The organism is Streptococcus oralis (assembly GCF_964238205.1).
Taxonomy (GTDB): domain Bacteria; phylum Bacillota; class Bacilli; order Lactobacillales; family Streptococcaceae; genus Streptococcus; species Streptococcus oralis_CZ.
This window is the reverse complement of sequence record NZ_CAXSLF010000006.1, coordinates 1-115,343: the sequence shown is the minus strand read 5'-3', so window position 1 is coordinate 115,343 and position 115,343 is coordinate 1. Positions and strand designations below refer to the sequence as shown.

Sequence of the window (115,343 nt, the reverse complement as noted above, 5' to 3'; positions counted from 1 at the left end):
CCGATGACTTGGATACCGTCAAGAACTGTTTTGACGATGCTAAGGTCCATCATTTCAGATGGGAGACCAACAGCAACTACTCGACCTCCTGCACGAACAGAATCAACTGCTTGATTAAAGGCAACTTTTGATACAGCTGTTACGACAGCTGAGTGAGCACCACCATTTGTTTTTTCTTTGATAAGACCTGGAACATCTTCGACTTCAAGACCATTAATCACGATATCAGCACCAACTTCTTTAGCTAGAGCAAGTTTATCATTGTTAATATCAACTGCGATAACGTGAGCGTTGAATACTTTTTTAGCGTATTGGACAGCCAAGTTACCAAGACCTCCAGCGCCATAGAGGACAACCCATTGGCCTGGTTCAACTTTTGCTTCTTTGATAGCCTTGTATGTAGTAACACCGGCACAAGTGATAGAAGAAGCTTGGGCTGGATCGAGACCATCTGGAACCTTAACAGCATAATCTGCAGTTACGATACATTGTTCAGCCATACCACCGTCAACTGAGTAGCCTGCATTTTTTACGGAACGACAAAGAGTTTCTCGTCCGGTTGTACAGTATTCACACATACCACAGCCTTCAAAGAACCAAGCTACGCTGACACGGTCGCCAACTTTGAGGCTTTTAACATCAGGAGCGACTTCTTTGACGATACCAATCCCTTCGTGACCAAGAACGCGTCCTGGAACTTTACCAAAGTCACCATGGGCAACGTGGAGGTCAGTGTGGCAGACACCACAGTACTCAACTTCTACAAGAGCTTCCCCAGTTTCGAGTGGACGGAGAACTTTTTCTTCAATAGCAACACCAGTGCCTTCTGGATTTACAACAACAGCTTTCATAGCTATCCTCCTTGATGATTCGTTGAGGTGCAGTGGAAAAGGGGCTTGGCTTGAGAGGTTTTCAAGTGAAGTCGAATTTGAACCGCCCTCTTATTTACTTATATGTGAAGTATATCACGATATTTACTATAGTACAATAGTTTTGAGGTAAAAAACTATGTAATCGCTTAACCGGTTGATAAGACTGTGAAAATTGAACAAATAAGATTGATGCATTGGCGAGTAAATACCTATAAACGCTAGAAAAGTTGACTTTATATCGCCTCTTTAAGGTTTTCAGCAAATTTTCTGAGTTTCTTCTCGAGGGGATTTTGGTATAATATAGAAAGCAATTGATCTTTCTGATAAGAGAATTTAGAGTGAGAGGTATCTATGTCCCCTTCTGTTCAGTTATTGAAAAACCGTTATTTAAAAAATATAAAAGAAAATCCAGATCTCTATATTGGGATTGAGTTGGAGTTTCCTATCGTTCATGTAAATGGGCAAGCGACAGATATTGAAGTCAGTAAGGACTTGATGCGCTTTTTGGTGGATGCTCTCCATCTGGAAGTTGAAAAAGAGGACCAGGAAGGAAATCCGATTCAACTTGTAGAACCAAAAAATCAGGATCGGATTCTGTTTGAGGTTTCCTACACGACCTTGGAGTTTGCCTTTGGCAGAGCCCATAATATCCAAGAGGTCCAAGGACGCTTCGAGGCCTATATGAAGGTCATTCAGGAAAAGCTTGGAGAAAAGGATCATGCTATCCAGGGCTGGGGAATTCACCCAAACTGGGATCAGAATGACAATCGACCTGTGGCTTATCCACGTTACCAGATGCTGATGGATTACTTGCATATGGGAAGTCGCCAAGATAGAGCTGATTTGCATGACTTTCCACAATACGGTGCTTTTATCTGTGGGAGTCAAGTTCAGTTGGATGTATCGACTGCTAACTACCTACGTGTCATCAATGCTTTCACTCAGCTTGAGGCAGCCAAAGCTTTCTTATTTGCCAATTCTGAGTTTTCGGGAGCAGAATGGGATACTCAGATTTCACGAGATATCTTTTGGGAAGACTCCATGCATGGGATTTATCCAGAGAATGTCGGTGTCAATGCCAGACTTTTCAAAGATGAGGATGATTTCTTCGATTATCTAGACCACTCTGCGATTTTTACAGCAGAACGAGGTGGAGAAACCTACTATTTTTCTCCGATTCGGGCTAGAGATTACCTAGCTACTGAGGAAGTTTCGGCCTATACTTTAAATGGAAAAGAAACTCTGCTTGTTCCTCATGAGAAGGATTTTCAAACGCACCGTAGTTACCAATATCAAGACCTAACAACTCGAGGGACGGTTGAATTCCGTAGTGTTTGTACGCAACCCCTAGACCGAACCTTTGCTTCGGCAGCCTTTCATCTAGGTTTGTTGGTAAATCTAGACAAGCTTGAAACATACCTAGAAACAGCACCTTTCTTTGAGAGATTTGGTCGTGACTACAAATCTTTGAGACGTCAGTTTTCTAAGAAACAGCTTTCAGATGAGGAGACAGCTGGAATTGTTCAATTCTCAAAAGATTTGCTAGCTATAGCAGAGCAAGGACTTGAGATGAGAGGGCAGAGTGAAATGAGCTATTTAGAGCCTCTGAAAGAAAAAATGACTCTATAATTTTCTTATAAAGGAAGAATTTTCTGAAAAATCATGTTATAATGGATGAGACTATAGATAAAGGATAGAGATTTATGACATTAGTTTATCAATCAACGCGTGATGCGAAAAATACCGTAACAGCCAGCCAAGCGATTTTGCAAGGTTTGGCAACAGATGGAGGTTTGTTTACTCCAGTTAGTTATCCAAAGGTAGATTTGGATTTTGATACATTAAAAGATGCTTCTTACCAAGAAGTGGCTAAGCTGGTCTTGTCAGCTTTCTTGGATGACTTTACAGCAGAAGAGTTGGACTACTGTATCACCAATGCCTATGACAGCAAGTTTGATACACCAGCCATTGCCCCTCTTGTCAAACTTGATGGCCAATACAACTTGGAACTTTTCCACGGTTCAACCATTGCCTTTAAGGATATGGCCTTGTCTATCTTGCCATACTTTATGACAACAGCTGCCAAGAAACATGGCTTGGAAAACAAGATTGTCATCTTGACAGCAACATCTGGTGATACTGGGAAAGCTGCTATGGCAGGATTTGCGGATGTTCCTGGAACTGAAATTATCGTCTTTTATCCAAAAGATGGTGTCAGCAAGGTACAAGAGTTGCAAATGACCACTCAAACTGGAGATAACACTCATGTCATCGCCATTGATGGAAACTTTGATGATGCCCAAACCAACGTGAAGCATATGTTCAACGATGTGGCTCTTCGTGAAAAATTGGTAGCTAACAAGCTCCAGTTCTCATCAGCCAACTCTATGAATATCGGTCGTTTGGTACCACAGATTGTTTATTATGTTTATGCCTACGCTCAGCTTGTTAAGACTGGCGAGATTAAGGCTGGTGACAAGGTTAACTTCACCGTACCGACAGGAAACTTTGGTAATATCTTGGCTGCCTTTTACGCTAAGCAAATCGGTCTACCAGTTGGAAAACTGATCTGTGCTTCAAATGACAATAATGTCTTGACAGACTTCTTCAAGACTCGTGTCTATGACAAGAAGCGTGAGTTTAAGGTAACCACTAGCCCATCTATGGATATCTTGGTATCTTCAAACTTGGAGCGTCTCATTTTCCACCTTTCGGGTAATGATGCGGTTAAGACAGCTGAACTCATGGATGCTTTGAACACTCAAGGTCAGTATGAATTGAAAGATTTTGATGCAGAGATTCTTGACCTCTTTGCAGCAGAATATGCGACAGAAGCAGAAACAGCTGCAGAAATTAAGCGTGTCTACGAGTCAGATTCTTATATCGAGGATCCTCATACAGCAGTTGCTTCAGCTGTTTATAAAAAATACCAAGCGGCTACAGGCGATGTGACTAAGACTGTGATTGCATCAACAGCTAGTCCTTACAAATTCCCAGTGGTTGCAGTAGAAGCTGTAACTGGGCAATCAGGTTTGAGCGATTTTGAAGCCTTGGCTCAATTACACGAAATTTCAGGAGTAGCAGTGCCACCAGCAGTTGATGGCCTCGAAACAGCTCCAGTTCGTCACAAGACAACTGTTGCAGCAGCAGAGATGCAGACTGCAGTAGAATCTTATCTAGGACTTTAAAACAGAGGAAGTAAACTCGGTTGGGAAACTAACTGAGTTTCTTTTCATCAGGAGGAAGGATTGTTTAAGAAATATAAAGACATTCTCAACATAGCTCTGCCAGCCATGGGTGAAAATTTTTTACAGATGTTCATGGGGATGGTAGATAGCTATCTGGTGGCACATCTGGGTTTAATCGCCATTTCGGGTGTGTCTGTAGCGGGTAACATTATCACCATTTACCAAGCAATTTTTATTGCTTTGGGAGCGGCTATTTCCAGTGTCATTTCCAAAAGTTTGGGACAGAAGGACCAGTCTAGACTAGCCTACCATGTGACAGAAGCGCTCAAGATTACTCTGCTACTGAGTTTAGTTTTAGGGGTCTTGTCCATCTTTGCCGGTCAAGAGATGATTGGTCTTTTGGGGACAGAAGCGTCTGTGGCTGAGAGTGGTGGACTATACCTAGCTTTGGTTGGTGGGACAATCGTCCTCTTGGGCTTGATGACTAGTCTAGGAGCCTTGATTCGCGCCACTCATAATCCGCGCCTTCCTCTCTATGTAAGTCTTTTATCCAATGCCCTGAATATTCTCTTTTCAAGTCTAGCTATTTTTGTTCTTGATATGGGCATAGCTGGTGTTGCTTGGGGGACCATCCTATCTCGTTTAATCGGAGTTGTGATTTTGTGGTCACAATTAAAACTTCCATATACGAGACCAAGCTTTGGACTGGACAAAGACTTACTGACTTTGGCTTTACCTGCAGCGGGAGAGCGTCTCATGATGCGAGCTGGAGATGTGGTTATTATTGCCTTGGTTGTTTCCTTTGGAACTGAGGCCGTCGCGGGAAATGCGATCGGTGAAGTTTTGACTCAGTTCAACTATATGCCTGCCTTCGGTGTTGCGACAGCAACAGTCATGCAGGTGGCACGAGCAGTAGGGGAGAATGATTGGGCAAGGGTAGACAACTTAAGTAAGCAAACTTTTTGGCTTTCTCTCTTTCTTATGTTGCCCTTAACACTTAGTATCTATGCTCTGGGAACGCCTCTAAGTCACCTCTACACCAGTGATCCTGCGGCCATTAAAGCCAGTGTTATGGTGACGCTGTTCTCTCTACTAGGGACTCCTATGACGACGGGAACAGTCATTTATACAGCTGTCTGGCAGGGTTTGGGGAATGCACGCCTCCCCTTTTATGCGACAAGTATCGGAATGTGGTGTATCCGTATCGGGACAGGTTACCTGATGGGAATTGTTCTTGGTTGGGGCTTGCCTGGTATTTGGGCAGGAACGCTTTTGGACAATGGTTTTCGCTGGTTCTTCCTGCGCTATCGTTATAAGCAATATATCTGTTTGAAAGGATGACATATGAAAAAAATTGGATTTATCTGGGATTTAGATGGAACTTTATTGGACTCTTATGAGGCTATCTTAGCAGGAATCGAAGAGACTTTTGCCCAGTTTGACATTCCTTATGATAAGGCTGAGGTTCGTGCCTTTATTCTACAAACTTCCGTTCAAGATCTGTTGGAAAAGGTGGGAGAAGAAAGAGGCTTGGATGCTGATATGCTCAATCAGGTTCGTGCTCAGAGCTTGGCTGAGAAGAATGCTCAAGTGGTTCTGATGCCAGGGGCGCGTGAAATCTTAGCTTGGGCAGACCAGCAAGGGATTGAGCAGTTTGTTTATACCCATAAAGGTGACAATGCTTTTACTATTTTGGAGAATTTGGGTTTGGCCCACTATTTCACAGAAATTTTAACCAATCAAAGTGGCTTTGCTCGGAAGCCTAGTCCAGAAGCAGCGATTTATCTTTTAGATAAGTATGGATTAAATCCTCAGCAAACTTATTATATAGGGGATCGGACTTTGGATATAGAATTTGCCCAAAATAGTGGGATTCAGAGTATCAATTTTCTTGCCTCACCTGCAACTTGTAATCAACAGATAGAGCATTTAGAAGATATTAGCTCACTTTTTTTCTAGAACTTTCTTTAAGAAGAATGTGTCAGCCTGATGACAAGAAACTAACAAACTATTTCAAGTAATGTGATTTGTTACAACGAATGTACAGTTCTGTTAAATAGCCCCAAAAGGGCTTTTTTTCTCTTTTCTTTGTGTTATGATAGACAGGTACTACATTTGAAAAGGAGTTTGATAGTATGAAGAAAAGAATTATTTTAGCATCAACAGTAGCTCTATCACTTGCCCCTACCTTGGCAACCCAAGCAGAAGAACTAGTATGGACAGCACGTAGTGTTGAGCAAATTCAAAACGATGTTACCAAGAATGAGAATAAAACAAGCTATACGATTCAGTATGGAGATACTCTAAGTACCATTGCCGAAGCTTTGGGAGTGGATGTGACCGTTCTTGCTAACTTGAACAAGATCAGCAATATTGATCTGATTTTCCCTGAGACAGTCCTTACAACAACTGTTAATGATGAGGAAGAAGTGACAGAAGTTGAAATTCAAACCCCTGATACAGTTCAAGGTGGCGAAGGCACAACTGCAACAGCAGATTTGACAACCAACCAAGTCACTGTAGATGACCAAACTGTACAGGTTGAAGATTTAACTCAACCAGTTGAAGAAACAGAAGCTCAAGTTGAGCCAGTAGCACCACAAGTGACTGAAGAAGCAGTAGCAGAAACTACAACAGAAGCCTCAGTACCAGCAGCAGAACCAGTGACAGAAACTACGGCAGAAGTTTCAGCACCAGCAGAAGAAGCAGTAGCAGAAACACCTGTAGTGGAAGAAACCACTACAACAGAAGCCCCTGTTACAGAAACTGTAGCAGAGACTCAATCAACACCATCAACTTACCAAGCTGAAGCAAGCCAAGGTTCATCAGCGACTTATGCAGCACCAGCAGCACCTGATTATGCAAGTATTGCAGCTTCAAAGTCAGAAAATGCAGGTCTACAACCACAAACGGCTGCCTTTAAAGAAGAAATTGCTAACTTGTTTGGTATCACATCATTTAGCGGCTACCGTCCTGGAGATAGCGGAGACCACGGAAAAGGCCTTGCAATTGACTTTATGGTTCCAGTAAGCTCAGCTCTTGGAGACCAAATTGCAGATTATGCTATCCAAAATATGGCTAGCCGTGGCATTAGCTACATCATCTGGAAACAACGTTTCTATGCACCATTCGATAGCAAATACGGACCAGCCTACACTTGGAATCCAATGCCAGACCGTGGTAGCGTAACAGAAAATCACTATGACCACGTTCATGTATCTATGAACTAAGAATAATAAGAAGTTGGGAACTTGAGTTTCCGCTTCTTTTTTTGTTATGATACACTTTATAAGTGAAATAAAATCTAAAACATGTTAGAATGTAAGCGGATACAAAGTTATACTAACGATTTTAAGCATAGAAAGAGGATGATAAGGATGACAAACCGATTAAAAAATCCATTTGAGAAAACAAGAGATGATTTTGAACAGGAATTTACTGGAGAAATTGTCGAACTCTTGATTTTTACCCTCCAAAATGTAAATGGGGCTGCTTCTTTAAAAGATGGGTGTCTAATGCCGTCCGTTCATTTTAAAGCTAGTGTCAATGTCGCAAACCAGGAGTTTTCTGAACTTGAAGGACGTTTGGAATGGCTCCTGACTCCGGAAGAATTTGAAGAAAAGCATTGGGGGTTTAGCTTTGAGCCCTACAAGGTTCACCGTATCAAATGTCAAAAACGTCCCATCATGAAGTTAGAGCCTTATATGTCAGAAGTTGCTAATAACTGCTACCGCTTGCTGGAATACCTAGATGACCACTCTACGGATGCTAGGTTAGAGACCTTGATCGAAACCTACCAGAAACCTGTTATCATTCGAGACGCTATTGGGGAGTTCACCCTAAATAGAGCCTATTCTTGGTTTGAAGGCTTCATTATCTATGAAGGCGGTAAGATTCATGCTATGTTTGATGCGGGTGCAGATGAAAGTCTTCCTCCAAGTTCTTTTGATGATTTAAAGAAATTTATGGGAACTTTCCAAGTCCATGATGCTCAGATTAAAAACTATATCGTCAAAGAATTGTGGGAAACAGCTCAAGACTGGATTGATTCAGATGAAAATGATGTAGAGTTAACAGAAGAGTATTTTACCAACTCACTTTCCTTGAGTGAACTATCAATCAACGAAGATGGGGAATTGACTCTCTACTATGATGATAGCGAGGAAATTTTTGCAGGCCATGCCATCGAAGTTGTCATCGATAAAGAGGGAGAAATCCTTCGAGCAGATTTGGTAGGTTAGTGCTGGATTTTATTTAGAATATAGAAGTAATAGCCTTTTGGGATTGAAACCAAGAGGCTATTTTTCGGAGTGAGCAAAATAGTTGCGTTTTTACTAAGATTGCACTATACTTGATAAGTCAAGTATTGATAAATCAAATATCGAAGAAAGGAGAAACATACTAAAAATGCATGAATTGCTATACCAGCTCCATTTAACAGATCAGACCATCACTCAACTTTTTGAGAAACAATTGGGAATTAGTTTGACCCGCTATCAAATCCTGCAGTTTTTACTGCAACAGTCACCCTGTAACCAGATTGCCGTTCAGGAGAAGTTACAGATTGACCAGGCAGCCTTGACCCGTCATTTTAAGATACTGGAGTCAGAGGGCTATGTCAGTCGCAATCGGAATCCAATCAATCAGCGAGAAGTCTTAGTTGAATTAACCCAAGAAGCCAAGAATCAACTCTTGGTCAATCCGCCTAAACATCACTTGCGAGTGAAGGAGCAGATGGAGAACATCTTATCCTCTACTGAGCAGCAAGACCTGACAGCTTTGTTGACAAAACTAGTATCAGGGTTAGAAAAAATAGAATTTTAAGGAGAAAACAATGTCAATCATTACTACTATTTTAGCAACTATTGTTGCCCTCGAACATTTTTATATCTTTTATTTGGAGAGTATGGCAACCCAATCAGACGCCACCAGTCGAGTCTTTAATATGGAAATGGAAGAGTTGACTCGACCATCTGTAACCTCACTTTTCAAAAACCAAGGAATTTATAATGCCTTGATTGGGGTATTTCTTATTTACGGAATTTATTTCTCACATAGCTTAGAAATCGTAACAATCTTTGTTTTATTTGTCATAGGAGCAGCAACTTATGGTGCCTTAACAGCAGATAAAAAAATCATTCTCAAGCAAGGTGGTCCAGCTATTTTAGCCTTCTTGAGTATCCTTTTCTTGAAATAAAAACAACCAGCACTTTCCATAGAAGGTGCTGGTTTTTATCATCCACGTTAAACTTTTCTCCGCTTGATTTCGAGCAATCTTTGATAAAAGAAGAATTGACTACTATAGATATAAGGGAAAGAAGGGATGCTCGCAATTCCGAAGCTGATCCAGATAAGGAGATACCAAGGAAGTAGCTGTAAATCAAGTACGAAGCGTTGGAACTTATAGCCTTTCATAAGGAAGCGACTGGTTTTGAGTACGCGACTTGGCTTGGCAATTCCAATTGCAAGGGTATCACATAGGAGAAGCTCTACTTGGGAATAAGCGTAGTATTGTGGCAGATAGGCAATGGTTCCCAAAATCATCAGAAAGACGCTACCAAAGAAGTAGAGTGCAAAAGTGAGCAGAAAATGTTCGATATCTGAATTGGTGACGTCTACGGCTGGAAATTCGGGATGAAGTTCTACAAATTTACGAGCCATGGCACTGCTATAAAAGAGCAAGTAGACTCCAAAAAGATTAGGGATGCTCCACAAAAAGAGATAGAAACGCTTGAGCAAGAGAGTCAGAAAGGTCTGGGTGAAGAAGCGGTTGTCAAGTAAGGACAGGCTATCTTTAAAGGAAAGCTCTATCTCGGAAATTCTATAAAGATTAATGGTTGTAAATAGAGCACCAGCTAGGATAATAGAACTTGTAAATCCGACTGCTAGAGGAAAGAGTGAAGACTGAATCAAACTCATCAAAAAAGTAAAGAAGGATTGCTCAAGAATCCCCTCATCAAGTAGGGATAATGGACTTATAAAGCTGGATAGAATCAGGAAAATGCTTGGTAATAAAAAGACAAGCAATAGACGAGGATGTTCGGCTTGAAACTGTTTAGCTTGTTGACGAACTTCTTTTAAATCAATTTTTGGGTATTTCATTCTTTCATTATACCATAGTTCGTGACAGTTCCTGTTTTTTTTGATAGAATCATACAGTATGCCCTTGGGCACAAAGTAAGAACTGGGACTGTCTTTCCCAGCTTCGGAGGTAAAAAATGTCAGATTCACCAATCAAATATCGTTTGATTAAGAAAGAAAAACACACGGGAGCTCGTCTGGGTGAGATTATCACGCCACACGGAACCTTTCCAACTCCTATGTTTATGCCGGTTGGGACTCAAGCAACGGTTAAAACCCAATCGCCAGAAGAATTGAAAGAGATGGGGTCAGGGATTATCCTCTCTAACACCTATCACTTGTGGCTACGTCCTGGAGATGAGTTGATTGCTCGAGCAGGTGGGCTTCATAAGTTCATGAACTGGGATCAGCCTATCTTGACAGATAGTGGTGGCTTCCAGGTATATTCATTGGCTGATAGCCGAAATATTACTGAAGAAGGGGTGACCTTCAAGAATCACCTCAATGGTTCCAAGATGTTCCTTTCACCTGAAAAAGCCATCTCTATCCAAAACAATCTAGGCTCAGACATTATGATGTCCTTTGACGAATGTCCTCAATTTTATCAGCCTTATGATTATGTGAAGAAGTCAATTGAACGTACCAGCCGTTGGGCTGAGCGTGGTTTGAAGGCTCATCGTCGTCCGCATGACCAAGGTTTATTTGGGATCGTGCAAGGCGCAGGATTTGAAGATCTTCGTCGTCAGTCAGCTCAGGACCTTGTCAGCATGGACTTCCCAGGCTACTCTATCGGTGGACTAGCAGTTGGAGAAACCCACGAAGAGATGAATGCAGTTTTGGACTTCACCACTCAACTCCTTCCTGAAAACAAACCTCGTTACTTGATGGGAGTGGGAGCGCCAGATAGCCTGATTGATGGGGTTATTCGTGGGGTTGATATGTTTGACTGTGTCTTGCCGACCCGTATCGCTCGTAACGGGACTTGTATGACAAGTCAAGGACGTTTGGTTGTCAAGAATGCCCAGTTTGCGGAGGACTTTACACCTCTTGATCCTGAATGCGATTGCTACACATGTAAGAACTACACACGTGCCTACCTTCGTCACTTGCTCAAGGCTGATGAAACCTTTGGTATCCGCTTGACCAGTTACCATAACCTCTACTTCTTGCTCAATCTGATGAAGCAGGTTCGTCAGGCTATTATGGATGACAATCTCTTGGAATTCCGTGAGCATTTTGTTGAAAAATATGGCTACAATAAATCAGGTCGTAATTTCTAAGATTATCAATCTAAAGCTCAAATCCTAAGTTTTCTCTTAGGATTTTTCTTCTTTTTTTGATAAAATAAAGGTAATATGGAATGAACATTAGATGGTTTTTTTACTACTCTAATGAACGGAGAATAAACTCGTATGCGTATTAAATGGTTTTCCTTGATCAGGATTACAGGCTTACTCTTGGTACTCTTGTACCATTTCTTTCAGACGGTTTTTCCAGGAGGTTTCTTCGGGGTTGACGTCTTCTTCACCTTCTCAGGTTTCCTAATTACGTCACTCCTGTTAGAAGAATTTGGACAAAAAGGTAAGATTGATATCCTAGGATTTTTCAGAAGACGTTTCTATCGGATTTTTCCACCAGTTGTCTTGATGATCCTTGTCGTTATGCCCTTTACTTTCTTGGTTCGGCAGGATTATGTAGCCGGGATTGGTGGTCAGATTGCTGGTGTCCTTGGTTTTATGACCAACTTCTATGAAATGTTAACAGGGGGAAGTTATGAATCTCAGTTCATTCCTCATCTCTTTGTTCATAACTGGAGCTTAGCGGTTGAAGTTCATTACTATATCTTGTGGGGCTTGGCAGTTTGGCTCATGTCTAAGCAAGCCAAAACAGGTGGGCAACTACGGGGAATGGTTTTTCTACTATCTTCAACTACCTTTGTTGTTAGCTTCCTTTCAATGTTTATTGGTAGCTTTATCGTTTCTTCCTACTCAACGCTTTACTTTTCAAGTCTAACTCATGTTTATCCGTTCTTCCTAGGTAGTGTCCTAGCTACCTTGATAGGGGTTCGTCATACGACACCTCTTCTCAAACGTTTGAATCAAACCTTGGACTTGAAACAGACCTTGTTAGTTTTTTCAGCTGGTCTCGGACTTTTACTCTTATTGACCTTCTTCGTGAAATTCAATTATCTCTTTGCCTACTTGCTTGGCTTCTTGTTAGCAAGTTTAGCTGCTCTTCTGATGATCGTTGCAGCACGACTTTTGCATGAGAAAACTCCGACGATTGAAGAACCAAAGGTGATTAGCTTCTTAGCTGACACTAGCTATGCCGTCTATCTTTTCCACTGGCCGTTTTATATCATTTTCTCTCAGTTGATGAGCAATCTACCAGCAGTGATTCTCACCACTATCTTCTCTTATCTCTTTGCAAGCCTTTCTTTCTATGTGATTGAACCTTTCATTGCAGGGAAGAACAGTAGCTTATTGCAAAAGGTAAAAGAAATTCCGCATATTCAACCAATCTTTGCGGGTAGCGTCGGTTTCCTTAGCTTGCTGACACTGATTGTGATGCTTATTGCTCCCCAAGTAGGCGCTTTTGAAACGGATTTGATGGTAAATGGCCTCAATCAAGCTCAAACCAATATTACCCGTACAAAAACCATGGCGGATCAAGCAGAAGCAAGTCGCTACAATATTGCCGATGGTGTATCCATCATCGGAGATTCTGTAACCTTGCGTGCAACACCTGGACTAAAAGAGGTTCTACCAGACGCTCAGACAGATGGTCAAGTAAGCAGAAATACCAAGCAAGCCAATGCTATTATGCTCAACCACAGTCAGAATAAAGTCCTCCCTAAAATAGTCGTTATTGCTACTGGAGTGAATAACCCTGAGGATTATAAGGCTGATATTGATTCTTTGATAACAAATCTACCTAAGGGCCATCAGCTTGTACTTGTGACACCTTATGAAGGGGACAAAACTCAAGCAACTCAGCCTTATGTAGAACAGTATGCTAGCTATGTGCGTGAAGTAGCTCAAAAGTATCCTTACATTGAGGTTGCAGACTGGAATCAGGTGTCTAAAGATCATCCAGACATCTGGAAAGGAACGGACCAGGTTCACTTTGGAAGTGATAATACCAAACTAGAAGAGGGAGCTAAGCTCTACGCAGAAACGATAGCATCAGCTATCAAGGCCTTGGCAGATAAGCCTGTGAAGTCAAAATAATATTTAAAAAGTAGAGATGACTGTTCTCTACTTTTTCTTTTTAGAAAGTATTTCTTAGAAGCTCAATCATTCTCTAAGTTTATCTCTCTAACCTATGCCAATATCCTCTTGTTCTAGGTTGTTAGCTCTCTGGGCAGTTTGGACCAACTATGGCAATCTCTATGCTTTCGTTTTTATAGCGAATCCAGTTTTGATTGGGAAAAACTTGCCAAATTGTCAGAATTATGAGAAAATAGGTGCAGTTTACAAAATGGAGGGAATGCAATGAGAGAAGATATCAAAATCAATGATCGTGCTCTAGCATTAGGAGAACAAATCATTGACAAGCTAGAAAAAGTTTACGATACAGATGTGGAATTAGATGTCTATAATCTTGGCTTGATTTACGAGATTCATTTGGACGAGGCTGGTCTTTGTACAATTGTCATGACCTTCACCGATACTGCCTGTGACTGTGCAGAAAGTTTACCTATTGAAATTGTGGCAGGCTTGAAACAGATTGAAGGAATTGAGGATGTTAGGGTTGAAGTTACCTGGTCACCTGCCTGGAAGATTACACGCATCAGTCGCTATGGACGTATAGCACTTGGACTACCACCGCGATAGTTATCTATTTTGAAACACACAAAAAAGCAAGTCAAAAATGGCTTGCTTTTGATTTGCTTATTTTTTACCAGATTGTTCCATATTCCAGAAGTCTGTCACGGCACCACGTGATGCAGAAGATACGGTATGGGCATACTTACCAAGGACACCACGGCTATAGAGTGGTGGCAAGGTTGTTTCTGCCTTGCGTTTTTCAAGTTCTTCATCGGAAACGGCCATGGAAATTTCTTTCGTATCTTGGTCAACCGTAACGATATCTCCTGTACGAAGGTAGGCAATTGGTCCACCATCCTGAGCTTCAGGAGCGATATGTCCAACAACCAATCCATAAGTACCACCAGAGAAGCGTCCGTCTGTCAAGAGGGCAACCTTGTCTCCTTGTCCCTTACCAACGATCATTGATGAAAGTGATAGCATCTCAGGCATACCAGGACCACCCTTAGGTCCAACGAAACGAACAACGACAACATCGCCATCAACGATTTCATCTGACAAGACAGCTTGGATAGCATCTTCTTCAGAGTCAAAGACCTTAGCTGGACCAACGTGACGACGAACCTTAACACCTGATACTTTGGCAACCGCACCGTCAGGAGCAAGATTACCGTTCAAGATGATAAGCGGACCGTCCGCACGTTTAGGATTTTCAAGTGGCATGATGACTTTTTGACCTGGTGTGAGGTCTGCAAAGTCAGCCAAGTTTTCAGCGACAGTCTTACCAGTACATGTGATGCGGTCTCCGTGAAGGAATCCATTTGCCAACAAGTACTTCATAACTGCAGGTACACCACCAACCTCGTAAAGATCTTGGAAGACATACTGACCAGAAGGTTTCAAGTCAGCTAAGTGAGGCACACGTTCTTGGATTGTATTGAAGTCCTCAAGTGACAAGTCAACGTTAGCTGCGTGGGCAATGGCGAGCAAGTGAAGAGTAGCATTTGTAGAACCACCTAGAGCCATTGTCACTGTAATGGCATCTTCAAAGGCTTCACGAGTCAAGATATCAGACGGTTTGAGACCGAGTTCCAGCATTTTAACTACAGCACGTCCAGCTGCTTCAATGTCTTCTTTCTTATCAGCAGATTCTGCTGGGTGAGAAGAAGAACCTGGCAAGCTCATCCCCAAAACTTCGATAGCAGTTGCCATAGTATTGGCAGTATACATACCACCACAACCACCAGGGCCAGGGCAGGCGTTACATTCCAGACGTTTCACGTCCTCAGCAGTCATATCACCGTGGTTCCACTTACCGATTCCTTCAAATACAGAAACCAAGTCGATGTCTTTGCCATCCAGTTTTCCAGGGGCGATGGTACCACCGTAAGCGAAAATAGCTGGGATATCCATATTGGCAATGGCAATCATAGAACCAGGCATGTTCTTGTCACAGCCACCGATAGCCACAAAGGCATCCACGTTGTGACCACCCATAGCAGCTTCGATAGAATCCGCAATGATATCACGTGACGTTAGAGAGAAGCGCATACCCGGCGTTCCCATGGCAATCCCGTCTGCTACCGTAATGGTTCCAAATTGAACTGGCCAAGCACCAGCAGATTTGACACCTTCTTTTGCAAGTTTACCAAAGTCATGCAAGTGGATATTACATGGTGTATTTTCTGCCCAAGTCGAAATGACTCCAACAATTGGTGTTTCAAAGTCCTTATCTGTCATACCAGTCGCACGAAGCATGGCACGGTTTGGTGATTTAACCATGCTGTCATAAATGCTACTGCGGTGACGTTTATCTAATTCTGTCATTAAGTTCCCTCCCATTTCAGTTTTTACCATTATAGCACATTTTAAAAACAATGAACAGAAGAAAATTCTTGAATTTTCAGACAATTCAAACCATTGAAATCTTCTTAAAAAAGATTGCATATTTTTGTTGACATTTAAAATTAAAGTGATATCATTTAGATATCAAACACAGGAGGTCATTCTGATGACTGAAAAACTAATCAATTCAAAACCAAATGGTGTAGTAGCATTGATACTTATCGAGTTGGCACTCGTACTTGGTTTCCTTATATTTATAATGGGTGCTGGTTCGGAAAACATTTTTGGAATTATTATCGGGCTTTTATTAATCTTAATTTCAGCTCTAGCTCATGCTGGTTTAAAAGTTGTTAAACCTCAGGAAGCTCTGGTTTTGACCCTCTTTGGTAACTATACGGGTACCATTAAAGAACCTGGTTTTTACTTTGTCAATCCCTTCAGTATAGCGGTCAATCCTGCAAACCACACTCGACTAGGTCAAAGTGGTGATGTTAGCACAAAATCACCTTTTTCAGGGATGAAATCATCAAATGGCAATGATGTAAACATTGAAATTGGCAAGAAACAGATTTCCCTCAAAGTTATGACTTTAAGTAATTCTCGTCAAAAGATTAATGATTGCTTAGGGAACCCTGTAGAAATCGGCATCGCGGTAACTTGGAGAGTTGTCGATACAGCCAAAGCAGTCTTCAACGTTGATAACTATAAAGAATATCTGTCATTGCAGTGTGATAGCGCCCTTCGTAATATTGTCCGCATCTATCCTTACGATGTGTCTCCGAATGTGGATACTACAGGTGATGGGCAAGCAGATGAAGGCAGTCTCCGTGGTTCTAGTGAAATTGTAGCTAAACGTATTCGTGAAGAAATCCAAAGTCGCGTAGAGGATGCTGGCTTGGAAATTCTTGAGGCACGTATTACTTACCTAGCTTATGCACCGGAAATTGCAGCTGTCATGCTTCAACGTCAACAAGCATCAGCCATTATTGATGCACGTAAGATGATTGTTGATGGCGCTGTTGGAATGGTTGAAATGGCTCTAGAACGTCTCAATGAAGGAGAGTTGGTTGAACTAGATGAAGAGCGTAAAGCAGCGATGGTTTCAAATCTCCTAGTCGTTCTCTGTGGCAATCATGATGCACAACCAATTGTCAATACAGGAAGCCTTTATTAAAAATGGCAGAAGCTAAAAAGAAGCAGATTCCCCTTCGACTTTCGGCAAAGTTATATGCTGCACTCGCATCATGGGCAGAAGATGACTTTCGATCAGTCAACGGGCAGATTGAATATCTCCTTACAGAATGTGTCAAGCAACGGAAGAAAGACGGGAAATACGTTTCAGAAACCATTGATGAACCCTTCGAGATTGATATTTAATCTATTTTCCTATCCAGAACCTTGGATGGGAAAATTTTTTTATCTTTTTTTGTCAAGTAACTTTACTTTACAAAAAAGTTTTGATATACTATTAAAGTTGATGAAAATCAAACCTAACTGAATTTATATCTTAAAAGGAGAAATCAAAATGGCAGTACCTGCACGTCGCACTTCAAAAGCGAAGAAAAACAAACGTCGTACACACTACAAAGTAACAGCTCCATCTGTAAACTTTGACGAAACTACTGGAGATTACTCACGTTCACACCGTGTATCACTTAAAGGATACTACAAAGGACGTAAGATCGCTAAAGCTGCATCAGCTGAATAATAGAAGGGAGATACCATGCGCGTAAATATTACACTTGAACACAAAGAATCTGGTGAACGCTTGTACCTTACTTCTAAAAACAAACGTAACACTCCAGACCGTCTTCAATTGAAGAAATACTCACCAAAACTTCGCAAACACGTTGTGTTTACAGAAGTGAAGTAAGCATTCAATACGAATCAATACATAAGAAAAACGCTTATTTTAAGCGTTTTTTCTTTTTTCCAATTTCAATACATTTCACTATATTTCAGTCCAAACTCTACCTTTTTTAGATAAATATATCATCTGGATATTGAAGTTAAGCCCTGCTATCATTTCGATGGCAGGGCTTTTTAATGTTTGGTACACTACCTTCTTATCTATATTTTGATGGAGCTGAAGTTGACATCTACAAAGTTTAATGTTAAAATACATTCAAAAATATATTTGAATGAGGTGTTTTATGGTTCAAAATGTTGTTACTTCAATAATCCTGTATTCTGGGACAGCCGTAGACTTACTTATTATCCTAATGTTATTTTTTGCCAAAAGAAAAAGCAGAAAAGACATCATTAACATCTATTTAGGACAATTTCTAGGCTCTGTTAGTCTAATATTGCTAAGTTTACTTTTTGCATTTGTCTTAAATTATATTCCTAGTAAAGAGATTTTAGGTTTGCTCGGTTTGATTCCAATTTTCCTAGGACTCAAAGTTTTGCTTTTAGGAGATTCTGATGGAGAAGCTATTGCAAAAGATGGTTTGCGCAAAGATGATAAAAACCTGATTTTTCTAGTCGCTATGATTACTTTTGCAAGTTGTGGTGCTGACAATATTGGTGTTTTTGTCCCATATTTTACCACCTTAAATTTAGCGAATTTGATAGTGACTTTACTTACTTTTCTAGTCATGATTTATCTCTTGGTTTTTTCTGCCCAAAAATTGGCACAAGTCCCTTCTGTTGGAGAAACTTTGGAAAAATATAGCAGATGGTTTATTGCCGTTGTCTATTTAGGATTGGGGATGTATATCCTGATTGAAAACAACAGCTTTGACATGCTATGGGCTGTGTTAGGCTAGGAGAAAAAAATATGAAAAAAGATAGTATCTGTCAAGTGGATGTTATTAATCAACAAAATGTTACAACCGCAACGAACTACCTTGAAAAGGAAAAAGTTCAAAAATCACTTCGTATTTTATCAAAGTTTACCGATAATAAACAGATAAATATCATCTTTTATCTCCTTGCTGTTGAAGAACTCTGTGTCTGTGATATAGCCTGTTTACTAAATCTCAGTATGGCATCTGCCTCCCACCATCTTCGTAAACTAGCCAATCAAAACATCTTGGATACTAGAAGAGAGGGGAAAATTATATATTATTTTATAAAAGATGAGGAAATCAGAGATTTTTTTAATCAACTAGGATAACAACTATTTTTACTACTCTACCATTCACTCTACCTTTTATTATGTAGCATTCTAAAAACATTGATGTACCAACGTTTCTAACAGCTAAAATAGAAATTATTTAATCTTTTATAGAAGTGAAGTAAGCATTCAATACGAATCAATACATAAGAAAAACGCTTATTTTAAGGGTTTTTTCTTTTTTCCAATTTCAATAAAAATTAACTAAATAATTACATTTTTCGTGTAGTTTTTTAAAATCAAAAATCAATTTTATTAAAGCATATATTCGTGAGCATATAATTTGTGTGCGCTCTCACATTATGATATACTATATTTAACCCAAATATATTGGGGTTGTGAAAGGAGGGTGCATATTATGTTGTGGTCCATTATTGTAGGAGGTTTTATCGGTCTCGCTGCAGGAGCAATTACTAAAAAAGGTGGTTCAATGGGAATCATTGCAAATATTTTTGCTGGTTTAATTGGGTCATCCGTCGGCCAATCGCTTTTTGGGACATGGGGACCTTCTCTAGCGGGAATGTCAATTATTCCATCGATTGCTGGTGCGGTGATTGTTGTCGCTGTAGTATCATTCCTTTTGGGTAAAAAAGGTTAACTTTTTACTCAATCATAAACTATAGATTTAAATTTAGTATTGACGGGTAAACCTATAGTTTAGTGCTTTAATTGAAAGGATTTTATATGTCAAAATCAAAGAAAATATTATTACTTATTTTCTGTATTTTAATCTTGACAATTTTCCTTCCTATTTTGATAGATTATCACCAGGTTAGTGATTTAGGAATTCAATTGACTAGCTGGCGACAGACATCATTTGAATATTATCTCGCTAGATATGTATTTTGGGGGCTTCTAGGCCTGTCTATCTTAGTTTTATTATGGGTCTTAGTAATCCTGTTTTATCCTAGACAATATCTGGAAATAAAACTTGGAACTAAAGACGATAAATTAAAACTAAAAAATTCAGCTATCGAAGGATTTGTTCGATGTTTGGTTCTTGATCATAAGCTAGTTAAAGAGCCTAAAATCAAAGTACAAACTTGGAAAAAGAAATGTTTCGTTTCTGTAGAAGGTACAACTGTTCTTTCAGATAACATTGCTAACAAATTTGAAGTAGTTCAAAATGAAATTACTCAAGGATTGAAAGAATTCTTTGGCATTGAACGAGAGGTTAAACTGGAAGTTTCAGTGAAAGAATATGACCCTCAAAAAGCAGCTAAGAAAATTGTTAGTCGTGTAAAGTAAGGAAGTAAAAAATGGAATGGTTTAAAAAATATCAATACCCAATCCTATGTGGAGTAGTAGGTATTATTCTAGCCTGCCTCATTCTATCCTTTGGTTTCTTTAAAACGATGTTTGTTTTAATTTGTGGAGCTTTAGGAATTTGGTTGGGATACTATGTACAGAAGAATTATTTAAATAAATAAAGGAGTTTCATATGTCAAACGTAGAAAAAAATGCAAATGAAAAACAAGATGTTGTTTCTAAAGATGTTCGAGGAGAATTAACTTACGAAGATAAAGTTATTCAAAAAATTATCGGCCTTTCACTAGATAAAGTCCCAGGACTATTACATGTTGATGGCGGATTTTTCTCAAATCTTACAGAAAAAATTGTGAATACTAACGATGTAACACACGGTGTTAACGTTGAAGTTGGTAAAGAACAAGTAGCAGTTGACTTGAACGTTATCGTAGAGTACAGAAAAAACGTTCCAACTCTATACAAGGAAATCAAAGATGTTATCGTAGCAGAAGTTGCGAAAATGACTGATCTAGAAGTAGTTGAAGTTAACGTTAATGTTGTTGATATTAAAACTAAAGAACAACATGAAGCAGATTCAGTAAGCCTTCAAGATCGTGTAACTGACGTGGCAGAATCAACAGGCGAGTTCGCGTCAGAACAATTCTCAAGAGTGAAATCTGGTATCGGTTCAGGTGTTGCAGTAGCACAAGAAAAAGTTGGCGAAGGTGTTGAAACTGTTAAAGACGCTGCAGCCAAAGCAGAACCACGTGTTCAATAATTACTAATTTAGAAAAAAATAAAAGGAGGACATACTTATGTCTACAGAAGAAAAATTCAATCAAGCAGCAGGATCTGTTAAAGAAGGCGTTGGCAAATTGATAGGTGACAAAGAACTTGAAAGCGAAGGAGCTGCTGAAAAAGTTGTTTCTAAAGTTAAAGAAGTCGCTGAAGATGCAAAAGATGCTGTAGAAGGTGTCGTTGAAGGTGTAAAAAACATGCTTCATAAAGATGAAGAAAAATAATTAGATCATATCACCTTTTTAATTCTCTTTACTGCACCCCGCATAAACGGGGTGTTTTTGTTATTCGTTTTTATCAATGCACGTTTTATAGAGAAAAAGAATACAGGACAAACAAATTCCTGTATTCTTAAAATAACTTAGAACAGATATGATAATGAAACGACTAACATGATTATAACGCAAATTATTTTTACGATTTTTACATATTGTTGTTTGAACAATTTATCAGAGAAAAGACTCAAAATAAGAGCAATCCAAAACACGGTAGTTCTTAAAATAAAAATAGTCATGATTCATACTCCTTTCGTTATTTGTTAATCCAGTAAATAAGTTGAATAGTAAGTATTTAATCTGCAAATATGTTTATCTTTTCCGAAAACTCCTTTGGTCATTAATCGGTATCTCTATCTATCTTTATTATAGTACAAATAACATTATTAAACAATTATATTTATCCTTTATAAACTAACATTTGGCCATTTGACAAGGATGGATACCTGCTCCGAACTTGCTTCTAAAAGGTAGCAAGTTCAACTCTCACTGCCTTTTCTTTCCTCCTATTTTTGAGAGCGCTTGAAATATGTTATAATAGTTCTAGATTATTTTTTTGGAGGCAAACCGTGGGAAATTTTATTGAGCTAGTCTTTCATCGTTTCTTTTTGGGGATGATAGCTACAGCTTATTTTTGGTTATTGACACTAGCGGGAGGTGTGGTTTTTGGTATAGCGCCAGCTAGTGCGACTATCATGAGTTTATTTGCAGAACATGGTTATTCTTACCGTGCCTATGGTTTTAAAGAGGCTTGGACTCTTTACAAGAGCAATTTTATCAAAAGCAATCTCAGTTTCTACACCTTTATGGGACTTGACTTGATCTTGATTTATGGTTTGTATCTCATGATCCAATTGCCGCATCAGACCATTATCCACTTGGCAGCAACTTTTCTGAATATCTTTCTGGTAGCCTTGGTATTTTTGGCCTATACAGTTTCTCTAAAATTGCAAGTTTATTTTGACTTATCCTATCAAAATACCTTAAAGCTTGCCTTTATCGGAATTTTTATGAGCTTGTCAGCAGTGGCCAAGGTTCTTCTTGGTAGCGTCTTGTTAGCCATCATTGGCTTCTATATGCCAGCCCTTATCATTTTTGTAGGGATTGGTATGTGGCATTTCTTTATTAGTGATTTATTGGAGCCTGTTTATGAAAACATTCATGAAAAATTGGCGTCCAAATAGAATGAAACAGTTTTGGCTTCATTCGCTCCTTAGAACCTATAGTTGGGTGATGATTGTCATCATTGCTAGTTTTGCTCTTTTGATTTCCTATGTAAACTGGGATAGTCGCGAAAAAGAAGCAAGACAGGTTTCCCAGCGGGTTTTGACTCGGACGGTGAGCGAGGTTGAGTATTATTATCGAGAATCAGCGCGTTCAGCCCAAAGTTTAGTAGATAATCAAGCGCGAATCGAGGGTATTTATAAGTATTTTAGCCTTAGTACACCAGATTATTTCTATTGGCAACTGGAGCGTAAGGCATCACCCTATATTTCTGTATCCATTTATGAAAATATCGATGACCTTTATGTGCGCAATGATTTTGTAACGGGTGTAGCCATTGTCTTGCAAGACTCGACAGAAGTTTATGTTTCAACTAGGGACAATCGTAGTGGTTACAAGGTTTCTGCAGACGCCTTTAAGCCAGATGCTAATAGTTTTGCCGTTCCCGTATCCGATCCAGTATCGGATCAAGCTCTTGGAGTTATTTATGTTTCTGTATCTTCCGATGTTTTTTATAAGGCTATTGACAATACCAGAGGAAATATCCCAATTGCTGTGAGCATAACCTCTCCTTTTGAAACGGAAATGTTTCACCAAGGTGAAAAAAGTGATCGAGAGGAATGGTTGCAAGACGAGACTGCTCATGGTTATCAGGTTCAGGTTGCTGTTCCACGAGGTTATGTCCTGAGTGGCAGTATCTCTAGCTCTGTCTTTATTCTTGCTTTGAGTCTCCTCTTTATCGTTATTTTATATGTAACCTTGAAAAAAACATTTTCGAAGTATCAAACACAGGTTGTTGACCTAGTGGAAACAATCCATGATATTGCGCAAGGGGAGCAGGGTAAAAGAATTGATCTCACGAAAAAAGACCAGGAATTGCTTTTAATCGCTGAGACGACAAATGATATGTTGGACCGACTGGAGAGAAATATCCATGATATTTACCAGCTTGAACTGAGTCAAAAAGATGCCCATATGCGCGCTCTACAAGCTCAGATAAATCCACATTTCATGTACAATACCCTCGAGTTTATACGGATGTACGCGGTCATGGAAAACCAAAATGAACTAGCGGATATTATCTACGAATTCAGTAGTCTCCTGCGCAACAACATCTCTGATGAGCGAGAAACAACATTAAAGCAAGAAGTGGAGTTTTGTCGGAAGTACAGTTATCTCTGTATGGTTCGCTATCCAAAATCCATTGCTTACGGATTTAAGATCGACCCTGACTTGGAAGAAATGCGCATTCCAAAATTCACCCTCCAACCCTTGGTGGAGAATTATTTTGCCCACGGAGTTGACCACAGAAGAACGGATAATGTTATCAGTATCAAGGCCTTGAAAAAAGAAGGCTATGTTGAGATTTTGGTAACCGATAATGGGCGTGGAATGCCTGCCGAAAAATTAGCAGAGATCCAGGATAAATTAGCTCAAAGAACCTTTGAACATATAGTGGATTATAGTGGGAAACGCCAGTCCATTGGGATTGTCAATGTGCATGAGCGCTTTGTGCTCTACTTTGGTGACCGGTATGATATCAGTGTAGAATCTGTTGAAAAAGAAGGTGTTCGCTATCAAATCACCATTCAAAACGAAGAGAAAGGATAAAGATGTATAAAGTACTTTTAGTGGACGACGAGTACATGATTACAGAAGGTCTCAAACGTTTGATTCCTTTTGATAAGTGGGATATGGAAGTCGTTGCAACAGCCAATCATGCTGATGATGCTCTGGACTACGTTCGAGAACATTCCGTCGATATTGTTATTTCAGATGTCAATATGCCTGACAAGACAGGACTTGAAATGATTGGGGAGATGAAGGAGTTGTTGCCAAATGCTTACTATATCCTCCTTTCAGGCTACCAAGAATTTGACTATGTCAAAAAAGCCATGAATCTCAATGTCGTTGATTATCTGGTCAAACCAGTCGATAAGGTTGAACTGGAACGCTTGCTTGAAAAGATTGCCAGTCAGCTTGGTGAAAAATCTCATGAGCCCGAAATATTGAGTCAGCAACTCGATGAAGAAGCCTTCAAGACTCATCTCAGCCAAAAAGAAAACTGGTGGATTGGACTTTCAAAAGAAAAACAAGGGGATTTTGTTATTCCCTACTATGTTCTAGGTCAGGATTGGCAGATCGTCCTTGCAGATCAGGAATTTGAGGGCTTATTGGTCATGCCTTTTGAAGCACCTTATCAAATCAACTTTGAAAAGTGGAAGCGTGATGTTGAAAAGACTCTCTTTTATGGATCGGTCAATTTAGATCAGTCTGAAAGTCTCTTTTCTTATTACGAGCCCATCTATCGAGTGATTATTCAAGGAAATCTCCAGCAGATTATCGAGGAGTTGACCTTACTTGAGAAGATTGTCTTAGAAAACACACCGAGGGTATCCATTACCAAGCAGCTCTTTACCCAGTTTGTCATGGATGTCTTCCATCTTTTTGAGCATTTGAAGGCAGACGACATGACAGATATTGTCAAGAACATCCATGCTATTACAACTTTTGAGGATTTAGTCGCTTATACCAAGGAAACCTTGACATCCTTCTTTGGCCAATACCGCATGAATGAAAATGTGGTCAGTGTGCTCGAGGTCATTGGTAGAGACTACAAAAAAGAGCTTTCTCTCAAGGATATCAGTAAGGACCTCTTTATCAATCCCGTTTATTTGGGCCAGTTGATTAAGAAGGAAACCAATTCCACCTTTGCGGAGCTTCTCAATAAGCAACGCATCAAGGCTGCCCAGCAACTCTTGCTATCTACAAATGATAGTATTGAGGATATTTGCTATACGGTTGGTTACAGTAATGTAGGCTATTTCTATAAGGTTTTTCGAAAACTATGTGGGAAGTCTCCTAAAGCCTACCGTAAACAGGTGGAAGCAAACTTGTAGGATTTGTTTTGCTTGTTAAAATATGCTATAATAAACTAAAAAAACATAAGGGGGTTGCTTTGATGAAAAAGAAACCAATCTATCTATGGGTATTACTGATTTTTTCAGCCTTACTCTCAGCAATGTCGCTATTTGGAATCATATCTCCAGTACCTACTGCGGAGGGTATGAACAATCTAGAAACATCAGCATCAGGTGTTAATGCTACTTATGCTAAGGAGCTCGTTGCTTACACCATTAAGGTATCGGAGCATGGTCATTCAATCTTCAGCATTCTCTTGGTTGTCTTATCTGTTATTCTGGTTGTTGTGGCTTTGGTTTTCCTTATTCGTAAAAATCTTCAATTGGCTAACTACACTTATCTTGCTTATGTCTTCGTTGCCATCGTTGGTTCTATCTACAACTTTATCGGCGTTCAGGATGCGGTTTCACTTTTTACAGACCCTAACATCCGTATGGGAGCGGAGCTTGGTGCCAAAGGTTCAGCTATTTTGGGGATCGTACTCAATGTTATCTTCCTAGCAATCGTCTTCTATAAAATGTGGCGTCAGCAAAAAGAATTAACAGAAACTCAAGAAGAGGAAGAACTAGCCTAAGAGTTGACAAAGCATAACTATCAAGATACAATCTTGGTAGTTATTTTTTATGATTCAAAAAAGGAGGAGAAAATGAAAAAAATTTCCTTGGTCTACATCAGTCTGAGTGGAAATACGGAGAGTTTCGTAACACGATTGAAGGCTTACCTATTAGAACAGTATGAGAACATTGAAGTAGAAAAAATTCATATTAAAGACCTAGTCAAGGAAGGAGAGACCTTCTTTGAGATGTCCAATCCATATGTTGCTTTTCTACCGACTTATTTAGAAGGTGGCAATGGTGTTGACAATGGAGATGTGGAGATTTTGACTACTCCAGTAGGTGATTTTATCGCCTATGGAGACAATGCCAGTAAGTGTTTTGGTGTCGTAGGATCAGGCAATCGTAATTTTAACAACCAATACTGTTTGACGGCTAAACAATACAGCCAGCGCTTTGGTTTCCCCGTTCTAGCTGACTTTGAGATGCGTGGAATGCTGGGAGATATCAAGAAGGTCGCAGGGATTATTGCAGAACTCTATGAATTAGAAGCTTTGTAAGAGGCTAGATTTTCTGAGGAAGAGTTTTATTCTATGGATAAAGGATTTATTTCAAAAGGGGACAATCGAAATGAGTAAACTACAGAAATCATTTTTAAAGTATATAAAACTCAAACCAAGCTTCAAGGATATTATGCTATGCAGTGCTTTGCTACTATTAGCGATTGCTCTGCTACTGTTCTCTGAGAAAATTTTTGATGAAAATGCAGCACCATTTGGAACCATGGTATCCTTAGGGATTGTTATCCTGGTAGAAATCTTAGCTGTCAGAAATAAATAAAAAGACTCGAGAAATGTCATCTCGAGTCTTTTTGTTAGTTGCGAATTTCGTCAACGATTTCTTTTGAAATGGGGATTCCCAAACGATATCCTTTATTGATGTAGTCGATGACATCGTTAATGTTTTCTGTTGTTTGAATCTTTTCCTTGATAGTAGCGCGAAAAGTTTCATCCTTTAACAGTTGCTCTTGTAGGAGTCTTTGTAGTTTTTCCTTTTCGTATTTGTTGATGAGAAAAAGAGCGACAAGACTGATGACAACTAAAATATAAGCATATTGGCTCATAAAAATTCTCCCTAAGTGATAAAGAAGTAGGTGGTAAGATAAAAGTAAAGTTTTTGTTTTTCGAGTGATAATACTGTAAGCGTCTAACAATTAGGAACTTTAGTTCCAGTAACTTTAAGATTACGACGTCTTTCGGTAGAAATCGATAATATTTCAATCGAAAGACTAGTGAAGCGCCTAGACAAAGTCCGAATAGGATTTGGCGTTAGTTATTTAGACTGCTTTACAATAAAGTGATTAAAAGCCTACGACATGAACCTAACCAAATCGATATTATTTGGTTAGGTGAATTAGTGAAGCGTTTAGGCAATTCGCCATATAGCGATTGCCGTCAAGAGACTAGGAACTTTAGTTTCAGTCTCTTGTAACGATTTACATCTTCTCTGGTGCTTCTACACCCAACAAACGAAGTGCTTCTTTGAGGACAACTGCAGTTGCATAGCTGAGGGCTAAACGACTGTCGCGTTCTGGACTTTCATCCAAGATACGAGTGTGAGCGTAATATTTGTTGAAGGCTTGCGCTAAGCTAATTGCAAATTTAGCAATGATAGAAGGTTCAAAGTTATCCGCCGCACGGTTGATAATACGTGGGAAATCTTGGATGAGTTTAATAATTTCCCAGCTTTCAGGATCATTCAAGCTATAGTTGGCATCTGCTTCAGGTTTGAAATCCGCTTTGCGCAAGATGGATTGGATACGAGCATAGGCGTATTGAACATAAGGACCAGTCTCGCCTTCAAAAGATACCATAGCTTCAAGGTCGAAGTCGTAGCCATTTGTACGGTCAGTTTTAAGGTCATAGAATTTAATGGCCCCAACTCCAACAGCATGAGCAACCTGGTCTTTATTTTCAAGTTCCGGATTTTTGGCTTCGATTTGCGCTTTGGCACGACTGACAGCCTCTGCAACTGTAGGCTCTAGCAAGATGACATTCCCTTTACGAGTAGAGAGTTTTTTCCCTTCTTTTGTTACCAATCCAAAAGGAACATGGACAATATCTTGACTCCAATCGTAACCCATCTCTTGCAAGACAGCCTTGAGTTGTTTAAAGTGAGCAGATTGTTCTTGACCAACGACATAAATCGATTTGGCAAATTGATATTCGTTTTTACGGTAAAGGGCAGCGGCCAAGTCACGTGTGATGTAGAGAGTTGCACCGTCAGATTTCTTGATAAGAGCTGGGTGTTCAATTCCATATTTTTCAAGATTAACAACTTGGGCACCTTCTGATTCGACCAAAAGTCCTTTTTCAGAAAGGATATCTACAACTGCATCCATCTTGTCATTGTAGAAGGCTTCCCCGTTGTAGCTGTCGAATTCGACCTTCAATTCATTGTAAAGGCGGTTAAATTCCACCAAACTTTCATCACGGAACCATTGCCAAAGTGCGAGAGCTTCCTCATCTCCATTTTCAAGTTTACGGAACCATTCGCGTGCTTCTTCATCCAAGCTAGGGTCATTTTCAGCTTCAGCATTGATGCGAACGTAGAGTTTAAGAAGTTCATCAATCGGATGAGCTTTTACAGCTTCTTCGTCACCCCATTTTTTGTAGGCAACGATCAGCATCCCAAACTGTTTACCCCAGTCTCCCAAATGGTTGACCTTGACCGTTTGATAACCGATTTTTTGGAAAATATGTGACAAGCTATCTCCGATAACAGTTGAGCGCAGGTGACCAATAGAGAATGGCTTAGCAATATTGGGACTAGACATGTCGATAACAACATTTTCTTGTTTACCAATATTTTGGTCAGCATAGTGTTCTTTTTCAGTGATAACAGCTTGTAATACTTGAGCAGAAATGGCATTTTTATCAAGGAAGAAGTTAACATAAGGTCCAGTAGCGACGACTTTTTCAAAGGCTTGGCTATTGATTTTTTCAGCGATATCTGCCGCGATCATTTGTGGAGCTTTTCTCTCAACTTTTGCTAGAGTAAAGGCAGGGAAGGCGATGTCTCCCATGTCAGAGTTTTTGGGTTGTTCTAGTAAATTTAAAATAGCCTCTTGATCCAGGCTGTCAATGACGCTAGCCAATTCGCTAGCAATCAATTGTTTTGTATTCATTATAAACTCCTTTGGACTTTTCTTCTATTTTATCACAATTTTGAGGAATGATAAGAATTTTTTTGAAATATTCGGTTTTTTTGGTATAATGTTCTTATTAAATAGTTGAAAATGTTATAAATATTCACTCGAGAGGATGTTATGAGAAAAAGAGAACGCCATCAGTTAATCAAACAAATGATCACTGAGGAAAAATTAGGAACTCAAAAAGAGATCCAGGATCGGTTGGAAGCACGCAATGTTTTTGTAACGCAAACGACATTGTCGCGTGACCTTCGCGAACTGGGCTTGACCAAGGTTAAGAAAAATGACAAGGTCTACTACGTACTAGCAAATGAGACGGAGAAGATTGACCTGGTTGAGTTTTTATCCCATCATTTGGAAGGTGTAGCAAGAGCTGAGTTTACCTTAGTTTTGCACACTAAATTGGGTGAAGCCGCAGTTTTAGCCAATGTTGTCGATGCCAACAAGGATGAATGGATTTTGGGAACAGTTGCGGGTGCCAATACTCTCTTGGTCATCTGCCGAGATCAGCATGTCGCTAAACTCATGGAAGATCGTTTGTTAGATTTGATGAAGGATAGATAAGGTCTTGGGAGTCTCTCTCAAGACTATTTTTAACAAGGAGAGAATGGATGACGACAGAAAAATTATCACCTGGCATGCAACAGTATGTGGATATCAAAAAACAATATCCAGATGCTTTTTTGCTCTTTCGTATGGGTGATTTTTATGAGTTATTTTACGAAGATGCAGTCAATGCTGCCCAGATACTAGAAATCTCACTAACCAGTCGCAATAAGAATGCTGACAATCCTATTCCCATGGCTGGAGTTCCTTATCACTCAGCCCAACAATATATCGATGTTCTAGTTGAGCGTGGCTACAAGGTTGCCATTGCTGAGCAGATGGAGGATCCTAAGCAGGCAGTAGGGGTTGTTAAGCGCGAGGTTGTGCAGGTGATTACCCCTGGTACAGTCGTCGATAGTAGTAAACCAGATAGTCAAAACAATTTTTTGGTGGCTATCGACCGTGACGGTCAGCAATTTGGTTTGGCATACATGGACTTAGTGACGGGTGATTTCTATGTGACAGGTTTATTGGATTTTACCCTGGTCTGTGGTGAAATCCGAAATCTTAAGGCAAGAGAAGTTGTCATCGGCTATGCCTTAACTGAAGAGGAAGAACAGATTCTCGGCCGTCAAATGAATTTGGTACTTTCCTATGAGCAAGAATCATTTGAAGACATCCATCTACTAGATCCACGCTTGGCGCCTATTGAACAAGCTGCCAGCAGTAAACTTCTCCAGTATGTCCATCGGACTCAGATGAGAGAGTTGAATCACTTGAAGCCAGTTGTCCGTTATGAAATTAAGGATTTTTTGCAGATGGATTATGCAACCAAGGCTAGTCTAGATCTAGTAGAAAATGCTCGTTCTGGCAAGAAACAAGGGAGTCTTTTCTGGTTGCTAGATGAAACTAAGACTGCCATGGGAATGCGTCTTTTGCGCTCTTGGATCCACCGTCCCTTGATTGACAAGGATCGTATTCTTGAACGTCAGGAGGTTGTGCAGGTCTTTCTGGATTATTTCTTTGAACGTAGTGATTTGACGGAAAGCCTCAAGGGAGTCTACGATATTGAGCGTCTGGCTAGTCGTGTTTCTTTTGGGAAAAGCAATCCTAAAGACCTCTTGCAATTAGCGACTACCTTGGGAAGTGTTCCACGAATTCGAGCAATTTTAGAAGGAATGGAGCAACCAGCTCTTGCCTATCTGATTGAACAATTAGATGCTATTCCTGAGTTGGAAAGTCTTATTAGCGCAGCCATTGCTCCTGAGGCTCCTCATGTGATTACAGAGGGTGATATTATTCGGACTGGCTTTGACGAGACCTTGGACAAGTATCGTCGGGTACTGAGAGAAGGAACCAGCTGGATTGCTGAGATTGAGGCCAAGGAAAGAGAAAATTCTGGCATCAGTACGCTCAAGATTGACTACAATAAAAAAGACGGCTACTATTTCCATGTGACCAATTCGCAGCTTGGTAACGTACCAGCCCACTTTTTCCGTAAGGCTACGCTAAAAAACTCTGAACGTTTTGGGACAGAGGAGTTGGCTCGTATCGAAGGAGAAATGTTAGAAGCGCGTGAGAAATCAGCCAATCTTGAATACGAAATTTTTATGCGGATCCGTGAGGAGGTTGGCAAGTATATCCAACGCCTGCAAGCCCTAGCCCAAGGAATCGCTACTGTCGATGTCTTACAAGGTTTGGCAGTGGTAGCAGAAAATCAGCACTTGATTCGTCCAGAGTTTGGTCAGGATTCACGAATTGACATCCAAAAGGGACGTCACGCAGTTGTTGAGAAGGTCATGGGAGCCCAAACCTATATTCCCAACAGCATCCAAATGGGTGAAGATACTAGCATCCAGCTGATTACAGGGCCTAATATGAGCGGGAAGTCAACCTATATGCGTCAGCTAGCTATGACAGCAGTCATGGCCCAGATAGGATCTTATGTTCCGGCAGAAAGTGCTCACTTGCCTATCTTTGATGCGATTTTTACCCGTATCGGGGCAGCAGATGACTTGGTGTCAGGTCAGTCCACCTTTATGGTCGAGATGATGGAAGCCAATAATGCCATTGCGCACGCGACTGAGAATTCTCTCATTCTCTTTGATGAGCTTGGACGTGGAACGGCAACTTATGATGGCATGGCCTTGGCCCAGGCAATTATCGAGTATATTCATGAACATATCGGAGCCAAGACTCTCTTTGCGACTCATTACCATGAATTGACTAGTTTGGAGACTAGTCTGGGACATCTGGTTAACGTTCACGTGGCTACGCTTGAGCAAAATGGACAGGTTACCTTCCTTCACAAGATCGAAGCAGGACCAGCTGATAAATCATACGGTATTCACGTAGCTAAGATTGCAGGTTTACCGGCAGACTTGCTGAAAAGAGCAGATGAAATTTTAACTCAATTAGAGAGTCAAGGTCAGGAAAGTCCTGCTCCAATGAAACAAACACATGCAGTTTCTGAACAAATTTCCCTATTTGACTCGGCTGAAGAAAATCCTATCCTAGCAGAATTGGCTAAAGTAGATGTGTACAATATGACACCGATGCAGGCCATGAATCTCTTGTTAGAATGGAAACAAAAATTATAAATCAAAACCCACTCAGTCCTGTGAGTGGGTTTCTGTTGCATTATTTCTTCTGAGCCAATAATTGGTTGATGTGGGCAACCTTCTTTGATTCTCTTTTATAGAGAATCGCCCAGATGATGAGATAGACGATGGCAAACTCTGGGATGAGTTGAAGGATGAAAGTCCAGCGAAGTGGAAACCAACCTGCCAGAATTGCTAGAGGAACAAAACCTAATAGCATGAGGAAGAAGTGAGTGACAGTCGCACGAAGAAGGCTCCAGTCTTTGGCAAAGAGACGGCTACCAAAACTAAAGAGGACTCCGATAGCTGCCCAGATGATAGAACAGTAGAGCAAAACTAGAGCGCCATGTACCTGTTGTTGGATCATGAATTGGCCAATCAAAGAGTTGGGGCTAAGTGGTGCATAGTTGCTTGGTGAATAGATAAAAGAAAAGATAATAGATAGGATGAGGCCGATGAGGATACCAGTTGTGGCATCGTGGAAAATTTGTTTTTTCATAGTTCTAATTTCTCCTTAATAGCTTTGAGGTAACGGCGAGATGAGTAGGTGAAACTGTCATTTTTTAGATAGATTTCAATCAAGCCGTTAGAGGTTAGTTTTAGATGACTAATAGCATCGATGTTGACAATTTCCGATTGGGAAATTTGGATAAAGGAAGCAGGTAGAATTTCACTTGCTTGGTAAAGACGAATGTCGAGCGCATAGGTTTGGATATCCGTTTCAGCTAAGACTTTGCGATTTTCAATATATATACGTTGAATCTTACTAATCTGAATCAAGTAGACCTGGTCTTGGAATTTTCCTTTAAGAGTTTCGTTTTGATCCAGTGATTGAACAAAGTCTTGAACTTTTTGAACTCTAGGGGACAAAGATGGTGCTTCTATGATGATTTGTTCTTCTGCATATTGTTGATCAATGTCAAGTCTGACTTTCATATTTTCTCCTTTGTAAAGTTGTAATAGAGATCTCTTACTTACAAATCTATTAAACACCATTTTGTCGGCAAATACAAGAAGCTTTGTCTATGTGGTCGGTTGAAGAGTCTATCTGGTAGGCGAGCGTTTTCAACTAAATTTAAGAGCAAAGAAGTCAAAAAATAAGAAGAAATATATTGACAAAAATAGAAAAAACGTGGTACAATAATAGACGGTACTTTTTACTTTTGGTCTCTCAAGAGTGTACAGGGACGTGCTGACAAATGTTGCAAAAGTACACACAGATGATAGCTGTCACCAAGTGTATCATCACCAAAAATAAAAAAACACAGGAGAATGTAGATGCCTACAATTAACCAATTGGTTCGCAAACCGCGTAAATCAAAAGTAGAAAAATCTAAATCACCAGCTTTGAACGTTGGTTACAACAGTCATAAAAAAGTTCAAACAAACGTTTCTTCACCACAAAAACGTGGTGTTGCAACTCGTGTTGGAACAATGACACCTAAAAAACCTAACTCTGCCCTTCGTAAATTTGCTCGTGTACGTTTGAGCAACCTTATCGAAGTTACTGCCTACATCCCAGGTATCGGACACAACTTGCAAGAGCACAGCGTGGTGCTTCTTCGCGGTGGACGTGTAAAAGACCTTCCAGGGGTACGTTACCATATCGTCCGTGGTGCACTTGATACTGCAGGTGTTAACGATCGTAAACAAGGCCGTTCTAAATACGGTACTAAACGTCCGAAAAAAGCATAAGGAAAGGGGATAAAGAGAAATGAGTCGTAAAAATAGAGCTCCAAAACGTGACGTATTGCCAGATCCGCTTTACAATTCACAATTAGTTACTCGTCTTATCAACCGCGTTATGCTTGACGGTAAACGTGGTACAGCTGCTTCAATCGTTTACGGTGCTTTTGAACAAATCAAAGAAGTTACTGGTAACGATGCACTTGAAGTATTTGAAACAGCTATGGAAAACATCATGCCTGTACTTGAAGTACGTGCACGTCGTGTTGGTGGTTCTAACTACCAAGTCCCAGTTGAAGTTCGTCCAGAACGTCGTACAACACTTGGACTTCGTTGGTTGGTAACAATCGCTCGCCTTCGTGGTGAACACACAATGCAAGATCGTCTTGCAAAAGAAATCTTGGATGCTGCTAACAACACTGGTGCAGCAGTTAAGAAACGTGAAGACACTCACCGTATGGCTGAAGCTAACCGTGCCTTCGCACACTTCCGTTGGTAATAAAATGATACCAAGAGCGGTAAAGGCCCAAGGCAAAAATAGGAAACTGATGCAGTGTTCCGTGAACACAAAGCAGTTTATCTTTTTTGCACCGGGCCTCGCTCGGGTTCAAATCAGTTAACTTGAGCTTTTAACCCGGGTTCAATTGAGCTCGGTCCGCTCTTGAGTACAACTCAACTTACCATTCCGCAAGTTGAAGCCAACAATAACATGAAAACATTGAGAACGGGTAGGTCCTGCCTATCCGTTTTTATTAAATCGTGTTATAATAGAATAGAAATAAAAAAATATAGGAGAAACAAACCTCATGGCACGCGAATTTTCACTTGAAAAAACTCGTAATATCGGTATCATGGCTCACGTCGATGCTGGTAAAACAACTACAACTGAGCGTATCCTTTACTACACTGGTAAAATCCACAAAATCGGTGAAACTCACGAAGGTGCGTCACAAATGGACTGGATGGAGCAAGAGCAAGAACGTGGTATCACTATCACATCTGCTGCGACAACAGCTCAATGGAACAACCACCGCGTAAACATCATCGACACACCAGGACACGTGGACTTCACAATCGAAGTACAACGTTCTCTTCGTGTATTGGACGGTGCGGTTACAGTTCTTGACTCACAATCAGGTGTTGAGCCTCAAACTGAAACAGTTTGGCGTCAAGCAACTGAGTACGGAGTTCCACGTATCGTATTTGCCAACAAAATGGATAAAATCGGTGCTGACTTCCTTTACTCAGTAAGTACACTTCACGATCGTCTTCAAGCAAATGCACACCCAATTCAATTGCCAATCGGTGCTGAAGATGACTTCCGTGGTATCATCGACTTGATCAAGATGAAAGCTGAAATCTATACTAACGACCTTGGTACAGATATCCTTGAAGAAGATATTCCAGCTGAATACCTTGACCAAGCTCAAGAATACCGTGAAAAATTGATCGAAGCAGTTGCTGAAACTGATGAAGAATTGATGATGAAATACCTCGAAGGTGAAGAAATCACTAACGAAGAATTGAAAGCTGGTATCCGTAAAGCGACTATCAACGTTGAATTCTTCCCAGTATTGTGTGGTTCTGCCTTCAAGAACAAAGGTGTTCAATTGATGCTTGATGCGGTTATCGACTACCTTCCAAGCCCACTTGACATCCCAGCGATCAAAGGTATCAACCCAGATACAGATGAAGAAGAAACTCGTCCAGCATCTGATGAAGAGCCATTTGCAGCTCTTGCCTTCAAGATCATGACTGACCCATTCGTAGGTCGTTTGACATTCTTCCGTGTTTACTCAGGTGTTCTTCAATCAGGTTCTTACGTGTTGAACACTTCTAAAGGTAAACGTGAACGTATCGGACGTATCCTTCAAATGCACGCTAACAGCCGTCAAGAAATCGACACTGTTTACTCAGGTGATATCGCTGCTGCCGTTGGTTTGAAAGACACTACAACTGGTGACTCATTGACAGATGAAAAAGCGAAAATCATCCTTGAGTCAATCAACGTTCCAGAACCAGTTATCCAATTGATGGTTGAGCCTAAATCTAAAGCAGACCAAGACAAGATGGGTATCGCCCTTCAAAAATTGGCTGAAGAAGATCCAACATTCCGCGTTGAAACTAACGTTGAAACTGGTGAAACAGTTATCTCTGGTATGGGTGAGCTTCACCTTGACGTCCTTGTTGACCGTATGCGTCGTGAGTTCAAAGTTGAAGCGAACGTAGGTGCTCCTCAAGTATCTTACCGTGAAACATTCCGCGCTTCTACTCAAGCACGTGGATTCTTTAAACGTCAGTCTGGTGGTAAAGGTCAGTTCGGTGATGTATGGATTGAATTTACTCCAAACGAAGAAGGAAAAGGATTCGAATTCGAAAACGCAATCGTCGGTGGTGTGGTTCCTCGTGAATTTATCCCAGCGGTTGAAAAAGGTTTGGTAGAATCTATGGCTAACGGTGTTCTTGCTGGTTACCCAATGGTTGACGTTAAAGCTAAGCTTTACGATGGTTCATACCACGATGTCGACTCATCTGAAACTGCCTTCAAGATCGCTGCATCTCTTGCACTTAAAGAAGCTGCTAAGACTGCACAACCAGCTATCCTTGAACCAATGATGCTTGTAACAATCACTGTTCCAGAAGAAAACCTTGGTGATGTTATGGGTCACGTAACTGCTCGTCGTGGACGTGTAGATGGTATGGAAGCACACGGTAACAGCCAAATCGTTCGTGCTTATGTTCCACTTGCTGAAATGTTTGGTTACGCAACAGTTCTTCGTTCTGCATCTCAAGGACGTGGTACATTCATGATGGTATTCGACCACTACGAAGATGTACCTAAGTCAGTACAAGAAGAAATCATTAAGAAAAACAAAGGTGAAGAATAATTCACCGTCACTTTAAAAGAAGTCACTTTGTGGCTTCTTTTTCTGTTTGGTAGAAATGGGTAAAAGTGCCTCAAATATGGTAAAATAGAAGGAGTATATTGTGAGGAAAATGGATGTCAACCACTTTTGAAATTTTAATGAATCAGTTGGGAATACCCGCTGAAATGAGAAATCATGAGGCCTTCTCTCAGGCTGAAATAGAACAAGTTATTGTTCATAAACGAAGCAAAGTTTGGGAGTTTCATTTTGTTTTTGAAAATATCTTGCCTTTTGAACTTTTTTTAGAGTTGAAAAGAGGCTTGAAAGAAGAATTCTCAAAAACTGGAAATCAGGCTAGTTTTGAGATAAAAACGAGAAATCAGGAATTTTCTAGAGAACTTTTACAAGCCTACTATCGAGAGGCTTTTTCGGAAGGTCCTTGTGCTAGTCAAGGTTTTCGTTCTATTTATCAGAATTTTCAGGTTCGCTTTGAAAATGCCCAGTTAATCATTGAAGCTTCAGAAGCGGCAGATACAGAGCATTTTAGAAAAAATCATCTGCCAAATCTTAGCAAACAGCTGGAATTTTTTGGTTTTCCTAAACTTTCTTGCATCTTAGAAAAAAATGAAGATCTCACAAGGGAAGAACAAGAAGCCTTTCAGACGGAAAATCAAATGATTATCCAAGCAGCCAATGAAGAAACTCTTCGGGCTATGGAACAGTTAGAACAGATGGCCCCGCCTCCTCCAGCTGAGGATAAGCCTGTCTTTGATTTCCAAGCCAAGAAAGCAGCTGCTAAGCCTAAACTTGATAAGGCAGAGATTACTCCTATGATCGAGGTCAATACCGAGGAAAATCGTCTGGTTTTTGAAGGAGTTGTCTTTGATGTTGAGCAGAAGGTGACTAGAACGGGTCGTGTCTTGATTAACTTTAAGATGACGGACTATACTTCTAGTTTCTCTATGCAAAAATGGGTCAAGAATGAAGAAGAAGCCCAAAAATTTGACATGATCAAGAAAAACTCTTGGCTCCGTGTTCGTGGAAATGTTGAAGTCAATAATTTCACGCGAGACTTGACCATGAATGTGCAAGATGTCCAGGAAGTCGTCCACTATGAACGGAAAGACTTGATGCCAGAGGGAGAACGTCGTGTTGAGTTCCATGCGCACACCAATATGTCGACCATGGATGCTTTGCCTGAAGTAGAAGAAATCGTTGCGACAGCTGCCAAATGGGGACACAAGGCGGTAGCAATCACGGACCATGGGAATGTTCAGTCCTTCCCTCATGGCTATAAGGCAGCCAAGAAATCTGGCATCCAACTTATCTATGGAATGGAAGCCAATATTGTTGAAGACCGTGTTCCCATCGTTTATAACGAAGTTGAGATGGACCTTTCTGAAGCTACCTATGTGGTCTTTGACGTAGAAACAACAGGTCTATCGGCTATCTATAATGACTTGATTCAGGTGGCGGCTTCCAAGATGTATAAGGGCAATATCGTCGCTGAATTTGATGAATTTATCAATCCTGGTCACCCCTTATCAGCCTTTACTACTGAATTGACAGGAATTACGGATGAGCATGTGAAAAATGCCAAACCCTTGGTTCAAGTTCTGAAAGAATTCCAAGAGTTTTGTAAGGATACCGTTCTTGTCGCCCACAATGCAACCTTTGACGTTGGCTTTATGAATGCCAACTATGAACGTCATGACCTGCCAAAAATCACTCAACCCGTCATCGATACGCTAGAATTCGCAAGAAATCTCTATCCTGAGTATAAACGTCATGGTCTAGGACCTTTGACTAAGCGTTTTGGTGTTGCCCTAGAACACCATCACATGGCCAACTATGATGCGGAAGCAACTGGCCGTCTGCTCTTCATCTTTATCAAAGAAGTAGCAGAAAAGTATGGTGTGACAGATTTGGCACGATTAAACCTTGATTTAATCAGTCCGGATTCGTATAAAAAAGCTCGAGTCAAGCATGCGACCATCTATGTGAAAAATCAGGTGGGATTGAAAAATATCTTTAAGCTGGTTTCTCTCTCAAATACTCAGTATTTTGAAGGAGTTCCACGGATTCCACGTACGGTGCTAGATGCTCATCGAGAAGGTTTAATCTTGGGTTCTGCTTGTACAGAAGGGGAAGTTTTTGATGCAGTCGTTTCCCAAGGAGTAGATGCGGCAGTTGAAGTGGCTAAATACTATGACTTTATCGAGGTGATGCCTCCTGCTATCTATGCACCTTTGATTGCCAAAGAGCAGGTCAAGGACATGGAGGAACTCCAGACCATCATCAAGAGCCTGATAGAGGTTGGAGATCGCCTTGGGAAACCCATTCTTGCGACAGGAAATGTCCACTATCTCGAACCCGAGGATGAGATTTATCGTGAAATCATCGTGCGAAGTCTAGGTCAGGGGGCGATGATTAACCGAACGATTGGCCACGGAGAAGCTGCCCAACCAGCTCCGCTACCAAAGGCACACTTTAGAACGACCAATGAAATGTTGGATGAATTTGCCTTTCTAGGGGAAGATTTGGCTCGTAAGATTGTCATTGAAAATACCAATTCCTTGGCAGAAATTTTTGAGCCTGTTGAGGTCGTTAAAGGTGATTTGTATACACCTTTCATTGACCAAGCCGAAGAAACAGTTGCCGAATTAACCTATAAAAAAGCTTTTGAAATTTATGGAAATCCACTGCCAGATATTGTCGATTTGCGGATTGAAAAAGAACTAACCTCTATTCTGGGGAATGGATTTGCCGTGATCTATCTGGCTTCACAGATGCTAGTGCAGCGCTCCAACGAACGAGGCTACTTGGTTGGTTCTCGTGGGTCTGTTGGATCCAGTTTCGTCGCGACCATGATTGGGATTACCGAGGTCAATCCGCTCTCGCCTCACTATGTCTGTGGTCAGTGTCAGTACAGTGAGTTTATCACAGATGGTTCTTACGGTTCAGGATTTGATATGCCAGATAAAGACTGTCCTAACTGTGGGCACAAGCTCAGCAAGAATGGACAGGACATTCCTTTCGAGACCTTCCTTGGTTTTGACGGGGACAAGGTTCCCGATATCGATTTGAACTTCTCAGGGGAGGACCAGCCGAGCGCCCACTTGGATGTTCGTGATATCTTTGGGGAAGAATATGCCTTCCGTGCAGGAACGGTTGGTACGGTGGCTGCTAAGACAGCTTATGGATTTGTCAAGGGTTACGAGCGTGACTATGGCAAGTTCTACCGTGAAGCTGAAGTAGAGCGCCTAGCCCAAGGAGCTGCAGGTGTTAAACGGACGACCGGTCAACACCCAGGGGGAATCGTTGTTATTCCAAACTATATGGATGTTTATGACTTTACCCCTGTGCAGTATCCTGCCGATGATGTGACTGCTGAATGGCAGACCACTCACTTTAACTTCCACGATATCGATGAGAACGTCCTCAAGCTCGATGTCCTTGGTCATGATGATCCAACCATGATTCGGAAACTTCAGGACTTGTCGGGCATTGATCCAAATGATATTCCTATGGATGACCCTGGTGTCATGGCCCTCTTCTCAGGAACCGATATTCTGGGAGTGACGCCTGAACAAATCGGGACTTCAACCGGTATGCTTGGTATTCCAGAGTTTGGGACCAACTTTGTTCGCGGAATGGTGGATGAAACCCATCCGACGACCTTTGCGGAGTTGCTCCAGCTTTCTGGTCTGTCTCACGGTACCGACGTTTGGTTGGGAAATGCCCAAGACTTGATTAAGGCTGGAATTGCGGACTTGTCAACTGTTATCGGATGTCGGGATGACATCATGGTTTACCTCATGCACGCTGGCCTAGATCCAAAGATGGCCTTTACCATCATGGAGCGTGTACGTAAGGGAATGTGGCTCAAAATCTCTGAAGAAGAGCGCAATGGGTATATCGAAGCCATGAAGGCTAACAATGTACCTGAATGGTATATCGAATCTTGTGGGAAAATCAAGTACATGTTCCCTAAAGCCCACGCGGCTGCCTACGTTATGATGGCCTTGCGTGTAGCCTACTTCAAGGTTCACCATCCGATTTATTATTACTGTGCTTACTTCTCCATCCGTGCCAAAGCTTTTGATATCAAGACCATGGGTGCAGGCTTGGATGCTATCAAATGCAAGATGCAAGAAATTGCTGAAAAGCGCAAGAACAATGAAGCTTCCAATGTGGAAATTGATCTCTACACAACACTTGAAATCGTTAATGAGATGTGGGAACGTGGCTTCAAATTTGGTAAGTTGGACCTCTATCGCAGTGATGCGACTGAATTCATCATTGACGGAGATACCCTCATCCCACCATTTGTCGCTATGGATGGTCTAGGAGAGAACGTTGCTAAGCAATTGGTTCGTGCTCGTCAAGAGGGAGAATTCCTCTCTAAAACCGAACTACGCAAGCGAGGTGGACTTTCCTCAACTTTAGTTGAAAAGATGGATGAAATGGGAATTCTGGGCAATATGCCAGAGGACAACCAGTTGAGTCTGTTTGATGATTTGTTTTAATAGTTTGAAATGTCTTATGTAGATTTGAGATTGGTTAATGATGCTAAAGAAAAACAGAGCAACTCCTTGGAAACCAGGGAAAGTTATTTCCATACGCTTGCGAAATGGCGTTTACGTATTAGCACAAATGGTGCGTGATCCCTATCTAGTATTTTTCAACCATTTTAATGAGGAAAATAACTGGAAGGGAGTGACCTTGAAAGAGGAGGATATCCTTTTTTGTAAAGCAGTTACTCGTCAGTTTCTACGCTATAGTCCTGTAACAATTGTTAAAAATCTTGAGCCCCTGTTAGATTATGGACTACCCAAAGAATGGATTTATAGCCATATTGGTGGACATCCTATTACTGTTTCGGTAAAGGGACGGGAGCGCCAAGTAGCTGGTTTTGGTCGACGCTGTTCTTTGGTTCTGGCGGATAAGGACAGTGGACAATCGGAGGATAATCCACTTATGGGGCTCTTCCAGGCTTATATCATACCAGATATCAAAGAACAGGATTGGGATCGGGTAGGTCAGGCTGAACTCATGTCTATTGAAGTATTTCCAACACTCAATGAGCGTCTCTACCTTTGCTATCTTTATGGGAAAAATATAAATCCAGAACAAGATATCTCTTTGGGAAAGCCCCTGCTTGATGACTATGAAACTTATGTAGATATCCTCACGAATAGCCCAGAGGCTCGACGTCTCTATCTAGGAGAGTACGAAGAATAAGAAAGGACATTTGATGAAACTCAAAATTTTTGCGGAAAACAAGCCAGCTCAAAAGGTTTTTGAATATCAGTTAGAGCTTGCTGATCAGACAATTCTTCTATCGACAGCACTCTTGTCAGGTGCTATTGCTTTGGCAGGATTATTTTCTGCTTTGAAAGAAAAATAAAAATAGAAAAGAGAAAACAAAATGGTTTTACCAAATTTTAAAGAAAATCTAGAAAAATATGCTAAGCTTTTGGTTGCAAACGGTGTGAATGTACAACCGGGTCACACCTTGGCTCTCTCTATCGATGTAGAGCAACGCGAGTTGGCTCACTTAATCGTTAAAGAAGCCTATGCCCTTGGTGCACACGAAGTTATCGTCCAATGGGCAGATGACTTTGTAAACCGTGAGAAATTCCTTCACGCGCCACTAGAGCGTTTGGACAATGTTCCAGAATACAAGATTGCTGAGATGAACTACCTTCTTGAAAACAAAGCAAGTCGTCTTGGTGTCCGTTCTTCTGATCCAGGTGCCTTGAACGGAGTGGACGCAGAAAAACTTTCTGCTTCTGCAAAAGCTATGGGAATTGCTATGAAGCAAATGCGTATCGCAACTCAATCCAACAAGGTTAGCTGGGCTGTAGCTGCCGCAGCTGGACTTGAGTGGGCTAAGAAGGTCTTTCCAAATGCAGCGAGCGACGAAGAAGCAGTAGACCTCCTTTGGGACCAAATCTTCAAGACTTGCCGTATCTACGAAGAAGATCCAGTTAAGGCTTGGGAAGAACATGCAGCTATTCTAAAGAGCAAGGCAGAGATGCTGAACAAAGAACAATTCTCAGCCCTTCACTACACAGCGCCTGGAACAGATTTGACACTTGGCTTGCCTAAGAACCACGTTTGGGAATCAGCTGGAGCTATCAATGCCCAAGGTGAAGGCTTCTTGCCAAACATGCCAACAGAAGAAGTCTTTACAGCTCCTGATTTCCGTCGTGCAGATGGTTATGTAACGTCTACAAAACCACTTAGCTACAATGGAAATATCATCGAAGGTATCAAGGTGATCTTTGAAAATGGTCAAATCGTTGATATTACAGCTGAAAAGGGTGAACAGGTTATGAAGGACCTTGTCTTTAAGAATGCTGGTGCGCGTGCCTTGGGTGAATGTGCCTTGGTACCAGATCCAAGCCCAATTTCTCAGTCAGGTATTACCTTCTTTAATACTCTTTTTGACGAAAATGCATCGAACCACTTGGCTATCGGTGCAGCCTATGCAACTAGCGTTGTTGGCGGAGCAGAGATGAGCGAAGAAGAACTTGAAGCTGCAGGACTTAACCGTTCAGATGTTCACGTTGACTTTATGATTGGTTCTAACCAAATGGATATCGATGGTATCCGTGAGGATGGAACACGCGTACCACTCTTCCGCAATGGAGATTGGGCAATTTAAGGAGAATCTATGCTTGGAAGTATGTTTGTCGGCCTTTTGATCGGTTTACTAGCAGGAGCTATCACCAATCGTGGCGAACGTATGGGATGCTTCGGGAAAATGTTCCTGGGCTGGGTTGGTGCCTTTTTAGGACAATTACTCTTTGGTTCTTGGGGACCAAGCCTAAACGGTACAGCCATTATCCCATCAGTTCTCGGGGCCATGATTTTACTAGCCATCTTCTGGGAAAGAGGAAGCTAAGTTTCGCTTTAGAAGGCAGATTAACTCTAAAGAATAAGAGAGAGGCTGGGACAAAAGTCCTAGCCTCTCAATTGTCTTTGGATTGTCGATCAAGACGCAGTGGTTGAGTGGCCTCTACTACGCTGATTTCATCAGCTTTTACAGCCCTACTCAACTGTGCGGAGGTGGGACGACGAAATCGAATTCTAACGAATTACCGATTTCTGTCCCACTCTCTCTTTTTAGGTCGCTCTATAAAGTCCTTTTCTCTCTTTTTAGGTCGCTCTATAAAGTCCTTTGAAAGCACTCATCTAAGCTTAGCCACAGAGCTTTCAGTGACTGGTTCTTTTTATATTGCGTCAAGTATGGTACAATAAAAGCATGAGAATTCAACAATTACACTATATTATCAAAATCGTAGAAACTGGTTCGATGAATGAGGCTGCCAAGCAACTTTTCATTACACAACCGAGTCTATCAAATGCCGTTCGTGACCTAGAAAATGAGATGGGAATTGAGATTTTTATCCGAAATCCTAAAGGAATCACCCTTACACGTGATGGGATGGAGTTTCTATCCTATGCCCGTCAGGTTGTCGAGCAAACGCAACTTCTAGAAGAACGCTATAAGAACCCAATCGCTCATCGCGAGCTTTTTAGTGTGTCTTCACAACACTATGCCTTTGTAGTTAATGCCTTTGTTTCCTTGCTCAAGAAGAGCGATATGGAAAAGTACGAGCTTTTTTTGCGTGAAACCAGAACCTGGGAAATCATTGACGACGTCAAGAACTTCCGCAGTGAAGTCGGAGTCCTCTTTTTAAATAGCTATAACCGAGATGTTCTTTCGAAGATGTTGGATGACAATCATCTGGTTGCCCATCACCTCTTTACAGCCCAACCCCATATCTTTGTCAGCAAGTCCAACCCACTTGCCCAAAAAGAAAAGGTGCAGTTGGCAGACCTAGAAGACTTCCCATACTTGAGCTATGACCAAGGAACCCATAATTCCTTCTATTTCTCAGAAGAGATTTTGTCACAGGAACACCACAAGAAATCCATCGTGGTTAGTGACCGTGCGACCTTGTTCAATCTCTTGATTGGTTTGGACGGTTATACCATCGCGACAGGTATCCTCAATAGTAATCTCAACGGAGACAATATCGTCTCTATTCCACTTGATATTGATGATCCCATTGAGCTGGTTTATATCCAGCATGAAAAGACAAGCTTATCTAAGATGGGTGAACGCTTCATCGAGTATTTGCTTGAAGAAGTTCGTTTTGATAGCTAATCATAAGTACATTAGAAAAGAAAAGGAAATATGACACCAATGAATACCAATGATTTTGATTTTCACTTGCCAGAGGAGCTAATTGCTCAAACTCCTTTGGAAAAGCGCGATGCCTCTAAGCTTTTGATGGTCAATCGCCAGACTGGGGAATTTCAAGATCGCCATTTTCACTCTATTATCGAGATGCTAGAGCCAGGTGATGCCCTAGTTATGAATGATACCCGCGTCTTGCCAGCACGACTTCATGGTCAAAAGGAAGAAACAGGTGGACACGTTGAACTCTTGCTTTTGAAAAATACGGCAGGAGACGAATGGGAAGTGTTGGCGAAGCCAGCCAAACGTCTCAAGGTTGGTGCTCGAGTTGTCTTTGGTGATGGTCGCCTAAGTGCAGTCGTGACCGAGGAATTAACCCATGGTGGCCGTATTGTTGGTTTTGAGTATGAGGGGATTTTCCTAGAAGTACTTGAAAGCCTGGGAGAAATGCCATTGCCTCCTTATATCCACGAAAAGTTGGATGACCGCGAACGTTATCAGACAGTCTATGCCAAGGAAAGTGGCTCAGCCGCTGCTCCGACTGCAGGTTTGCATTTTACCAAGGAATTACTAGAAGAAATCCAGCAGAAAGGTGTTCACCTAGTTTACTTGACTTTGCACGTTGGACTTGGGACCTTTAGACCTGTTTCGGTAGATAACCTGGATGAACACGAGATGCACTCAGAGTTTTATCAATTGTCTGAGGAAGCTGCAGCTACCTTGCGTCAGGTCAAGGAAAATGGTGGCCGTGTCATTGCCGTGGGTACAACCTCTATCCGTACACTAGAAACCATCGGAAGCAAGTTTGACGGTCAAATCCAAGCCGACTCAGGTTGGACCAATATCTTTATAAAACCAGGCTATGACTGGAAGGTGGTCGATGCCTTCTCAACCAATTTCCATTTGCCTAAGTCTACCTTGGTCATGCTTGTTTCTGCCTTTGCAGGACGTGAATTAGTCCTTGAAGCCTATCAGCATGCTATTGATGAAAAATACCGTTTCTTTAGCTTTGGTGATGCCATGTTTATCTATTAAAAATAGAAGGGCTAATTCCTACTTGGATTAGCCTTTTTTGATGTCAATAGCTATTGAATTATATGGAAATAAATGATACACTGAAAACTACAGCTTAGCCTTCAAAAATATATGTAATTTCAGGCTAGGCATTTTAGATACAGATGAAACTGTATCATCATTTTAAAAGGAGATTATCATGAAAAAAACATTGCGCTACACCAGTCTTTCAGCTCTTGCCTTGTTGGCTGCTGTGACACTTGCTGCTTGTGGAGGAAATGCTGAAAAAACTACAGCATCTTCAAGCAAAGAGGCCTCATCCTCTAAAGTAACTAAGGAGTCATCAAGTAAAAAAGAAGCTAGTCAAAAAGAGGAGCAGAAGTCTGAGACGAGCCCATCAAGTTCCGCAAGCACTCAAACGGATAAGAAGGAAGAAAAGAAAAAATCGCCAGAAGCTTACGCAAAATTCCTTGGAACGTGGGAAAACTATGCTGGAACAACTGCTACAGTCACTGCTGATGGGATCGTGACCATTCAAAGTTCAAAAGGAACCTTCCAGTATGAAATGGGCCAAGTAGAGGAAAAAGATGGCTACTACTCAACAGGAATCCATCTTGTCGATGGTGGAGAAGGTGCACGCCTCATCTTTACACCAGCAGGCGTAGCAAATGAATTAACTGGTACGGATGGTAGCCAAGACGTCTTGGCAATCGGCCAATCACCAAGCGACAAAGATAGTCATTTTTACCGTAATTAAGAATGAAAAAAGAAAAAGTGAGCCAAATCGACGGCTCGCTTTTTGAGTGGTGAAAAGTATGGATGAGATTGATTTGACAAGTAAAAAACCTTTAAGTAGCCGGTTGACCAAAAGTAGAACAGATACGAAAAAAAGCCTTGATTTCAAGGCTTTTTCCTGTTGATTAGATGCCTCTGCATAATTTTTGAAGAGTTTTCATGTTGAAAATAATCAAAACTATTGAAATAAGTAAAAAGTTGAACTATAGGGAATATTGTGTCATAATAGGTAATAGATGAATAATTAATAGATTGGAAATAATGCTTTCTTACCTTAACAAGTTGAATTGGTTATACATTTTTTCGTCGCAATTGTGTCTATCTCTCGAGTTTAGCTAGTTTTTATAAGCTCTGATTTCGACTCAATAAAACAAATTTCAGAAGTGCAAAAGACAAGATGGTGACATTGCTACAGTCAGTCGCCATGTCTTGCTGGCACAGGCTGTTTGTGCCGTCAGCTATTTACCAGTCAATTTGATCAAAGGGCTTAATTATTATTTTTGAAAGGTCTTTTATGGAAAAAATTCTTTCTTTAGGTCTGACAGGTAAGAAATTACTTGTTCAGGGTTTCTTGTTTGTTCTGCTAGGTCTTATCTTGATGGTCACGGGAACTTGGTTGCCAGTGACGGTTATTCGACTGGTTCTGTTTTTAGCTTGGATAGCAACGGTCTTAGATTTAGTATTACGTATTTTCAAAAAAAGTCAGTCAACGGACACCTTGGGAGTTGCACTGGTTAAATTGTTAGTGATGGGATATTTGCTAGGCTCGAATCTTGCTACTGATGTGCCAATTTATATTTTGGCTCTTGTGATTGGAATTTCTCAGATTTTTCATGCTAGTATCAACCTTGTCACCTATGTTCTCTACCGCAAAAACAAAATTCGACCTCGTTTTCGTTTCTTACTAGATGGTCTCGTACTAGTTTTTCTTGGTGGGACTAGTCTTTTGTCCTCTACAGGAAATTCTGTCTTTCAACTCTTTGTATTAGGGGCTTATTTTTTCCTTTATGGTGTGTCCAATATCCGTGACGGTTTCTTATTTGAAAAGGAAATTGGGAAAAACCATCTCAAACGTCGTGTCAGAATGAGCTTACCTATTGCCCTAGCCGCTCTCATCCCTGCAAGTACTTTAGCAAAAATCAATAAATTCATGCAGGAAAATGCTGATGAGGAAGAGGAAATCTATCTTGGAATGGTGAAGTTTGGTAAGACAGCAGATCTTGAAATTTTCGTTCATACAGCGGAGACTTCTCTATTTTCAGCTATTGGTCATGTGGACCTTTGTTATCAAGGACGTGTGATTTCTTATGGAAACTATGATCCGTCATCTGAGACCTTATTTGGTATGGTTGGAGATGGTGTTTTATATTTTTGCGACCGTGATAAGTACATTGACTTATGTAAACGGGAGAGTCAAAAAACGCTATTTGGTTACGGAATAGATTTGACACCGGAAATGGAAGAAGCGGTTCAGGAAAAATTAGCTGAATTAAAACAACTAACGATTCCTTGGGAGCCAAGCGCAGATAAAATTAAAACGGAAGATGGTAAGGAAGACTACACCTACGCTTATAAAATCAGACATGAGACGGATGGGGAACTTTATAAATTTATCAAATCTAAGTTTAAATCCTACTTTGTCTTATCTACAAACTGTGTGCTCTTGGCTGATACCATAGTCGGTCAGGCTGGCACCGATATCCTCTCACCCAAAGGATTTATCGCTCCAGGAACTTACCAAGCCTACCTTAATCGAGAGTTTGAAAAACCAAATAGTATAGTCGTATCTAAACATGTTTATTAAGGAGAATTTATGAACTTAGTAAAAAAATACACCCCGTTAATACTTTTTATAGGGCTGGTTGCTCTTGTAATTCTGAATGCATCGAGCTTTATATCAGGAGCAATCTCTCTCTTTGATGTAATATCAACCTTGATTTATGGTGCTGTTATTGCTTTTGTGCTCAATGTTCCCATGAAAAAAATTGAACAGTACTTAGTTAAATTGAAGGTAAAGGCAGAGTTGCGTCGTCCGATTGCCATGGTACTTGTTTTCCTAGCTCTTATCTTAATCGTGATTGCTCTTTTGGTTTTGGTGCTACCAACCCTAGCTCAGACTATTAGTCAGCTGGGAACAGTCCTTTCAACAGTCCTGACTCAACTTGGGAAATTGCTAGGCAGCTCGGAATTTGTAACCAAAGACATGTTGTCAACTATCGTATCAGGAATTCAGGGACAGTCTAGCTCTATTAGCCAAGCTTTGATAGGTTTTTTATCAGGTCTGACTAGTAATATCGGCAATATTTTTTCAAGTTTGATGAATGCCTTTTTGATTATAGTCTTCACCTTTTTATTTTTATCCAGTAAGGAACATTTGGCAGCGATGACGAGTCGACTTCTAAAAGTTTTTCTTCCAGAGAAGGTGGTGATAAAGTTGACTTACATTGGACAAGTAGCACTAGAGACTTATGACCAATTTTTGATGAGTCAGCTGATTGAAGCAGTTATCATAGGAGTTATGATAGCGGTTGGTTACAGCGTGTTTGGGATACCCTATGGAGTAATGACAGGTATCTTTGCAGGAGTGCTATCGTTCATTCCTTATGTAGGGCCTATGATTGCTTGTGTTGTGGGAGCGATTTTTATCTTCACAGTGAGTCCTACTCAAGCCTTACTTTCTCTTCTTCTATATCAAGTTATACAGCTGATTGAAGGAAACCTTATTTATCCTAGAGTTGTAGGTCAGTCTATTGGTTTGCCAGCCCTTTTCACGCTTGCGGCTGCTAGTATTGGAGGCAATCTCTTTGGCTTACTTGGGATGATATTCTTTACACCCATATTTGCTGTTATCTATCGATTGGTTAAAGAATTTGTCGTTGCAAAGGAAAATCAGGTAGATTGAGAAAGACTGAATTTAATAAGATATACTAAGAAGAGAGTGAAAGATTCTCTTCTCTTTTATTTCTAAATGACTTGCTCTTGTTCTGTTGCGAAAATTTATGAATTCATAATAGCCCATTTTAATCTCTATGCGGATTGGCCATGTAATATGGGCACAAATTAGTATAGTTTAGTTAATTATAGACTAGCTCTGTACTGTAAAAAACAGTTGGTCTTATCAAATATTGCTAGCAATTGATTGAGAATAAATGATAAGTTTGATAAGGTTGGAAAACCTTTATAATGATTTGCTACAAAAAGTTATTTGACATCAAAAAAGCCTTGAAATCAAGGCTTTTTCCTGTTGTTTAGATGCCCCCTGCATGAATTTGTAAGAACTTTTCATATTGAAAATAAACAAAAGTGTTGAAATATAGCTGATTTTAGGGAAATACTTTTAGGTGTTTTCAATGTCAGGATTTAAAAATGGGGCAAAAGCGGGGCAAAAACGAATGACTCGTATTTTGTTTGAAAACCTATAATACCTAATGATTATGCTATTCTAGATATATAGTTTTGTTATAAATAAATGTCAGTGCGAGATCAAATTGGAGAATAAAATGGAAAAACAAATTTCTACGTAGAATGGAATGCGAAAAAGTGATAATTAAAGAGACGAAAAAGCTGAGAATATGATTTCCCAGCTTTTTTGAATGCGATAGAAATAGCAACTAGACTATTTACGAAAGGCCTCAATAATGTAGGTGAAGCCAGTAACTAAAAATGAAAAGGCAATGACATAAACGACAAAGACACCTGTAGCCACTGGATTGAACAGAATCACTAGACCTAGTAAAAATTCAAGCAAGGCTACCCACATGATATTGCTACCAATAATAGGGAAAATCAATCTTAGACGATTGCCTTTAAAGAAAGCAATAATGGCTTCTACAATTAACCAAATTCCTACAATGGTCGGAATGACGACCGGCAGGGTCACAAAGCCATAAGCAACGAGGTAAAGAGCTAAGAGAAGACTAACAAATCCTTGGAAAAGATAAACAGGTGAGCGAAGCTCTTTTGGTGCAGAGAAATAGCCTAAAATAGCTGCTATAGAAGAAACCAGTAAACCAAATGAAATCCACCAGCTGTAAGCAACAAGATTAGCTACTGGGTTTGTAAATAGGAAAAGTCCTAAAAGGACAAAAACAACTCCTGCAAGGAATAGCAGTAAACGATTAGAAAATTTCATTTCAATACCCCCTATATAGTATATTTTGCTAATAAAACTATTGTACTTATTTTTATAGAAAATGTCAATAAAATAAATAAACAATTTGGAAGTTTCAGTCTGACTTACAAAAAGAAAAGGAGTTTTCACTCCTTTTCACAGATTGAAGACAAAGTCCTTATAAAAGTGTCTTCTAAAGATTTTAACTTCAATCTGAAGCGAGGTTATCCTCGCTTTTTCTATTTATCAAACAATTCCTTATTTTCAATTAAGAGTTCTAGTGGAGATTTATCCCTTGCTTCAATAAAACCAGGTTCATATTGGTTATGAAGTGTTCTTTTCTGAGAAGTTGGATCAATATACAACTCATCTCCATCTTCTGTGTATAGTTGGTTGCCTTTTGTTAGATAAAGTAAATCCTCTAAGTGCTGTCCATAAGTATGTAGGAAATGTTCGATGTATTTGACAGCTTTTAAGATCTCACTTACTTTGTCAGAGTATTCATTCGATTCAAGAACACTCTTTTCTAACTCAATTTCTTTACTAGTTCCAAATAGTTGGGTTGGAGTTGCATTAAAATATTCTGCTATCTTATCCAAATTTGCAAAGGTAGGATAGCTTTTTTGTTTTTCGTAATCAGAGATGTCTGGAAAGATTGCTCATAAAAAAAATGTGGGGCAAATGATGGGGCAAATCAGTTATAGACAAGCAAAAAAGCCTTATAAATAAAGGCTTTTTCCTGTTGATTTAGATGCCCCCTACAGGGCTCGAACCTGTGACCCATAGATTAAGAGTCTACTGCTCTACCAACTGAGCTAAGGAGGCAAATAAAAAGCTGTATTGGTGCCGAAACTTCACGGTTTGTATTGAACCCGCGCAATTAAGCAGGTGGGCAACTCGCTCTAACTGAAGCTGTTTCCGTGTGAGACGGCCTACATGCTGTTAGAAGACTTTTGTTTCCCTAATAATACAAAAAATAGTCGGTCAACACTTAAATGTGAAGTCGTACACCACAGCGTTTCTATGTTTATATGATACCACTTTTTCAAAAAAAATCAAGGGAAAATTAAAAATTTTGAAAAGGATTTTACGAGTTTCGTAATTTATCAATGGTTTCCTTACGTTGAGCCAGAGCCCGTTCGTATTTTCCACTATCTTCTGGTGAGAAGTAGCTATGGTTGCGAATTTTTTCTGGCAAGTACTCTTGTTTGACCCAGTGACCTGGGTAGTTATGTGGATAGAGGTAGTTTTGGGCATTGCCTAATTCCTTGCTACCACTATAGTGGCCATCTCGCAGGTGACGTGGGATTGGTAGGTGACCTGAGGTTTTAAGGTCAGCCAGAGCCTTGTCCATAGCTACATAGGCTGAGTTGGATTTTGGAGAAAGGGCCAAATCAATCACAACATTGGCAATGAGGATGCGGGCTTCGGGGAAACCGATCCTCTGTGCTGCATCCAGAGCAGTCACGGTATGAATCTGGGCTTCGGGATTGGCCAAACCGATATCTTCATAAGCAATAACAGTCAAACGACGAGCTAGGCTAGGAAGGTCACCGGCCTCTATCAAGCGAGCAGCATAGTGGAGACTAGCGTCCACATCTGATCCGCGAATAGACTTTTGAAGGGCAGATAGAACATCATAGTGTCCGTCTCCATCCTTGTCCATAGTAATGTAACTCCGTTGCAGACTATTTTCCATGATGTCAAGCGTGATATGACGTATACCTTTGTCATTAGCTGGAGTGGAGAGAACTGCCAAATCCAGCGAGTTAAAGGCAGAACGGAGATCACCGTTGGTAGATGTTGCGATAAAATCAAGGGCATCATCATCTAACTCAACAGGGAAATCAAAGCCTCGTTCAGGGTCAGTCAGGGCGATTTGAATGGCCTCTTTGACATCTTGGTTAGACAAGGGTTCCAACTCAAAAATCTGAACACGGCTACGAATGGCTGGCGTGACAGAAAAGAAAGGATTTTCAGTTGTCGCCCCGATCATGATGACCAGTCCACTTTCTAGGAGAGGCAAGAGAAAGTCTTGTTTAGTCTTGTCAAGACGATGAATCTCATCTAGTAGCAGTACAAGGCCACCTGAGAATTTAGCTTCCTCAGCGATTTCTTGGAGACGTTTTTTACTATCAACAGTGGCATTGAAGGTCCGAAAAGCATACTTGGTCGTTCCAGCGATGGCCGAGGCAATACTGGTTTTACCAATTCCTGGAGGTCCGTAGAGTATCATAGAGGATAGGCGATTGGCTTCCACCATACGGCGGATAATCTTGCCTGGTCCAACTAGATGCTCCTGACCGATGACCTGGTCGATGGTTTTGGGGCGCATGCGAAGCGCGAGATTGTCTGGCATAGCAGTCCTTTCTAACATGGATTTTCTGATACGAATGTGGTAAGATGGTAGTATCTATTTTAGCATATTTCCGAGTATTCGGGGCGATTTAAGAGTCGTATAGAAAGAGGACAAAATGGCAACATATGGATTTTTAGATGTTTTACAAGAAGAGTTGGACAAGAACTTTCCTTTTGATTATGAGATTAGCTGGGACAAGCGCAATCATGCGGTTGAAGTGAGTTTTCTATTAGAGGCACAAAATGCTGCAAGGGTGGAGATGTTAGATGAAGACGGAGAGGTTTCGTCAGATGATATCCTTTTTGAAGAAGCGGTACTTTTTTACAATCCTGCCAAGTCAACAGTTAATGCAGAAGACTATCTCACAGTCATTCCTTATTTGCCGAAGAAAGGTTTTTCTCGTGAATTCTTAGCTTATTTTGCGCTATTCCTTAAAGATACTGCCGAGGTTGGACTAGATGCCCTCATGGACTTTTTGGAAGACCCAGAAGCAGAAGAATTCGTCATGGAATGGAATCAAGAAGTCTTTGAAGAAGGGAAAGCAGGATTGGAAGAGGGAGAATTTTACCCTTATCCGAGATATTAGAAAAGATTCTAAGTGGACATTTTTAAATAATGAATTCAAGGAGAAGGGGGAGACTATGCTAGAAAAAGTAAAACAGTTTTTCAGGAGAAGGTCAGCTAAAACTGAGCCGTCAGTTGATATTCTTCCCCGCAATCGCTTTGCGGATCTAGATTTCGAGAGAGTATTGAAGTCAGGAGCTCGTCGCCTTGTTAATGAGGAAGGACGCTATGCTGAGGATGGGAAAATCACAGAACTTGAATTTCCTGAAGATTTTGCGGAATTTGAATTTTTAGTTGGTTTTAAGACGGAGGAAGAAGAGCAGTTTCAACAACTATTAGCTCGTTTAAATAGTATTGACAATGCCATTCAGTCTTGTTTGGAAAGTGAGATGCAACAACCCATCCCTCAGTTTGCCAAGGATTTGGGCTATACTCAGAAGAGGTGGGAGAAAACTTTTTACTTCCATCCTTGGGTATTAAGTTTTGAGGAAAATCCGCCTAATCTTCGCTATGTTGCAGATTATGTAAACGATGAGTTTACGGTGTTTTTTGCTAAAAAACATGGTAGATGGCAGGCGTACTGGGATGCAGAGTGTCAAAAAGTAATCGAAGAAAGCTAGCTCGTATTTTCCTAGAGAGTAATTGTTATCATAGAAAAGAGTAAATATCATGGAATTATTGGATAGCAGAATGGATTTCCAAGGTTGCAAGATTGCCTTGATTTGTGGGGATAAGGTCTTGACTATCTTACGTGATGACAAAGACGATATCCCTTGTCCCAACATGTGGGAGTTGCCAGGTGGTGGTCGTGAAGGAAACGAAAGTCCTTTCGAGTGCGCAGCGCGTGAAGTTTATGAGGAACTGGGAATTCATTTAGATGAAGACTGTCTGCTTTGGAGCAAGATTTATCCTAGCGTAATCTTTAAAGACAAGCAATCGGTCTTTATGGTTGGTCAGCTAAGACAAGAACAATTTGACAATATTACCTTTGGGAATGAAGGACAGGCCTATAAACTGATGCCTATTGAGGAATTTTTGAAGTCTAAACAGGCAGTGCCTCAGCTACAGGGGAGATTGAGGGATTATTTGGAGGAAGGTTTATGATAACACTTGTTCGAGCGGGAGCAGAGGATTTAGAAACTATTATTGCAATTCAGAGAGCTAGCTTTAAGGCTGTTTATGAAAAATACCATGATGAATATGACCCTTATCTCGAGGACCGCGAACGAATCAAATGGAAACTAGTCGAACGTCCCAATAGCTATTACTACTTTGTAAAAGAAGATGAAGAAAACATCGGATTTTTACGAGTTCAGACCAATGCCGAGTTAACGAAAGCTTGGTTAGGAACGGCAGCGATTTTGCCCCAGTATCAAGGAAAAGGGTATGGTTCTGAGGGACTGAGATTGCTAGAAGAGAAATTGTCAACCATCACACAATGGGATTTGTGTACGGTGTTACAGGATGCAGGCATGGTCGCGTTCTACGAGAAGAATGGCTACCATCAAACTCATATCGAGCCTGAAAAAGAAGGCATGGATATGGTCTACATGAAAAAATTGATAGAGAAATAGAAAGGATGGTTCGGTTAAATTTCTAAACTGAACCCGCCCTAAACACGCTGCCAAAAAGATAAACTTCTCTTAGACACAAACGTCTTCAGAGAGTTTCCTATTTTGACTTTGTGTTTTTACGGGCTTGGTATCTTAATGATGGAAACATGGCAAGAGTTAAAAGTTACAGTCAAGCGTGAGGGGGAGGAGCTGGTCTCTAATCTCTTAATCGAGTTAGGTGCCCAAGGGGTAGCAATTGAAGATAGCATGGACTATGTTGGAAATGTGGACCGCTTCGGTGAGATTTTCCCTGAGGTTGAGCAACAAGAAGAAATCGTAGTGACAGCTTACTATCCCGAAACGGTTGATGTGGTAGCGGTTGAAGCGGATTTGCAGGCTCGTTTAGCAGAATTGACAGACTTTATGGATCTAGGAGAGGTCAAGATGGGAACGACTGCCTTGGCTGAGGAAGACTGGGCGGACAACTGGAAGAAATACTATGAACCAGCTCGCATTACCCATGACCTGACCATCGTGCCGTCATGGACAGACTATGAGGCGACGGCGGGAGAAAAGATTATCAAGCTGGACCCTGGTATGGCCTTTGGGACTGGAACACACCCGACGACTAAGATGAGTCTTTTTGCCTTGGAGCAGGTCCTTCGTGGTGACGAAACAGTGCTAGATGTAGGGACTGGTTCAGGGGTTCTTTCTATTGCTAGCTCTCTTCTAGGTGCTAAGGAAATCTTCGCCTATGATCTGGATGATGTAGCGGTTCGAGTCGCTCAGGAAAATATTGAGCTCAATCCTGGCATGGAAAATATCCATGTGGCGCCAGGTGATTTACTTAAGGGTGTTGAGATTGAGGCAGATGTCATCGTGGCTAATATCTTGGCGGATATCCTCATTCATCTGACGGATGATGCTTATCGCTTGGTCAAGGATGAAGGCTATCTCATCATGAGTGGCATTATCAAGGACAAGTGGGAGATGGTGCGTGAGTCAGCAGAAACAGCTGGATTTTTCCTTGAAACCCACATGATCCAAGGGGAGTGGAATGCCTGTGTCTTCAAAAAAACTAAGGATATCTCTGGTGTGATTGGAGGCTAGCATGCAACAGTATTTTGTAAAAGGTTTGGCTAGCTCCCCAGTCACGATTGAGGATAAGGAAACCAGCAAGCACATGTTTCAGGTCATGCGCTTGAAAGAAGATGACCAGGTGACCCTAGTCTTTGATGATGGGATCAAGCGTTTGGCGCGCGTGGTTAATGTGGAGGCGCGTCAGTTGGAGTTGATTGAAGAATTAGCTGACAATGTAGAACTACCAGTCCAAGTGACCATTGCATCAGGCTTTCCCAAGGGAGATAAACTGGAGTTCATCACTCAAAAGGTGACGGAGCTAGGTGCTAGTCAGATTTGGGCCTTTCCTGCAGACTGGTCAGTCGCCAAATGGGACGGCAAGAAATTGGGCAAAAAGTCCGAGAAGTTAGAAAAAATTGCCCTTGGAGCAGCAGAACAAAGCAAGCGGAACTTTGTTCCAAGCATAAAGCTGTTTGAGAGAAAATCAGACTTCTTAGCACAACTTGATCAGTTTGATTGTATCGTGGTGGCTTATGAAGAGTCAGCCAAAGAAGGAGAATCAGCTGCGCTTATCCAAGCTGTTGCTGGGTTAGAAAAGGAAGCTAAACTGCTCTTTATCTTTGGTCCAGAAGGTGGTCTTTCACCTGCAGAAATTGAATCTTTTGAAGCCAAAGGAGCAATCCTAGCAGGACTTGGGCCTCGCATCCTACGAGCAGAAACAGCACCGCTTTATGCCCTGTCAGCCCTTAGTGTTTTATTAGAATTAGAGAAATGAGAGGAAAAAGATGGAACAAAAACACCGTTCAGAATTTCCTGAAAAGGAACTTTGGGATTTGACAGCCCTATATCAAGACCGCGAGGATTTCTTGCGTGCGATAGAGAAGGCGCGTGAAGACATCAATCAATTTAGTCGAGATTACAAGGGCAATCTTCATACTTTTGAAGATTTCGAGAAAGCTTTTGCGGAATTGGAGCAAATCTACATTCAGATGAGTCATATCGGTAATTATGCCTTTATGCCTCAGACGACAGACTATGGTAATGAAGATTTTGCCAATATCGCCAAAGCTGGAATGGACTTTGAGACAGATGCCAGTGTCGCCTTAACTTTCTTTGATGACGCCTTGGTAGAAGCAGATGAAGAAGTCTTGGACCGTTTGGGTGAATTGCCACATTTGACTACAGCTATTCGTCAGGCCAAAATCAAAAAAGCCCACTATCTTGGGGCTGATGTGGAGAAGGCCGTGACCAATCTGGGTGAAGTTTTCTACAGTCCACAGGATATCTATACTAAAATGCGAGCTGGGGACTTTGAAATGGCCGATTTTGAAGCTCATGGCAAAACCTACAAAAACAGCTTTGTTACTTATGAGAATTTCTATCAAAATCACGAGGATGCTGAGGTTCGTGAGAAATCCTTCCGTTCTTTCTCAGAAGGACTACGTAAGCATCAAAATACAGCTGCGGCAGCCTATTTAGCCCAAGTCAAGTCTGAAAAACTATTGGCAGATATGAAGGGATACGACTCAGTCTTTGATTATCTTCTGGCTGAACAAGAAGTAGACCGTGCCATGTTTGATCGCCAGATTGACCTCATCATGAAGGACTTTGCGCCAGTTGCTCAGCGATACCTCAAGCATGTTGCCAAGGTCAATGGTCTTGAAAAGATGACCTTTGCGGATTGGAAATTGGATTTGGATAGTGCTCTTAATCCAGAGGTTAGCATTGATGATGCCTACGATTTGGTCATGAAATCAGTCGCACCATTGGGTCAAGAATACAGTCAAGAAATTGCTCGCTATCAAGAAGAGCGCTGGGTTGACTTTGCTGCTAATAGTGGTAAGGATTCTGGTGGCTATGCAGCTGATCCATACCGTGTGCATCCTTATGTTCTCATGAGCTGGACAGGTCGTTTGAGCGATGTTTATACCTTGATTCATGAAATTGGTCATTCTGGTCAATTCATCTTTTCTGACAATCACCAAAGCTATTTTAATGCCCACATGTCGACCTACTATGTCGAAGCACCGTCAACCTTCAATGAATTGCTTTTAAGTGATTACTTAGAAAACCAGTCTGATGATCCACGTCAGAAACGCTTTGCCCTTGCTCATCGTTTGACAGACACCTACTTCCATAATTTTATCACCCACCTTTTGGAAGCCGCCTTCCAGCGTAAGGTCTATACACTGATTGAAGAAGGAGAAACCTTTGGAGCAAGCAAACTCAACAGTATTATGAAGGAAGTCTTGACTGACTTCTGGGGAGATGCTATTGAGATTGATGATGATGCAGCACTGACTTGGATGCGCCAAGCTCACTATTACATGGGCTTGTATAGTTATACCTATTCAGCAGGACTTGTCATCTCGACTGCTGGTTACCTTCATCTTAAAAACTCTGAGAATGGAGCTAGAGACTGGCTCAATCTCCTCAAATCAGGTGGTAGCAAGACACCACTTGAGTCAGCCATGATTATCGGAGCCGATATTTCAACGGATAAACCACTCCGTGATACCATTCAATTCTTGTCAGACACGGTTGACCAAATTATCAACTACAGTGATGAGTTGGGAGAATAAAATCATAAAAGTGCAACAATAGAGCTATATTGTTGAGATTTTAGAATGACATTTATTTAATAAAGTTTACTGAAGACTTTGTCTTCAGAATGTGCGTTATTATAGATCTATCGGTTGGATTTTATATCTTGTCGTGGGCGATTAGACTAGGGAAAATACTTAGAAAAGGACGGAGATGCTAGTGCGTGTCAATAAAAAACTTAGCTTGCTTATCATTGGAATTGCTATGCTGATTTTGTTTATAATTTGGAAATTCAGTCAGCCTGTTCTTCCAAAAACTTATCAGGAAGCTGTTCAGTATACAAAAGCAATCAATATGAAAGAAATGCGCTCCAAACTTGCAAATGGCGACGAGTTTGTCGTCTACATAGGAAGAGAATCCTGTCCCTACTGTCAAAAGTTTGTGCCCAATTTAGCTCTAGCGATTCAAAAAAGTCACCAGACGGTCTATTATTTGGATAGTGATTCTGATGAAAAGGATGAGATTACAGCCTTTGCAAAAGAAATGGATATCCAAACCGTTCCGAATCTTTCAGTCTATCAAAATGGTAGTAAATCACGCTATTTAGAGCAAGGAAGTTCCGCTAGTCTTGAAGAAATCCTTTCATTTCTGAAACATGAATAGGACAGAAAGATTGTTTTAAATGACAAAAAACGACTCCGAAAATTGGAATCGTTGAGATGATAAAAGAGGTTGGATCATTTTCCAACCTCTTTTATGTATCTTAATGGAATTGCATACCACCATCAACGATAATGGTTTGCCCTGTAATGTAGTTTGAATCTGGTCCAGCAAGGAAGCTAACTGCTGCAGCTACATCTTCTGGTTCAGATAGGCGTTTCAATGTAATATCTTTTGCGAATGTTTGCATACCCCACTCGTCGTCTTTTCCTGCATTTTTTCCAACTTCATGAGCGATATCATACATCATTGGTGTTTTAACGATACCTGGAGCATAGGCGTTGACAGTGATACCTGACTCTGCTAAATCACGCGCCAATGTTTGAGTAATACCACGAACAGCGAATTTTGTACCGCCGTAAACAGTCAAGTTTGGATTTCCGACAACACCTGCTTGAGAAGTAGCATTGATGATTTTACCACCGTGACCAAGTGCTTTGAACTGAGCTTGAGCAGCTTGTGCTCCCCAAATCACACCACCGACGTTAATAGCAAATGTGCGAGCGAATTGTTCCTCTGTAATTGTATCCAGAGGTGTAGTAGGAGCGACACCAGCATTGTTTACAACAACGTTCAAGTCTCCGAAATGATCGACAACTTTTTGGAAAGCTGCAGCAACTTCTGCTTGTTTAGACACATCAGCTACAACAGCAAAAGCTTTATCTGCTGACAATTCAGCAACTGCTTTCTCAGCTGTTTCAGCGTTGTAGTCTAAAACTCCAACCTTAAAACCATCTTGAACCAAGCGTTTTGCGATTGCAAAACCGATCCCTTGACCTGCACCTGTAACGATAGCTACTTTAGACATATGATTCCTCCTCGGTATCCGTGATACCATTCAAACGTTCATAAAAGAACAGCAAAAGGTTTATAAGTGAGTCGTGATAGGTTTCTAAAAGAAGTCCTATCACGTTTCAGTATACACCTTTGTGAAATTTGTGTCAAACAAATACTTGGTTTTTGGAAAAAATTAACCCTCTAAGAGTGAAAAAAATATCTGAGACTAACATATTTATCTCTTATAATGAAGATAGCTAGAAAAGAATGTTGTATAATAGATGTGTATGATTGGAGGTAGGCAGATGTATCCAGAATTGAAAAGAAAAGTAGTAGAAGCAAAACCGAGCTATCGTCAAGAAGAAATCCTGTGGTTGCTTGAGCACATAGGAGATCCGAGTCCAGAGATTCGCGATGAATTGGTTTTTACCAGTCTGGCTAGAGGGATTCAAGAAGAGTTAGTTACCAAGGAGCAATTTCAGCTGATTGCTGCTATGATTGTTTCTGATGGTGGCCTAGATAAAGAGATTGATAAGGCAGGAGCTTCAACGCTTGAACGTTCTTTTAGGGCCCTTATTTATGCCAATCTCTTATCTGCCGATGGCAATCAACAGTCTCTTTTTTATCAAGTGCTTAAAACTGATATCAGAAATACGTTGCTCGATCAAGGGTTGCATTACCTTGAAAAAGAAGAGGATACGACAGGTTTTTCAAGTCAATATGGTTGGGTGCATGCTTTTGCTCATGGGGCTGATCTTTTGACTGAAGTTGTTTGTCATCCAGACTTTTCTAAAAATAGAGTTCATGAAGTATTTGACATACTTGGCCAACTATTTAAAAGAATTACGGTTCGATTTATAGATGATGAGGACTGGCGCTTGGGCAGAGTCCTTTACGAACCTATTTTGCAAGGAAAGGTGGAGCAAGCGACACTGGCTTCTTGGATAAAATCACTTGATTTCCCGATAGAAGAGAGTGAAGATTTTTATAAATTTTCCAATTTCAGATCCTGTCTCTTAGAAGTCTATGTTCAACTCGACCAGAGAAATAGTTTACAAGATGACTTGAAAGAAGCTATTCAATCTTTCCAATATTAGATTTTGATTATCAAATGTGAAAACTTGCACAAAGTTTCCAAGCACATTTCTTGAAACCCTTTCCTTCTTCTGATAGACTAATACGTAGTTTGAAAAAAGGAGACTTAACATGAAAAAATTTGTTGCTGAATTAATCGGTACTTTTATGCTTGTGTTCATCGGAACAGGAGCTGTTGTTTTTGGAAATGGTGTTGAAGGACTTGGACACCTTGGAATTGCTCTTGCTTTTGGTTTGGCAATCGTAGTCGCAGCCTTCTCAATCGGAACTGTTTCAGGTGCTCACTTGAACCCAGCTGTTTCTATCGCTATGTTTGTTAACAAACGTTTGTCATCTTCAGAGCTTGTAAACTACATTCTTGGTCAAGTAGTTGGTGCTTTCCTTGCATCAGGATCTGTATTGTTCCTCTTGGCAAATTCAGGTATGTCAACTGCAAGTCTTGGTGAAAATGCCTTGGCAAACGGTGTAACTGTCTTTGGTGGTTTCTTGTTTGAAACAATCGCAACTTTCTTGTTTGTTTTGGTTATCATGACTGTCACTTCAGCAAGCAAAGGTAATGGTGCAATCGCTGGTTTGGTCATCGGTTTGTCATTGACAGCTTTGATTCTAGCTGGCTTGAACATCACTGGACTTTCAGTAAACCCAGCTCGTAGCTTGGCTCCTGCTGTCTTGGTAGGTGGCGCAGCCCTTCAACAAGTTTGGATTTTCATCCTTGCACCAATCGTTGGTGGAGTTCTTGCAGCCCTTGTTGCTAAAAACTTCCTTGGAACTGAAGAATAATTAAAACTTAAAAAGCCTTGTTCCTCAGCTTGAGGAACAGGGCTTTTTTGTATGATACTCTTCGAAAATTTCTTCAACCCACGTCAGCGTCCATCTGCAACCTCAAAACAGTGTTTTGAGCTGATTTCGTCAGTTCTATCCACAACCTCAAAACAGTGTTTTGAGCTGACTTCGTCAGTCTTATCTAAAACCTCAAAGCAGTACTTTGAGCAACCTGCGGCTAGCTTCCTAGTTTGCTCTTTGATTTTCATTGAGTATGAGTTTAACGGTTGTCAATTTTCTCTGGATAGAGATCATGTTGGAAGAGGCGTTGTTCTGCCAATCCTTCATACTTGGTTCCAGGTCTACCGTAGTTGTAGTAAGGGTCAATTGAAATACCACCACGAGGTGTAAATTTCCCCCAAACCTCTAAATAGCGAGGATCTAGCAAGTTGACCAAGTCTTTTCCGATAGTGTTGATACAGTTTTCGTGAAAATCTCCATGGTTTCGATAGCTAAAGAGGTAGAGTTTGAGGGATTTTGACTCGACACAGAGCTTGTCAGGAATGTAGGAAATATAAATCGTTGCAAAGTCTGGCTGCGCAGTGATTGGGCACAGTGAGGTAAATTCAGGGCAGTTGAATTTGATGAAATAGTCATTTTCTACATGACGATTGTCAAAGGATTCGAGGACTTCTGGTTGATAGTCAAAGATGTAGGTAGTTTCTTTATTGCCCAGTAGGCTTAGGTTTTTCATTTCTTCTTGTTGTGACATGATTTTTTCTTTCTAATCTTAAACACCACGTTGGTTGTCGTAGAGGAGGGTATGGAGTTGTGGAAGGACGCGAACATTGCCCCAGCTATCATCAGCAGCGACGCGTTCCCAGAGTTCTTTGAGGCGGTCCAGTTGGTCTTGGACAATATTGCCTGTAGCCTTGGGCTCGGGATTTCCCGCTGATAAGAAGAGGACATCTGGTTGGTAGCGTTCTTGAATGCCTTTGGCAAAGGCTAGGTCTGCATCATCAAAGACAGGGATTTTAAAGGTGACCTGGTCTGGATCTAGTTGAGAAACAATAAAGTCCAAGGTCTCAAAGTTGACTTCCATCTTGGATGAAGGAGGTTTGGGACTCAAGGTGACCTGGTCGATGTCTTTCAACCAATGTTGCCAGCGGGAGCCTTGGGTTTCAACGGCAAGTGTGACACCACGTTGCTTGAGTTTGGTGACTAACTCGGCCATGTTGGCTGCTAGGATAGCAGGATTTCCTCCAGACAGGGTGACATAGTCGTAGCTTCCTAGTTTGTCTAACTCAGCGATCACTTCATCAGCTGTCATGCGAGTTGGTTTTTCAGAGCCATCCCATGTAAAGGCAGAATCGCACCAGTCGCAGTGGTAGTCGCAACCTGCAGTGCGGACAAACATGGTTTTCTGCCCAATAGCACGCCCTTCACCTTGAAAGGTAGGGCCAAAAATTTCCAGAACTGGTAGTTTGAGGACACGTTCCCTAGTCATCTAACCACTCCTGTCTAAACTCCGCAAAGGCAGTCGGAGTCTCATAGAGACGAACATATTCCAAACGAAGACCACGCTCATCTGGCAACTCTTGGCTCATGGTTTGGAAAATCCAGTAAACCATATTTTCAGCAGTCGTGTTCATATAAGGCAGAGTTTCATTGAGATAGCGATGATCCAAGTGGGGTTCTAAGTAGTTCTTGTAGATAGCTTTGATGTCTCCAAAATCGTAGGTCATACCCCGTTCATCTAAAAATCCACTGACAGCAATTTGCAGATGATAAGTGTGGCCGTGCAGTGATTTGCATTTTCCCTCATAGTGAAAGAGGTGGTGGGCAGCATCAAAGGTAAATTCTTTTGAGACCAAGGTTCTGTGAGGATTGTAGACAAGGGCCTCCCCAGTTTCTCGTTTGATTTCTTTGGGAGCAAAAAACATCAGGCCTCTCCTTTCTGAGAGAGATAAACCTCTAAACCATGTTGGCGTAGATGGCAGGCAGGACAATCCCCACAACCAGTACCGATAATGCCATTATAGCAGGTCAAGGTCTTCTCACGAACGTAGTCAAAGGCACCGAGTTGGTCGGCTAATTCCCAAGTTGCAGCCTTGTCTAGCCACATGAGAGGCGTTTGGATCACAAAGTCGTAATCCATAGCAAGGTTGAGGGTCACATTGAGCGATTTGACAAAGACATCACGACAGTCAGGATAGCCTGAGAAGTCTGTTTCGCACACTCCTGTCACAATATCCGTAATTCCACGCTGCTTGGCAAGGACTGCAGCAAAGGACAGAAAGAGGTGATTGCGACCGTCAACGAAGGTATTAGGCACCTCTCCTTCTTTTTGCTCAATTTCTAAATCTGAAGTCAAGGCATTTTCAGTAATTTGTCCTAGCAGAGACATATCTAGGATATGATGACGAATTCCTTGTTCCTCAGCGATTTCTTTGGCGACTTGAATTTCGAGATGGTGGCGTTGTCCATAGGCAAAGGTAACGGCTTCGACCTTTTCATAGTGTTGCTTGGCCCAAAAAAGGCAGGTTGTTGAATCTTGACCGCCACTAAAGACGACCAAGGCTGATTGACGTTTCATAGTACTCCTTCCAAAATGGGAAATGTTCAGAGCACGCAAAAAGCTCCCTAGAGGGAGCTAAAAAATACCAAGTAGAGGTTTTTTTTAGCGATGGCATGTCCCAAACATCGTGATATTCTAGTTACAGTCTAGCATATTTTTTGAAAAATGGCAAAGGGCAAGAAAAAAGAGACCAAATGGATGCACTTGGTCTCTCCTTTGATTAGCTTAATTCAGCAACAATTGCCTTGATTTGTTCTGCAGTGTGAACACCTGCAACTTGTTTGACGACTTGTCCATCTTTCTTGAAAAGAAGAGTAGGGATAGACATGATACCGAATGAACGAGCTGTATTTGGGTTTTCATCAACGTCCATTTTAACGATCTTCAAGACATCTTCTGAAAGTTCTTCAGACAATTTGTCTAAGATTGGGCCTTGCATACGACATGGGCCACACCAAGTTGCCCAGAAGTCTACCAAGACCAATCCGTCTTTAGTTTCTTGTTCGAATGTTGCGTCTGTAATTGCTTTTGCCATAGTATTTCTCCTTTTTAATTATATTGGCTTAAATCTTGTTTCATGAGATAGAAGAAAACATCTCCATAAGTCCCATGGTAGTCCAAATCATGCCCTTTGTAGGTTACTTTTTGGACGGGGTAGTAGTCTGCTACACCAATCAGACAGGCATGTTGAGAACGTTCAAATTCATCGTATGACTCAAAGGTCATGGTTCTCTCTTGCTTGCTGGCATCAAGATAGGTGATTTCAATCATAGGATTCTCCTTTGCTAAATCATGTCTTCATTTTACTCCTTGAAAAAAGGAATGTCAAGAAAAATGATTGCGCACGCAAGTTTTTTGAAAAATATATTAGGCTAACCAATTAGCTTTTGTCTCTAAGCTTTCTTCGACAGCTGTTTGTAAATAAGCCAGGGTAGTCTGCCCTTCGCTTGTCAGGCAGATAAAACTAGCTCGCTTGTCCTGGTCGCAGCATCTCCGACTAAGTAAGCCACAGTTTTTTGCTTCTAAGCGAGCCACCATCCGTGAAACAGCACTAGGGCTCAGGTGGAGTTTGTCTGGCAAGTCGATTTGTCGTAGGGATTTGCCTTCAGCCTGATTTAGAAAGTGCAAGAGGTAAAATTCCTTGAGTGTCAAGGTTTGTTCACTCTGCTCAGCGATGGTCTCTTCTAAAATAGCTTCTAGCTCTACTTGCCTACGGTTGAAGTCAAACCATTTTTCTAAGTAAGTCATGTCCATCTCCTTTCCCTCTATAATAGTGTAATCATACTAGTGCATCTATGATGCTTGCGCACGCAATTAGTATACACCTTTTTGGCTTAGATAGCAAGAAGGATGTTTCTTATATATTTCCTTGAAATTTTCTGAAAAAAGAGTAAACTGGTATGCAGAAAGTCTATTTGTGGAGTTTACAATGAAGTTATATGTTCAGTTAATGATTCTCTTTGTGATTTCTTTAATCGGTGAAGGAATCTCCAGTTTTTTTCATTTGCCCATACCAGGAAGTATCATCGGCTTGATTATTCTGTTTCTTGCCTTGCAGTTCAAGTGGTTGCGCATCCGCCATGTCAACATGGTTGGGAATTTTCTCCTAGCTAACATGACCATCCTCTTTCTACCTCCTGCGGTTGGAATTATGGAAAAATTTGATGTGATTGCTCCCTATCTTCTGCCGATTGTCTTGATTGTCTTTTTTGCAGCAGTGATTAATATCATCTTGATTGCGCTTGTGGTTCAATTTATCAAAAAACGCTATGAAGGTGACTATGAAGAAAGAGGTGCCAAATGAGCGAATTTGTATCCAATCCCCTATTTGGGATTGCTTTGTCAATCTTAGCCTATCTTGGGGGAATGATGATTTTCAGACGCTATCCTCATCCCTTAACGACTCCCTTGTTGCTGTCAGCTATTTTTATTATCATCTTTCTAAAGGTGACTGGTATTTCCTACCAAGACTACTACCAAGGTGGGGTTTATCTTAACAACTTGATTGTTCCTTCAACAGTGGCTCTAGGAATTCCCCTTTATAAGAGTTTCCACTTGATGAAGCATCATGTTAGGAGTATTTTGCTGGGTAGCTTTCTAGCTGTCATCGTCAATACCACTTTTACTGCTCTAGTCGCAAAAATCTTTGGCATGGACTTTTTCCTAGCTATTTCCCTCTTTCCTAAGTCAGTAACGACTGCTATGGCAGTAGGGATTACAGAAAAGTTGCAAGGCTTGACTACCGTGACCCTTGTAGTTGTAGTAGCGACGGGGATTTTGACCAGCGTTATCGGACCAACACTTCTAAAATGGCTAAAAATAGACGATCCAGTAGCTGCTGGACTAGCCCTGGGTGGAACAGGGCACGCCGTTGGAACTGGAACGGCCTTTCGCTATGGACCAGTTGCAGGTGCTATGGGAGGACTAGCCATCGGTGTTACAGGTATTCTCTACGTATTTGTCAGTCCGATCGTAGCCAATTTGATCTTGAGTTAACGCAAAAACCCAGCTCTAGTAGCTGGGCATTTTTTATTGCAAATTAACTTTATTTTTCAAGATATAGTAGGTTCCGAGATAGAAGGCTGCGCTGAGGATTAGGTCTTTAACGATTTCAAAGGAGATCATCCAATTGTAGTCGATATCTATGCGAAGGTTGAGACCAACAAAGCCGAGAATGGTTTGGATAACAATATAGGCTAAAACGGCAAGAGCTGTACGGTATTCATTAAAGAGTTGTCCGATAGAGATTGCCAAGTAGATGCAAAGGATGCCTGCTACAGTGCTAAGGATGAATGAAATCACAGAAAGCCAGAAACTATCCATGTAAAATTTAAAGAGGTATTCGAGAGAAAAGATATCAAGGAAGTTTGCACCAGTCAGAACTAAAATGATATAAATACTCAAGATAAAGACTAATGAGCTCGCCAGAGACCAGATGAAAGCACCCAAAAGTTTGGATAAAATGATTTGGTGCTCAGATACGGGGAGTGTGAGAGTTAGGTATCCCTGACGATCATAGACACTACCCTTGAAGCGACGGATAATCAAAATCAAGGTTGAAATACTTAAGGTAATGATTAGTCCACCAAAAACTAGAGCCAGAAAAACTAACATAATCATTTGTTGATCGGGAGTATCGATGGATTTTAGGGAACTAGTTTGAACCCCGATAAGGGCAGAAAGAGCCAACACAGCACCATAGAGGGCTAAATACCATTTGTTAACATTTTTAAATTCATAACGAACTAAATTCCAAAACATAATAATCTCCTTTAACTAGGCTTTGAATTCGTGGCGGAAGAGCTGGTCGATAGACTCTCCAGACTCATAGCGAATATCATCCACATTTCCTTGACGGACGACTTTTCCATCCTTTAGGAAGATAATCTCATCCAAGATTGGTTCAATATCTGAAATCAAGTGGGTTGAAATCAAGACAGTCGAAGTTGGAGAGTAGTTGTTGATGATGGTGTTTAAGATATAGTCACGCGCCGCGGGGTCGACACCACCGATTGGTTCATCAAGAACGTATAGACGAGCATCACGACTCATGACAAGGATCAACTGAACCTTTTCTTTGTTTCCTTTTGAGAGTTTCTTGAAACGGCTATTTTCATCAATGCCAAGGTCACGAAGGAGACCTTGAGCACGTTCCAGATTGAAATCTTGGTAGAAGGTCTTGAAATAAGTGAGAGCTTCCTTGACCTTCATCTGCTCGTTGAGGTAGGTCGTATCAGGGAGATAAGAAACAATCGCTTTAGTTGCTGGGCTTGGTTCCATACCATTGATAAGGATACGTCCTTCATCAGGTTGGAGCAAGCCGTTGATTAGTTTAATCAAGGTTGTCTTTCCAGAACCGTTTGGGCCAAGGAGGCCAACGATTTTTCCAGCTGGAATTTCAAGGGAAACATTTGTAAGAGCAGGACTTGCTCCATAGGATTTTGACACATTTTCAAATGCTAACAAGGTCATAGTTTAAACTCCTTCAATATAATCTCTCAAAACAGTCGGTAGTTCTTCTTTTTCATAGCCGAATTCTACCATGCCTGTTACAAACTGTTGTAACTGTTCTTCCGACAGTTGCTTACGGGATTGGAGGATTAAGTCCAAGTCCTCTGTGACAAAGCGTCCAGATGTCCGCTTGGTATAAACGAAGCCTTCTCTCTCCAAGTCCGATAGGGCACGCTGGATGGTGTTGGGATTGACCCCTGCCTCGCTTGCTAATTCTCTAACGGTTGGAAGCTGTTGATTGGGCTCGAGTTTATGGGAAATAATCTGTAATTTGATTTTCTCCATAATCTGCAAATAAATGGGTTTATTGTTATCAAATGTCCAAGACATCACGATCTCCTTTCTATTTACCTTTGTGTTAATTTAATAATACAACAAAACAAAAAACTTGTCAAGCCAAAAGGAGAATTATTTTGGGAATCTCTTAAAAAATGGTATAATGAAAAGAAAACGACAAGGAGGGGAAGGCATGCGTTGTCCAAAATGTGGCGCTACAAAATCAAGTGTAATCGATAGTCGCCAGGCTGAAGAAGGAAATACAATCAGAAGAAGACGTGAGTGTGAAGAGTGTCAGCATCGTTTTACAACCTATGAACGTGTTGAAGAGAGAACACTAGTTGTGGTCAAAAAAGATGGTACACGGGAACAATTTTCAAGAGATAAGATCTTTAACGGGATTATTCGCTCAGCCCAGAAACGTCCAGTGTCTAGTGATGAAATTGGCATGGTGGTCAATCGCATCGAACAAAAACTCCGTAGTCGCAATGAAAATGAAATTCAGAGTGAGGTTATTGGCTCTTTGGTTATGGAAGAGTTGGCAGAGTTAGATGAGATTACTTATGTACGTTTTGCCAGCGTTTACCGTAGCTTTAAGGATGTGAGTGAGCTTGAAAGCCTACTCCAGCAGATTACACAATCCTCTAAAAAGAAAAAGGAAAAATAAATGAAGCCAAATGACCGTTTTTCTTTTGTAAAGAATAATCGGGTGTCGCAAGATACCTCATCAATGGTGCAGTGCTACCTCCCGATTATCGGTCAGGAGGCGCTGAGCCTCTATCTTTATGCTGTGATTTTTTGGGATGATGGTCAAAAGGAGCATCTCTTTGCAGCCATGCTCAACCATTTGAATTTTGGGATGGATAGTCTTTTAAAGGCTTTTAAAACTCTAACAGCCATGAAATTGGTGACCCTCTATCAGCAGGGAGAGGCCTATAATTTGTTACTCCATTCTCCCTTATCAACTCAAAAATTTTTACAACATACAGTTTATCGGACCTTGTTAGAAAAAATGATTGGGGATAGTGCGGTTGCAGCCATGAGGCAGGCAAGTGTTGAAGGGGAACCTATCTCGGTGGCCTTGAGTCAAATATTTCCTCAGTTATCCGAGTCTGCGAGTCAAGAACCCTCTAGCAGTCAGCCTGCAGCAGATGATTTTGATTTGGAGCATTTCCGTCAGCTCATGGCCCGCGATGGTCTTCGCTTTCAAGATGAGACTTCGGATGTTTTGGCCTTGTTTGCAATAGCAGACGAGCAGAGGTGGACTTGGTTTGAAACTTATCAAGTAGCCAAAGCGACAGCAATGTCGCAAGTGATTTCTGTCAAACGCATCCGTGAAAAGATAGCGCAAAAGCCTGTGACTTCTGACTTTAGTCCCAAGGAGGCAACCATTATCCGAGAGGCTAAGAAAAAGACAGCCTTGCAGTTCCTTGCTGAGATTAAGCAGACCCGCAAGGGAAGTATAACTCAGACTGAACGAGACCTGCTCCAGCAGATGGCGGCCTTGGGCTTGCTGGATGAAGTAATCAATGTTATCTTGCTCTTGACCTTTAATAAGGTTGATTCGGCTAATATCAATGAAAAATACGCCATGAAGGTGGCTAATGACTACGCCTATCAAAATATCCGTAGTGCAGAGGAGGCAGTTCTCCGTATTCGTGAACGTGGCCAAAAAGCAAAAACGCAAAAGCAGAATCAGACTGCCCCAGCAAAAACCAATGTACCTAAATGGAGCAATCCTGAATATAAGAATGAAACTAGCGAAGAAACTCGCTTAGAACTAGAACGTAAGAAAAAAGAAATGTTAGCTCGATTAGAAAAAGGAGGAGACTAGATGGAAAGTGTCGGAGACGTGCTCAAACGTCAACCAAGCCGATTTCAGTATCAGGATTTAGTCCAGCAAATTGTGAAGGACCCTGATGTTGCAGCCTTTATCCAGAAAGAATCTCTCAGTCAGGAGGAGTTAAACCGTAGTATTTCCAAGTTTAACCAATACATCACTGAGAGAGATAAGTTCCTCCGAGGAGATACAGATTATATCGCGCGTGGCTACAAACCTATCCTAGTCATGAATCATGGCTATGCAGATGTCTCTTATGAAGAGACTCCAGAGCTAATTGCGGCAGAAAAAGAAGCGGCGATTAAAAATCGTCTCAAGCTAATCAATCTTCCAGCTAGTCTTAAAAAAGCTAGCCTAGCTCAAGTAGATTTGGATGATTTGGGGCGCTTGCCAGTTTTTGAAAAGCTCCTAGCCTTTGTGGAGCAATATCCAGCTATTCGAAAAGGTCTCTACTTATATGGAGACTTTGGTGTGGGTAAAAGTTTCATGGCGGCTGCCCTAGCCCATGATTTGTCAGAAAAACGTGGTGTTTCATCAACTCTCCTCCACTATCCTAGTTTTGTCATCGATGTCAAAAATGCCATTGGTGATGGCAATGTTAAGACCTTGGTGGACGAGATTAAGCTGGCTGAAGTTTTGATTTTAGATGATATTGGTGCTGAGCAATCAACAGCTTGGGTGCGTGACGAGATCCTGCAGGTTATCCTCCAATATCGTATGCAGGAAGATTTACCGACCTTTTTCACCTCCAACTTCAACTTTGAAGATTTGGAGAAGCATTTCGCTAAAAGGAAAAACGGAAATGACGAAACCTGGGAAGCTAGACGCGTCATGGAACGCATTCGCTATTTAGCAGAGGAAACCAGACTTGAAGGAGAAAACCGCCGATGACAGAAACAATCAAATTAATGAAGGCTCATACTTCAGTGCGTAGATTTAAGGAGCAAGAGATTCCCCAAGAAGATTTAAATACCATTTTGTCTGCAGGACAAATGGCTTCTTCTTGGAAAAATTTCCAATCCTATTCTGTGATTGTAGTTAGAAGTCAAGAAAAGAAGGATGCCTTATTTGAGTTAGTTCCTCAAGAAGCGATTCGCCAGTCTGCAGCCTTTCTCCTCTTTGTCGGTGACCTAAATCGTGCAGAAAAAGGGGCTCGTCTCCATACGGATGTTTTCCAACCTCAAGGGGTGGAAGGACTCCTCATCACTTCAGTAGATGCTGCGCTTGCTGGGCAAAATACCTTGCTTGCGGCAGAAAGCCTAGGCTACGGTGGAGTGATTATCGGTTTGGTGCGTTACAAGTCTGTTGAGTTAGCAGAATTGTTCAAGCTTCCTGACTATACCTATCCAGTCTTTGGGATTGCACTAGGTGTGCCAAATCAACAGCATGATGTAAAACCAAGATTGCCACTTGAGAATGTTGTCTTTGAGGAAGAATACCAAGAGCAGTCAACTGAGGCAATCGAAGCCTATGACCGAGTACAGACTGAATATGCAGGTGCGCGTGCGACTACAACTTGGAGTCAACGTTTGGCAGAGCAATTCGGCAATCCAGAACCAAGCTCGACTCGAGAAAATCTTGAGCAGAAGAAGTTATTGTAGAAAGTGAGAAAACATGGCCTTACCAACTGTTGCCATTGTGGGACGTCCCAATGTTGGGAAATCAACCCTATTTAACCGTATCGCGGGAGAGCGCATCTCAATCGTAGAAGATGTTGAAGGTGTAACGCGAGATCGTATTTATGCCACAGGTGAGTGGCTTAACCGTTCTTTCAGTATGATTGATACTGGAGGGATCGATGATGTCGATGCTCCGTTTATGGAACAAATCAAACACCAGGCAGAAATTGCCATGGAAGAAGCAGATGTTATCGTCTTTGTCGTGTCTGGTAAAGAAGGGATTACAGATGCGGACGAGTACGTAGCTCGCAAACTCTATAAAACCCATAAGCCTGTTATCCTAGCAGTTAACAAGGTTGACAATCCTGAGATGCGAAATGATATCTATGATTTCTACGCTCTTGGATTGGGAGAACCATTGCCAATTTCATCTGTGCACGGGATTGGTACAGGGGATGTATTGGATGCTATCGTCGAGAATCTTCCACATGAAGTCGAAGATGAAAATCCAGATGTCATTAAATTCAGCTTGATTGGTCGTCCAAATGTCGGAAAATCTAGCTTGATCAATGCCATTTTGGGAGAAGATCGCGTCATTGCCAGCCCTGTCGCTGGTACTACTCGTGATGCCATTGATACCCATTTTACAGATGCTGACGGCCAAGAGTTTACCATGATTGATACTGCTGGTATGCGTAAATCTGGTAAAGTCTATGAAAATACAGAGAAATACTCTGTCATGCGTGCCATGCGTGCTATTGACCGTTCAGATGTAGTCTTGATGGTGCTCAATGCTGAGGAAGGTATTCGTGAGTATGACAAGCGTATCGCTGGATTTGCCCACGAAGCTGGTAAAGGGATGATTATCGTGGTCAATAAGTGGGATACTCTTGAAAAAGACAACCACACCATGAAAAACTGGGAGGAAGATATCCGTGAGCAGTTCCAATACCTGCCTTACGCACCGATTATCTTTGTTTCGGCTTTGACCAAGCAACGTCTCCACAAGTTGCCTGAGATGATTAAGCAAATCAGTGAAAGTCAAAATACACGTATTCCATCAGCTGTCTTGAACGATGTGATTATGGATGCCATTGCCATCAATCCAACACCAACAGACAAAGGGAAGCGCCTTAAGATTTTCTATGCGACCCAAGTGGCAACCAAACCACCAACCTTTGTCATCTTTGTGAACGAAGAAGAACTCATGCACTTCTCTTACTTGCGTTTCTTGGAAAATCAAATCCGCAAGGCCTTTGTTTTTGAAGGAACACCGATTCACCTGATCGCGAGAAAACGTAAATAAAAAAGTAGAATCTGGAATGACATTTCCAGATTTTTTTGATAGAATGAAGCTAAAGAAAAAGCTATCGAAAAGAGGTGTCGATAATGAAACTGTCGTTTAATCAATTGATACTCTTATTTCCTTGCTTTTGCTTTTTCTATTGGATAGACAATGCTGATAGAAACAGTAAGTTTTTCCCCATCATCTACTATTTCTACTGGATTTATTTTTCCCTTTTAGCTCTATTTAGCCTGGATTTGACAATTTTTTCATTCTTATTTTTCCCTCTTGTTCTGAAACATGTATCAGATACGAGTGCTTGGGGTGTTTGGTTGCTGTTGATAGTCCTATCTCTAAGCAGTGACTGGCTAGACTACATCTTCTTCAAAAAAATGTTTCGTTTGAGACGGGAGTTAGGGAAATCTAAAGGCGGAAGGCATTGATTTATACTCTTCGAAAATCAAATCCGCAAGATCTTTGTCTTTGAAGGAACACCGATTCACCTAATCGCAAGAAAACGGAAGTAGTGGATGTAAAAAAACGGTAGAACATCAAGACTTGTTCTACCACTTATCTACCCCACCAAATTATTTTCAAAAGGTGTGAATAGGATTTGATTTGTAGTATATTATTGAAATAGAAAAAGGATGGAATGATTTTCCATCCTTTTTTATAGCGGAATAAATCTATATTCCTAGGGGGACAATGTTTAATCTTTCTTACCTTTTAGTAAGAAGGTAGCCGATAAGGCTAGGCTGAGACCTGCTATAAAGAGGAGAGGGCTAGCTTGTTCACCTGTGGCTGGGAGTTGTTTGTCATTCGTAGAGACCTGATCATTTGCTTCATTACTTTCAACTAATGGTTTTGTGGTTTCTAGGTTTCTTTCTTCCGTATGAGCTGGGACAGGTTTAACAGTTGAGCCTTCTGTCTTGTAGACAATAGCGTAGGTGCTCACGTCAAAAGTAATAAACTCAATCATACCGTCTCGAATGGTGAATTCTTGTGGTTTTAATTCATTTGTTGAAGTTAATTGATAGAGTTCTTGAATATCACCGGATACTGGTAGTCGAACGAGTACAGCACCTTTTGGTTGAACTGGCTGTCCATCTTTATCCTTGAGTTGAAGAGCGTAAGCATCGTATTTCTTGCCCAAGAGTTCTTTATTTTCAACTTTTTGACTGTCGAGGTAGCTTGCGCCTCCTAGTTCAGTTGTGCCACTAATAACTTGAACTCTTGTAGTCTTGTCTTTCAATACTTTGAGTTTAAACTCAGGAACTGTGTTACTTGGCGAGGCTTGACCACTACCTGTTCCAATAGGTTTGGTATATTCAGGTCTTTCCGCAGTAGGCGCTTCCTGTTCCCCAGTTGTTCCAATAGGTTTGGTATATTCAGGTCTTTCCGCAGTAGGAGCCTCTTGATCCCCAACTGTTCCAATAGGTTTGGTATATTCAGGTCTTTCCGCAGTAGGTGCCTCTTGATCCCCAACTGTTCCGATAGGACCAGTGTATTCAGGAATTTCTACAATAGGTGCCTCCTGCTCACCAGCAGTTCCGATAGGACCAGTGTATTCAGGAATTTCCACAGTAGGTGCCTCCTGCTCACCAGCAGTACCAATAGGATCTGTGTATTCAGGAATTTCCACAGTAGGTGCCGTCTGCTCGCCAGCAGTACCAATAGGATCTGTGTACTCAGGAATGGTTACAACTGGAGCAGGCTCATCTCCTTTGCTTGTAAGGATTTTTTCTTCAACTGGAGCAGTTTCGTCCTTAGGAAAGACAGCTACAACAGGACTAGTCGTTGTTGTACCTTGGATGGCATAAGCATCTATCGAATTACCGGCTTTACGATCTGTAGTTTCAGGGATGTCTAGTTGGACCTTGTTATCCTTAATGGTTAGAACAGTTTGTTCACCTGATGTGACAAGATGATCATCATCGACTTTTCTGAGTAGAAGAGGATCTTTGATACCAGGGAAAGTGACAGCGACTCCATCCCAATTACCAGTTGGTAGAGTTAAGGTAACAGTCTTATCTTTGGACTTAATAGGATCAAGGCTTGGACTATCGAGAGACACAGATGGTGCCTTTAAGATATCAAAGGAATCAAGAGAGATTTTCTTTCGCCCTTCTGGAGAATCTGGATCTACTTTCAAAGTTAGGACGTGATCACCATCAGCTAGATTGGTGAATTCGCCAATCAAAGCTCCTTTTTCAGTCGCTCCCGGAGTGTAGAAGTCAAGGGCGGGCATCTCTTTTCCATCCAGTGTGACAAGTGCCTTGCCTAGTGATGCCGTTTTTAATCCATAGATTCGGATACCTGTTCCAGAGAATGGAATGGTTGCAGCGGCTTCAGAAGCGAGGCTATCATCAGCGTTGATGTCAGCGTATTTTTCTGTAGAAGCATAGAGTTCTGCATCGCTCCAATCCTTAAACATGGAACCATACTGGATACGAGGGTCACGGTCGTCGATTTTCTCAACAGTTGCTCCTTGTCCTGGAAAAACCTTGAAGTAATCTAAGGAAATTTTTGAGCGTTCACTTCCACGTCCTTTATGTTCTCGTTTAACAGTGATGGTCATGAGGTGAGAACCTGAAGATAGATTTGTGTAACGGCCTATTAATACACCCTTTTCAGTTGCTCCTGCTGTATAGAAGTCAAGTTCTCCAACAGATTTGCCATCTATTTTAACGTCAGCAAGTCCCAATTGAGATGACTTGAGTCCGTAGATTTCAATACCAGGTCCATTGAATGGAATAGTTGCAGTCGCATCCTTATCGGAGTAATTTCCATTTGAGATATCGGCGTATTTCTCTGTTCCACCAAAGAGTTCTGAGTCAGCCCAGTTTCCATAAGCTGAGCCGTACTGGATGCGCTTATCACGGTCATCCATCAACTCACTGAAGGCATCGATAGAAGCAGGATCTGAAACTGGTGTTGTACGATCTCCTAGCATAGCCTTAACGGTATAAGTATAGGCATGGCTAGAATCAATCGAGCGATCGATGAAGTGAGTTTGGTTGGTGATAAACTCACGAACGCTAGGAGTTTGACTGTTTTCATCCTTGCTTTCTCGTCGGATGACATAATGACTTGCTCCCTCAACTGTGTTAAAGTCGAGTTCAGCTGTGACGGAATCTTTTCGAAGGGCTGATAAGCGAGTCACTCGTCCAGGGAAGTTTTCAAAGGTAATGACATCACCTTTTTGAGTCGCAAGTTGGATACGGTTATCTTTGAGGCGACTAGCTTGAACTTCCTTGCCATTAATCTTGATAATACTAGATTCGATATTTGGATAGTCTACGACTAAGTCTCCACCAACATTAGAAAGGAAAGATAGCGTTTCAAGATTTTTCTCTTTCCATTTCATGCTGACTTCAAAGTTACCACGAGCGACTAAGCCTGAGACTTGCCCGTCTTTCCATGCATCTGGAAGGGCTGGTAATGGGGCAATGTAGCCTGTGTGAGACTGAAGGAGCATTTCTGCCATACCGCTTGTTGCACCAAAGTTTCCATCAATTTGGAAAGGCGCGTGGGTATCCCAGAGATTTTCTAGGGTTGAAGATCTGAGCTGTTCTGCCAACAAACGGTGGGCACGATTTCCATCTAGGAGACGGGCCCAGAGGTTGATTTTATTGGCCTTAGACCAACCAGTACCACCATCTCCACGGTGGTTGAGGGTTGCGCGTGCAGCTTCTAGATATTCAGGCTGATCCTTGCCAAATAGAGTACCTGGGAAGAGACCAACTAGATGGGAAACGTGGCGGTGGTGGTTTTCAATGCCTTCGTTAGTGAATTGTGGGCTGTCTTCTTCGTACCATTCCTTGATACGACCATCTTGGTTGATATGAAGTGGTTTGAGCTTATCAAATTTAGCCTTCACTTCTGTCACCAAATCTTGGTCAACATTGAGATGATTGGCTGCTTCCATATAGTCGTGGAATAGCTGCCAAACTAGAGATTGGTCAAAGGTATTCCCAATCGTGATGGTTCCATGTTCTGGTGAGTAGGATGGAGAAGAAACCCAGCGGTCACTAGCCTTGTCGTAGTGCAAGAAGGAATTCCAGAACTTAGCAGTTTCCTTGAGCATTGGATAAATCTTTTCTTTTAGGTAAGTTTCATCCTTGGTGAATTTGTAGTAGTCATAGACGTTCTGCATCATCCAAGCATTGGCAGCAGGAGACCAACCCCAATAGTAGTTCCAACCAGGAGTAGTCCAGCCGAATGGTGTCGCCTGAGTATGAACCAACCAACCATTTTCTTGACCTTCTTTAGACTCGATACCTGCATATTCTTTAGCAGCTATACGGCCATAGTAGCGCATGTCATCGATATAATTGATCATTGGCTTAGCCGTTTCTGCGAGATTGCTCATGTAGGCAGGCCAGTAGTTCATCTGTAGGTTGACATTGAGGTGGTAGTCTGAGTTCCAAGGTGGATTATCTACAGCATTCCAGACTCCTTGCAAGTTGGCAGGGAGGGCATCTGTCCGGTTACGAGAAGAACTGATCAGTAGATAACGTCCGTATTGGAAGAAGAGTTCTTCTAGCTTTTGGCCTTTTGTTGGATTATAGGTTTGAAGAGCTTCTTTTGTAGTTTGATTAGACTTGCTACCTCCGAGGTTTAATTGGACACGGTTGAAAAGACTTTGATAGTCCTTGATGTGTTCATTTTTCAGAGTTTCATAGTCTTTTGCCTTGGCAGCATCTACGATAGATTTGACAGTTTTCTCTACGTCAATATCCTTGCGATAATTAGTTTTTGGATTTTGAGCAAAATTAGTCTTGGCACTGAGTAGCAGTGTTGCATAACTGGCTCCAGTGACAGTCAAATAACCATCTTGAGCAGTGACTTGTCCGTCAGTCTTGATACCAAGATAGGAAGCAAATTTCAGACCATTATCTTTGACAGTTCCCTTGAGTAAAATACCATTAGAATCAACGCTCACAGTTCCTTGTTTGTACTTAGAATTCTCCCAAGAATAGTCTCCGTTAGCAATCAAATCTTCAGTCAAGCTATTCCAAAGGGTAAAATCAAGCGTCTTATCTCCCTTTTTAGTCAAGTGGGTAACAGTGACGTCGTCTGGATAACTAGAGAAGGTTTCTCGTTTGAAACTTGTCCCATCTTGAGTATAGGAGGTAGTTGTGATAGCTTCAGAAATGTCTAAGCCACGATGATAGTCAGTAACATTTTCCAAGCCCTTCTTCTGGTTATTAAAGACCATGAAGATATCACCGAAGGCTAGGTAGCGACCGTATTGGGCATTATTTGGCCCAACCAAATTTCTCTCTGCTAGTTGTTTGGCTTTTTGACGATCACCGTCCTCTAGGGCCTTACGGATTTCAGCTAAGACTTTGTAGCGGTCCTTGTAGTTTCCTCCATTGTAGTCTTGACTATCTGGCTGTGGCCCTCCAGACCAAAGTGTTTTTTCGTTGTACTGGATTCTTTCTTCACCGATGAGTCCGAAAACCTTGGCACCCATTTCTCCATTTCCGACTGGCAGGGCTTGTTTTTCCCATCCATCATAGGAAGGAGCAGTTGGTTGGTTGTAATGTAGTTCGTAATGTTCTTGCTTGTTCACAGGAAGTTCTGGTTTCTCGCTCTCCTTATTGTCAGCAGGGGCGGTAGTAGCACTTGTCTCTGACTGACTACTAGTTTGAGGTAGTTCTGTCCCTGGGTTTGTTTGCTTTTCAGCTGATTCAGCTACAGGCTGAGTCTCTGTGTTAGAAGTAACAACTTCCTCAACTTTGGTATCCGGTTTAGCAGAGGTTTCAGTAATGGTTGCCTCACTTTCCGGAATCTCGACACCATCAGCGGCTACACCCTGTGCTGCTAAAAAAACAGCACCAAGTAAAACAGAGGCAGCTCCGACACTTAGTTTGCGGATGCTATACTTACAGGATTTTTCCCAATATCTCTTATCCACAAAATTCTCCTTTCTTAAATCTGTAAGCGCATACATTTTCTTTTTAAAAAAATAAGTCTTGCAGAAATATGTGTGATTTTTTCAGATAATCTTAATATAACAAATAAACAAAACTATTGCAAGGGCTTTCAGGGAAAATGACCTTATTTTACCAAATTTTAGTTCTTTTTAATTCTATTGAAAAAGATCAGAGATAAAAAATAATCTGAGTAATTACCAACCCTTATGAAAGCGTAACTCAAACTAGTCAGGCGTGGGACTTTATGGTATAATATAGAAGATTCAAAAAGAAACAGGAGAAATGTTATGAACCTTATTTTAGCAATTGTATTGATTCTTTTAGCTTTTCTAGGAGGAGCTCTTGGAGGTATGTACTTGGTGCGCAAGCAAATCGAAAAAGAATTTGCGGATAACCCACGTTTGAATGCAGAAGCAGTTCGTACTCTGTTAAGTGCAAATGGTCAAAAGCCAAGCGAAGCTAAAGTACAACAAGTTTACCACCAAATCATTCGCCAACAAAAAGCAGCCCTTGCTAACAATAAAAAGAAATAAATAGGAAAAGTCTGGGATGAAAGTTCCAGACTTCTCACTATGTTTGACTGATATTTAGAGACAAGACTTTTTCCTTGCATTCTATTGATATTTGATTATGATTAAGAGGGAGACAGTCGGGAGCTACCCAGTCTGTCAGAAATTTCAGGAAGAAATGTAATGATAATGAACTATCAATCAGAAAAAATACTAGAAAGAAGACTGTATGGATAATCGACCAATTGGTTTTTTGGATTCGGGTGTCGGGGGCTTGACGGTTGTGCGTGAACTCATGCGCCAACTTCCTCATGAAGAAATCGTCTATATTGGAGATTCGGCACGGGCTCCCTATGGTCCCCGTCCTGCTGAGCAGATTCGTGAATATACTTGGCAGCTGGTCAACTTTCTTTTGACCAAGGATGTTAAGATGATTGTCATTGCTTGTAATACAGCAACGGCAGTCGTCTGGGAAGAGATTAAAGCTAAGTTGGATATTCCGGTGCTGGGTGTGATTTTGCCTGGTGCATCAGCAGCTATTAAAGCAAGTCAAGGTGGGAAAATCGGTGTGATTGGAACTCCAATGACGGTAAAATCAGATATTTATCGACAAAAGATTCATGATCTAGACCCAGATTTACAAGTGGAAAGCTTGGCCTGCCCTAAGTTTGCTCCCTTGGTCGAGTCAGGAGCCCTATCGACCAGTGTGACCAAGAAAGTCGTTTATGAAACCTTGCGTCCCTTAGTCGGAAAAGTAGATAGCTTAATTTTGGGCTGTACCCATTATCCGCTCCTTAGACCTATCATCCAAAATGTCATGGGACCTAAGGTTCAGCTGATCGATAGTGGAGCTGAGTGTGTGCGTGATATTTCAGTCTTGCTCAATTACTTTGAGATTAACCGTAGCCGAGATGCGGCGCCCCTTCAACACCGTTTTTATACAACTGCAAATAGCCAAAGTTTTGCCCAGATAGGAGCAGAATGGCTGGAAAAAGAGATTCATGTGGAGCATGTAACATTATGACAAACAAAATTTATGAATACAAGGACGACCAGGACTGGTATGTTGGATCCTACAGTGTTTTTGGTGGCATTCGGACTTTGACGGATGATGACTTAGCGTTTCCTTTGTTTGATTTAGCCAAAATCTTTCGAGATGAGGAGCGAGGCTTTCCACTTTCAGTCACCGTTTTACGCTACGATTCTCCCTATCGTTTATTGTCCTTTGTGGTAGATATACTTAACCAAGAAATGGGACGAAATCTGGAAGTCATTCAACGTCAGGGTGCCTTGCTCTTAGTTGAAAATGGACAACTTCTGTATGTGGAATTGCCTAAAGAAGGAGTCAACGTTCAAGATTTCTTTGAGACAAATAAGGTCAGAGAAACTTTGCTGATTGCGACTCGTAACGAAGGTAAGACCAAGGAATTTCGTGCTATCTTTGATAAACTAGGTTATGATGTAGAAAATCTCAATGATTACCCAGATCTGCCTGAAGTTGCTGAAACTGGTATGACCTTTGAAGAAAATGCTCGCCTTAAGGCTGAAACCATCTCTAAATTAACAGGCAAGATGGTTCTAGCAGATGATTCTGGTCTTAAAGTCGATGTCCTCGGTGGATTGCCAGGCGTTTGGTCAGCTCGCTTTGCAGGAGTAGGGGCTACTGACCAAGAAAACAATGCTAAACTCTTGCACGAATTAGCCATGGTCTTTGAACTCAAGGACCGTTCGGCACAATTCCATACCACCCTGGTCGTAGCGAGCCCAGGTAAGAAAAGCTTGGTTGTCGAAGCTGACTGGCCAGGCTACATTAACTTTGAACCTAAGGGTGAAAATGGCTTTGGTTATGATCCGCTCTTCTTAGTAGGAGAAACTGGCAAATCATCAGCTGAATTAACCCTCGAAGAAAAAAATAGTCAATCCCACCGTGCCTTAGCCGTTAAGAAACTTTTGGAGGTATTTCCATCATGGCAAAGCAAACCATCATTGTAATGAGTGACTCCCACGGAGATAGCTTGATTGTAGAAGAAATCCGTAACCGTTATCTGGGGAAAGTCGATGCTATTTTTCACGATGGAGACTCTGAGCTTCGCCCAGATTCACCCCTGTGGGAAGGGATTCAGGTCGTCAGAGGAAATATGGACTTTTATTCAGATTATCCAGAACGCTTGGTGACTCAACTAGGCCCTACCAAGATCATCCAGACCCATGGACACTTATTTGATATTAACTTCAATTTCCAAAAGCTTGATTTCTGGGCGCAGGAAGAAGATGCGGATATTTGTCTTTATGGTCACTTGCATGTTCCAAATGCTTGGATGGAAGGAAAGACCCTCTTTTTAAATCCAGGTTCTATCAGTCAGCCACGTGGGACCATCAGAGAGTGTCTCTATGCCCGTGTAGAGATTGATGATAGCTATTTTAAAGTGGACTTTTTGACCCGTAACCATGAGGTCTATCCAGGCTTATCCAAGGAGTTTGCTCGATGATTGCCAAAGAGTTTGAACAGTTTTTACTGGAGCAAGAGGAAACCTTTTTAACTCCTGCTGAAAATTTGGCTGTACTCATTGATAGCCACAATGCAGATCATGCAATTCTCCTCCTTAGCCAGATGACCTATACCAGAGTGCCAGTAGTGACTGATGAGAAAGAATTTGTCGGAACCATTGGACTTAGAGACATTCTGGCCTACCAGATGGAGCAGGGCTTGAGTCAGGAAGCTATGGCAGATACTGATATCGTACATATGACCAAGAAGGACGTAGCAGTTGTCAGTCCAGACTATACACTGACGGATGTTTTGCATAAGTTAGTGGATGAGTCTTTCCTACCAGTCGTTGATAAGGATGGTATTTTCCAAGGGATTATCACACGGAAGTCAATCCTCAAGGCTATCAATGCTCTCTTGCATGACTTTAGTAAGGAATATGAGATTCGAAGCAAATGAGAGAAGGAATTTCAGCATTTTTAGAAGAAAAACAAGGTTTGTCTGTAAATTCTAAGCAATCCTATAAGTATGACTTGGAGCAGTTTTTAGATTTGATTGGAGAACGAATCTCTGAGACAAGTTTAAAAATCTACCAAGCTCAACTATCAAATTTTAAAATCAGTGCCCAAAAGCGTAAGGTTTCTGCTTGCAATCAATTTCTTTACTTTTTATACCAGAAGGGGGAAATTGGTACCTTTTATCGTTTAGAATTACCAAAACAGGCTGAGAAAAAGCAAGTTCAGTCAGAACTTTTAGACCTCAGTTCTTTCTGGCAAGAAAGTGCCTATCCAGAGGGACGCTTGTTGGCCTTACTGATAGTTGAATTGGGCCTCTTACCAAGTGAAATTCTAGCCTTAAAAACAAGTGATGTGAATCTAGACTTTCAAGTATTGAGAATCAATAAAGCTTCTCAACAAAGAATCTTGAGCCTTCCCACAAACTTGCTTGCAGAGTTAGAACCCTTGATGGGGCAGACCTATCTCTTTGAAAAAGCTGGGAAGCCATACTCCCGTCAGTGGGCCTTTCGTCAGTTAGAAGTCTTTCTAAAGGAAAAAGGTTTTTCAGACTTATCTGCCCAAGGATTGAGAGAACAGTTTATATTAAGACAAATCGAAGAAAAGGTTGACTTGTACGAAATTGCTAAAAAATTAGGATTAAAGACAGTCATGACCTTGGAAAAATATAGATAATGGATATTAAATTAAAAGATTTTGAAGGGCCTTTGGATCTTCTTTTGCACTTGGTTTCAAAGTACCAGATGGATATCTATGATGTGCCGATTACAGAGGTTATCGAGCAATATCTAGCCTATATCTCGACATTACAAGCTATGCGTTTGGAAGTCGCAGGTGAGTACATGGTCATGGCTAGTCAACTCATGCTGATCAAGAGTCGCAAGCTCTTGCCAAAGGTTGCAGAAGTGACAGACCTAGAGGATGACCTGGAGCAGGACCTCCTTTCTCAAATCGAAGAATACCGTAAGTTTAAACTTTTGGGAGAGCAGTTGGAAGCCAAGCATCAAGAACGAGCTCAGTATTACTCAAAAGCGCCGACAGAGTTGATTTATGAGGATGCTGAACTTGTCCACGATAAGACTACTATCGATCTTTTCTTAGCCTTTTCAAACTTGCTTTCCAAGAAAAAGGAAGAATTCTCGCAAAGTCACACAACCATTTTACGAGATGAGTACAAGATTGAGGATATGATGGTTATCGTCCGAGAAGCCTTACTTGAAGGTCAGCAATTATGCTTGCAAGATTTGTTTAAAGAAACCAAGGATTTACAAGAGGTCATCACGCTCTTTTTAGCGACCTTGGAGTTGATTAAAACCCAAGAAATTCTCTTAATTCAAAAAGAGAGCTTTGGAGATATCTATCTCATGAAAAAGAAAGACGAAAATCAAGTAGAACAAAGTCAGGCTTGATAGAGAGGAAATATGAGTACTTTAGCAGAAATAGAAGCGCTCTTGTTTGTAGCGGGTGAAGAGGGGATAAGGATTCGCCAGTTGGCTGAACTCCTTTCTTTGCCACCGACTGGGATTCAGCAAAGTCTTGAAAAATTAGCCAAAAAGTATGAAAAAGACCAGGATTCCAGTTTAGCCTTGATTGAGACAGGTGGTGCCTATAGATTGGTAACCAAGCCTCAATTTGCAGCTATTTTGAAAGAATATTCTAAGGCGCCCATCAACCAGAGTCTATCTCGAGCTGCGCTAGAAACCTTGTCCATCATTGCTTATAAGCAGCCTATCACACGGATAGAAATTGATGCCATCCGTGGGGTCAACTCGAGTGGAGCCTTGGCAAAGTTGCAGGCTTTTGATCTGATAAAGGAAGACGGGAAAAAAGAGGTTTTGGGTCGCCCTAATCTCTATGTAACTACGGATTATTTCCTAGATTACATGGGTATTAATCATCTGGAAGAATTACCAGTGATAGATGAACTTGATATTCAAGCACAAGAAAGCCAATTATTTGGTGAAAGGATAGAAGAAGATGAGAATCAATAAATATATTGCCCACGCAGGTGTGGCCAGTAGGAGAAAAGCAGAAGAGTTGATCAAGCAAGGCTTGGTGACGGTTAACGGACAGGTAGTACGTGAACTAGCAACGACCATTAAGTCAGGCGACAAGGTCGAAGTTGAAGGCCAACCAATCTACAACGAAGAAAAAGTCTACTATCTGCTTAACAAACCGCGCGGTGTGATTTCCAGTGTGACAGATGACAAGGGTCGCAAGACTGTTGTGGATCTCTTGCCTAATGTGAAAGAACGGATTTACCCTGTGGGACGTTTGGATTGGGACACATCTGGAGTCTTGATTTTGACCAATGATGGGGACTTTACAGACGAGATGATTCACCCTCGAAATGAGATCGACAAAGTCTATGTTGCGCGTGTAAAAGGGATTGCCAACAAAGAAAACCTCCGTCCTTTGACTCGAGGCGTTGAAATTGAAGGCAAGAAAACCAAGCCGGCCGTCTATGAAATTCTCAAAGTAGATCCTGTTAAAAACCGTTCGGTTGTTCAGCTAACCATTCATGAAGGACGCAATCACCAAGTTAAAAAGATGTTTGAAGCAGTTGGGCTCCAAGTGGATAAGTTGTCTCGGACACGTTTTGGACATTTAGACTTGACAGGACTTCGTCCAGGAGAATCACGCCGTCTCAATAAAAAAGAAATCAGCCAGCTACACACCATGGCTGTAACAAATAATAAATAATGAAAAAAATCTTAATTGCGCCAGTGCGCTTTTACCAACGCTTTATCTCACCAGCCTTTCCCCCCTCTTGTCGCTTTGAGCCCACTTGTTCAAATTACATGATTCAGGCTATTGAAAAACATGGCTTCAAGGGAGTTTTGATGGGCTTGGCTCGGATTTTACGTTGCCATCCTTGGTCTGAAACGGGTAAAGATCCAGTGCCAGACCATTTTTCATTAAAGCGAAATACAAGAGAAGAAGGATCACATTTGTGATTCTTTTATTGTTATAAGAGTAAGTTACTTGGTAAAATGTTGATTTCCACTACCTTTCTCCTATAAAAAGTGGTAAAATGGTTGAAAGAAAGAAGGGATAGAAATGACAACATTATTTTCTAAAATCAAAGAAGTAACAGAACTTTCCGCTATCTCAGGTCATGAAGCACCTGTTCGCGCTTATCTTCGTGAAAAAATTACTCCTCACGTAGATGAAGTTGTGACTGATGGCTTGGGTGGTATTTTTGGGGTTAAACACTCAGAAGTTGAAAATGCACCTCGTGTTTTGGTAGCCTCTCACATGGATGAAGTTGGTTTTATGGTTAGTGAAATCAAGCCAGACGGGACCTTCCGAGTAGTCAGCATTGGTGGTTGGAACCCTATGGTTGTCAGCAGCCAACGCTTTAAACTCTTTACGCGCCAAGGACGTGAAATTCCAGTCATCTCAGGTTCAGTTCCTCCACATTTGACTCGAGGCACAGGTGGCCCAACCATGCCAGCTATTTCAGATATCGTTTTTGACGGTGGTTTTGCGGATAAGGAAGAAGCTGAAAGCTTTGGTATCCGTCCTGGAGATACCATCGTTCCAGATAGTAGCGCAATCCTAACTGCTAATGAAAAAAATATCATCTCAAAAGCATGGGATAACCGTTATGGAGTTCTCATGGTTAGCGAGTTGGCAGAAAGCTTGTCAGGTCAAAAACTGGGAAATGAACTTTACCTCGGTGCAAATGTGCAAGAGGAAGTTGGACTTCGTGGTGCCCATGCATCTACAACTAAATTTGATCCAGAAGTATTCCTTGCGGTGGATTGCTCACCAGCAGGTGATGTTTATGGTGGTCAAGGTAAGATTGGTGATGGAACCTTGATTCGTTTCTACGATCCAGGTCACTTGCTTCTCCCAGGCATGAAGGACTTCCTTTTGACAACTGCTGAAGAAGCTGGTATCAAGTACCAATACTACTGTGGAAAAGGTGGAACTGACGCAGGTGCAGCTCATCTGAAAAATGGTGGTGTCCCATCAACAACAATCGGTGTCTGCGCTCGTTATATCCACTCTCATCAAACCCTTTATGCCATGGATGATTTCCTTGAAGCCCAAGCTTTCCTACAAGCCTTGGTTAAAAAATTGGATCGTTCTACTGTAGATTTGATCAAAAATTATTAAACTAAAAAGATGGAGGTGATAGGTATGGAAGAACCAAACCTAGAAACCTTGATACGGGACCTTTACAATCATGCCCGTCAAAACTTGAGTGAAGATTTAGTGGCTGCACTCCTAGAAACTGCTAAGCAATTGCCCAGCACCAATGAGCGCTTGCTTGCAGTTCGACTTTCAGGGCTAGTCACACTTGAACTCCTCAAGAATCCTAGAACACCAGCGCCAGAGTTAGTTAATCTGGCCCGCTATATCAAAAAGGAAGAAGCAAGGTACAAGGGTGCAGCTGCCTCTTCCTTTATGATTGGAGAGCTATTTAAAATGCTTTGATTCGAACGAATCAAAGCATTTTTTTATCTTATACTCTTCGAAAATCAAATTCAAACCACGTCAGCTTCACCTTGCCGTACTCAAGTACAGCCTGCGGCTAGCTTCCTAGTTTGCTCTTTGATTTTCATTGAGTATTAAATTTGTTCAGCCAAAACCTTTTCAGCAAGGTTCATAGCGTGGTCTGACACACGAGTGTAGTGTGAAATGATATCAATAAAGTTGACACCTGCTTGTGTAGAACATTCACCGTTGTTGAGGCGCTTGATGTGAGTTTTACGGAGGACGCGTTCCATCTTGTTGATGGCTTCATGACGTTCGATAAGAGCTTGAGCTTTTTCAAGGTCATTGTTTTCAACACTCTCAAGAGCATCTTTAACGAAATCGCTTGTTTGATGGTAAATATCTTCCAACTCTTCTAAGGCTGAGTTAGAGAATTGAACATTCTTGCGTTGCAAGTAGTCGTTAAGATTAATCAAAGCTTCAGCGTGGTCACCGATACGTTCCAAGTCTCGAGAAGAGTCAAGGATGTTGGTTAAGACTTCACTCTCTTTTTGACTCAATGCTTCACTAGAAAGGCTGATGAGGTAACGTGTTAATTTCTCATCGATTGTATTGATAGCCTCTTCTGTCTTGTGCCCTTTTTCAGCTACTTTCTCGTCAGAATTGATGATGTAGTCATAAGAAAGGTCAAATGCTTTAACCGCATAGTTTCCTAAGTGCAAGAGTTCTTTCTTGGCATTTCCTAGAGCGATAGAAGGAGCTTGCTTGATGAGTTGTTCATCCAGATAAAGTGGTTCGTATTTAACGACTTCGTCTTCACCAGGGATTAGCTTAGTAACAAAGTAAGCCAGAGCACCGATGAATGGGAATTGTACAATGGTGTTACTTACGTTAAAGGCACCGTGTGAGAAGGCAATCGTCATCTCAGGTGAGAGGTGAAGTAGTGCCTGGAAGTACTCGATCATCGAAGTGAATGGGCCTAACAAGATTAAGCAGAGGATGGTTCCTAAAACGTTAAAGGTAACGTGTGTTGCTGCAACCCGTTTAGCAGAAACATTTGCTCCGGCTGCTGCGATAATAACCGTTAAGGTTGTACCGATATTATCTCCGAATAGGACTGGTAGTGCCCCTTTGAGGTCGAGGAATCCACCTGCATAAAGACCTTGTAGAATCCCGATGGTTGCAGAAGATGCCTGAATCAGAACGGTAATGACAGCACCAGCCACAACTCCCAAGATAGGATTTTGCCCCAAGGTAACCATGTATTCCTTGAACTGAGGCAAGTCTTTAAGAGGGCTCATCCCAGCACTAATGAGGTTGAGGGCGTAGAAGATACCACCCACACCAAAAAGGATACGTCCAATATTATTTGCAGTACGGTTTTTTGTAAAGAATAAGAACATGGTTCCAAGGAAAATCAAGGGTAGGGCATACTCGCCAAGTTTGAAACCGATGATAAAGGACGTTACGGTTGTTCCAATATTGGCTCCCATGATAATCCCGATGGCCTGTCTAAGGGTGAGGAGACTAGCACTGACCAGTCCAACCGTAATAACCGTTACACCTGTACTTGACTGGATGAGGGCAGTGACGACAATCCCCACTAAGACCCCTAAGAAGGGATTACTTGTGTATTTGTCAATGTAATATCGAAGGCGGTCTCCAGCAGCTTGTTGCAAACCGTCTCCCATGGTCTTGATACTATACAAAAATAGTCCCAGACCACCTAAAAAGTGAAAAATAATTTCCTGCCAATTAATGGACATTTTCTTTTTCCTCCGAAAAATAATCGCGGAATTTCTCCCATTCTATTTTAAAGGATAAAAGTAAATCTAACAAGTAGTAAATGCTCTTTTTTGAGAAAAATGTTGTTTTAATTCGAAAAATGGCAGATGATTGTCTAATTTATATTAATTCTTCACTTCTTTATAGTTCTTGAAGGGCTAGTGTTGACTCTTTTTCTAAATATCGTAAAATAAAAATGACCTGTTCTGTTTATTTTTGGAACAGCTACTTTTTTAATTCAAAAATAAAGCGCTTACTTTCAAGAGGAAGTCAAAGGAGAAAAAGATGAAGAATCCATTTTTTGAAAAACGTTGTCGCTATAGTATTCGAAAATTGTCGGTGGGTGCCTGTTCATTGATGATTGGTTCAGTTCTATTTGCAGGCCCAGCTTTGGCAGAAGAGTCTATCGTTCCAGAAAATGGAACAACTACAGCAGTAGCTTCAGAGCAACCGTCAACCACTACTCCAGCAGAAGCAACTACACCAGCACCAGAAGTATTGAAAGAGCTAGAAGCAAGGGAAGACAAGGAAAGTGAGCAACCAGTTTCAGAAGAAAAGCCAACCTTGGATCAATTGACTGCAGGTGATAAGGAAGCCACTAGTCCAGCTGCTGAAACTCCTAAGGTGGAAGAAGCGCCTGCTACTACAGAAAATAAGCCAGAAGAAAAAGCAACAGTCTCTGATGTTCCTAAGAAAGAAGAAAAAAGTCTTCGACCAAAAGAAATTAAGTTTGACACCTGGGAAGATTTGTTGAAATGGGAACCAGGTGCCCGTGAAGATGACGCTATTAACCGCGCCTCAGTAGACTTAGCCAAGCGCTATCGTGGACATGTTGTCAATGAAAAAGCCAATAAGGATGCTAAGGTTGAGGCTCTTGCTAATACCAACTCTAAGGCTAAAGATCATGCTTCTGTAGGTGGTGAAGAGTTTAAGGCCTATGCTTTTGACTACTGGCAATACTTGAATTCCATGGTCTTCTGGGAAGGGCTTGTTCCAACTCCAGACGTGATTGATGCTGGTCACCGTAATGGTGTCCCAGTATTAGGTACTCTATTCTTCAACTGGTCTAACAGTATTGCAGACCAAGAAAAATTTGCTGCAGCCCTTCAACAAGACGAAGACGGAACATTCCCTATTGCTCGCAAGTTAGTTGATTTGGCTAAATACTACGGCTTTGATGGTTACTTTATCAACCAAGAAACAACAGGTGATATTGTAACGCCTCTTGGTAAGAAGATGCGTGACTTCATGCTTTATACCAAGGAATATGCTGCCAAAGTCAACCATCCTGTCAAATATTCTTGGTACGATGCCATGACCTATGAATATGGTCGTTATCACGAGGACGGACTTGGGGAGTACAACTATCCATTCATGCAAAAAGAGGGGGACAAGGTTCCTGCAGACCACTTCTTTGCCAACTTTAACTGGACTAAAGAGAAAAATGATTACTCTGTAGCTATGGCTAAATGGCTAGAACGCAGTCAGTATGATGTTTTTGCAGGTTTGGAATTGCAACAAGGTGGTTCTTACAAGACAAAAGTGAAATGGGATGCCCTTTTTGATGAGAATGGCAAACTTCGCTTATCACTTGGACTTTTTGCCCCAGATACTATCACGAGTCTTGGTAAGACAGGCGAAGACTATCATAAGAATGAAAATATCTTCTTCACAGGTTACCAAGGAGATCCAACTGGTCAAAAACCAGATGACAAGGACTGGTACGGGATTGCCAACCTCGTAGCTGACCGCACACCAGCAGTAGGCCGTAGCTTTACAACATCCTTTAACACAGGACATGGTAAAAAATGGTTTGTGGACGGTAAAGTTTCCAAGGATTCTGAATGGAACTATCGTTCTGTATCAGGTATCTTGCCTACATGGCGTTGGTGGCAAACATCTTCAGCTGCTAAACTCCAAGCTGATTATGACTTTGAAGATGCTTACAATGGAGGAAACTCACTCAAGTTTGCAGGTGATTTAGCCGAAAACACCAACCAAGACGTTCGTCTTTACTCTACCAAACTGGAAGTAACGGATAAAACGAAACTTCGTGTTGCCCATAAAGGTGGCAAGGGAAGCAAGGTTTATGTAGAATTTGCGACTCAGAAAAACTATACCTATGGTGGCGAGAATGCTCGTAAGGAACTGACTCTATCTGACGATTGGACAAAAGATGAATTTGATTTGAGTGCCTTGGCTGGTCAGACCATTTACGGTATCAAACTTACTTTCGAAAATACTGTTGCTCTTAAGGATTACCAATTTAACTTGGGTGAGTTGACTGTGACAGATAATCAAGAGGCTCCTCAGGCTCCGACTGCTCTTAAAGTAGCCAAACAATCTCTCAAAAATGCCCAAGAAGCGGAAGCTATTGTTCAATTTACAGGTAACAAAGATGCTGACTTCTATGAAGTTTATGAAAAGGATGGCGATGCTTGGCGTCTATTGACAGGATCATCAGCAACTACTATTTACCTACCAAAAGTCAGTCGTTCAGCTAGTGCGACTGGAACCAGTCAAGAGTTGAAGGTTGTCGCAGTTGGGAAGAATGGTCTTCGTTCTGAAGCAGCAACTACAAACTTCGAGTGGGGAATGACTGTCCAAGATACAAGCCTTCCAAGACCATTAGCAGCAAACATCGTTCCAGGAGCGACTGTTATCGGAAGTACTTTCCAAAATACAGAAGGTGGAGAAGGTATCGAAGGTATGTTGAATGGTACCATCACCAGCCTATCTGATAAATGGTCTTCTGCTCAGTTGAGTGGTAGCGTTGATATCCGTTTGACACAACCACGCCGTGTCGTTAGATGGGTCATGGATCATGCCGGTGCTGGTGGAGAGTCTGTTAATGATGGCTTGATGAACACCAAAGACTTTGACCTTTACTACAAAGATGAAGCAGGCGAATGGAAACTAGCTAAAGCTGTTCGTGGCAATAAAGCCCATGTTTCGGATATCACCCTTGATAGCCCAATCACTGCGCAAGACTGGCGCTTGAATGTCATCACGTCTGACAATGGAACACCGTGGAAAGCCATTCGTATCTACAACTGGAAGATGTATGAAACTCTTGATACGGAGAGCCAAAACATTCCAATGAGTAAAGTTGCAGCGCGTGTTCTAACTGACAATAAGGTTCAGCTCGGCTTCTCAGAAGCTCCTGCTGGGGCAACCATCACAGTCTATGACAAGGCAGATTCACAAACTCCAATAGCTACCTTAAATACAGCAGTTGGAGGGGATTTGGCGACAGAACCATTGAGCTTTGAAAAACGTCCAAGTCTTCTTTATTACCGAACACAATTGCCAGGGAAAGAAATCAGTAATACTCTTGCTGTGACGATTCCTCAGGATGAAAGAAAGATTAAGGCTGTCAGTCTAGAAGTAGCACCTAAAAAGGCAACTTATCAAGTTGGTGAGGAATTGAATCTTAAAGGTGGTCTTCTCCGTGTCAAATACGAAGGTGAAGAAGCAGATGAAGTCATCAACCTTAGTCATGCTGGTGTTGTAGTCAACGGCTACGATGCTCACCATCATGGCGAACAAGAGTTAACAGTAACCTATCTTGGTCTTCCAGTTGCAGGTAGCTTTAAGGTTCAAGTCACTGGTGAAGAAACTGGTCCAAAAGAAGTCGCAGCCTTGTATATTAGCAAGCAACCGAAAATTGACTACTTGGTAGGTGATGCTCTAGACTTATCAGAAGGACGTTTCAAGGTCTTGTATGATGATGAGACGGAGACTGAACATAGCTTTACAGACCAAGGAGTCGAAATTACAGGCTATGATTCTCAAAAAACAGGCCGTCAAAAACTTCAGTTGCACTATCAAGGACAAACTGTCGACTTTGATGTTTTAGTATCACCTAAGGCAGCCATTAACGACGAATATCTGAAACAAGAAATCACATCTGCTCAAGGACGCAAAGAAACAATAGCTTATACATTTGCTGATGCAGCAAAACAAGCAGCTCTTGTTGAGAAGCTTGATGCAGCGAAAGCTATCTTAGAAAATCATGATGCTAGTCAAGAAGCAGTCAACCAGGCCTTGAATGACTTGAAACAAGCTGGTACTGAATTGGATGGCAATCAACGTTATCAAACTGCTAGAGAAGAATTGGAAAGCTTGCTCGAATCTGTCCTTGAAAAAGATCCTAAATCTGAGTTGATTGCGCAAGCTGAAGCTTTATTATCTTCACAAACGCCAACTCCAGAAGCCTTTGCGGACATGAAAGAAAAGCTGAATAAGAAATTAGCTTCTGCAGAAGAAAGTCATCATGTGGGTAGCTTAGAAGAAGGAGAAACTGCGCCAACAGTTGAAGCGCTACCTGAGTTAGTGATTGAAACAGAAACTCAAGCCTTCGAACGCCAAGAACGTCCATCAGGAGACCTCTTGTTGGGTGAACGTCGTATTGTTCAGGTAGGTGTAGAAGGTCAGACTCGTCGTCTGATTGAAGTAGATGCCAAAGGTAACCGTACTCTTCTTAAAACAGAAGTAGTCAAGGAAGCAGTTGCAGAAATCACTGAAGTTGGTACGAAGGTAGAAAGCCGTGTTCAACCGCTAGACGGTCCAAAAGTCTTAGAAGTTAAGAAACCAAGCTTGGTTGTGGAAGAAGAAGTTCTTGCATATGGACATGAAGAAAGAGTAAATCCTAGCCTCCCAGTAGGAGAACGACGCTTGGTTCAAGTAGGAGTTGCAGGTCTTCGTAGAAACCTTGTAGAGATTGATACTGAAGGATATCGCAGTCTTAAGGGAACGGAAGTTCTCAAGGAAGCTGTAACTGAGATTGTTGAAGTCGGTCCAAAAGTAGTTAAAGTACCAGGTGACAGACCAGTTACACCTGCTCCAGCGACTCAAGATACTAAGAAGGAAACTAGAAAAACAGAGCCTAAGACTGAAACATCCGTTTCGCCAGTTCAAGCAAGCCAGGCAGCGAAGCAAGAACCAGCAAAAACAGAAGCACAAGCTGAAAAAATTGAAGGAAAACAACTTCCAAGTACAGGTACAGAAGTAGATGCAAATCCTCTTGCCCTTGGCTTGGTCGGAGTTTTAAGTGGTTTTGGCTTGCTAGCTCAAAAGAAAAAAGAAGATTAAGATAGAGAGTGTATCTAACACTGACTTCATATTTAATAAAAAAGATTTGACTTTTAAGAGTCAAATCTTTTTGTATAGGGGAGGAGAATAAAAATGGTAGAGTATTCTGTCGTAGTTACAAGGCACTGTCCTGAATTAATCGAGAAAAATTGTTGTGGATAAAAGTTTAAGGTTTTGCTATCTCTTTTATTGATTTTGTGATATAATTAACACGTAAAAAAAATTAAGGAGTCTTTCCAAATGGCAAAATTGACTGTTAAAGACGTTGAGTTGAAAGGGAAAAAAGTTCTCGTTCGTGTTGACTTCAACGTTCCTGTAAAAGATGGCGTGATTACTAACGACAACCGTATCACTGCAGCTCTTCCAACTATCAAGTACATCCTTGAACAAGGTGGACGTGCGATTCTCTTCTCTCACCTTGGACGTGTAAAAGAAGAAGCAGACAAAGCTGGTAAATCACTTGCTCCTGTTGCTGCTGACTTGGCTGCTAAATTGGGTCAAGAAGTTACATTCCTTCCAGGTGTAACTCGTGGTGCTGAATTGGAAGCTGCAATTAACGCTCTTGAAGATGGACAAGTTCTTTTGGTTGAAAACACTCGTTACGAAGATGTTGACGGCAAGAAAGAATCTAAAAACGATCCTGAACTTGGTAAATACTGGGCATCACTTGGAGATGGTATCTTCGTAAATGATGCATTCGGTACAGCTCACCGTGCACACGCATCTAACGTTGGTATCTCAGCAAACGTTGAAAAAGCTGTTGCTGGATTCCTTCTTGAAAACGAAATTGCTTACATCCAAGAAGCTGTTGAAGCTCCAGAACGTCCATTCGTGGCTATCCTTGGTGGTTCAAAAGTTTCAGACAAGATCGGTGTTATCGAAAACTTGCTTGAGAAAGCTGATAAAGTTCTTATCGGTGGTGGTATGACATACACATTCTACAAAGCACAAGGTATCGAAATCGGTAACTCACTTGTAGAAGAAGATAAATTGGATGTTGCGAAAGCTCTTCTTGAAAAAGCCAACGGCAAATTGATCTTGCCAGTTGACTCAAAAGAAGCGAACGCATTTGCTGACTACACTGAAGTGAAAGACACTGAAGGTGAAGCAGTTGACCCAGGTTTCCTTGGTCTTGACATCGGTCCAAAATCTATCGCTAAATTTGACGAAGCTTTGACTGGTGCTAAAACAGTTGTATGGAACGGACCTATGGGTGTATTTGAAAACCCTGACTTCCAAGCTGGTACAATCGGTGTAATGGACGCTATCGTGAAACAACCAGGCGTTAAATCAATCATCGGTGGTGGTGATTCAGCTGCCGCAGCTATCAACCTTGGTCGTGCAGACAAGTTCTCATGGATCTCTACTGGTGGTGGAGCATCAATGGAACTTCTTGAAGGTAAAGTTCTTCCAGGACTTGCAGCTTTGACTGAAAAATAAGAATATAAAAAAGGAGAACTCAGCTTCTCCTTTTTTTGCGCTCTTTTGTAGTCTTAATGATATTAAGGAACTGAAAGATAATTGGACAGAATCCAAAAAAAACAGTAAAATAGAGAGATACCAATCTAAATGAAAATTGAGAGACTAGTGTGATAAAAAGAGAGAATCTTAGAAAAACATCTATTTGTGGAATTATCAATGTCACCCCAGATTCTTTTTCTGATGGGGGCAAGTTTTTTGCTATAGACGAAGCCTTGAAACAGGCTCGAAAATTGATTGCTGAAGGAGCTACTATCTTAGATATCGGTGGAGAATCTACTCGACCTGGAAGTAGCTATGTTGAGATTGAAGAGGAAATCCAGCGTGTGATTCCAGTCATTCAGGCTATTCGTCAAGAAAGTGATGTTCGGATTTCGGTAGATACTTGGAAGAGTCAGGTGGCAGAAGCGGCTTTACGAGCTGGGGCTAATATAGTCAATGACATTACAGGACTCATGGGTGATGAGAAGATGGCAGAGGTGGTTGCTAGGGCTGGAGCTCGGGTAGTCATCATGTTTAATCCAGTCATGGCACGCCCTCAGCACCCTAGTTCACTCATATTTCCTCATTTTGGATTTGGAGAGACTTTTACAAAGGAAGACTTAGCAGACTTTGAACAACTACCAGTAGAAGAATTGATGATAGCCTTCTTTGACCGTGCTCTAGCAAGAGCGGAAAAAGCAGGAATTTCGAAAGAAAACATCATGCTGGATCCTGGGATTGGCTTTGGCTTGACCAAGAAGGAAAATCTAGTCCTCTTACGTGACCTTGGTAAATTGCACGAGAAGGGCTATCCAATCTTTCTTGGAGTTTCCCGCAAGAGATTTGTCATCAATATCCTCGAAGAAAACGGTTTTGAAGTCAATCCAGATACAGAAGCTGGCTTCCGCAATCGAGATACGGCTTCGGCTCATGTAACCAGTATCGCTGCAAGACAGGGTGTAGAAGTAGTACGTGTGCACGATGTAGTTAGTCATAAGATGGCAGTCGAAATTGCGTCTGCTATCCGTATGGCAGACCATGCGGAAAATTTAGATTTGAAACAATATAAATAACATGAATAAAAACGAAACGAACCAGTGGATAGCAAACTACCGGACAGATCAACCGCATTTTGGTCTGGAGAGGATGGTGGAGCTATTAGCCTTACGTGGTAATCCTCATCTTAAACTCAAGGTTATCCATATTGGTGGGACCAATGGAAAGGGCTCTACTATAGCCTTTTTGAAGAATCTGTTGGAAAAGATGGGACTAAGAGTTGGTGTCTTTAGCTCTCCTTATCTGATTCATTATACCGATCAGATTGTCATTAATGGGGAATCTATCCCAGAAGCGAGATTAGAGTCCTTGATGGTGGATTATCGTTCACTACTTGAAGGGGAGCATGCTCAAGCCTTGCAAGGAACGACAGAATTTGAGATTATCACTGCTATAGCTTATGACTATTTTGCTTCTGAGCAAGTCGATGTGGCGATTATGGAAGTTGGTATGGGCGGACTTTTGGATAGTACTAATGTCTGTCAACCTATCCTAACAGGCATCACGACTATCGGATTAGACCATGTAGCGCTTTTAGGGGATAGCTTGGAAGCCATAGCAGAGCAGAAAGCAGGGATTATCAAGCAAGGAGTTCCTCTAGTGACAGGACACATTGTCCAAGAAGCCTTGTCGGTTATCGATCAGATTGCGAAAGCGAAACAAGCTTCTAGGCTTGCTTATGGGGAAGATTATCAAGTTAGCCATCATGAGAGTGTGGAGACGGGCGAAATTTTTGATTATTCAAGCTCAATCAGACAAGGTCGTTTCCAAACAGGATTGCTTGGTTTGCACCAGATAGAGAATGCTGGGATGGCGCTGGCCTTGTTAGATAGCTATTGCAAAGAGACTGGTCAGAAATTACCAGATAATGCTTTAGTGGCTCAAGCTTTGGAAGAAACAAGCTGGCCTGGGCGCTTGGAAGTTATTTATAGGGAACCCTTGATGATTTTAGATGGGGCCCACAATCCCCATGCCATCAAGGCCTTGTTGGCTACTTTGAAAGAACGCTTTACGGACTATCAGAAGGAAATCCTCTTTACTTGTATCAAAACCAAGGCCTTGGAGGATATGTTGGACTTGCTAGAAACTTTGTCCAATACTAAGATTACACTAACTCATTTTGAGGATAGTCGGGCGACGGATGAAAAAGTCTTGAAAGAGATGGCTGATTCTAGAAATCTCAACTACCAAAGTTGGCAGGAATTTCTAGACAAAAAATTATCAGAAAATGAAGAGAAAAAAACAGTTAGGATTATCACGGGCTCATTATACTTTTTAGCCCAAGTGAGAACCTACCTAATGGAGAGGAAAAATTAGAATGGATACACAAAAGATTGAAGAAGCTGTAAAAATGATTATCGAGGCAGTTGGTGAGGATGCAAATCGCGAAGGCTTGCAGGAAACACCAGCCCGTGTCGCTCGTATGTACCAAGAGATTTTTTCAGGTCTTGGGCAAACTGCTGAAGAGCACCTGTCAAAATCCTTTGAGATTATTGATGACAATATGGTAGTGGAAAAGGATATCTTTTTCCACACCATGTGTGAACACCACTTTTTACCATTTTATGGTCGAGCTCATATTGCCTACATTCCTGATGGGCGTGTAGCAGGCTTATCAAAGTTAGCTCGTACGGTGGAAGTCTACTCTAAAAAGCCACAGATTCAAGAGCGTTTGAATATCGAAGTGGCTGATGCCTTGATGGAGTATTTGGGAGCCAAGGGAGCCTTCGTTGTCATTGAAGCAGAACATATGTGTATGAGTATGCGCGGTGTTCGAAAACCAGGAACTGCAACCTTGACAATAGTAGCTCGTGGTCTATTTGAGACAGATAAGGATCTTCGTGATCAGGCTTATCGTTTAATGGGACTATAATACTCTTCGAAAATCAAATTCAAACCACGTCAGCTTCACCTTGCCGTACTCAAGTACAGCCTGCGGCTAGCTTCCTAGTTTGCACTTTGATTTTCATTGAGTATAAAAAGAATCCGCTTTGGGCGGATTTTTCTAGAAAGGACTAGTTATGGATCAACTGCGAATTAAAGACCTAGAAATTTTCGCCTTTCATGGACTTTTTCCTAGTGAGAAGGAACTGGGGCAGAAGTTTGTCGTTTCAGCCACCCTATCCTATGATATGACCAAGGCTGCGACAGACTTGGATTTAACTGCTTCTGTCCATTACGGAGAACTTTGCCAGCAATGGACGACATGGTTTCAGGAAAATACTGAAGACTTGATTGAAACAGTAGCCTACAAACTAGTAGAGCGTACTTTTGAGACCTACCCTCTCGTTCAAGAGATTGAGCTGGAACTAAAAAAACCTTGGGCACCTATCCATCTACCGCTGGATACTTGTTCAGTAACCATCCACCGTCGCAAACAGTGTGCCTTTATCGCTTTAGGAAGCAATATGGGGGATAAGGCGGCTAATCTCAAGCAAGCTATTGACCAAATGAAAGCTCGTGGTATCCATATTCTCAAAGAGTCTAGTGTCTTAACGACCGAGCCTTGGGGTGGTGTGGAGCAGGATAGCTTTGCCAATCAAGTCATTGAAGTGGAAACCTGGTTGCCAGCTCCAATCTTGTTAGAAACCTTGTTAGAGATTGAATCAGAAATGGGACGGGTCAGAGAGGTTCATTGGGGACCTCGATTGATTGACCTGGATTTGCTTTTTGTAGAGGACCAGATCATCTATACAGACAACCTTATCTTGCCCCATCCTTATATCGCTGAGCGCCTCTTTGTCTTAGAGTCTCTGCAGGAAATTGCACCTCATTTCATCCATCCAACACTGAAACAACCGATTCGCCACTTGTATCGTCAATTGGAGAAAGAAAATGCCTAAGTTTTTCGAAACTTATAGTAAATGGAAAAGTCTAGGGGAAGGAATGCTAGCTATTATCCTCGGTCTTCTCTTGATTTGTTTTGGACAGATTGTACCGAGGCTTGGTTATCAACTCTTGATGGCCTACTTTTCCTTGTCGACTGTTTGGCATTTATTGACACGATGGTTTCAGGAAAAGTCCTGTAGAGAAAATATTTTTGTAACCGTAGCCAAGTTAGGACTTGCTGTCATTCTATTTGATTCAGTCATCCTGCAAGGGATAGCCCTCTATGTCTTAGTCATTGCTATTGGAAGTTATCAATTGTTTACAGGTTTGATTAGCCTGATTACCTGGTTGACTTACCGAAATAATCATATCCATCCGAGGCTCAATTACTTATTTGATGCTTTGTGGATGATGGGATTTGGTCTCTATAGTATCTCCCCTTTTCATGACGCAACAAATTTTGAATTGCTCTTACTTGGTTTTTACTTACTGATGTTAGGGGCAAGTAGTCTCAGAGATGGTTTCTTTTTTGAAAAAGGAATCCGTAATCCTAGGCTTAAGCGGAAGATACGAATGACCCTGCCCATTTTTGTAACAGCTCTAATTCCTATCAATACCCTACGTCGATTGAATAAATGGTTTTCTAATCATGAGTCCGAAGAAGGGAAAGTACATTCAGAGAGAAAAAATGACCAGACAGTTGATATGGAAATTTTTATCCATACTTCAGAATCCTCTTTCTTTTTAGCCATGGGGCATGTGGATATCTGCTATCAAGGTCAGGTTATTTCCTATGGTTCTTATGATCCGCACTCGGAGCGTTTATTTGGGATGATTGGGGATGGGGTTCTATTTAAGGCTAATCGAGAAAAGTATATCGAACTCTGTAAGAGAGAAAGCCAGAAAACTCTCTTTGTCTATGGCTTAAGCTTGTCTGAACAACAGAAAGAAGCAATCGAGGAACAACTGAGAGAAATTGAAGAACTCTTAATTCCTTGGGAACCAAGTTCTCAACTCATGAAAAGAAGAGAAGGAGAAATCAAGCATACCTACTCTTATCAGCTGAAACACGAGGCTGATGCCGCTCTTTATAAGTTTAGTTCGTCTAAGTTTAAGACCTATTTTGTTCTCAGTACAAATTGTGTTTTACTGGCTGATTCTATCGTGGGTAAAGCTGGAACAGACATTCTCAGTCCCCAAGGATTTATCGTTCCAGGAACTTATCAGGATTATCTTGATTTAGAATATACCAAACCAAGTGGTATAGTAGTCAGTCGTTCTATTTATTAGCAAAAAGAAAACTCTAGTTTCCTAAGTAGATAGGGGAAGCTAGAGTTTTTAAAATAGGTCATTTTCTTCTGGTAGGAGAATGGTTTCCTTCCCATCCATATCTAGCACCAGAACTTTAGGTGGATAGAGTGGGTCAAAGGGATGGTTGAAGTCGAAGTCAATCGTTGTTGGAAGATGTTGACTAGAAAAACGAAAAGTGATGGAGCCTTCATTATTCAAAAACCGAAATTCCAATTCATCTTCTAGATCAAAAACATGCTTTAAAAAATGATCGATTATATACCAGATTGAATCGATAACATCGTCGGGTAAATTGGTCACTACACCGAAACTAGCGCATCGTCTATGAGAATCTGTAAAAGCCATCCCTATCTCCTAATTGATTTTTTTATTATCATACTGCAAACTGCTAGAAAAATCAAGAAAAGTCAACTGCTTTTAAAAAGTTGTGAATGTTTTTGAAACTTTTTTCAAAGTTTCTTCATCAAATGCTTGAAAATGCTTACAATAAGTGGTAGAATGAAAATAGTGGAATCATGAAAACAAAATTTTCAAAGTAGAAAGGAAACGGAATGAATACAGATGATACAGTAACAATTTATGACGTTGCCCGAGAAGCAGGAGTGTCAATGGCGACTGTTAGTCGTGTTGTTAATGGCAATAAGAACGTCAAGGAAAACACTCGCAAGAAGGTTTTAGAGGTCATCGACCGTCTTGATTATCGTCCAAATGCAGTAGCCCGTGGTCTAGCAAGCAAGAAAACGACAACAGTTGGAGTCGTCATTCCAGATATCACAAATACTTATTTCTCTACCCTTGCTAAAGGGATTGATGATATCGCGGAAATGTACAAATACAACATCGTCCTTGCCAATAGTGACGAAGATGATGAGAAGGAAGTATCTGTAGTCAATACTCTTTTTTCTAAACAGGTGGATGGCGTTATCTTCATGGGTTATCACTTAACTGAGAAGATTCGCTCAGAGTTTTCACGCTCACGTACTCCTGTGGTTCTCGCGGGGACAGTGGACGTAGAACACCAACTTCCAAGTGTCAATATTGACTATAAACATGCTACTGTTGATGCAGTCCGCCATCTTTTGAAACGAAACAAAAAAATTGCCTTCGTTAGTGGACCATTAGTGGATGATATTAATGGCAAGATTCGCTTAGCTGGTTACAAAGATGCTTTGAAAGAAGCGGGAATTAACTACAGTGAAGGTCTTGTTTTTGAATCAAAATACCGTTATGATGATGGTTATGCCTTGGCAGAACGCTTGATTTCTTCTAAAGCAACAGCAGCGATTGTAACAGGTGATGAATTAGCGGCAGGTGTTTTGAACGGACTTGCTGACAAGGGAGTTTCTGTACCGGAAGACTTTGAAATTATCACCAGTGATGATTCACAAATCGCGCGCTATACTCGTCCAAACCTAACCACCATTGCGCAACCTTTGTATGACCTTGGTGCTATTAGTATGCGTATGTTGACGAAGATTATGCATAAGGAAGAGTTAGAAGAGCGTGAAGTTCTTTTGCCACATGGTTTGGTAGAACGTCATTCAACTCGTAAAGATTAACAAGAAGAGGCTGGGACGAAAGTCCTAGCCTCTCAATTGTCTTTGGATTGTCGAGCAAGACGCAGTGGTTGAGTGGGCTCTACTACGCTGATTTCATCAGCTTTTACAGCCCTACTCAACTGTGCGGAGGTGGGACGACGAAATCGAATTCTAACGAATTACCGATTTCTGTCCCACTCTCGCTTTTTAGTAGTAAAAACTTTTTGGTCAATGGTTCAAGCATCAAGTTGATGGTAGAAGGCTTGCGGGGGTGACTAGAAAACAAGACTTGATCTAGTAATTTCTATCTCACCGACTTTTTTATACTCAATGAAAATCAAAGAGCAAACTAGGAAACTAGCTGCAGGTTGCTCAAAGCACTGCTTTGAGGTTGTAGATGAAACTGACGAAGTCAGTAACCATACCTACGGCAAGGCGACGTTGACGAGGTTTGAATTTGATTTTCGAAGAGTATTATCCTTCCATATAGGCTCGTAATTCATCCCCTGTAAGGCCAGCATTAATAGCAATGAGGAGTTTGAGACGAGCCTTTTGAGCATTGAGCTCTTTGACAAAGAAGACACCAGCCTTTTGTAGACAAACGCCACCGCCTTCATAGGCATAAACAGGTTCAGCAATCCCGTTAAAACAACGAGAAACCAAGGCGATTGGGAGTCCTTCTTGGATAAGGGCGTTCAATTTTTGTGATGTTTCCTTGGGAACATTTCCAGCACCAAAGGCCTGGATAATAAGACCATCTAGCTGGTCAACAGGAAGCAAATCAAGGAGTTCTTCTGTCATACCAGCATAGACAGGGATAATAGGGACCAAGCCCTGGATCCTATCAAGGTCAAAACGAACACGGGGTTCAGCTGTTTTGAAGTAGAGAATCTCGTGTTTCATGATGAGCCCAAGAGGGCCGTGGGTCGGCGTTTGAAAGGTACTAACGTTTGTCGTGTGCGTCTTGGTCACATACTTAGCAGCGTGGATTTCATCATTCATCACGACCAAGACCCCCTTATCAGCAGCCTTATCGTCACTCACTACGCGTAGGGCACTGAGATAATTGTAGACACCATCGCTTCCGAGTTCGTTGGAACTACGCATGGCCCCTGTTAGTACGATCGGTTTGTGAGGAACCTCCATGGTATCGAGGAAATAGGCAGTTTCCTCCAAGGTATCTGTCCCATGTGTAATCACGAAACCGTCATAATGATTAGCCTCCTCTTTGATTTTTTGATAGAGGGCCAGCATATGCTTGGGTTTAATATGGGGACTTGGCAGATTAAAAAAGTCGAGCGCGTGGACTTCAACTCCTCCAAGTGGATTGGATACATGATTCATAGGGTTTTCTTGGCTAGTTACAACAGCGCCAGAGTCATCGGCTTGCATGGAAATAGTACCACCCGTATGTAAAACAAGGATTTTCTTAGGCATGATTTACTCACTCTTTCTGAAATGTGGTATAATCATTGTATCACAAAAGGGGAGAATGAGGTAGGATGGAAGTCAAAGCTGTTTTTTTTGATATCGATGGAACACTAGTCAACGATCGCAAGAGTGTTTTGAAATCCACTAAGGACGCGATTAAGATTGTGAAGGACCAGGGGGTGCTTGTTGGAGTAGCGACAGGGCGAGGACCTTTTTTTGTTAAGGATTTAATGGAAGATTTAGATTTGGATTTTGCCGTAACCTATAACGGCCAATATATCTTTAATAAAAACAGAGTCTTGTTTACAAGTCCTCTTTCCAAGTCTCATTTACGGCAGTTGATCACCTATGCCAAAAAAGAGGGCAAGGAGATTGCTCTAGGGACCAAGGATGCCATGCTGGGTTCGAAAATCATGTCTTTTGGCCTAGGTTCTTTTTCTCAAAGGGTGAGTCGTTTTGTCCCCTCTATGTTGACTCGTACAGTTAGTCATTCCTTTAATCGAATGGTGAGTAAGATTGTTCCTCAGAAGGAAGAAGACTTGCTTCACTTGATGAATCAGCCTATTTATCAAGTTTTGATGCTAATGACGCCAGAAGAATCTGAGAAAGCAGCAGCTGATTTTAAAGACTTGAAATTAACTCGTAGTAATCCTTTTGCAGCCGATGTCATCAACCAAGGAAATTCCAAGTTAGAAGGCATTCGTCGAGTCGGAAAAGAGTATGGTTTTGATCTCAATCAAGTCATGGCCTTTGGTGACTCGGACAATGACTTAGAGATGCTGGCGGGTGTTGGGATGTCAGTCGCTATGGGCAATGGTAGTAGCAGTGTCAAGGAAGTGGCGAAGCATATCACAACCAGCAACCAGCAAGATGGGATTCACAAGGCCTTGGAACACTTTGGTGTTTTGGCTTCAGAGAAAGTCTTTGTCAGCCGTGACTATCATTTCAATAAGGTCAAAACCTTCCACCACATGATGGATGAACGAACTCAAGAAGAGCCACAAGCTTGGGATTTAGAAGGTGCCACCCATAGAGCGGGATTTAAGATAGAAGAACTGGTCGAGTTTGTTCGAGCTGCTAGCTCTTCTGAAGAAGACTTCGAACGGGCAGTTGGACAGTTACACCAAGCGCTGGATAAAGCAGCAGAGAAAGTTGCTAAGAAAACACCTGCTAAGCAAGATTTGGTAGGGCAAGTAGATGCCTTAATTGATACCTTGTATTTCACCTATGGTAGCTTTGTTTTGATGGGAGTGGATCCAGAACGGATTTTTGATATTGTCCATCAAGCCAATATGGGTAAAATGTTTCCAGATGGAAAAGCTCATTTTGATCCAGTGACCCACAAGATCCTAAAACCAGATGACTGGGAGGAGAGATATGCTCCAGAACCAGCCATTAAAAAGGAGATTGAGCGTCAGATAAAGGCCTATGAACGTCACAAGGAAAGAGCTGATAAGAAATAGGCGATAGAAAAGGAAGCCTTGAATGCTGTTTTGATTTCCTGGCTCCAACTACTGCATCAACAATTTATGAAAAAAATGAGGTTAGGAGAAAAATCCCAACCTCATTTCTTTTTTATTACAAAGTTTTGTCCTTATCTCTAACGACGAGAAGGTCAACGCTGGTATGGCGTAGGATATATTCTGATGAAGAACCAACTAGCAGGCGCTCGAAAGCATTGAGCCCTGTTGCTCCAACCAAAATCAAATCAACCTTTTCTTTGTCTGGAATTGTTTTAGCTAAGAGAGTTTTAGGGTTACCCATCTCAATAACAACTTTTATGTCTGTGAGACCAGCATCTCTTGCACGCTTTTCGTATTCTGCCATCAAATCGTTGGCCTCTACTTGCAATTCTTCGTAAACTTCGGCATCAAATGTTGAGATGCTTTGAAGAGCACGTGTGTCAATGACATGAGCAATAGTTAGTTTTGCTTGGTTACGCAGTGCTGAATGAACTCCTTTGATGAAAGCCAAGTCAGCTTCCTTAGAACCGTCAACTGCTACCATGATATTTTCATAACGTTGTGTCATAGCAAAAACCTCCTCGTTCTTATTATCTTCATTGTAATCCTTTTCACTAAAAAAGTAAAGTAAAAAACGATAGGAAGATAGGTGCTTTTTGACTTTGACTTGGAGTTTGTTATAATAAAAATAGAAAAGCTAAGAGGAAAAGATATGACAAAAATCGCAGTATTATCAGATATACATGGCAATACAACAGCCTTAGAGGCTGTTCTGGCAGATGCCCAGAAGGCGGGGGTTGATGAGTATTGGCTCTTAGGAGATATCCTCATGCCTGGAACAGGACGAAAAAATATTCTCCAGAGATTGGACACTTTACCCATTACTCTTAGAGTTCTGGGCAATTGGGAAGATAGTCTTTGGCGAGCCTGTCATCGCAAGTTAGATGAAAGCAGACCGAGCCATCGCTACCTCTTGCGCCAGTGTCAGTATATTATGGAAGAAATCAGCATCAAGGAGATTGAGGCACTGCAAGACTATCCTTTGCAAGTGCACCGTCAGTTTGGAGATCTGAAGCTAGGGATTAGTCATCACTTGCCTGATAAAAACTGGGGGCGAGAATTGATTCACCTTGGTAAGCAAGAGGATTTTGATCGTCTTGTCACCAATCCAGATTGCGATATTGCCATTTATGGTCATATCCATCAGCAGTTTCTTCGTTATGGTAGTGGTGGCCAGCTTATCCTGAATCCAGGTTCGATTGGACAACCCTTCTTTTTATCTGAGAATTTACGCAAAGACTTGCGGGCCCAATACATGATCTTAGAATTTGACGAAAAAGGTTTAAAAGATGCTGATTTTCGTCGTGTCGATTATGATATTGAGGCAGAATTACAGCTAGCCAAAGACTTACAATTACCCTACTACCAAGTTTATTATGAAAGCTTAGTTAATGGGATTCACCATACCCACAATCAGGATTTGTTGCACGAAATCGCTCAGAGTCAAGGACATGACGCGGAGTTGGACGACTGGCTTAGTGGTAACTCTTGACATTACAACTAGAAGAGATATAATATACTTAAGAAAAGAAGGAACTTGACGAAAAAAGGAGAAGAGGATGCAAATTTCAAGTCGATTTACCATTGCAACTCACATGTTGATTATCATAGCCTTAAAAGGGAAAGAAAGTAAGGTGACTAGTGATTTTCTTGCTAGTAGCGTTGGAGTCAATCCTGTCATTATCCGTAAGACCTTATCTCAACTGAAAAAGGCAGAGTTGATCTCAGTTGCGCGTGGAACTGGAGGAGCAGAGATTATCAAAGACCTAGAGGATATCAGTCTTTTAGATGTTTACCAAGCAGTTGAATGTCTAGGAAAGACTGGTCAACTCTTTAGTTTTCACGACAATCCAAATCCAGCCTGTCCAGTTGGCGCAAATATCCATGGGATTTTAGACGAGAAATTACAAAATATTCAGCTAGCCATGGAGCAGGAGCTGAGCCAAACCAGTCTTGCCCAAGTAGTGGCAGATGCAGAAGAAAGGATAGAGAAATAGAAGCTATACAAGTAGCAGAAAGAGTCTTTTCGGTTTAAAGCACTGAATTCCTTTTTTAAAAAATCAAAATAGCAAAAAGAGAAGGGATTGGAACTCCGATAGTTGGAGTTCCAATCCCTTCTCTTTTATAGATTATAGGAATTGTTCTCTAAAAGTGACTCTATTTTTCAAAAGGTTTGTTAAAGGTCACCAATCGAAATGGTATTAAGCTCGCTAATAACTTGAAGCTGGGCCATACGTCCGATATTGATTAGTTTTGGATGCTCTAAGCCTTCGACATCAAAGTTAGTCAGAATGGCATCATATCCAGCCTCCATAATCTCATCAACATTCAATGTAGCCTTGTCCCAAGTTTCAAACTGGATATTTTTAGAAGTGTAGTATTTATAGAGAGAGATGAGAGCGTGAGGATGAGCAAAGTCAAACTCACTCAACACAAGGACACGAACCTTATTCTGAGATTCTAACAGTTGTTCCATCAAATCTGAAGCGTGGGTCAAGAGAGTGTATACCAGATGGACAACAGCATGTGCCTGTTCTTTTTGTCCCAAGCTAGACTTATAACGCATCATTTCGAAAACAGCTGCTTCATAAAATTCAGGGAAGAATTTCTTGATTTTATGAAGCGTATAGGATTTATTATGAGAAATGATGGATTCTGAGTTGATCTCTTGACGTTCAAGAAGAGCGGTATTGTGCAAGTGCCAAACTAGCTCGTCAGTATTTGTGAAGTGAATCCCAAATTCACGAGTCAAGTTATCGAGGACATCTCGAGCAGCGTGGTAAGAGTGATCAACCTGTTTGTCTTCTGAACGGGCAGCTAGAAATTCTTCAACAGTAAAGAAGATTCCTTTTTGAGTATAAGAATCAAAGATTTGTTCTAAGGTATGACGGTTAACCTCGATATTCAGACGCTTAGCCAATGGTTCGAGTTGATCTTGGAACTCCGACAGTTGATCATATAAAGGAAGATCATTTGTAGAATCACTCGTTGTTTGGATGGTGGCACCAATCTTAAATCGGTGCAAATTAACAGCTATTTGTGTTTCTAGCTGCAACAAGTTAGCATAGTTGGCAGGAAATCCTGTCATTTTAAGAAAGAAAGCAACAAATTCTTCAATGTCTTTCTTAGAATCAGTAAATGGCCATTTGAAGTAACCATAGGCTTCATGGAAATATTGGGCAAAGAAGAAGCGGATGTCCTTTTCGTCTCCGATGATAGAGATTGGAGTGACTTTGAGTTTGAAGCGGTATTTATTTTGTAAGGTATGATTAATCTCAGCTACTTTTTTGCGAAGTGCAGGTAGTGAGACATCAAGGTTTTGAGCTAAGTGTTCATAGGTAAATGGTTCTTCTAATAAAAAGAATGCTCTCAAAACTTGGAAGTTAGAAGAATCTTGTAAAATGTGGCGGTAAATTCGTTCAATACCCAAGTTTTTAGGGTTGGCCAGTCTGATACCAGCTGTTGAAGATTGGATTTCGAAGCAAGAGAGGACTTCGCGCATCTCCTTGATATCGCTTTTAATGATACGGGTGTTGATATCTAGGTCTTCTGCTAGGGAATCTAGGTGGATCCAGTCTGGATTTTCAAATAAATATTCTAAAATTCTTAATTGCCTTTGTTCTTTTTGAGTCAATAGGGCTCTCATAAATCGTTCCTCCTGTAATAAAATTGATTATAACGAACAAAAATCATATTTTTTAAGATGTTAGTTATTATATCACAAGTAAATCAAAAAAACAAAGAATTTGCCTACATTTATTATATTGTATTTTAGTAAAAAATCATTGTTTTAGAATTTTTTTGTATCGAAAAAAATTTTCAAATATAATAGTTTAAAAAATTGACTAAAACAAATCTATGTTTTATAATTGAGATTGTATGTTAAAGACATGCAGTAATTTTAAAATTAGGAGAAAAGATTCATGTATTTTAATCGCAAAAATGCAGAACAAAAGAATTGGCGTATGATCAAAAAAGGGAAACATTTCTTGTTTGGTTGTTCGCTTGTCTTTGCGATTGGGGCAGCATTGGTAGCTCCATCAGTCAAAGCAGATGCAGTAGACGCTAAGCCAGAAGCTAGCTCTACAGCAGAGGGGGTTAAGCCAGCTGCAGCTGAAGAGAAAACAACTTATGCAGCACCAGCTGTAGAGGTAGCTCCAGCAGCAGTGGCTGAAGAAAAAGTTGAAACTACTCAAAATTCTAAAGAAGAACCAGTAGTTGCGACTGAAAAAGCTAAGGAAGCAGATAGCATCCAAGCTCCAGAGGTGACAGTGGTCTACAATCCATCAGCACTTACTGATGAAGAAAAAGCAAAAGTAGTAGCAGCTGTTAAGGCAGCTAACTCTGCAGCGACTGATGTTCAAGTCCAAGCAGACGGATCAGTAGTTGTTACTTTTGCAGATGGTTCAAGTGCACGCTTGTCAGCAGCTCAAACTATTAAAGATGGCTCTCAAGTAGCTAAACCACGTAGAGCACGTGCGGCAGTAGCGGCTCCAGTCATCACTTCAAACCTTGATGGAAAAGGAAGTTCTGCAACGGATGTAACTGTCCAAGCACCAGCAGGTTCAACTGTTAAACTCTACAATAGTGATGGTGCTGTTATCGGTCAAGCAGTAGCAAATGCTCAAGGTGTAGCTACTGTTACGCCAACAAATAGCCTTCCTGTAGGTGAAATCACTGCTACAGCTACACCAGCAGGCGAAAGTGAGTCTCCTAAGAGTGCACCTGTAACAGTGACACGACCAACATTGACAACTGTAGAAGGTGGTGTTTCAAGAGGGAACGATAGTCATAATACCCAACTACTCGTTACCAAATCACACATCACTGTTTATCCAGGTGAAACTGTTAAGATTGGTGTTACAGCAGTATCTAAAGAGATGGAAACCTTTTGGGTTCCTAATAATCCAACAGCTGTCAAGGGTTTGAAACCTACAGGTGTTTACTTGACGACAGCTGGAACAGAGACCTATACAAGACGTAATAACGGATACGGAGGTACTGTTGCTTGGGACCAACCAGCAGGTGATACTGTTGTGACCTTCGCAGTTAGAAGTAAGAATAATGTAGTTGTAACGAGAGATCTGAAAGTTACCGTTTTGGAACTTACTAAGAAACTTGATGCTGTTCCAGGTGAAAAAGTAGAAGTTGCTGATCTTAACAATGTTTCTGAAGACGAGAAAAATAAAATTATCGCAGCAACTAAAAAAGCAAATGCAAGTTTCCCTCCAGGTACTTTATATAATGTTGATCAAAGAGGAAATCTTGTCATTACTTATCCTGATAAATCAACAGATAAGATTGACGCTTCATATCTCGTTACTCCATCAAATAAACCTGCGGACACTAATAAGCCAGCAGGCCAAGCGCCAGAAATCACTTCAGACCTATCAGGTAAAGCAAGTACGCCAACTGATGTGACTGTTAAAGCAGAACCTGGTTCTACAGTGAAACTCTATAATAACGATGGAGTGGTTATTGGCGAAGCAGTAGCAAATGATCAAGGTATTGCTACTATCTCTCCAATAAATAGTCTTCCAGAAGGACAAATTACAGCGACAGCCACACCAGCAGGTGGAAGTGAGTCTGCTAAGAGCACTCCGATTACAGCTACTCGTGCAGAAAAACCTTCAGCAGATGGAGGAATTTCAAGAGGTAGCGATAACACTCAACTTCTCGTTAACAAATCACACATCACTGTTTATCCAGGTGAGGCAGTTAATGTTGGTGTTGTAGCTGCCGCTACAGCTATTGAATCATTCTGGGTTCCTCAAAACCCAACAGCTGTGAAAGGTGTACTTCCAGTAGGTGCTTTCTTGACGACAGCTGGGACAAGTACCTTTAGACAGCGTAATGCTGCTTACCAAGGTACTGTTGATTGGGAACAACCAGCGGGTGATACTGTTGTAAAATTTGCAGTTAAGAGCAAGAAAAACGTAGTTGTTACAAGAGATCTCAAAGTTACTGTTTTGGAACTTACTAAGAAGCTTGATGCTGTTGCAGGTGAAAAAGTAGAAGTTGCTGATCCTAACAATGTTAGCGAAGATGAGAAAAATAAGATTATCGACGCAACTAAAAAAGCAAATGCAAGTTTCCCTCCAGGTACTACATATAGTGTCGATGAAAAAGGAAACCTTGTCGTTACATATCCTGATAAATCTACAGATAAGATTGCGGCTGCATACTTAGTTACACCAGTGGCTAAGGAAGCAGACAAATACACACCAACTGCTAAGGCACAAACAGTTGCTCCAGGTTCAACACCAGACGCTAAAAACTCAATCGGCAATACTGGTGAACTTCCAAGTGGTACTACCTTTGCTTATAAGACACCAGTAGATACAGCAACCAAAGGTGAAAAAGACGCGATAGTAGTAGTTACTTATCCCGATAAGTCAACTGATGAAGTTCCAGTTAAAGTAACTGTAAAAGATCCACGTAGCGATGCAGATAAGAACGATCCAAAAGCTAAAGCTCAAGACATTTACAAGGGTTCAACACCAGACGCTAAAGGCTCAATCGAAAATGCTGGTGAACTTCCATATGGTACTTCCTTTGCTTATAAGACACCAGTAGATACAGAAACACCAGGTGAAAAAGACGCTATCATAGTTGTAACATACCCAGACGGATCTAAAGATGAAGTTCCAGTTAAGGTGACTGTAGAAGATCCAGATAAGACATCTGCAGAAAACAACACTCCAACAGCTAAAGATCAAACTGTTAAAGTTGGCGAGAAACCAAAAGCAGAAGCTTCAATCGGAAACTTTGACAAACTACCTAAGGGAACAACCTTCGAGTTCAAGACACCAGTCGATACAGCAACACCAGGTGAAAAAGACGCGATAGTAGTAGTTACTTACCCAGATTCGTTAACTTATGAAGTTCCAGTTAAGGTTACTGTAAAAGATCCACGTAGCGATGCAGATAAGAACGATCCAAAAGCTAAGGCTCAAGACGTTAACAAGGGTGAAACACCAGATGCTAAAGGCTCAATCGACAATGCTGGTGAACTTCCAAATGGTACTACCTTTGCTTATAAGACACCAGTCGATACAGCAACACCAGGTGAAAAAGACGCAACAGTAGTTGTAACATACCCAGATGGAACTAAAGATGAAGTTCCAGTTAAGGTGACTGTAAAAGATCCACGCACGGATGCAGATAAGAACACTCCAGTAGCGAAAGATCAAACTGTTAAACCGGGTGACAAACCAAACGCTAAAGATTCAATTGGCAACGTTGGAGACCTTCCAGAAGGGACAACATTCGCGTTCAAGACACCAGTAGACACAACAACAGAAGGCGACAAAGACGCGATAGTAGTAGTTACTTACCCAGATGGTTCTAAGGATGAAGTTCCAGTTAAGGTGACTGTGAAAGATCCACGCACAGATGCAGATAAGAACACACCAGTAGCGAAAGATCAAACAGTTAAACCAGGTGACAAACCAAACGCTAAAGATTCAATCGGCAACGTTGGTGAACTACCAGAAGGAACAACCTTCGAGTTCAAGACACCAGTCGATACAGCAACTGAAGGTGAAAAAGATGCGACAGTAGTTGTAACATACCCAGACGGATCTAAAGATGAAGTTCCAGTTAAAGTTACTGTTAAAACTCCAAGCACAGATGCAGACAAGTACACACCAGTAGCGAAAGATCAAACAGTTAAACCAGGTGACAAACCAAACGCTAAAGATTCAATCGGCAACGTTGGAGACCTTCCAGAAGGAACAACCTTCGAGTTCAAGACACCAGTAGACACAACAACAGAAGGCGACAAAGACGCAACAGTTGTAGTGACTTACCCAGATGGTTCTAAGGATGAAGTTCCAGTTAAGGTTACTGTTAAAACTCCAAGCACAGATGCAGATAAGAACACACCAGTAGCGAAAGATCAAACAGTTAAACCAGGTGACAAACCAAACGCTAAAGATTCAATCGGCAACGTTGGTGAACTACCAGAAGGAACAACCTTCGAGTTCAAGACACCAATAGACACAACAACAGAAGGCGACAAAGACGCTATCGTAGTTGTAACATACCCAGATGGTTCTAAGGATGAAGTTCCAGTTAAGGTGACTGTGAAAGATCCACGTACAGATGCAGATAAGAATACTCCAGTTGCGAAAGATCAAAGTGTTAAACCAGGTGATAAACCAAACGCGAAAGATTCAATCGGCAACGTAGGTGATCTTCCATCAGGAACTAAATTCGAGTACAAGACACCAGTAGACACTACAACAGAAGGCGACAAAGACGCTATCGTAGTTGTAACATACCCAGATGGTTCTAAAGATGAAGTTCCAGTTAAGGTGACTGTGAAAGAACCACGCACAGATGCAGATAAGAACACCCCAGTTGCGAAAGATCAAAGTGTTAAACCAGGTTCAACACCAAACGCGAAAGATTCAATCGGTAATGTAGGTGATCTTCCATCAGGAACTAAATTCGAGTACAAGACACCAGTAGATACAACAACAGAAGGTGACAAAGACGCTATCGTAGTTGTAACATACCCAGATGGTTCTAAGGATGAAGTTCCAGTTAAGGTGACTGTGAAAGATCCACGTACAGATGCAGATAAGAATACTCCAGTTGCGAAAGATCAAAGTGTTAAACCAGGTGATAAACCAAACGCGAAAGATTCAATCGGCAACGTAGGTGATCTTCCATCAGGAACTAAATTCGAGTACAAGACACCAGTAGACACTACAACAGAAGGTGACAAAGACGCTATCGTAGTTGTAACATATCCAGACGGATCTAAAGATGAAGTTCCAGTTAAAGTTACTGTTAAAACTCCAAGCACAGATGCAGATAAGAACACACCAGTAGCGAAAGATCAAACAGTTAAACCAGGTGACAAACCAAACGCTAAAGATTCAATCGGCAACGTTGGTGAACTACCAGAAGGAACAACCTTCGAGTTCAAGACACCAGTAGACACAACAACAGAAGGCGCCAAAGACGCAACAGTTGTAGTGACTTACCCAGATGGTTCTAAGGATGAAGTTCCAGTTAAGGTGACTGTTAAGGATTCAAGTGCACTAACTCAACCAAAAATTACAGCAGACCTTATAGGTAAAGCAGGTACTAAGACTCCAGTTGAAGTAACTGCAGACCCAGGTACTAAAGTAGAGCTGTTCGACAAGGGTGGCAATAAGATTGGCGAAGGTGTAACAGGAGAAGATGGCAAAGCGAGCATCACTCCAACAGTTGAAATCCCAGCAGGTCCAGTTACTGCTAAAGCAAGCAAAGATGGTAAGACATCAGATGAAAGTGCACCAAAAGTAGCAACTAAAGATCCAGCAATCACCCCAGTTGTAAACCCATCAGCTCTTACAGATGCAGAAAAAGCTAAGGTAGCTGACGAAGTTAAGAAAGCTAACCCAACAGCAAGCAAGGT

At 41.3% G+C, this 115,343-nt stretch carries 112 protein-coding genes, 1 tRNA gene and 1 pseudogene (1 of these 114 running past the window's edge); 85 read left to right on the top strand and 29 right to left on the bottom strand.

Annotated elements, in window-relative coordinates; genetic code table 11:
* Window positions 1-851 carry the 5' portion of an alcohol dehydrogenase AdhP gene (gene adhP, locus ACESOD_RS08600; protein WP_373095056.1) on the bottom strand. 169 nt of this gene lie to the left of the window's left edge, so only the first 851 of its 1,020 coding nucleotides appear in the window; it begins with the start codon at window positions 849-851; the stop codon falls past the left edge of the window.
* 372 nt (window positions 852-1,223) lie between these two features.
* Between adhP and ACESOD_RS08595 the strand changes: the two genes are divergently transcribed.
* The 8 genes from ACESOD_RS08595 to ACESOD_RS08560 all read left to right on the top strand — a co-directional run bounded on the left by ACESOD_RS08595 (window position 1,224) and on the right by ACESOD_RS08560 (window position 9,257).
* Window positions 1,224-2,501 (top strand): glutamyl-tRNA synthetase, encoded by a 1,278-nt coding sequence (locus ACESOD_RS08595; RefSeq protein WP_049526057.1) that lies wholly within the window; start codon window positions 1,224-1,226, stop codon window positions 2,499-2,501.
* Between the two features lie 74 nt (window positions 2,502-2,575).
* Entirely contained in the window at window positions 2,576-4,060 is a 1,485-nt protein-coding gene (gene thrC / locus ACESOD_RS08590; protein WP_373095053.1) for a threonine synthase, read from the top strand.
* 60 nt (window positions 4,061-4,120) lie between these two features.
* Window positions 4,121-5,401: an MATE family efflux transporter gene (locus ACESOD_RS08585; RefSeq protein WP_373095051.1), complete on the top strand. Its 1,281-nt coding sequence runs from the start codon at window positions 4,121-4,123 to the stop codon at window positions 5,399-5,401.
* A gap of 3 nt (window positions 5,402-5,404) precedes the next feature.
* Window positions 5,405-6,019: an HAD-IA family hydrolase gene (locus tag ACESOD_RS08580; RefSeq protein WP_373095048.1), complete on the top strand. Its 615-nt coding sequence runs from the start codon at window positions 5,405-5,407 to the stop codon at window positions 6,017-6,019.
* 176 nt (window positions 6,020-6,195) lie between these two features.
* The gene (locus tag ACESOD_RS08575; RefSeq protein WP_373095045.1) at window positions 6,196-7,290 is read left to right on the top strand and encodes a LysM peptidoglycan-binding domain-containing protein; all 1,095 of its coding nucleotides are present in this window, start codon (window positions 6,196-6,198) and stop codon (window positions 7,288-7,290) included.
* 147 nt (window positions 7,291-7,437) lie between these two features.
* The gene (locus ACESOD_RS08570; RefSeq protein WP_373095042.1) at window positions 7,438-8,301 is read left to right on the top strand and encodes a DUF2262 domain-containing protein; all 864 of its coding nucleotides are present in this window, start codon (window positions 7,438-7,440) and stop codon (window positions 8,299-8,301) included.
* Window positions 8,302-8,467: 166 nt separating this feature from the next.
* On the top strand, window positions 8,468-8,884 hold the full coding sequence (locus tag ACESOD_RS08565; RefSeq protein ID WP_153225644.1) for a MarR family winged helix-turn-helix transcriptional regulator: 417 nt from the start codon (window positions 8,468-8,470) through the stop codon (window positions 8,882-8,884).
* Window positions 8,885-8,894: 10 nt separating this feature from the next.
* Window positions 8,895-9,257, top strand: coding sequence for a DUF1304 domain-containing protein (locus tag ACESOD_RS08560; RefSeq protein ID WP_373095039.1), 363 nt, complete (start codon window positions 8,895-8,897; stop codon window positions 9,255-9,257).
* 47 nt (window positions 9,258-9,304) lie between these two features.
* Here the strand turns inward: ACESOD_RS08560 and ACESOD_RS08555 are convergent, their stop codons facing one another.
* Entirely contained in the window at window positions 9,305-10,162 is an 858-nt protein-coding gene (locus tag ACESOD_RS08555; RefSeq protein WP_060955191.1) for a DUF975 family protein, read from the bottom strand.
* A gap of 116 nt (window positions 10,163-10,278) precedes the next feature.
* Between ACESOD_RS08555 and tgt the strand changes: the two genes are divergently transcribed.
* From tgt to ACESOD_RS08540, 3 genes are all read left to right on the top strand, one after another.
* The gene (tgt, locus tag ACESOD_RS08550; RefSeq protein WP_016466286.1) at window positions 10,279-11,421 is read left to right on the top strand and encodes a tRNA guanosine(34) transglycosylase Tgt; all 1,143 of its coding nucleotides are present in this window, start codon (window positions 10,279-10,281) and stop codon (window positions 11,419-11,421) included.
* A 132-nt stretch (window positions 11,422-11,553) separates the two neighbouring features.
* Window positions 11,554-13,371 carry an acyltransferase family protein gene (locus tag ACESOD_RS08545; protein ID WP_373095035.1) on the top strand — a complete coding sequence of 606 codons (1,818 nt, stop codon included), beginning with the start codon at window positions 11,554-11,556 and terminating at the stop codon, window positions 13,369-13,371.
* Window positions 13,372-13,635: 264 nt separating this feature from the next.
* A complete protein-coding gene (locus ACESOD_RS08540) occupies window positions 13,636-13,977 on the top strand; it encodes a metal-sulfur cluster assembly factor (RefSeq protein ID WP_049526039.1) in 342 nt (113 codons plus the stop codon).
* Between the two features lie 57 nt (window positions 13,978-14,034).
* Here the strand turns inward: ACESOD_RS08540 and ilvD are convergent, their stop codons facing one another.
* The gene (gene ilvD, locus ACESOD_RS08535; RefSeq protein ID WP_316108055.1) at window positions 14,035-15,738 is read right to left on the bottom strand and encodes a dihydroxy-acid dehydratase; all 1,704 of its coding nucleotides are present in this window, start codon (window positions 15,736-15,738) and stop codon (window positions 14,035-14,037) included.
* A 184-nt stretch (window positions 15,739-15,922) separates the two neighbouring features.
* Here ilvD and ACESOD_RS08530 point away from each other — a divergent pair, with 184 nt between their 5' ends.
* The 4 genes from ACESOD_RS08530 (at window position 15,923) to rpmG (ending at window position 17,629) form a co-directional block, all read left to right on the top strand.
* A complete protein-coding gene (locus ACESOD_RS08530) occupies window positions 15,923-16,930 on the top strand; it encodes an SPFH domain-containing protein (protein ID WP_373095031.1) in 1,008 nt (335 codons plus the stop codon).
* 2 nt (window positions 16,931-16,932) lie between these two features.
* Window positions 16,933-17,133 (top strand): PTS ascorbate transporter subunit IIC, encoded by a 201-nt coding sequence (locus tag ACESOD_RS08525; RefSeq protein WP_075229745.1) that lies wholly within the window; start codon window positions 16,933-16,935, stop codon window positions 17,131-17,133.
* A 148-nt stretch (window positions 17,134-17,281) separates the two neighbouring features.
* Window positions 17,282-17,464, top strand: coding sequence for a 50S ribosomal protein L32 (gene rpmF, locus ACESOD_RS08520; RefSeq protein ID WP_000290417.1), 183 nt, complete (start codon window positions 17,282-17,284; stop codon window positions 17,462-17,464).
* A 15-nt stretch (window positions 17,465-17,479) separates the two neighbouring features.
* The gene (gene rpmG, locus ACESOD_RS08515) at window positions 17,480-17,629 is read left to right on the top strand and encodes a 50S ribosomal protein L33 (RefSeq protein WP_001265622.1); all 150 of its coding nucleotides are present in this window, start codon (window positions 17,480-17,482) and stop codon (window positions 17,627-17,629) included.
* A 78-nt stretch (window positions 17,630-17,707) separates the two neighbouring features.
* Here rpmG and ACESOD_RS08510 read toward each other — a convergent pair whose 3' ends face one another.
* Window positions 17,708-17,881 carry a FanG protein gene (locus ACESOD_RS08510; protein ID WP_083936654.1) on the bottom strand — a complete coding sequence of 58 codons (174 nt, stop codon included), beginning with the start codon at window positions 17,879-17,881 and terminating at the stop codon, window positions 17,708-17,710.
* A gap of 28 nt (window positions 17,882-17,909) precedes the next feature.
* Here ACESOD_RS08510 and ACESOD_RS08505 point away from each other — a divergent pair, with 28 nt between their 5' ends.
* The 13 genes from ACESOD_RS08505 (at window position 17,910) to ACESOD_RS08445 (ending at window position 26,735) form a co-directional block, all read left to right on the top strand.
* On the top strand, window positions 17,910-18,524 hold the full coding sequence (locus ACESOD_RS08505) for a CadD family cadmium resistance transporter (RefSeq protein WP_373095028.1): 615 nt from the start codon (window positions 17,910-17,912) through the stop codon (window positions 18,522-18,524).
* A gap of 11 nt (window positions 18,525-18,535) precedes the next feature.
* Window positions 18,536-18,874: a Cd(II)/Zn(II)-sensing metalloregulatory transcriptional regulator CadX gene (cadX, locus tag ACESOD_RS08500; protein WP_000711078.1), complete on the top strand. Its 339-nt coding sequence runs from the start codon at window positions 18,536-18,538 to the stop codon at window positions 18,872-18,874.
* Between the two features lie 358 nt (window positions 18,875-19,232).
* Window positions 19,233-19,472 (top strand): GlsB/YeaQ/YmgE family stress response membrane protein, encoded by a 240-nt coding sequence (locus tag ACESOD_RS08495; RefSeq protein WP_049504467.1) that lies wholly within the window; start codon window positions 19,233-19,235, stop codon window positions 19,470-19,472.
* An 86-nt stretch (window positions 19,473-19,558) separates the two neighbouring features.
* The gene (amaP, locus tag ACESOD_RS08490; RefSeq protein ID WP_373095021.1) at window positions 19,559-20,122 is read left to right on the top strand and encodes an alkaline shock response membrane anchor protein AmaP; all 564 of its coding nucleotides are present in this window, start codon (window positions 19,559-19,561) and stop codon (window positions 20,120-20,122) included.
* Between the two features lie 11 nt (window positions 20,123-20,133).
* On the top strand, window positions 20,134-20,304 hold the full coding sequence (locus ACESOD_RS08485) for a DUF2273 domain-containing protein (protein WP_075228766.1): 171 nt from the start codon (window positions 20,134-20,136) through the stop codon (window positions 20,302-20,304).
* Window positions 20,305-20,315: 11 nt separating this feature from the next.
* Window positions 20,316-20,900 (top strand): Asp23/Gls24 family envelope stress response protein, encoded by a 585-nt coding sequence (locus tag ACESOD_RS08480; protein ID WP_373095018.1) that lies wholly within the window; start codon window positions 20,316-20,318, stop codon window positions 20,898-20,900.
* A 37-nt stretch (window positions 20,901-20,937) separates the two neighbouring features.
* Window positions 20,938-21,144 (top strand): CsbD family protein, encoded by a 207-nt coding sequence (locus ACESOD_RS08475; RefSeq protein WP_373095015.1) that lies wholly within the window; start codon window positions 20,938-20,940, stop codon window positions 21,142-21,144.
* 620 nt (window positions 21,145-21,764) lie between these two features.
* The gene (locus ACESOD_RS08470) at window positions 21,765-22,379 is read left to right on the top strand and encodes a YesL family protein (RefSeq protein WP_373095012.1); all 615 of its coding nucleotides are present in this window, start codon (window positions 21,765-21,767) and stop codon (window positions 22,377-22,379) included.
* Window positions 22,357-24,030: a sensor histidine kinase gene (locus tag ACESOD_RS08465; RefSeq protein WP_373095102.1), complete on the top strand. Its 1,674-nt coding sequence runs from the start codon at window positions 22,357-22,359 to the stop codon at window positions 24,028-24,030. The genes ACESOD_RS08470 and ACESOD_RS08465 overlap by 23 nt, the downstream gene beginning before the upstream one ends.
* Before the next feature lie 2 nt (window positions 24,031-24,032).
* Window positions 24,033-25,319 carry a response regulator transcription factor gene (locus ACESOD_RS08460; protein WP_070461119.1) on the top strand — a complete coding sequence of 429 codons (1,287 nt, stop codon included), beginning with the start codon at window positions 24,033-24,035 and terminating at the stop codon, window positions 25,317-25,319.
* A gap of 62 nt (window positions 25,320-25,381) precedes the next feature.
* Window positions 25,382-25,915: an ABC transporter permease gene (locus tag ACESOD_RS08455; RefSeq protein WP_060955202.1), complete on the top strand. Its 534-nt coding sequence runs from the start codon at window positions 25,382-25,384 to the stop codon at window positions 25,913-25,915.
* A 72-nt stretch (window positions 25,916-25,987) separates the two neighbouring features.
* Entirely contained in the window at window positions 25,988-26,455 is a 468-nt protein-coding gene (nrdI, locus tag ACESOD_RS08450; RefSeq protein ID WP_075228761.1) for a class Ib ribonucleoside-diphosphate reductase assembly flavoprotein NrdI, read from the top strand.
* A gap of 70 nt (window positions 26,456-26,525) precedes the next feature.
* Window positions 26,526-26,735, top strand: a complete 210-nt coding sequence (locus tag ACESOD_RS08445) for a hypothetical protein (RefSeq protein ID WP_373095007.1) — start codon at window positions 26,526-26,528, stop codon at window positions 26,733-26,735.
* Between the two features lie 34 nt (window positions 26,736-26,769).
* On the opposite strand, the gene ACESOD_RS08440 is transcribed toward ACESOD_RS08445, so the two are convergent.
* Both ACESOD_RS08440 and argS read right to left on the bottom strand, forming a co-directional pair.
* On the bottom strand, window positions 26,770-27,018 hold the full coding sequence (locus ACESOD_RS08440) for a MarR family transcriptional regulator (RefSeq protein WP_373095004.1): 249 nt from the start codon (window positions 27,016-27,018) through the stop codon (window positions 26,770-26,772).
* 372 nt (window positions 27,019-27,390) lie between these two features.
* Window positions 27,391-29,082 (bottom strand): arginine--tRNA ligase, encoded by a 1,692-nt coding sequence (argS, locus tag ACESOD_RS08435; protein ID WP_373095001.1) that lies wholly within the window; start codon window positions 29,080-29,082, stop codon window positions 27,391-27,393.
* Between the two features lie 141 nt (window positions 29,083-29,223).
* Between argS and argR the strand changes: the two genes are divergently transcribed.
* Window positions 29,224-29,670, top strand: coding sequence for an arginine repressor (gene argR / locus ACESOD_RS08430; RefSeq protein WP_001231485.1), 447 nt, complete (start codon window positions 29,224-29,226; stop codon window positions 29,668-29,670).
* A 47-nt stretch (window positions 29,671-29,717) separates the two neighbouring features.
* On the top strand, window positions 29,718-32,252 hold the full coding sequence (gene mutS / locus ACESOD_RS08425) for a DNA mismatch repair protein MutS (protein ID WP_373094997.1): 2,535 nt from the start codon (window positions 29,718-29,720) through the stop codon (window positions 32,250-32,252).
* Window positions 32,253-32,292: 40 nt separating this feature from the next.
* On the opposite strand, the gene ACESOD_RS08420 is transcribed toward mutS, so the two are convergent.
* Both ACESOD_RS08420 and ACESOD_RS08415 read right to left on the bottom strand, forming a co-directional pair.
* Window positions 32,293-32,751 carry a DUF3021 domain-containing protein gene (locus ACESOD_RS08420; RefSeq protein ID WP_061863449.1) on the bottom strand — a complete coding sequence of 153 codons (459 nt, stop codon included), beginning with the start codon at window positions 32,749-32,751 and terminating at the stop codon, window positions 32,293-32,295.
* The gene (locus tag ACESOD_RS08415; protein WP_373094994.1) at window positions 32,748-33,188 is read right to left on the bottom strand and encodes a LytTR family DNA-binding domain-containing protein; all 441 of its coding nucleotides are present in this window, start codon (window positions 33,186-33,188) and stop codon (window positions 32,748-32,750) included. The genes ACESOD_RS08420 and ACESOD_RS08415 overlap by 4 nt, the downstream gene beginning before the upstream one ends.
* A gap of 342 nt (window positions 33,189-33,530) precedes the next feature.
* Between ACESOD_RS08415 and rpsL the strand changes: the two genes are divergently transcribed.
* The 13 genes from rpsL to ACESOD_RS08350 all read left to right on the top strand — a co-directional run bounded on the left by rpsL (window position 33,531) and on the right by ACESOD_RS08350 (window position 49,731).
* On the top strand, window positions 33,531-33,947 hold the full coding sequence (rpsL, locus tag ACESOD_RS08410) for a 30S ribosomal protein S12 (protein WP_001142333.1): 417 nt from the start codon (window positions 33,531-33,533) through the stop codon (window positions 33,945-33,947).
* 19 nt (window positions 33,948-33,966) lie between these two features.
* Window positions 33,967-34,437 (top strand): 30S ribosomal protein S7, encoded by a 471-nt coding sequence (rpsG, locus tag ACESOD_RS08405; RefSeq protein ID WP_000087876.1) that lies wholly within the window; start codon window positions 33,967-33,969, stop codon window positions 34,435-34,437.
* A 307-nt stretch (window positions 34,438-34,744) separates the two neighbouring features.
* Window positions 34,745-36,826, top strand: a complete 2,082-nt coding sequence (gene fusA / locus ACESOD_RS08400) for an elongation factor G (protein WP_000090332.1) — start codon at window positions 34,745-34,747, stop codon at window positions 36,824-36,826.
* Between the two features lie 113 nt (window positions 36,827-36,939).
* Complete coding sequence (locus ACESOD_RS08395) at window positions 36,940-41,334, top strand: PolC-type DNA polymerase III (RefSeq protein WP_373094989.1); 4,395 nt, start codon at window positions 36,940-36,942, stop codon at window positions 41,332-41,334.
* A gap of 37 nt (window positions 41,335-41,371) precedes the next feature.
* The gene (locus ACESOD_RS08390; RefSeq protein ID WP_373094987.1) at window positions 41,372-42,049 is read left to right on the top strand and encodes a hypothetical protein; all 678 of its coding nucleotides are present in this window, start codon (window positions 41,372-41,374) and stop codon (window positions 42,047-42,049) included.
* 13 nt (window positions 42,050-42,062) lie between these two features.
* The gene (locus ACESOD_RS08385) at window positions 42,063-42,215 is read left to right on the top strand and encodes a hypothetical protein (RefSeq protein ID WP_223323604.1); all 153 of its coding nucleotides are present in this window, start codon (window positions 42,063-42,065) and stop codon (window positions 42,213-42,215) included.
* A gap of 21 nt (window positions 42,216-42,236) precedes the next feature.
* Entirely contained in the window at window positions 42,237-43,478 is a 1,242-nt protein-coding gene (locus ACESOD_RS08380) for an aminopeptidase (RefSeq protein WP_373094984.1), read from the top strand.
* A gap of 9 nt (window positions 43,479-43,487) precedes the next feature.
* The gene (locus tag ACESOD_RS08375) at window positions 43,488-43,718 is read left to right on the top strand and encodes a GlsB/YeaQ/YmgE family stress response membrane protein (RefSeq protein ID WP_373094982.1); all 231 of its coding nucleotides are present in this window, start codon (window positions 43,488-43,490) and stop codon (window positions 43,716-43,718) included.
* A 360-nt stretch (window positions 43,719-44,078) separates the two neighbouring features.
* On the top strand, window positions 44,079-44,987 hold the full coding sequence (locus tag ACESOD_RS08370; protein ID WP_248034816.1) for a LysR family transcriptional regulator: 909 nt from the start codon (window positions 44,079-44,081) through the stop codon (window positions 44,985-44,987).
* 39 nt (window positions 44,988-45,026) lie between these two features.
* Entirely contained in the window at window positions 45,027-46,055 is a 1,029-nt protein-coding gene (gene queA, locus ACESOD_RS08365; protein ID WP_373095099.1) for a tRNA preQ1(34) S-adenosylmethionine ribosyltransferase-isomerase QueA, read from the top strand.
* A gap of 178 nt (window positions 46,056-46,233) precedes the next feature.
* Window positions 46,234-46,791 carry an ABC transporter substrate-binding protein gene (locus ACESOD_RS08360; protein ID WP_311522845.1) on the top strand — a complete coding sequence of 186 codons (558 nt, stop codon included), beginning with the start codon at window positions 46,234-46,236 and terminating at the stop codon, window positions 46,789-46,791.
* Between the two features lie 552 nt (window positions 46,792-47,343).
* Entirely contained in the window at window positions 47,344-48,633 is a 1,290-nt protein-coding gene (locus tag ACESOD_RS08355; protein ID WP_261274733.1) for a DUF308 domain-containing protein, read from the top strand.
* 9 nt (window positions 48,634-48,642) lie between these two features.
* Window positions 48,643-49,731, top strand: a complete 1,089-nt coding sequence (locus ACESOD_RS08350) for an AI-2E family transporter (protein WP_004250750.1) — start codon at window positions 48,643-48,645, stop codon at window positions 49,729-49,731.
* Window positions 49,732-50,445: 714 nt separating this feature from the next.
* On the opposite strand, the gene ACESOD_RS08345 is transcribed toward ACESOD_RS08350, so the two are convergent.
* The 4 genes from ACESOD_RS08345 to ACESOD_RS08330 all read right to left on the bottom strand — a co-directional run bounded on the left by ACESOD_RS08345 (window position 50,446) and on the right by ACESOD_RS08330 (window position 53,299).
* A complete protein-coding gene (locus ACESOD_RS08345) occupies window positions 50,446-50,961 on the bottom strand; it encodes an HdeD family acid-resistance protein (RefSeq protein WP_003004261.1) in 516 nt (171 codons plus the stop codon).
* 218 nt (window positions 50,962-51,179) lie between these two features.
* Window positions 51,180-51,596 (bottom strand): helix-turn-helix domain-containing protein, encoded by a 417-nt coding sequence (locus ACESOD_RS08340; protein WP_373095097.1) that lies wholly within the window; start codon window positions 51,594-51,596, stop codon window positions 51,180-51,182.
* 96 nt (window positions 51,597-51,692) lie between these two features.
* Window positions 51,693-51,765 (bottom strand) — tRNA-Lys (locus ACESOD_RS08335).
* A gap of 262 nt (window positions 51,766-52,027) precedes the next feature.
* On the bottom strand, window positions 52,028-53,299 hold the full coding sequence (locus ACESOD_RS08330) for a replication-associated recombination protein A (RefSeq protein WP_373095094.1): 1,272 nt from the start codon (window positions 53,297-53,299) through the stop codon (window positions 52,028-52,030).
* 115 nt (window positions 53,300-53,414) lie between these two features.
* On the opposite strand from ACESOD_RS08330, the gene ACESOD_RS08325 reads away from it, so the two are divergent.
* The 8 genes from ACESOD_RS08325 (at window position 53,415) to ACESOD_RS08290 (ending at window position 59,703) form a co-directional block, all read left to right on the top strand.
* A complete protein-coding gene (locus ACESOD_RS08325; protein ID WP_373094978.1) occupies window positions 53,415-53,885 on the top strand; it encodes a DUF3013 family protein in 471 nt (156 codons plus the stop codon).
* A gap of 55 nt (window positions 53,886-53,940) precedes the next feature.
* Window positions 53,941-54,483 carry a hypothetical protein gene (locus tag ACESOD_RS08320; protein WP_373094976.1) on the top strand — a complete coding sequence of 181 codons (543 nt, stop codon included), beginning with the start codon at window positions 53,941-53,943 and terminating at the stop codon, window positions 54,481-54,483.
* A gap of 49 nt (window positions 54,484-54,532) precedes the next feature.
* Complete coding sequence (locus ACESOD_RS08315) at window positions 54,533-54,967, top strand: NUDIX hydrolase (RefSeq protein ID WP_031574864.1); 435 nt, start codon at window positions 54,533-54,535, stop codon at window positions 54,965-54,967.
* On the top strand, window positions 54,964-55,437 hold the full coding sequence (locus ACESOD_RS08310) for a GNAT family N-acetyltransferase (RefSeq protein ID WP_373094973.1): 474 nt from the start codon (window positions 54,964-54,966) through the stop codon (window positions 55,435-55,437). Before ACESOD_RS08315 ends, ACESOD_RS08310 begins: the two co-directional genes overlap by 4 nt.
* A gap of 138 nt (window positions 55,438-55,575) precedes the next feature.
* A complete protein-coding gene (prmA, locus tag ACESOD_RS08305; protein WP_373094970.1) occupies window positions 55,576-56,526 on the top strand; it encodes a 50S ribosomal protein L11 methyltransferase in 951 nt (316 codons plus the stop codon).
* 1 nt (window position 56,527) lies between these two features.
* The gene (locus ACESOD_RS08300) at window positions 56,528-57,271 is read left to right on the top strand and encodes a 16S rRNA (uracil(1498)-N(3))-methyltransferase (RefSeq protein ID WP_373094968.1); all 744 of its coding nucleotides are present in this window, start codon (window positions 56,528-56,530) and stop codon (window positions 57,269-57,271) included.
* A 10-nt stretch (window positions 57,272-57,281) separates the two neighbouring features.
* Window positions 57,282-59,078 (top strand): oligoendopeptidase F, encoded by a 1,797-nt coding sequence (gene pepF / locus ACESOD_RS08295; RefSeq protein WP_373094966.1) that lies wholly within the window; start codon window positions 57,282-57,284, stop codon window positions 59,076-59,078.
* Window positions 59,079-59,253: 175 nt separating this feature from the next.
* The gene (locus ACESOD_RS08290) at window positions 59,254-59,703 is read left to right on the top strand and encodes a thioredoxin domain-containing protein (protein WP_373094963.1); all 450 of its coding nucleotides are present in this window, start codon (window positions 59,254-59,256) and stop codon (window positions 59,701-59,703) included.
* Between the two features lie 100 nt (window positions 59,704-59,803).
* Here ACESOD_RS08290 and ACESOD_RS08285 read toward each other — a convergent pair whose 3' ends face one another.
* Window positions 59,804-60,568, bottom strand: coding sequence for a (S)-acetoin forming diacetyl reductase (locus ACESOD_RS08285; protein WP_000048146.1), 765 nt, complete (start codon window positions 60,566-60,568; stop codon window positions 59,804-59,806).
* A gap of 274 nt (window positions 60,569-60,842) precedes the next feature.
* Between ACESOD_RS08285 and ACESOD_RS08280 the strand changes: the two genes are divergently transcribed.
* Both ACESOD_RS08280 and ACESOD_RS08275 read left to right on the top strand, forming a co-directional pair.
* Window positions 60,843-61,634 carry a DUF2785 domain-containing protein gene (locus tag ACESOD_RS08280; RefSeq protein WP_373094960.1) on the top strand — a complete coding sequence of 264 codons (792 nt, stop codon included), beginning with the start codon at window positions 60,843-60,845 and terminating at the stop codon, window positions 61,632-61,634.
* Between the two features lie 109 nt (window positions 61,635-61,743).
* The gene (locus tag ACESOD_RS08275) at window positions 61,744-62,412 is read left to right on the top strand and encodes an MIP/aquaporin family protein (RefSeq protein WP_315640473.1); all 669 of its coding nucleotides are present in this window, start codon (window positions 61,744-61,746) and stop codon (window positions 62,410-62,412) included.
* Between the two features lie 262 nt (window positions 62,413-62,674).
* Here the strand turns inward: ACESOD_RS08275 and queF are convergent, their stop codons facing one another.
* From queF to ACESOD_RS08240, 7 genes are all read right to left on the bottom strand, one after another.
* Complete coding sequence (gene queF, locus ACESOD_RS08270) at window positions 62,675-63,166, bottom strand: preQ(1) synthase (RefSeq protein WP_000082591.1); 492 nt, start codon at window positions 63,164-63,166, stop codon at window positions 62,675-62,677.
* An 18-nt stretch (window positions 63,167-63,184) separates the two neighbouring features.
* On the bottom strand, window positions 63,185-63,901 hold the full coding sequence (queE, locus tag ACESOD_RS08265) for a 7-carboxy-7-deazaguanine synthase QueE (protein ID WP_373094955.1): 717 nt from the start codon (window positions 63,899-63,901) through the stop codon (window positions 63,185-63,187).
* Window positions 63,894-64,337: a 6-carboxytetrahydropterin synthase QueD gene (gene queD / locus ACESOD_RS08260; protein ID WP_373094953.1), complete on the bottom strand. Its 444-nt coding sequence runs from the start codon at window positions 64,335-64,337 to the stop codon at window positions 63,894-63,896. Before queD ends, queE begins: the two co-directional genes overlap by 8 nt.
* Window positions 64,337-64,990, bottom strand: a complete 654-nt coding sequence (gene queC, locus ACESOD_RS08255; protein ID WP_373094950.1) for a 7-cyano-7-deazaguanine synthase QueC — start codon at window positions 64,988-64,990, stop codon at window positions 64,337-64,339. Before queC ends, queD begins: the two co-directional genes overlap by 1 nt.
* Window positions 64,991-65,192: 202 nt before the next feature.
* Window positions 65,193-65,507, bottom strand: a complete 315-nt coding sequence (gene trxA / locus ACESOD_RS08250; protein ID WP_001029584.1) for a thioredoxin — start codon at window positions 65,505-65,507, stop codon at window positions 65,193-65,195.
* 14 nt (window positions 65,508-65,521) lie between these two features.
* The gene (locus tag ACESOD_RS08245; protein WP_049508973.1) at window positions 65,522-65,743 is read right to left on the bottom strand and encodes a DUF4649 family protein; all 222 of its coding nucleotides are present in this window, start codon (window positions 65,741-65,743) and stop codon (window positions 65,522-65,524) included.
* A gap of 96 nt (window positions 65,744-65,839) precedes the next feature.
* Window positions 65,840-66,220 carry a MarR family winged helix-turn-helix transcriptional regulator gene (locus ACESOD_RS08240; RefSeq protein WP_060955241.1) on the bottom strand — a complete coding sequence of 127 codons (381 nt, stop codon included), beginning with the start codon at window positions 66,218-66,220 and terminating at the stop codon, window positions 65,840-65,842.
* Between the two features lie 181 nt (window positions 66,221-66,401).
* Here ACESOD_RS08240 and ACESOD_RS08235 point away from each other — a divergent pair, with 181 nt between their 5' ends.
* Window positions 66,402-66,776 carry a CidA/LrgA family protein gene (locus ACESOD_RS08235; protein ID WP_000781321.1) on the top strand — a complete coding sequence of 125 codons (375 nt, stop codon included), beginning with the start codon at window positions 66,402-66,404 and terminating at the stop codon, window positions 66,774-66,776.
* A complete protein-coding gene (locus tag ACESOD_RS08230; RefSeq protein WP_001288931.1) occupies window positions 66,773-67,468 on the top strand; it encodes an LrgB family protein in 696 nt (231 codons plus the stop codon). Before ACESOD_RS08235 ends, ACESOD_RS08230 begins: the two co-directional genes overlap by 4 nt.
* 33 nt (window positions 67,469-67,501) lie before the next feature.
* Here the strand turns inward: ACESOD_RS08230 and ACESOD_RS08225 are convergent.
* From ACESOD_RS08225 to ACESOD_RS08215, 3 genes and pseudogenes are all read right to left on the bottom strand, one after another.
* Window positions 67,502-67,780 (bottom strand): annotated as a pseudogene (locus tag ACESOD_RS08225) (hypothetical protein); the annotation flags it as partial.
* Between the two features lie 468 nt (window positions 67,781-68,248).
* Window positions 68,249-68,944 carry an ABC transporter ATP-binding protein gene (locus ACESOD_RS08220; RefSeq protein WP_373094944.1) on the bottom strand — a complete coding sequence of 232 codons (696 nt, stop codon included), beginning with the start codon at window positions 68,942-68,944 and terminating at the stop codon, window positions 68,249-68,251.
* A gap of 3 nt (window positions 68,945-68,947) precedes the next feature.
* Window positions 68,948-69,313, bottom strand: coding sequence for a GntR family transcriptional regulator (locus ACESOD_RS08215; RefSeq protein ID WP_000119157.1), 366 nt, complete (start codon window positions 69,311-69,313; stop codon window positions 68,948-68,950).
* 139 nt (window positions 69,314-69,452) lie between these two features.
* Between ACESOD_RS08215 and nrdR the strand changes: the two genes are divergently transcribed.
* The 6 genes from nrdR (at window position 69,453) to ACESOD_RS08185 (ending at window position 74,446) form a co-directional block, all read left to right on the top strand.
* Complete coding sequence (nrdR, locus tag ACESOD_RS08210) at window positions 69,453-69,926, top strand: transcriptional regulator NrdR (protein WP_001203674.1); 474 nt, start codon at window positions 69,453-69,455, stop codon at window positions 69,924-69,926.
* Window positions 69,927-71,093, top strand: a complete 1,167-nt coding sequence (locus tag ACESOD_RS08205) for a DnaD domain protein (protein ID WP_373094939.1) — start codon at window positions 69,927-69,929, stop codon at window positions 71,091-71,093.
* Window positions 71,094-71,990: a primosomal protein DnaI gene (gene dnaI / locus ACESOD_RS08200; protein WP_373094937.1), complete on the top strand. Its 897-nt coding sequence runs from the start codon at window positions 71,094-71,096 to the stop codon at window positions 71,988-71,990.
* Entirely contained in the window at window positions 71,987-72,700 is a 714-nt protein-coding gene (locus ACESOD_RS08195) for an NADPH-dependent oxidoreductase (protein WP_373094934.1), read from the top strand. Before dnaI ends, ACESOD_RS08195 begins: the two co-directional genes overlap by 4 nt.
* A 13-nt stretch (window positions 72,701-72,713) precedes the next feature.
* Entirely contained in the window at window positions 72,714-74,024 is a 1,311-nt protein-coding gene (gene der / locus ACESOD_RS08190) for a ribosome biogenesis GTPase Der (protein WP_004250788.1), read from the top strand.
* A gap of 83 nt (window positions 74,025-74,107) precedes the next feature.
* Window positions 74,108-74,446: a hypothetical protein gene (locus ACESOD_RS08185; RefSeq protein ID WP_070458397.1), complete on the top strand. Its 339-nt coding sequence runs from the start codon at window positions 74,108-74,110 to the stop codon at window positions 74,444-74,446.
* 266 nt (window positions 74,447-74,712) lie between these two features.
* Here the strand turns inward: ACESOD_RS08185 and ACESOD_RS08180 are convergent, their stop codons facing one another.
* Entirely contained in the window at window positions 74,713-79,926 is a 5,214-nt protein-coding gene (locus ACESOD_RS08180; RefSeq protein WP_373094931.1) for an SIALI-17 repeat-containing surface protein, read from the bottom strand.
* Window positions 79,927-80,232: 306 nt separating this feature from the next.
* Here ACESOD_RS08180 and ACESOD_RS08175 point away from each other — a divergent pair, with 306 nt between their 5' ends.
* From ACESOD_RS08175 to ACESOD_RS08120, 12 genes are all read left to right on the top strand, one after another.
* The gene (locus ACESOD_RS08175) at window positions 80,233-80,478 is read left to right on the top strand and encodes a YneF family protein (RefSeq protein WP_001048970.1); all 246 of its coding nucleotides are present in this window, start codon (window positions 80,233-80,235) and stop codon (window positions 80,476-80,478) included.
* A gap of 205 nt (window positions 80,479-80,683) precedes the next feature.
* A complete protein-coding gene (gene racE, locus ACESOD_RS08170) occupies window positions 80,684-81,478 on the top strand; it encodes a glutamate racemase (RefSeq protein ID WP_049503242.1) in 795 nt (264 codons plus the stop codon).
* Window positions 81,475-82,446, top strand: a complete 972-nt coding sequence (locus tag ACESOD_RS08165; protein WP_075228734.1) for a nucleoside-triphosphate diphosphatase — start codon at window positions 81,475-81,477, stop codon at window positions 82,444-82,446. Before racE ends, ACESOD_RS08165 begins: the two co-directional genes overlap by 4 nt.
* The gene (locus ACESOD_RS08160; RefSeq protein ID WP_001118959.1) at window positions 82,422-82,943 is read left to right on the top strand and encodes a metallophosphoesterase; all 522 of its coding nucleotides are present in this window, start codon (window positions 82,422-82,424) and stop codon (window positions 82,941-82,943) included. The genes ACESOD_RS08165 and ACESOD_RS08160 overlap by 25 nt, the downstream gene beginning before the upstream one ends.
* Window positions 82,940-83,401 carry a cyclic-di-AMP-binding protein CbpB gene (gene cbpB, locus ACESOD_RS08155; RefSeq protein WP_373094926.1) on the top strand — a complete coding sequence of 154 codons (462 nt, stop codon included), beginning with the start codon at window positions 82,940-82,942 and terminating at the stop codon, window positions 83,399-83,401. Before ACESOD_RS08160 ends, cbpB begins: the two co-directional genes overlap by 4 nt.
* Window positions 83,398-84,132 (top strand): site-specific tyrosine recombinase XerD, encoded by a 735-nt coding sequence (gene xerD / locus ACESOD_RS08150; protein ID WP_373094923.1) that lies wholly within the window; start codon window positions 83,398-83,400, stop codon window positions 84,130-84,132. The genes cbpB and xerD overlap by 4 nt, the downstream gene beginning before the upstream one ends.
* Window positions 84,132-84,866, top strand: coding sequence for a segregation/condensation protein A (locus ACESOD_RS08145; protein WP_070458689.1), 735 nt, complete (start codon window positions 84,132-84,134; stop codon window positions 84,864-84,866). The genes xerD and ACESOD_RS08145 overlap by 1 nt, the downstream gene beginning before the upstream one ends.
* A 12-nt stretch (window positions 84,867-84,878) precedes the next feature.
* Window positions 84,879-85,448, top strand: coding sequence for an SMC-Scp complex subunit ScpB (gene scpB / locus ACESOD_RS08140; RefSeq protein WP_070458687.1), 570 nt, complete (start codon window positions 84,879-84,881; stop codon window positions 85,446-85,448).
* Window positions 85,435-86,160, top strand: coding sequence for a pseudouridine synthase (locus ACESOD_RS08135; protein ID WP_223338284.1), 726 nt, complete (start codon window positions 85,435-85,437; stop codon window positions 86,158-86,160). Before scpB ends, ACESOD_RS08135 begins: the two co-directional genes overlap by 14 nt.
* Window positions 86,160-86,414: a membrane protein insertion efficiency factor YidD gene (gene yidD / locus ACESOD_RS08130; protein ID WP_060955256.1), complete on the top strand. Its 255-nt coding sequence runs from the start codon at window positions 86,160-86,162 to the stop codon at window positions 86,412-86,414. The genes ACESOD_RS08135 and yidD overlap by 1 nt, the downstream gene beginning before the upstream one ends.
* 103 nt (window positions 86,415-86,517) lie before the next feature.
* A complete protein-coding gene (gene pepA, locus ACESOD_RS08125) occupies window positions 86,518-87,582 on the top strand; it encodes a glutamyl aminopeptidase (protein WP_049527706.1) in 1,065 nt (354 codons plus the stop codon).
* A gap of 24 nt (window positions 87,583-87,606) precedes the next feature.
* Window positions 87,607-87,903, top strand: coding sequence for a bacteriocin immunity protein (locus tag ACESOD_RS08120; RefSeq protein ID WP_223338283.1), 297 nt, complete (start codon window positions 87,607-87,609; stop codon window positions 87,901-87,903).
* 134 nt (window positions 87,904-88,037) lie between these two features.
* Here the strand turns inward: ACESOD_RS08120 and ACESOD_RS08115 are convergent, their stop codons facing one another.
* The gene (locus ACESOD_RS08115) at window positions 88,038-89,669 is read right to left on the bottom strand and encodes a Na/Pi cotransporter family protein (protein WP_373094917.1); all 1,632 of its coding nucleotides are present in this window, start codon (window positions 89,667-89,669) and stop codon (window positions 88,038-88,040) included.
* A 304-nt stretch (window positions 89,670-89,973) separates the two neighbouring features.
* On the opposite strand from ACESOD_RS08115, the gene ACESOD_RS08110 reads away from it, so the two are divergent.
* From ACESOD_RS08110 to ACESOD_RS08080, 7 genes are all read left to right on the top strand, one after another.
* On the top strand, window positions 89,974-94,782 hold the full coding sequence (locus tag ACESOD_RS08110; protein WP_373094914.1) for an endo-beta-N-acetylglucosaminidase: 4,809 nt from the start codon (window positions 89,974-89,976) through the stop codon (window positions 94,780-94,782).
* A gap of 240 nt (window positions 94,783-95,022) precedes the next feature.
* Window positions 95,023-96,222 carry a phosphoglycerate kinase gene (locus ACESOD_RS08105; protein WP_301559548.1) on the top strand — a complete coding sequence of 400 codons (1,200 nt, stop codon included), beginning with the start codon at window positions 95,023-95,025 and terminating at the stop codon, window positions 96,220-96,222.
* A 149-nt stretch (window positions 96,223-96,371) separates the two neighbouring features.
* Window positions 96,372-97,316, top strand: coding sequence for a dihydropteroate synthase (folP, locus tag ACESOD_RS08100; protein ID WP_373094911.1), 945 nt, complete (start codon window positions 96,372-96,374; stop codon window positions 97,314-97,316).
* A 1-nt stretch (window position 97,317) separates the two neighbouring features.
* Window positions 97,318-98,616: a bifunctional folylpolyglutamate synthase/dihydrofolate synthase gene (locus ACESOD_RS08095; protein WP_060955262.1), complete on the top strand. Its 1,299-nt coding sequence runs from the start codon at window positions 97,318-97,320 to the stop codon at window positions 98,614-98,616.
* Window position 98,617: 1 nt separating this feature from the next.
* Window positions 98,618-99,172 carry a GTP cyclohydrolase I FolE gene (gene folE, locus ACESOD_RS08090; protein ID WP_373094908.1) on the top strand — a complete coding sequence of 185 codons (555 nt, stop codon included), beginning with the start codon at window positions 98,618-98,620 and terminating at the stop codon, window positions 99,170-99,172.
* A gap of 148 nt (window positions 99,173-99,320) precedes the next feature.
* Complete coding sequence (folK, locus tag ACESOD_RS08085; RefSeq protein WP_070458671.1) at window positions 99,321-100,142, top strand: 2-amino-4-hydroxy-6-hydroxymethyldihydropteridine diphosphokinase; 822 nt, start codon at window positions 99,321-99,323, stop codon at window positions 100,140-100,142.
* Complete coding sequence (locus ACESOD_RS08080) at window positions 100,135-101,418, top strand: DUF308 domain-containing protein (protein ID WP_373094904.1); 1,284 nt, start codon at window positions 100,135-100,137, stop codon at window positions 101,416-101,418. Before folK ends, ACESOD_RS08080 begins: the two co-directional genes overlap by 8 nt.
* Before the next feature lie 48 nt (window positions 101,419-101,466).
* Here the strand turns inward: ACESOD_RS08080 and ACESOD_RS08075 are convergent, their stop codons facing one another.
* Window positions 101,467-101,784 (bottom strand): DUF960 domain-containing protein, encoded by a 318-nt coding sequence (locus tag ACESOD_RS08075; protein ID WP_373094901.1) that lies wholly within the window; start codon window positions 101,782-101,784, stop codon window positions 101,467-101,469.
* Between the two features lie 206 nt (window positions 101,785-101,990).
* On the opposite strand from ACESOD_RS08075, the gene ccpA reads away from it, so the two are divergent.
* Window positions 101,991-102,998 (top strand): catabolite control protein A, encoded by a 1,008-nt coding sequence (ccpA, locus tag ACESOD_RS08070; protein WP_301559553.1) that lies wholly within the window; start codon window positions 101,991-101,993, stop codon window positions 102,996-102,998.
* 453 nt (window positions 102,999-103,451) lie between these two features.
* On the opposite strand, the gene ACESOD_RS08065 is transcribed toward ccpA, so the two are convergent.
* Window positions 103,452-104,414: an asparaginase gene (locus ACESOD_RS08065; RefSeq protein ID WP_373094898.1), complete on the bottom strand. Its 963-nt coding sequence runs from the start codon at window positions 104,412-104,414 to the stop codon at window positions 103,452-103,454.
* Between the two features lie 65 nt (window positions 104,415-104,479).
* Between ACESOD_RS08065 and ACESOD_RS08060 the strand changes: the two genes are divergently transcribed.
* Entirely contained in the window at window positions 104,480-105,871 is a 1,392-nt protein-coding gene (locus ACESOD_RS08060; RefSeq protein ID WP_373094895.1) for a Cof-type HAD-IIB family hydrolase, read from the top strand.
* A 115-nt stretch (window positions 105,872-105,986) separates the two neighbouring features.
* On the opposite strand, the gene ACESOD_RS08055 is transcribed toward ACESOD_RS08060, so the two are convergent.
* On the bottom strand, window positions 105,987-106,439 hold the full coding sequence (locus tag ACESOD_RS08055; RefSeq protein ID WP_049504821.1) for a universal stress protein: 453 nt from the start codon (window positions 106,437-106,439) through the stop codon (window positions 105,987-105,989).
* A gap of 144 nt (window positions 106,440-106,583) precedes the next feature.
* On the opposite strand from ACESOD_RS08055, the gene ACESOD_RS08050 reads away from it, so the two are divergent.
* Both ACESOD_RS08050 and ACESOD_RS08045 read left to right on the top strand, forming a co-directional pair.
* On the top strand, window positions 106,584-107,423 hold the full coding sequence (locus tag ACESOD_RS08050) for a metallophosphoesterase family protein (protein WP_373094893.1): 840 nt from the start codon (window positions 106,584-106,586) through the stop codon (window positions 107,421-107,423).
* A gap of 67 nt (window positions 107,424-107,490) precedes the next feature.
* A complete protein-coding gene (locus ACESOD_RS08045) occupies window positions 107,491-107,928 on the top strand; it encodes an Rrf2 family transcriptional regulator (protein WP_373094891.1) in 438 nt (145 codons plus the stop codon).
* A 179-nt stretch (window positions 107,929-108,107) separates the two neighbouring features.
* Here ACESOD_RS08045 and ACESOD_RS08040 read toward each other — a convergent pair whose 3' ends face one another.
* Window positions 108,108-109,577: a M protein trans-acting positive regulator PRD domain-containing protein gene (locus ACESOD_RS08040; RefSeq protein WP_373094888.1), complete on the bottom strand. Its 1,470-nt coding sequence runs from the start codon at window positions 109,575-109,577 to the stop codon at window positions 108,108-108,110.
* 277 nt (window positions 109,578-109,854) lie between these two features.
* Between ACESOD_RS08040 and ACESOD_RS08035 the strand changes: the two genes are divergently transcribed.
* Window positions 109,855-115,343 (top strand): Rib/alpha-like domain-containing protein (locus ACESOD_RS08035; RefSeq protein ID WP_373094886.1); only part of this gene is annotated, 5,489 nt, incomplete at its 3' end.

Bases quoted from the DNA above. Each gene is read 5' to 3' on its own strand.
- ACESOD_RS08185 (WP_070458397.1), top strand. From the start codon at position 74,108: ATGAAACTGTCGTTTAATCAATTGATACTCTTATTTCCTTGCTTTTGC.
- ACESOD_RS08350 (WP_004250750.1), top strand. From the start codon at position 48,643: ATGAACTTAGTAAAAAAATACACCCCGTTAATACTTTTTATAGGGCTG.
- pepF (WP_373094966.1), top strand. From the start codon at position 57,282: ATGGAACAAAAACACCGTTCAGAATTTCCTGAAAAGGAACTTTGGGAT.
- ACESOD_RS08555 (WP_060955191.1), bottom strand. From the start codon at position 10,162: ATGAAATACCCAAAAATTGATTTAAAAGAAGTTCGTCAACAAGCTAAA.
- ACESOD_RS08465 (WP_373095102.1), top strand. From the start codon at position 22,357: ATGAAAAATTGGCGTCCAAATAGAATGAAACAGTTTTGGCTTCATTCG.
- rpsL (WP_001142333.1), top strand. From the start codon at position 33,531: ATGCCTACAATTAACCAATTGGTTCGCAAACCGCGTAAATCAAAAGTA.
- ACESOD_RS08095 (WP_060955262.1), top strand. From the start codon at position 97,318: ATGAATAAAAACGAAACGAACCAGTGGATAGCAAACTACCGGACAGAT.
- ACESOD_RS08080 (WP_373094904.1), top strand. From the start codon at position 100,135: ATGCCTAAGTTTTTCGAAACTTATAGTAAATGGAAAAGTCTAGGGGAA.
- ACESOD_RS08420 (WP_061863449.1), bottom strand. From the start codon at position 32,751: ATGAAAAAACAAATTTTCCACGATGCCACAACTGGTATCCTCATCGGC.
- ACESOD_RS08455 (WP_060955202.1), top strand. From the start codon at position 25,382: ATGAAAAAGAAACCAATCTATCTATGGGTATTACTGATTTTTTCAGCC.
- nrdI (WP_075228761.1), top strand. From the start codon at position 25,988: ATGAAAAAAATTTCCTTGGTCTACATCAGTCTGAGTGGAAATACGGAG.
- ACESOD_RS08440 (WP_373095004.1), bottom strand. From the start codon at position 27,018: ATGAGCCAATATGCTTATATTTTAGTTGTCATCAGTCTTGTCGCTCTT.
- scpB (WP_070458687.1), top strand. From the start codon at position 84,879: ATGAGTACTTTAGCAGAAATAGAAGCGCTCTTGTTTGTAGCGGGTGAA.
- ACESOD_RS08385 (WP_223323604.1), top strand. From the start codon at position 42,063: ATGAAACTCAAAATTTTTGCGGAAAACAAGCCAGCTCAAAAGGTTTTT.
- ACESOD_RS08355 (WP_261274733.1), top strand. From the start codon at position 47,344: ATGGAAAAAATTCTTTCTTTAGGTCTGACAGGTAAGAAATTACTTGTT.
- queA (WP_373095099.1), top strand. From the start codon at position 45,027: ATGAATACCAATGATTTTGATTTTCACTTGCCAGAGGAGCTAATTGCT.
- ACESOD_RS08300 (WP_373094968.1), top strand. From the start codon at position 56,528: ATGCAACAGTATTTTGTAAAAGGTTTGGCTAGCTCCCCAGTCACGATT.
- ACESOD_RS08475 (WP_373095015.1), top strand. From the start codon at position 20,938: ATGTCTACAGAAGAAAAATTCAATCAAGCAGCAGGATCTGTTAAAGAA.
- ACESOD_RS08120 (WP_223338283.1), top strand. From the start codon at position 87,607: ATGGAAGAACCAAACCTAGAAACCTTGATACGGGACCTTTACAATCAT.
- ACESOD_RS08310 (WP_373094973.1), top strand. From the start codon at position 54,964: ATGATAACACTTGTTCGAGCGGGAGCAGAGGATTTAGAAACTATTATT.
- thrC (WP_373095053.1), top strand. From the start codon at position 2,576: ATGACATTAGTTTATCAATCAACGCGTGATGCGAAAAATACCGTAACA.
- tgt (WP_016466286.1), top strand. From the start codon at position 10,279: ATGTCAGATTCACCAATCAAATATCGTTTGATTAAGAAAGAAAAACAC.
- ACESOD_RS08580 (WP_373095048.1), top strand. From the start codon at position 5,405: ATGAAAAAAATTGGATTTATCTGGGATTTAGATGGAACTTTATTGGAC.
- ACESOD_RS08565 (WP_153225644.1), top strand. From the start codon at position 8,468: ATGCATGAATTGCTATACCAGCTCCATTTAACAGATCAGACCATCACT.
- ACESOD_RS08160 (WP_001118959.1), top strand. From the start codon at position 82,422: ATGGCAAAGCAAACCATCATTGTAATGAGTGACTCCCACGGAGATAGC.
- argR (WP_001231485.1), top strand. From the start codon at position 29,224: ATGAGAAAAAGAGAACGCCATCAGTTAATCAAACAAATGATCACTGAG.
- ACESOD_RS08390 (WP_373094987.1), top strand. From the start codon at position 41,372: ATGATGCTAAAGAAAAACAGAGCAACTCCTTGGAAACCAGGGAAAGTT.
- ACESOD_RS08495 (WP_049504467.1), top strand. From the start codon at position 19,233: ATGTTGTGGTCCATTATTGTAGGAGGTTTTATCGGTCTCGCTGCAGGA.
- queF (WP_000082591.1), bottom strand. From the start codon at position 63,166: ATGTCACAACAAGAAGAAATGAAAAACCTAAGCCTACTGGGCAATAAA.
- ACESOD_RS08575 (WP_373095045.1), top strand. From the start codon at position 6,196: ATGAAGAAAAGAATTATTTTAGCATCAACAGTAGCTCTATCACTTGCC.
- xerD (WP_373094923.1), top strand. From the start codon at position 83,398: ATGAGAGAAGGAATTTCAGCATTTTTAGAAGAAAAACAAGGTTTGTCT.
- racE (WP_049503242.1), top strand. From the start codon at position 80,684: ATGGATAATCGACCAATTGGTTTTTTGGATTCGGGTGTCGGGGGCTTG.
- ACESOD_RS08320 (WP_373094976.1), top strand. From the start codon at position 53,941: ATGCTAGAAAAAGTAAAACAGTTTTTCAGGAGAAGGTCAGCTAAAACT.
- prmA (WP_373094970.1), top strand. From the start codon at position 55,576: ATGGAAACATGGCAAGAGTTAAAAGTTACAGTCAAGCGTGAGGGGGAG.
- ACESOD_RS08230 (WP_001288931.1), top strand. From the start codon at position 66,773: ATGAGCGAATTTGTATCCAATCCCCTATTTGGGATTGCTTTGTCAATC.
- dnaI (WP_373094937.1), top strand. From the start codon at position 71,094: ATGGAAAGTGTCGGAGACGTGCTCAAACGTCAACCAAGCCGATTTCAG.
- rpsG (WP_000087876.1), top strand. From the start codon at position 33,967: ATGAGTCGTAAAAATAGAGCTCCAAAACGTGACGTATTGCCAGATCCG.
- ACESOD_RS08525 (WP_075229745.1), top strand. From the start codon at position 16,933: ATGGCAGAAGCTAAAAAGAAGCAGATTCCCCTTCGACTTTCGGCAAAG.
- ACESOD_RS08175 (WP_001048970.1), top strand. From the start codon at position 80,233: ATGAACCTTATTTTAGCAATTGTATTGATTCTTTTAGCTTTTCTAGGA.
- pepA (WP_049527706.1), top strand. From the start codon at position 86,518: ATGACAACATTATTTTCTAAAATCAAAGAAGTAACAGAACTTTCCGCT.
- ACESOD_RS08165 (WP_075228734.1), top strand. From the start codon at position 81,475: ATGACAAACAAAATTTATGAATACAAGGACGACCAGGACTGGTATGTT.
- folE (WP_373094908.1), top strand. From the start codon at position 98,618: ATGGATACACAAAAGATTGAAGAAGCTGTAAAAATGATTATCGAGGCA.
- ACESOD_RS08040 (WP_373094888.1), bottom strand. From the start codon at position 109,577: ATGAGAGCCCTATTGACTCAAAAAGAACAAAGGCAATTAAGAATTTTA.
- ACESOD_RS08315 (WP_031574864.1), top strand. From the start codon at position 54,533: ATGGAATTATTGGATAGCAGAATGGATTTCCAAGGTTGCAAGATTGCC.
- ACESOD_RS08595 (WP_049526057.1), top strand. From the start codon at position 1,224: ATGTCCCCTTCTGTTCAGTTATTGAAAAACCGTTATTTAAAAAATATA.
- ACESOD_RS08530 (WP_373095031.1), top strand. From the start codon at position 15,923: ATGACTGAAAAACTAATCAATTCAAAACCAAATGGTGTAGTAGCATTG.
- ACESOD_RS08505 (WP_373095028.1), top strand. From the start codon at position 17,910: ATGGTTCAAAATGTTGTTACTTCAATAATCCTGTATTCTGGGACAGCC.
- ACESOD_RS08510 (WP_083936654.1), bottom strand. From the start codon at position 17,881: ATGTATTTTAACATTAAACTTTGTAGATGTCAACTTCAGCTCCATCAA.
- der (WP_004250788.1), top strand. From the start codon at position 72,714: ATGGCCTTACCAACTGTTGCCATTGTGGGACGTCCCAATGTTGGGAAA.
- cbpB (WP_373094926.1), top strand. From the start codon at position 82,940: ATGATTGCCAAAGAGTTTGAACAGTTTTTACTGGAGCAAGAGGAAACC.
- ACESOD_RS08375 (WP_373094982.1), top strand. From the start codon at position 43,488: ATGCTTGGAAGTATGTTTGTCGGCCTTTTGATCGGTTTACTAGCAGGA.
- ACESOD_RS08345 (WP_003004261.1), bottom strand. From the start codon at position 50,961: ATGAAATTTTCTAATCGTTTACTGCTATTCCTTGCAGGAGTTGTTTTT.
- ACESOD_RS08110 (WP_373094914.1), top strand. From the start codon at position 89,974: ATGAAGAATCCATTTTTTGAAAAACGTTGTCGCTATAGTATTCGAAAA.
- ACESOD_RS08395 (WP_373094989.1), top strand. From the start codon at position 36,940: ATGTCAACCACTTTTGAAATTTTAATGAATCAGTTGGGAATACCCGCT.
- ACESOD_RS08220 (WP_373094944.1), bottom strand. From the start codon at position 68,944: ATGACCTTGTTAGCATTTGAAAATGTGTCAAAATCCTATGGAGCAAGT.
- ACESOD_RS08480 (WP_373095018.1), top strand. From the start codon at position 20,316: ATGTCAAACGTAGAAAAAAATGCAAATGAAAAACAAGATGTTGTTTCT.
- rpmG (WP_001265622.1), top strand. From the start codon at position 17,480: ATGCGCGTAAATATTACACTTGAACACAAAGAATCTGGTGAACGCTTG.
- rpmF (WP_000290417.1), top strand. From the start codon at position 17,282: ATGGCAGTACCTGCACGTCGCACTTCAAAAGCGAAGAAAAACAAACGT.
- ACESOD_RS08560 (WP_373095039.1), top strand. From the start codon at position 8,895: ATGTCAATCATTACTACTATTTTAGCAACTATTGTTGCCCTCGAACAT.
- ACESOD_RS08460 (WP_070461119.1), top strand. From the start codon at position 24,033: ATGTATAAAGTACTTTTAGTGGACGACGAGTACATGATTACAGAAGGT.
- nrdR (WP_001203674.1), top strand. From the start codon at position 69,453: ATGCGTTGTCCAAAATGTGGCGCTACAAAATCAAGTGTAATCGATAGT.
- mutS (WP_373094997.1), top strand. From the start codon at position 29,718: ATGACGACAGAAAAATTATCACCTGGCATGCAACAGTATGTGGATATC.
- ACESOD_RS08115 (WP_373094917.1), bottom strand. From the start codon at position 89,669: ATGTCCATTAATTGGCAGGAAATTATTTTTCACTTTTTAGGTGGTCTG.
- amaP (WP_373095021.1), top strand. From the start codon at position 19,559: ATGTCAAAATCAAAGAAAATATTATTACTTATTTTCTGTATTTTAATC.
- cadX (WP_000711078.1), top strand. From the start codon at position 18,536: ATGAAAAAAGATAGTATCTGTCAAGTGGATGTTATTAATCAACAAAAT.
- ACESOD_RS08215 (WP_000119157.1), bottom strand. From the start codon at position 69,313: ATGTCTTGGACATTTGATAACAATAAACCCATTTATTTGCAGATTATG.
- ACESOD_RS08280 (WP_373094960.1), top strand. From the start codon at position 60,843: ATGTATCCAGAATTGAAAAGAAAAGTAGTAGAAGCAAAACCGAGCTAT.
- ACESOD_RS08105 (WP_301559548.1), top strand. From the start codon at position 95,023: ATGGCAAAATTGACTGTTAAAGACGTTGAGTTGAAAGGGAAAAAAGTT.
- queC (WP_373094950.1), bottom strand. From the start codon at position 64,990: ATGAAACGTCAATCAGCCTTGGTCGTCTTTAGTGGCGGTCAAGATTCA.
- ACESOD_RS08290 (WP_373094963.1), top strand. From the start codon at position 59,254: ATGCTAGTGCGTGTCAATAAAAAACTTAGCTTGCTTATCATTGGAATT.
- argS (WP_373095001.1), bottom strand. From the start codon at position 29,082: ATGAATACAAAACAATTGATTGCTAGCGAATTGGCTAGCGTCATTGAC.
- ACESOD_RS08540 (WP_049526039.1), top strand. From the start codon at position 13,636: ATGAGAGAAGATATCAAAATCAATGATCGTGCTCTAGCATTAGGAGAA.
- ACESOD_RS08380 (WP_373094984.1), top strand. From the start codon at position 42,237: ATGGTTTTACCAAATTTTAAAGAAAATCTAGAAAAATATGCTAAGCTT.
- ACESOD_RS08055 (WP_049504821.1), bottom strand. From the start codon at position 106,439: ATGACACAACGTTATGAAAATATCATGGTAGCAGTTGACGGTTCTAAG.
- ilvD (WP_316108055.1), bottom strand. From the start codon at position 15,738: ATGACAGAATTAGATAAACGTCACCGCAGTAGCATTTATGACAGCATG.
- ACESOD_RS08275 (WP_315640473.1), top strand. From the start codon at position 61,744: ATGAAAAAATTTGTTGCTGAATTAATCGGTACTTTTATGCTTGTGTTC.
- ACESOD_RS08065 (WP_373094898.1), bottom strand. From the start codon at position 104,414: ATGCCTAAGAAAATCCTTGTTTTACATACGGGTGGTACTATTTCCATG.
- ACESOD_RS08195 (WP_373094934.1), top strand. From the start codon at position 71,987: ATGACAGAAACAATCAAATTAATGAAGGCTCATACTTCAGTGCGTAGA.
- ACESOD_RS08360 (WP_311522845.1), top strand. From the start codon at position 46,234: ATGAAAAAAACATTGCGCTACACCAGTCTTTCAGCTCTTGCCTTGTTG.
- ACESOD_RS08485 (WP_075228766.1), top strand. From the start codon at position 20,134: ATGGAATGGTTTAAAAAATATCAATACCCAATCCTATGTGGAGTAGTA.
- ACESOD_RS08445 (WP_373095007.1), top strand. From the start codon at position 26,526: ATGAGTAAACTACAGAAATCATTTTTAAAGTATATAAAACTCAAACCA.
- ACESOD_RS08570 (WP_373095042.1), top strand. From the start codon at position 7,438: ATGACAAACCGATTAAAAAATCCATTTGAGAAAACAAGAGATGATTTT.
- ACESOD_RS08245 (WP_049508973.1), bottom strand. From the start codon at position 65,743: ATGATTGAAATCACCTATCTTGATGCCAGCAAGCAAGAGAGAACCATG.
- ccpA (WP_301559553.1), top strand. From the start codon at position 101,991: ATGAATACAGATGATACAGTAACAATTTATGACGTTGCCCGAGAAGCA.
- queD (WP_373094953.1), bottom strand. From the start codon at position 64,337: ATGTTTTTTGCTCCCAAAGAAATCAAACGAGAAACTGGGGAGGCCCTT.
- ACESOD_RS08060 (WP_373094895.1), top strand. From the start codon at position 104,480: ATGGAAGTCAAAGCTGTTTTTTTTGATATCGATGGAACACTAGTCAAC.
- ACESOD_RS08135 (WP_223338284.1), top strand. From the start codon at position 85,435: ATGAGAATCAATAAATATATTGCCCACGCAGGTGTGGCCAGTAGGAGA.
- ACESOD_RS08240 (WP_060955241.1), bottom strand. From the start codon at position 66,220: ATGACTTACTTAGAAAAATGGTTTGACTTCAACCGTAGGCAAGTAGAG.
- trxA (WP_001029584.1), bottom strand. From the start codon at position 65,507: ATGGCAAAAGCAATTACAGACGCAACATTCGAACAAGAAACTAAAGAC.
- ACESOD_RS08330 (WP_373095094.1), bottom strand. From the start codon at position 53,299: ATGCCAGACAATCTCGCGCTTCGCATGCGCCCCAAAACCATCGACCAG.
- ACESOD_RS08415 (WP_373094994.1), bottom strand. From the start codon at position 33,188: ATGAAAGTCAGACTTGACATTGATCAACAATATGCAGAAGAACAAATC.
- ACESOD_RS08325 (WP_373094978.1), top strand. From the start codon at position 53,415: ATGGCAACATATGGATTTTTAGATGTTTTACAAGAAGAGTTGGACAAG.
- ACESOD_RS08050 (WP_373094893.1), top strand. From the start codon at position 106,584: ATGACAAAAATCGCAGTATTATCAGATATACATGGCAATACAACAGCC.
- ACESOD_RS08370 (WP_248034816.1), top strand. From the start codon at position 44,079: ATGAGAATTCAACAATTACACTATATTATCAAAATCGTAGAAACTGGT.
- yidD (WP_060955256.1), top strand. From the start codon at position 86,160: ATGAAAAAAATCTTAATTGCGCCAGTGCGCTTTTACCAACGCTTTATC.
- ACESOD_RS08235 (WP_000781321.1), top strand. From the start codon at position 66,402: ATGAAGTTATATGTTCAGTTAATGATTCTCTTTGTGATTTCTTTAATC.
- ACESOD_RS08045 (WP_373094891.1), top strand. From the start codon at position 107,491: ATGCAAATTTCAAGTCGATTTACCATTGCAACTCACATGTTGATTATC.
- folK (WP_070458671.1), top strand. From the start codon at position 99,321: ATGGATCAACTGCGAATTAAAGACCTAGAAATTTTCGCCTTTCATGGA.
- ACESOD_RS08285 (WP_000048146.1), bottom strand. From the start codon at position 60,568: ATGTCTAAAGTAGCTATCGTTACAGGTGCAGGTCAAGGGATCGGTTTT.
- ACESOD_RS08075 (WP_373094901.1), bottom strand. From the start codon at position 101,784: ATGGCTTTTACAGATTCTCATAGACGATGCGCTAGTTTCGGTGTAGTG.
- fusA (WP_000090332.1), top strand. From the start codon at position 34,745: ATGGCACGCGAATTTTCACTTGAAAAAACTCGTAATATCGGTATCATG.
- ACESOD_RS08145 (WP_070458689.1), top strand. From the start codon at position 84,132: ATGGATATTAAATTAAAAGATTTTGAAGGGCCTTTGGATCTTCTTTTG.
- queE (WP_373094955.1), bottom strand. From the start codon at position 63,901: ATGACTAGGGAACGTGTCCTCAAACTACCAGTTCTGGAAATTTTTGGC.
- ACESOD_RS08545 (WP_373095035.1), top strand. From the start codon at position 11,554: ATGCGTATTAAATGGTTTTCCTTGATCAGGATTACAGGCTTACTCTTG.
- ACESOD_RS08205 (WP_373094939.1), top strand. From the start codon at position 69,927: ATGAAGCCAAATGACCGTTTTTCTTTTGTAAAGAATAATCGGGTGTCG.